The following is an 84,804-nucleotide window of genomic DNA, read 5'->3' on the forward strand; positions in this document are numbered from 1 at the left end:
AATCAAGTGATGATAGCGAAGAGGTCACACCCGTTCCCATACCGAACACGGCAGTTAAGCTCTTCAGCGTCGATGGTAGTTGGGGGTTTCCCCCTGTGAGAGTAGAACGTCGCCTGGTTAATTGAAAGACATCAGCCTATAAGCTGATGTCTTTTTTGTGTTTTGAAAAATAAGTTGTTACATGTGCCTTAAAATTAGTTTCTGTAATATAAAAAAATTATAGTTAAAAATAAAGAATCCACGACAATCCTGTGGATAAATGGTCAGCCTATGTCATACTGGAATGAACAATCGAACGAAAAAGTTGGCAGTTTGTCTGAGATAAGTACGCTGGTTCTCATGAATATCAATTGTTTATCAATGTTAATTTCTTAATAGATTTGTAAATATGGATCATTCGATAAGATAATTCACAGAAACTTAAAAAAGAGCTTATGTAATTTAGCTAGTTCATAATATAATGAAAGAGATTGTGATATTTGGAATAAATTCACTGGAAAGTAGAATATAATTAGTAAAACACGAACATTAAAATATTTTTTTAATAAAACATTCATATTTTGTTGAAAAAGTAGCAGTTAATTGTTACTATAAGTATAGGAAGTTTAGCAAAACCTCATATAAATTTGGGAATATGGCCCAAAAGTTTCTACCTAGTAACCTTAAATTACTGGACTATGAGGGGAAGTTAATCACACGTGTACGTTTATTTGTATACGCCTAGGTAGATTATCTTTCTCATCATAGAGATAATACTACTCTAGGCTTTTTTTGTGGAAAAAAATAAAATACAGCAATTTTACTTGGGGGAAAATAGATGAAACCGGTTGTTGGTGTCATTATGGGGAGTACAAGTGATTGGGAAACAATGAAAAATGCATGTGATGTGTTAGACGAGTTAAAAATAGATTATGAAAAAAAAGTGGTGTCAGCGCATCGTACACCTGATTTAATGTTTGAATATGCAGAGACTGCAAGAGAACGCGGGATTCAAGTAATTATTGCAGGAGCAGGTGGAGCTGCTCATTTACCAGGGATGGTAGCAGCTAAAACGACTTTACCTGTAATAGGTGTACCTGTACAATCAAAAGCATTAAATGGAATGGACTCATTATTATCAATCGTTCAAATGCCAGGTGGAGTACCTGTAGCTACAGTTGCTATTGGAAAAGCAGGTGCGACAAACGCAGGATTACTAGCAGCGCAAATTATAAGTATTCATAACCAAGAAATATTTGCTGCATTAGAAACACGTCGTGAAAATACAAGAAAACAAGTAACAGAAGGCAGTGAGTTACTATGAATAAAAAAGTAATCTTACCAGGGCAAACAATTGGCATTATCGGCGGTGGGCAGTTAGGTAGAATGATGGCGCTTTCCGCAAGAGAAATGGGATATAAAATAGCTGTATTAGATCCAACGCCAAATTCACCTTGTGGTCAAATTGCAGATATAGAGATTACTGCAGAGTACTCAGATTTGAATGCAATAAAACAATTAGCTGAAGTTAGTGACGTAATAACATATGAATTTGAAAATATTGATGTAGCAGCATTAGAATACCTTGAAAAGAACTCATATTTACCACAAGGTAGTGAGTTGTTGAAATTAACAAGAAATAGATTAACAGAAAAGACTGCGATTCAAAACATAGATATTCAAGTAGCTCCTTTTCATTTAGTTGAAAATGAAGAACAGTTTTTTGAAGCAATTTCAATTATTGGTTTACCAGCTGTCTTAAAAACAACAACTGGTGGTTATGATGGAAAAGGACAAATCGTACTAAAATCAAAGGAAGCTTTTGAGGATGCTTTAAATTTAGTCAAACAGCAGCAATGTATTCTTGAAGGATGGATTCAATTTGAAAAAGAATTGTCAATAATTGTCGCAAGAAATTTGGATGGTAACGTATGTACATTCCCTATAGCTGAAAATGTACATATTAATCAAATACTGCACACATCAACTGTTCCTGCAGAGATTACTCAGTCAGTAAAAGAGAAAGTAGACAAATACGCTGAGAAAATTGCGAGTTCATTTCACTTAGTGGGTGTATTGGCAATCGAGTTGTTCATTACGAATGATGAGCAAATCTATGTAAATGAATTAGCTCCACGTCCACATAATACGGGACACTATAGTATGAATGCAGCAGAAACGTCTCAGTTTAAACAACATGTTAGAGCAGTTTGTAATCTACCATTAGGAAGCACTGATTTATTAAAGCCAGTTGTAATGGTAAATATACTTGGGGAGCATATTGAAGAAGTAATAAATGTAATGCAAGAAGATAGCTCATTAAATGTCCACCTATACGGTAAAGAAGAAAGTAAAAAAGGCCGTAAAATGGGACATATTAATATAATGGCAAGTTCAACTAAAGAAGCAATGAAAAAAGTAGAAGATTTAGGAATTTGGAAACAGAATCCGGTGGAGGTTACTCAATGATAGAACGTTATTCACGCCCAGAGATGGCAGCGATTTGGACAGAAGAAAATAAATTTAAAGCGTGGTTAGAAGTTGAAATCTTAGCTTGTGAAGCTTGGGCTGAATTAGGAGATATTCCGAAAGAAGATGTAAATGTATTAAGAGAAAAAGCATCATTTGATATCAACAGAATTTATGAAATAGAAAAAGAAACACGTCATGATGTAGTAGCATTTACTCGCGCAGTGTCAGAAACACTTGGTGAAGAACGTAAATGGGTTCATTACGGTTTAACTTCAACAGATGTTGTAGATACAGCTCTTTCATACTTATTACGTCAATCAAATGACATTTTATTAAACGACTTAGAGAATTTTATTGGAATTCTTGAAAATAAAGCGAAAGAACATAAATATACAGTAATGATGGGACGTACTCACGGGGTACATGCTGAACCAACAACATTTGGTTTAAAACTTGCTCTTTGGACAGAGGAAATGAAACGTAATCTTGAGCGTTTTAAACAGGCAACTGAAAGTGTTCGTGTTGGGAAAATTTCTGGGGCTGTTGGAACATACGCAAATATCCCTCCATTTGTAGAAGAATTCGTTTGTGAGAAGTTAGGACTTCAAGCAGCTCCTATTTCAACACAAACATTACAACGTGATCGTCATGCTCATTACATGGCAACATTATCCTTAATTGCAACCTCAATTGAGAAGTTTGCAACTGAAGTTCGTGGATTACAAAAAAGTGAAACTCGCGAAGTAGAAGAATTCTTTGCAAAAGGCCAAAAAGGTTCATCTGCAATGCCTCATAAGCGTAATCCAATTGGTTCTGAAAATATGACTGGATTAGCACGTGTAATTAGAGGGCATATGATCACTGCATACGAAAATGTGTCACTCTGGCATGAAAGAGATATCTCACATTCATCAGCGGAAAGAATTATCTTACCTGATGCAACAATTCTTTTAAACTATATGTTAAATCGTTTTGGAAATATCATTAAAAATCTTACGGTGTTCCCAGAGAATATGAAACGCAACATGGATCGAACATATGGATTAATTTATTCTCAACGCGTACTTCTAGCATTAATTGAAAAAGGTATGTCACGTGAAGAAGCGTACGATACAGTTCAACCAAAAGCAATGGAAGCATGGGAGACACAAGTGCAATTTAAAGAACTTGTTGAAGCAGAAGAAAAAATCAATTCTTTATTATCACAGGAAGAAATTGATGATTGCTTCGACTATAGCTACCATTTAAGTCAAGTAGATACAATCTTTGAACGCTTAGGTTTGAATTAAGAATCAAAATAATTCATTTGGCTAAAGCTTCAATAAAGATAGAGAACTTTAGCCAAATAAATTAATGAATGAGCAAGCTAAATTTTTATTGTGTGTTTATATGAGGATATGGGAGGCATTGTTGACATGGTAGAGCAAGAAATGTTGTATGAGGGAAAAGCAAAAAGAATCTTTTCTACAGATAATCCTGAAATAGTAAGAGTGGAATATAAGGATTCAGCAACAGCTTTTAACGGGGAAAAGAAAGCAGAAATCGCTGGAAAAGGTCGTTTAAATAATGCTATTACTAGTTTACTATTTTCAAAGTTAATGGAAACAGGTATTGAAACTCATTTCGTAGAAAAAACATCAGATCTTGAACAACTAGTTAAGCGAGTAACGATTGTACCTATAGAAGTAGTTGTACGTAATATTGTCGCTGGAAGCCTGTCGAAACGAATGGGTTTAGATGAAGGGGCTGAGTTAGTTAAACCAATCATTGAATTCTATTACAAACGTGACGATTTAGGTGATCCGATTATAAATGAAGACCATATTGCAGCACTTAAACTAGCAACAACAAAAGATCTTGAAATAATTAGAGAAATTGCTCTCCGTGTAAACGATGTACTAGTTGTTCATTTTAATGAATGCAATGTTCGATTAGTCGATTTTAAATTAGAATTTGGTAAGTTAAATGATGGCACAATTTTATTAGCAGATGAGATATCACCAGATACATGCCGATTATGGGATAAAGAGACAAATGCAAAATTTGATAAAGACGTGTTCCGTAGAGATTTAGGTAACTTAACAGATGGATACGAAGAAATTTTAAAACGCTTAGGGGGATTATCATGTTCAAAGTAAGAGTGTTCGTTACATTAAGAGAAAGTGTTTTAGATCCACAAGGAAACGCAGTGAAAAACGCACTTCATAGCATGAATTTTAGCGAAGTACAAGATGTTCGTATCGGAAAATATATGGAATTACTGATTGATAAAAATGTTGCAGATTTAGATGCTTCAGTTAAAGAAATGTGTGAAAAATTATTAGCAAACATCGTAATTGAAGATTACCGTTATGAGGTAGAGGAGGTAGTCGCACAGTGAAGTTTGCAGTAATTGTGTTCCCAGGATCAAATTGTGATGTAGATATGTATCATGCAATAAAAGATGAATTAGGCGAAGAAGTAGAATACGTTTGGCATGATTCAACTAATTTAGATGAATTTGACGGTATTTTATTGCCAGGTGGTTTTTCATATGGTGATTACTTACGTTCTGGCGCAATTGCAGGTTTTGCCAATGTGATGGAAGCAGTAAAAAAAGCTGCTACAGAAGGAAAGCCAGTATTTGGAGTATGTAATGGATTCCAAATCTTAACAGAAGCTGGTCTTTTACCAGGTACACTTAGACGTAATGAAAAACTTAAGTTTATGTGTCGCCAAGTTGAACTAGTTGTTGAAAACAATGAATCAATGTTTACTACTGGCTATGAAAAAGGTCAAGTAATTACTGTACCAATTGCACATGGTGAAGGAAATTACTATTGTGATCAAGAAACATATGAATCTCTTAAAAATAATAATCAGATTATTTTCCGTTATCGAAATAATCCGAATGGCAGTTTAGATGATATTGCAGGAATTGTAAACGAAAAAGGAAATGTTTTAGGAATGATGCCACATCCTGAACGTGCTGTTGATACACTTTTAGGAAGTGCGGATGGACTTCAACTATTTCGTTCGATTGTAAGAAACTGGAGGGAAAATCATGTCGTTACTTCTTGAGCCAAACCCAATGCAAATTGAAAATGATAGAATTTATGCCACTATGGGCTTATCAGATGAAGAGTTTAATCTAATAAAATCAATTATTGGACGCGCGCCAAATTATACTGAGCTTGGATTATTCTCAGTAATGTGGTCGGAACATTGTAGTTATAAAAACTCTAAACCTCTTTTACGTAAGTTCCCTACAAATGGAGAACATGTGTTACAAGGACCAGGTGAAGGTGCTGGTATTGTTGATATAGGTGATGAGCAGGCTGTTGTTTTTAAAATCGAAAGTCATAATCACCCATCAGCAATTGAACCATACCAAGGGGCAGCTACTGGTGTAGGTGGAATAATTCGCGATGTATTTTCAATGGGTGCTCGTCCTGTAGCACTTTTAAATTCTTTACGATTTGGTGAGTTAGAAACTCCAAGAGTAAAGTATTTATTTGAAGAAGTAGTAGCAGGAATTGCAGGTTATGGAAACTGTATTGGTATTCCAACCGTTGGTGGAGAAGTTAATTTTGATCCTTGTTATGAAGGTAATCCTTTAGTTAATGCAATGTGTGTTGGATTAATTAATCATAAAGATATTAAAAAAGGTCAGGCACATGGTGCTGGTAATACTGTAATGTACGTTGGTGCATCTACTGGTCGTGATGGAATTCACGGAGCAACATTTGCTTCTGAAGAATTGTCAGATGCATCAGAAGAGAAGCGTCCAGCAGTTCAAGTAGGTGACCCATTTATGGAAAAATTACTACTTGAAGCTTGTTTGGAGGTTGTTCAAAACGATGCGCTTGTTGGCATTCAAGATATGGGTGCGGCTGGTTTAACTTCTTCATCTGCAGAAATGGCATCAAAAGCAGGTATGGGAATTGAGATGAATCTTGATCTAATTCCTCAACGTGAAGCGGGAATGACTGCATACGAAATGATGTTATCAGAATCTCAAGAGCGTATGTTATTAGTTGTTGAAAAAGGAAGAGAGCATGAAATCGTAGAGTTATTTGAGAAATATGATTTACATGCAGTTTCTGTTGGTCATGTAACTGATGACAAAATGCTTCGTCTAATTCATAAAGGTGAAGTAGTTGCAGAATTACCAGTTGATGCACTAGCAGAAGAAGCGCCAGTTTATCATAAACCATCTAGTGAACCAGCTTACTTCGGTGAATTCCAATCGATGGAAAATTATGTTCCTGAAATGAAAGATACAAAAGAAACTTTAAAGCAATTACTTTCGCAGCCTACAATCGCAAGTAAAGAGTGGGTTTACGGACAGTATGATTATATGGTTAGAACAAACACGGTTGTTGCACCAGGTTCAGATGCAGCGGTCATTCGAATTCGTGATACGAAAAAAGCACTTGCTATGACAACTGATTGTAATGCTCGTTACTTATATTTAGATCCAGAAGTTGGTGGGAAAATCGCAGTAGCAGAAGCAGCTCGTAATATTATTTGCTCGGGTGCTCGTCCACTTGCAATCACTGACTGTCTAAATTTTGGTAACCCAGAAAAGCCTGAAATCTTCTGGCAGTTAGAAAAAGCAACAGATGGAATGAGTGAAGCGTGTAATGTATTAAGCACACCTGTTATTGGTGGAAACGTATCACTTTATAACGAAACAAATGGTGAAGCAGTTTATCCAACTCCAGTAGTTGGGATGGTCGGATTAATTGAAGATACGGATCATATTACGACACAAAATTTTAAAACTCCTGGTGATTTAATTTATGTAATTGGTGAAACGAAAGCTGAATTTGGTGGTAGCGAATTACAGAAATTATTAAATGGAAAAATCTTTGGTAAAGCACCAAGTATTAATTTATCTATTGAAAAAAATCGTCAAGAGCAAATTCTTTCTGCAATACAAGCAGGTGTAGTTACTTCTGCACATGACATTTCAGAAGGTGGTCTTGGTGTTGCGGTTGCTGAAAGCACATTTGGTCCAACTGAAATTGGAGCAGCTATTACAATCGAAGGTAACGAGGTTATTGCATTATTTAGTGAAACTCAATCTCGCTTCTTACTTTCTGTTAAACCAGAACATAAAGAACAATTTGAAGCAATGGTCGATGCAAAATTAATCGGGACAGTTACAGAAGAGACTTCAGTGACAATACGCAATGAAAAAAATGAAACAGTACTTCACGCAACAGTAGAAGAATTAAAACACGCTTGGAAAGAGGCGATCCCATGCTTGCTGAAATAAAAGGACTAAATGAAGAGTGTGGAATTTTTGGGATTTGGGGGCATACAGATGCTGCCCAAATTTCCTACTATGGTCTTCATAGCTTGCAACATAGAGGGCAAGAAGGCGCAGGTATTGTTGTCACTGACGGAAATAAACTTGAAGGTGCAAAAGGTGAAGGCTTAGTTGCAGAAGTCTTTAGTAAAGGTCAATTAAATGATTTGCACGGGAAAGCAGCTATCGGCCATGTCCGTTATCCAACTGCTGGCGGCAGAGGTTATGAAAATGTTCAGCCACTTTTATTTCATTCGCATACAGGAAGCATTGCACTTGCTCATAATGGGAATTTAGTAAATGCATCAAGATTGCGTAAAGATTTAGAAATGCAAGGTAGTATTTTTCAAACAACATCAGATACAGAAGTACTTGCACATTTAATCAAACGAAATGGATCTGCACCGTTAAAAGATTGCATTAAAGCATCTTTAAATATGATTAAAGGAGCATTCGCTTACTTAGTATTAACAGAAGATGCAATGTATGTTGCGCTTGATCCAAATGGATTTAGACCTTTAGCTTTAGCTAAGATGGGTGATGCGTATGTAGTTGCTTCAGAGACTTGTGCATTTGATGTAGTTGGTGCGAAATATATCCGTGATATCAATCCTGGGGAGTTACTTATTATTTCTGATAATGGAATTGAAACGGATCAATTTACATCGACAGTCGATCATACGATTTGTAGTATGGAGTATATTTACTTTTCACGTCCAGACAGCAATATAGATAATATCAATGTCCATGCTGCTCGTAAAAATATGGGGCGAGTTTTAGCAAATGAAGCTCCAGTTGAAGCAGATGTTGTTATAGGGGTTCCTGATTCTAGTATTTCAGCGGCAATTGGATATGCTGAAGAATCTGGTATTCCATATGAAATTGGTTTAATTAAAAATCGATATGTGGGTCGTACGTTTATTCAACCTTCCCAGGAACTACGTGAACAAGGTGTAAAAATGAAACTTTCTCCAGTACGTTCAATCGTCGAAGGTAAACGTGTTGTAATGGTGGATGATTCAATTGTTCGTGGTACAACAAGCAGAAGAATTGTACAAATGCTTCGTGACGCTGGTGCGAGTGAAGTTCATGTTCGTATTGGTGCACCACCAATTAAAAATCCTTGCTACTACGGAATTGATACATCGACTAGAGAAGAATTAATTGCAGCTTCTAAAACAGTTGAAGAGATGTGTCAAGAAATTGGGGCAGACACTTTGGAATTTATTAGTTTAGAAGGGTTATTAGGTGCGATTGGCAGAAAACATGCTAGTCCTAATAGAGGCCAATGTACGGCGTGTTTTACAGGTTGTTATCCTACAGTAATCTATGATGAAAATGAGTTAGTACATTCTCATAATTAAATAAAGACAAGTCATAAAAATAGAGGCGGCGAGCAAATGTCGTCGTCTCTTTTGAATTAATTCACGAGAAACGGAAGGGGAAATCATCACATGGCGAATGCATATAAACAAGCCGGAGTAGATATTGAAGCCGGTTATGAAGCAGTGAACAGAATGAAAAAACACGTTCAAAAAACAATGCGTCAAGAAGTACTTGGTGGTTTAGGTGGATTTGGAGGAATGTTCGATTTATCCAAATTCAATCATAAGGAACCGGTTCTTGTATCAGGAACAGACGGAGTTGGAACTAAATTAAAATTGGCTTTCCAAATGGACCGTCACGATACGATTGGCATTGATGCAGTCGCGATGTGTGTGAATGATATTGTAGTTCAAGGAGCAGAACCATTATTTTTCCTAGATTACTTAGCGGTTGGAAAAGCGGTACCTGAACGTATTGAACAGATCGTTAAAGGTGTATCGGAAGGCTGTATACAAGCAGGTTGCTCACTAATTGGTGGAGAAACTGCAGAAATGCCAGGTATGTATCCTGAAAATGAGTATGATATTGCTGGATTTGCAGTTGGTATTGCAGATAAATCAAAACTAGTAACAGGACAAGACATTCAAGAAGGAAATATTTTATTAGGAATTTCTTCAAACGGAATTCATAGTAATGGTTATTCTTTAGTTCGTAAAGTGTTGTTAGAAAAGGGCGGATTAACACTTGATCAACATATTGACAAACTAGGGCATACGTTAGGCGAAGAACTACTTCGTCCAACTAAAATCTATGTAAAACCGATCTTAAACGTACTTAAAAACTTTGATGTAAAAGGGATGGCTCACATTACTGGTGGAGGCTTTATTGAAAATATTCCGAGAATGCTTCCAGAAGGTATAGGTGCAGAAATCGATTATGGTTCTTGGCCAATTCAACCAATTTTTGATTTGTTAGAAGAAATCGGTGAACTTAAACGAGAAGAAATGTTTAATATTTTTAATATGGGAATTGGAATGGTTCTTGCGATTCGTGAAGAGAATTTACATGACATTATTAACCTATTAGAAAAAGACGGAGAAAAAGTATTTATTATCGGAAGAACGACTTCAGGTGAAGGAGTCACTTTTGGTGGAGGTTCTCTGGAATGAAGAAAATTGCCGTATTTGCTTCAGGAAATGGGAGCAACTTTCAAGCAATTCTTGATGCAACTAAGAGTGGGGAAATGAATGCCTCGATGCAATTGCTAGTATGCGATCGCCCAAATGCATATTGTATTGAGAGAGCAAGACAAGCTGGAATTCCCTCGTTTGTGTTTTCTGCAAAAAATTATGAATCAAAAAAACAATACGAAACTGAAGTTATTGCTCATCTTAAAGAGCTAAATGTCGAATTTATCATTTTAGCAGGTTATATGAGATTAATTGGTCCGACAATTTTAGACGCATTTCCCGGGAAAATCGTTAATATTCATCCTTCATTTCTACCATTATTTCCTGGAAAAGACGCAATCGGTCAAGCTCTGCAAGCTGGTGTCGAATCAACAGGTGTAACGGTTCATTTTGTTGATGAAGGAATGGATACTGGTCCAATTATTGCTCAAGAAAAAATTCTCATTGAAAATGGGGACTCAAAAGAATCGCTAGAACGAAAAGTCCATGAAGTTGAACATGTTTTATATGTAAATACATTAAAAAAATTATTTAATAATTAGAATTAATTAGTGATAGATAACATGAATTCTTACAGTTGGGGGCAAAGAACATGAAAAAGCGTGCTTTAGTTAGTGTTTCAGATAAAAAAGGGATTATTGAATTTGTAAGTGGATTAATTAAGCAAGATTTCGAAGTTATTTCAACAGGTGGAACCTTCAATTTATTAAAAGAAGCAGGATTAAATGTAATTGGAATTTCTGAAGTTACTAATTTTCCAGAAATTATGGATGGACGTGTAAAAACGTTACATCCATCAATTCACGGTGGCTTGCTAGGTGTTCGTTCGAATGAGGAACATATGCGACAAATGAATGAACTAGGTATCCAACCAATCGATTTAGTATGTGTAAACTTATATCCTTTTAAAGAAACAATTATGAAGCCAGATGTAACATTTGAGGACGCTATTGAAAATATCGATATTGGTGGTCCAACAATGCTTCGTTCTGCAGCTAAAAATCATGAATTTGTATCTGTAGTTGTTGATCCTGCAGACTATGATGTAATTTTAGCAGAATTAATTGAAAAGAATTCAGTTTCAATTGAAACAAATCGCCGATTAGCAGCAAAAGTTTTCCGTCATACTGCAGCATATGATTCATTAATTTCGAATTATTTAACTGAGCAAGTAGGGGAAGAAAATCCAGAAAGTTATACAGTTACTTATGAATTAAAACAAACTTTACGCTATGGTGAAAACCCTCACCAGAATGCAAAGTTTTATCGCACTCCAATGCCAACTGAATCTTCAATTGCTTTTGCCAATCAATTACATGGTAAAGAGCTCTCTTATAACAATATAAATGATGCGAACGAAGCGTTAAATATTGTACGTGAATTTACGAATCCTGCAGTTGTAGCAGTTAAACATATGAATCCTTGTGGAGTAGGAGAAGGAACTACGATTGAAGAGGCATATGATCGAGCATATGCGGCTGATCCAGTTTCTATTTTCGGAGGTATTATTGCTACAAATCGTGAAGTTGATGTGGCTTCTGCAAAGAAAATGCATGAACTATTTTTAGAAATCATTATTGCACCTTCTTTCAGCGAAGAAGCAATGGAAGTTCTAACGAGTAAAAAGAATTTACGATTACTAACAGTTGATTTTGGAACAAATCCAACATTTTCTCCAAAACTAACTACTGTACATGGTGGTTTACTTCGACAAGATATGGATACATTTGGTTTTGAAGATGCCACTATTACGGTACCAACTAAACGTCAACCAACTGAAGAAGAGTGGGCAAACTTAAAACTAGGATGGAAAGTTGTAAAGCATGTTAAATCAAATGCGATTGTTTTAGCAAAAGATCACATGACAATTGGTGTAGGTGCTGGACAAATGAATCGTGTTGGTGCCGCAAATATAGCTATCGATCAAGCTGGAGAAAAGTCGATTGGATCTGCATTGGCTTCAGATGCATTTTTCCCTATGAGTGATACTGTTGAGGCTGCAGCTAAAGCAGGTATTACTGCAATTATTCAGCCAGGTGGATCAATCCGAGATGAAGATTCCATAAAAAAAGCAGATGAATATGGAATCGCAATGGTCTTTACGGGCGTACGTCACTTTAAACATTAAGATATAAGGAGATGACAAGATGAAAGTATTAGTCATTGGTCGCGGTGGTCGTGAGCATACAATTGCATGGAAGGTAAATCAATCAGAGAATGTAACAGACGTATTTGTTGCTCCAGGAAACGATGGAATGATTGATGTTGCAACACTTGTCAATATCGATGAAGGTGATCATGAAGCACTAATAGCATTTGCAAAAAAAGAGAAAATTGACTTAACAATTGTTGGTCCAGAAGGTCCATTAATGGAAGGAATTGTTAATGAATTTCGTTCTGCAAATCTACAAATCTTTGGTCCAACAAAAGAAGCAGCAATAATCGAAGGAAGTAAAAGCTTTACGAAGGATTTAATGAAGAAATACAATATCCCAACTGCTGCATATGAAACGTTTACAGATTTTAATGATGCTAAAGCCTATGTTGAAAAAGTAGGAGCTCCAATCGTTATTAAAGCTGATGGTTTAGCAGCGGGTAAAGGTGTAGTCGTTGCAATGACAATTGAGGAAGCGATTATCAGTCTTCATGATATGCTTTTAGATGATAAATACGGCGATGCTAGTGCTTCTGTTGTCATTGAGGAGTATCTAGAGGGTGAAGAATTTTCATTAATGTCTTTTGTACATGGTAATAAGGTTTATCCAATGGTCATTGCTCAGGATCATAAACGAGCATATGACGGTGATAAAGGTCCTAATACAGGCGGGATGGGTGCATACTCTCCAGTTCCTCAGATTTCTCAAACAATTGTAGAAAATTCTGTTCGTGATATCGTGGTTCCTGTTGCTGAAGCTATGATAAGTGAAGGCCGTGATTTTACTGGTATTTTATACGCAGGTTTAATGCTTACAGCCCAAGGTCCAAAAGTTATTGAATTCAATGCGAGATTTGGTGACCCGGAAACGGAAGTTGTGTTACCACGTTTAGAAAGCGACCTTGCTGAAATTATGTTAGCGATGCTAAATAATGAGGAAATAAAATTGAATTGGTCAACCGACGCAGTTGTTGGTGTAGTACTTGCAGCTACAGGCTATCCTGAAGCACCTGAAAAAGGCAAAATCATCAATGGCCTTCCACTGGTAAGTAAAGATGCTCTAGTTTATCATGCAGGTACGAAGCTCGAAAATGATGAGTTTGTTACAAATGGTGGTAGAGTTCTAATCATTGCTCATAAAGGAAGAACTATAAACGACGCTTGTGAAAAAGTTTATAAACAAATTAATAATATTGAATCAAACGGGTTATTTTATCGTCATGATATTGCCCATAAAGCAATAAAAGTAAAAAATTAAAGATGTTAAGGGTCGTCCAATTGAGACGGCCCTTTTTTTGTAAAAACGAACTAATGTTCTTATATCGTCTATACAATCAACTATAGTTTTGATAAACTACTTTTATGAAGGTTGAACGAATTCTTCGATCGAATCATCCTCATTATGCTTATCTACCATAATCATACATTTTTTACTAAATGCAGTCATAGGGCAGAAACGCAGTATTCCTTCAGCAATTTTCATGGCACCAATCATAACTAAAAAAATGACGGAATTACTACATCTTTTACGTGTGAGTTTTGCTGTGCCATAAGCTACAAGAGTAAAACCAACTGTAATACGAACAAGTGCATTAACAATACTAATATTTGGTCTCAACAGAAACTCCCCTTATAATAAGAATCAGTGACTAAAAATAATATAAACATCACTCTTTACCATTTTCCCCTGAAATTGTTCCATTATAGTTGGAAACAATTTTCATTAATTCCTGAAAATGGTGAGTAAGGGTTACTTTTCCTTTTTTATAAGATACAATACATTTATGTTTTCAGTACCTTTTAAAAACAATAATTACTAGATAAAAATAGATGAATTAAATACATTGAGGAGGAACAGGATGTACGATTATTCACAATGGAATCACATTTTTAAATTAGATCCTAACAAAGAAATTTCAGATGAGGTATTGGAGTTAATCTGTGAATCAGGAACGGATGCAATTCTTGTAGGAGGCACAGATGGGGTTACATTAGACGATACTTTATCATTATTAGTACGTATTCGTCGTTACGCTGTACCATGTGTTTTGGAAGTATCAAATCTTGAAGCTGTTACACCAGGCTATGATTTTTATTTTATCCCAACAGTACTAAATAGTAATGATCCAACTTGGATTGTCGGAATGCACCAAAAAGCAATGAAAGAATTTGGTCATTTAATTCATTCTGAGGAATTATTGATGGAAGGATATTGTATTTTAAACCCTGAATGTAAGGCCGCAGAAATGACAAAAGCAAATACGAATCTTACTGTTGAAGATGTCGTTGCTTATGCTGAAGTTGCTGAGCAATTACTAAAACTGCCGGTTTTTTATTTAGAATATAGTGGAACTTACGGTTCTTTAGAAGTAGTAGAAGAGGTATCGAAAGTGTTAAACCAAACGAAATTATTTTATGGTGGTGGTATTTCTTCAGCAAAACAAGCTGTCGAAATGAGACAATTTGCAGATACTATAGTAGTCGGTAATATCATATACGAAAATATAAATGAGGCTTTACTTACGGTGAAAGCTGTAAAAGAAGGAGCGACAAAGTAATGAAAACAGCAGAAGAACTATTACATGGTCTGAACCCAATGCAAAAAGAAGCTGTAAAAACAGTAAATGGCCCTTTATTAATTATGGCTGGTGCTGGTTCAGGTAAAACTCGAGTACTTACACATCGTATTGCTTATTTGTTAGGAGAAAAAGGCGTCGCTCCTTGGAATATACTTGCTATTACGTTTACAAATAAAGCTGCAAGAGAAATGCAGGAACGAATATTTAACTTAGTCGGAAAGGATGCAGAAGACATTTGGGTATCAACTTTTCACTCAATGTGTGTTCGTATTCTTCGTAGAGATATTGATCGTATTGGCTTTAATCGAAGTTTTACAATTTTAGATACAACAGATCAGTTAACTGTTATAAAGAACATTCTAAAGGAGAAAAATCTAGATTCGAAAAAATTTGATCCTCGAAGTATTTTAGGTTCAATTAGTAGTGCGAAAAACGAATTGCAAACTGCAAATGATTATACAAGAGATGCATTTACACCATATGAGAAAGTAGTAGGTGAAATTTACGCATCTTATCAAGATCGACTTCGCAAAAATCATTCATTGGATTTCGATGATTTAATCATGATGACGATTACCTTATTTGAGCGTGTACCTGAAGTATTACAGTTTTATCAAAGAAAGTTCCAGTATATCCATGTCGATGAGTATCAAGATACAAACCATGCTCAATATAAGATTGTAAAATTGCTTGCGGAGCAATTTAAAAATATTTGTGTTGTTGGTGATTCTGATCAGTCAATATATCGTTGGCGTGGAGCGGATATTTCAAATATTCTATCGTTTGAAAAAGATTATGATAATGCTCAAGTAATTCTATTAGAACAAAATTACCGTTCAACTCAAACTATTCTAGATGCAGCAAATGCTGTTATTACGAATAATTCTAATCGTAAACCAAAGAAACTATGGACTGAAAATGGACAAGGTAACACGATTAATTATTTTAGAGCCGCATCTGAACAAGATGAAGGTTATTTTGTTGCAGGAAAATTAGCAGAGTGGAAAAAAGAAGGCGCACACCAATATAGTGATGTGGCTATACTTTACCGTACAAATGCTCAATCACGTGCGATGGAGGAAGTTTTAGTTAAGTCTAATATTCCTTATAAAATGGTTGGTGGAGTAAAGTTCTATGATCGAAAAGAAATTAAAGACCTTTTAGCATATTTACGTTTTATTGCAAATCCAAATGATGAAATTAGTTTTTCCAGAATTATAAATGTACCAAAACGTGGTGTAGGGGCTACATCAGTAGATAAAGTTATCAATTATAGTATTGCAAATGATCTTTCATTATCGGATACATTAGAGCAAATTGACTTTGTTGGACTAAGTGCAAAAATTACAAATGCTATTGGTGAATTCCATAATATGACTAAAAACTGGCAACAAATGCAAGAGTACTTATCTGTAACTGAGCTTGTAGAAGAAGTGCTTGAAAAAACTGGTTATATTCAAATGTTGAAAGATGAAAATACAATTGAATCTGCTTCAAGAATTGAAAATATTGAAGAGTTTTTAACAGTAACCAATTCTTTTGAAGAGAGCAGCGAAGATAAGAGTCTTGTTTCATTTTTAACGGACCTTGCGCTTGTTTCAGATATTGACCAAGCTGATAAAGATGAGGATACATCTGATGAAGTAATTTTAATGACACTACATTCAGCAAAAGGACTTGAATTCCCTGTCGTATTCTTAATTGGAATGGAAGAAGGAATTTTCCCGCATAGCCGTTCATTAATGGATGAAGAAGAAATGGAAGAAGAAAGAAGACTTGCTTACGTTGGGATTACTCGAGCGGAGAAGCAGTTATATATTACGAATGCACAAACTCGTACACTATACGGTCGTACAAGCGTAAACCAAGAGTCTCGTTTTATAAATGAAATTCCTGAAGAATTATTAGATCGTATGAATAAAAAAGTAGTGGCTGAACGTCGTGCAGTCTCTCGTCCTGTCATGAAAACAACAGGTGGGGAATCACTAGGATGGCGCGTTGGAGACAAAGCTTCTCATGGTAAATGGGGAACTGGAACAGTTGTAAGTGTTAAAGGAGAAGGAGAAGCAATGGAATTAGATATTGCTTTCCCAAGTCCTATAGGAATTAAGCGTTTATTAGCTAAATTTGCTCCGATTACGAAAGCCTAGAAAGGATGGTAGCTCATGGATCAAAAAATCATTGATAAGATAGAAGAATTACGAAATAAATTAAGTAAATACAACTATGAGTATCATGTTTTAGATAACCCATCAGTATCAGATGCTGAGTATGATAGTCTTCTTCATGAGTTAATTAATTTGGAGGGAAAATATCCGGAATTGGTAACTCCGGATTCTCCTTCTCAGCGTATTGGTGGCCAAGCCATTGACTTGTTTGAAAAAGTTGTGCACAGCCATCCAATGTTAAGCTTAGGAAATGCTTTTAATGAAGGGGATTTAAAAGATTTTGATCAAAGAGTACGTCAGGATGTTGATCAAGTTTCATACGTATGTGAGTTGAAAATCGATGGCTTAGCAGTTTCGTTACAATATGAAAATGGACTATTTGTCAAAGGTGCTACACGTGGAGATGGTAGTGTTGGTGAGGATATAACACATAATTTAAAAACGATTAAAGCAATACCATTAAGACTATCTGAGCCAATCTCTATTGAAGCTCGCGGAGAAGCATTCATGCCTAAAGCAAGCTTTGAAAAAGTAAATGAACTGCGTGGAAAAAATGGTGAGGAGTTATTTGCGAATCCTCGAAATGCCGCAGCGGGATCCTTACGTCAGCTAGATCCTAAAATCGTTGCTAAGAGAGATTTATCTTTCTTTGTATATGGTTTTCCAACTGCTGAAGAATTTTCAATTCAAAAGCATAGTGAAGCATTAGATTATCTTCATGATCTTGGTTTTAAGACAAATACTCACCGAAAAACATGCACTTCAATTGAAGAGGTTATTGATTATATAGAAGGTTGGAAAGAAAAACGTCCTTCATTACCATATGAGATCGATGGGATTGTAATCAAAATTGATGAATATAGTACACAAAAGAAATTGGGATCAACAGCTAAAGTACCAAGATGGGCAATTGCATTCAAATTCCCAGCTGAAGAGGTAGTTACTAAATTAGTTGATATTGAATTAAGCGTAGGTAGAACAGGTGTTGTAACTCCTACTGCTATATTGGAACCTGTCCGAGTTGCAGGGACAGTTGTTAAACGAGCTTCGTTGCATAACGAAGATTTAATTAAAGAAAAAGATATCCGCATCGGTGATTCGGTAGTTATCCGAAAAGCTGGGGACATAATCCCAGAAGTTGTTAATGTTTTAATAGATCGTCGTACTGGTGAAGAACAACCTTTTGCAATGCCAACTCACTGTCCTTCTTGTAATCATGAGTTACTAAGAATAGCAGGTGAGGTTGCATTACGTTGTGTAAATCCGTTTTGTCCATCACAAATCCGTGAAGGGTTAATTCATTTTGCATCACGCGATGCAATGAATATTGATGGTTTAGGTGAAAGAGTCATCTCACAATTATTTGATGCGGAGCTTATAAAAACATTTACAGATCTGTATCATTTAACAAAAGAACAATTATTATCGTTAGAAAGATTTGGGGAAAAATCGGCAGATAAATTAATTTCTGCAATACAAGCTTCAAAAGAGAATTCTTTAGAAAAATTATTATTTGGGCTTGGTATTCGACATGTCGGAGCAAAAGCCGCAAAAACTTTAGCCGGTCATTTCCAAACAATCGATCATCTTATGGAAGCGTCAGTTGAAGAATTAACTGGTATTAATGAAATAGGATCTAAGATGGCACAATCCATTAATGATTATTTTTCACAAGATGAAGTAAAAGAATTGATTGCAACTTTTAAATCAGTTGACGTAAATACGGAATATAAAGGAATTCAAATCGAAAATATCGACACAAATTCTCTTTTCGCTGGTAAAACTGTTGTATTAACTGGTAAGCTAGAACAGATGACGAGAAGTGAAGCTAAAAAACAATTAGAGGCACTAGGTGCAAAAGTTGCCGGAAGTGTAAGTAAGAGTACGGATTTAGTTATTGCAGGAGAAGCGGCTGGATCAAAGCTTGACGCTGCACGTAAATTAAATATCGAAGTGTGGGACGAAGAAAGAATGGTTAAAGAACTTCAACCACAATAAGTAACTCTTTAAGACAACTAGAGGGCGAGCTTTCGACTAATCCAAAAATTCGTCCACTTAATAAATAGAGGTGTGAGTAAAATGAAAAATCGAATAGGAATACTCCTATGTTGTCTCTCTCTTGTCTTATCTGGATGTTCATTATCATTAAAGAATGAAGATAAGGTAGTACAAGAGAACGGCAAAAATAAAAACGGGGAAGATGCAATAATACCTCGTTACTCAATTTCAAATGATTACTATAAGACAATACTTCCTTTTAAACCAAGTAAAACAAGAGGTGCTGTCGTTTCGAATATCGATAATCGACTTGATATAAATGAATTTGAATTGGGATTAATGAGAGTTGTACAAGATCAATACTCAACAAAAGATTATTTATATCAAGAAGGTCAATTATTAGATAAAAAAACAGTAGAATCATGGTTGAAAAGGAAATACACTCCTGCTCAATATAAAGAAAAAGTAAATGCAAACAAAAACGCTGGTTTAAATAAGACAATTAATAATGATGGATTAAATCCAATTGAAAATACTTCGAAGAGTTTGAGTGCTGATAAGAAAGCTGAAGCAGCACCAATTTATTTAAATCATATTTTAGAGCAAGATTATTTGAAAAAAAGTGGAAAAGAAGTCAAACTTCAAGGTGTTGCAATCGGATTGGCAATGAACTCAGTTTATTATTATCAAGAAGAACATGGTTATCCTAGAGAACTTGAAATTTCTCAAAGTGAGATGCTAAAACAAGGTAAAGCAATGGCTCAAGAAATTTTGACTAGACTACGTAAGATGGATGAATTTAGAAATATTCCAATTACGTTTGCTATTTTCCGTCAACAAAAGCAATCTTCTGTTGTACCTGGAACTTATGTTGCAAAGGCAACAGTATCAGGTAACGAAAGTTCGATTAGTGGATGGGATAAAATAAATGAAAAGTATTATTTATTCCCTTCAGCAGCTGCAACGAGAGATTATCGTGACGATGCAATGAAAATGGTGAATTTTAAATCAGATATCGAAAATTATTTTCCGAATTATACTGGAGTTGTAGGTACTGGTTTTTATAAAGATAATGAATTAATACAACTAAAAATTGATATCCCTATGCAATTTTATAGTAAAGCAGAGGTCATTGCTTTTACTCAATATGTAGCAGGATTAATGATGGATCATTTCCCTTCATATCTAAAGGTTGAGACCAATGTGTTCTCAGCGAATGGACAAGAAGCACTCATTGTAAAAGAGGTCGACGCGAAAGAACCAAGCGTGCATATTTATAACTAAAAGGAAGGATTTACCTCTTCCTTTTTCTTTATTTTTGCCAATTTTCTGTAAGCGTTTCCTATTTGAAGTATATATAGGAATAATGTATTATGTAATTGTGAGTTTTTTATTACGTAGTTAAATCTACTGGCAATTAAACTGAAAAAACTGAGAGTAAGATAGTTTACAGTTGTTTGCTAGTTTAAATTAAAGGGGGATTTATTCAATGGTTATACCTTACAAACATGAGCCATTTACAAATTTTGGCTTAGAGGAAAATCAAGAACTTTACAAACAAGGATTAGCAAAAGTTTCATCTTATTTAGGTGAAAAATATCCACTTATCATTGGTGGAGAGCGTATCTTTACAGAAGAACAAATTGTTTCTGTAAATCCTTCAAATCATAAAGAAGTTATCGGAACTGTATCTAAAGCAAGTCGTGAATTAGCTGAAAAAGCTATGCAAATTGCAGATACTACATTTAATACATGGAAAAAAGTTAAACCTGAAGTTCGTGCTGACATTCTATTCCGCGCTGCTGCAATTATTCGTCGTCGTAAACACGAATTCTCTGCATTATTAACAAAAGAAGCTGGTAAACCTTGGAATGAAGCAGATGCAGATACTGCAGAAGCAATTGATTTCTTAGAGTTTTATGCTCGTCAAATGCTTCAATTAAAAGATGGTATTCCTGTTGAGAGCCGTCCAGGTGAATATAACCGTTTCAACTATATTCCATTAGGAGTTGGCGTTGTAATCTCTCCTTGGAACTTCCCATTTGCTATCATGGCTGGGACAACTGTAGCTGCTGTAGTAACAGGTAACACTGTTCTATTAAAACCAGCAAGTACAACTCCAGTAGTTGCATACAAATTCTTAGAAGTATTAGAAGAAGCTGGATTACCTGCAGGAGTAGTAAACTTTGTACCAGGTAGTGGTGCTGAAGTAGGAGATTACTTAGTAGATCACCCTCGTACTCGTTTCATCAGCTTCACTGGTTCTAAAGAAGTTGGTATTCGTATTTACGAACGTGCTGCAAAAGTTAACCCAGGTCAAATCTGGTTAAAACGTGTTATCGCTGAAATGGGCGGTAAAGATACAATGGTAATTGATAAAGAAGCTGATTTAGAATTAGCTGCTAAATCAATCGTATCTTCTGCATTTGGTTTCTCAGGACAAAAATGTTCAGCTTGTTCTCGTGCTGTAATTCACCAAGACGTGTATGACCAAGTTCTTGCGCGTGCAATTGAATTAACAAACGAATTAACAGTTGGTAACCCAGAAGACCGTACGGCTTACATGGGTCCAGTTAATGACCAAGCTGCTTTCAATAAAGTAATGAGCTATGTTCAAATTGGCCGTGAAGAAGGACGTGTAGTTACTGGTGGAGAAGGAGACGATTCTACTGGTTGGTTCATCAAACCAACAATCGTTGCTGATGTAGCTGAAGATGCTCGTCTAATGAAAGAAGAAATCTTTGGACCAGTTGTTGCTTTCTGTAAAGCAAAAGACTTCGATCATGCATTAGAAATCGCAAACAACACTGAGTATGGTTTAACAGGTGCTGTTATCTCAAATAACCGTGCAAACATCGAAAAAGCACGTGAAGATTTCCACGCTGGAAACCTTTACTTCAACCGTGGATGTACAGGAGCAATCGTTGGATACCAACCATTTGGTGGATTCAACATGTCAGGTACTGACTCTAAAGCTGGTGGACCAGACTATTTAGTTCTTCACATGCAAGGTAAAACAACTTCAGAAATGCTGTAATAAGCATATGTAAATAAGAAAAAGCGTGGTAATTTTATTACCATGCTTTTTTATTTACTCTCGGTGATATTTTAACGTCTTAAATCTGACTTATATTCTCTATCCCTACCCTTTTTTACGTATGTTATAATTTTAATTAGACTAAAATGAACAAGGAGAAGGGAATTATGCAAATTTTACAGAGAATTATTCAATTGGTCGATTCGATTGCATTAGGTACGCGTGATGATTGGGATTCATACTTTTTAGGACAAGCATTTATAACTTCTCTTCGTTCAACATGTGGTAGTAGAAGAGTTGGAGCAGTTATTGTGTGTGATAATCGAATCATTGCTTCTGGTTATAATGGGTATCCAAAAGGAGCGAAACATTGTATTGATGGCGGATGTCCACGTTTTGTTGCCCGTGAGAACGGAATAATGGAAAGTGGTAAATATTCCGATGATTTTCCGTGTGATGCATTTCATGCGGAAGAAAATGCTATTTATCAATTAGTACAATCCGGTATTCAAAAAACCAAAAGCGATGAATGGACAATCTATTGTACAACGGCACCTTGTAGGGCATGTGCTAAAATGATAAATGGAGCGGGAATTACTAGAGTGGTGTATAACGAAGGTTATCCTGATGATTACTCTCTTGAGTATTTTAGTAAATATGGAATTGAATTAACTAGAATTCAAATTGAAAAGTAGAATAAAAGAATAATTTAAACAAACGTTTGATTCGGAAAATCCATATGATCATTAGAATAGTCATGTTTGCATGATTATTTTTTAAATGGTTTTATGTGGAATGTTGCCCGAGACATGGGAAATTTGGTATTATCAGTATATTGTATGTTGTGCGAAATAATATGGAGGTGCATAGAATGTCAAAAATAACAATGGAGCAAGTTAAGCATGTTGCTCATTTAGCGCGATTAGCGGTTACTGAAGAAGAAGCAGAGAAATTTGCAAAACAACTTGGAGCAATATTAGATTTTGCTGAACAGTTAGGTGAACTTGATACATCGAATGTAAAACCAACTACACATGTATTAAAAATGCGTAATGTTTTACGTAAAGATGAACCAGCAAAAGGTTTACCAATCGAAGAAGTACTAAAAAATGCACCAGACCACCAAGATGGACAAGTTAAAGTACCGTCAATTTTGGATTAAGGGGGGAATGGAATAATGTCGTTATTTGAATATACGGTTTCAGAATTACATAAAAAATTAAAGTCAAAAGAGATTAAAGTTGAAGAATTAGTAAATGAATCATATGAAAAAATCTCAGCGGTTGATGGGGAAGTTAAATCATTTTTAACTTTAAATGAAGAGCAAGCTCGTCAACAAGCAAAAGCGTTAGATGAAAAAGCATGGGATGAATCACGTGGGATTTTATCTGGAATGCCAATTGGTGTAAAAGATAACATCGTTACGAAGGGTCTTCGTACAACTTGTGCAAGTAAGATTCTTGAAAACTTTAATCCTATTTATGATGCGACTGTAGTTACTAAACTAGCGCAAGCAGAAGCAATTACAATCGGAAAATTAAACATGGATGAATTTGCAATGGGTTCTTCAAATGAAAATTCAGCTTACGGTGGAACGCGTAACCCTTGGAATACTGATTATGTACCTGGTGGAAGTAGTGGTGGATCTGCAGCATCTGTTGCAGCAGGAGAAGTATTATTCTCATTAGGTTCTGATACTGGTGGTTCAATTCGTCAACCTGCTTCATTCTGCGGTGTTGTTGGTTTAAAACCGACATATGGTAGAGTATCTCGTTCTGGATTAGTAGCATTTGCATCTTCATTAGATCAAATTGGACCTATTACTAGAAATGTAGAAGACAATGCGCTATTACTACAAGCTATTTCTGGATTAGATGCAAGCGATTCAACATCTGCTAATGTGGACGTTCCTTCATTTGTACAAGCACTTACTGGTGATGTAAAAGGCCTTCGTATTGCTGTGCCAAAAGAATATTTAGGTGAAGGTGTTGGAGAAGAAGCACGTGCATCTGTAATGGCTGCATTAAACTTATTAGAAAGCTTAGGCGCAACTTGGGAAGAAGTTTCATTACCTCACTCTAAATACGCTTTAGCAACATACTATTTACTATCTTCATCTGAAGCTTCTGCTAACCTAGCACGTTTTGATGGTATTCGTTATGGTCACCGTGCAGATGATGTTGAAAATCTAATTGATCTTTACAAAAAGACAAGAGCTGAAGGCTTTGGTGATGAAGTAAAACGTCGTATTATGCTTGGAACATATGCTTTAAGTTCTGGTTATTATGATGCTTACTACAAAAAGGCGCAACAAGTTCGTACTTTAATCAAAGAAGATTTTGAGAAAGTATTTGAAAATTATGATGTGATTATTGGACCAACTACTCCAACACCTGCATTTAAAGTAGGAGAAAAAGTAAGTGATCCAATTACAATGTACGCAAATGATATTTTAACAATTCCAATTAACTTAGCGGGAGTTCCTGCTATTTCGATTCCATGTGGTTTCCATAATGGCTTGCCATTAGGCTTACAAATTATCGGTAAACATTTTGATGAGTCAACTATATACAGAGTTGCACATGCTTATGAGCAAGCAACTGATTTTACAAAGCAAAGACCACAACTGTAAGGAGGTGCTTAGAAAGATGAATTTTGAAACGATTATCGGTTTAGAAGTACACGTTGAATTAAAAACAAAATCAAAAATCTTCTCACCAAGCCCTAATGCGTTTGGTGCAGACCCAAATACAAACACTGGTGTAATTGATCTTGGATATCCGGGAGTATTACCAGTATTAAATGAAGAAGCTGTAAACTTTGGTATGAAAGCTGCAATGGCATTAAATTGTGAAATTGCAACTGAGACGAAATTTGACCGTAAAAACTACTTTTATCCTGACAATCCAAAGGCATATCAAATTTCACAATTCGATAAGCCGATTGGTGAGAATGGATGGATTGAAATTGAAGTGGGCGGTAAAAAGAAGCGTATCGGAATCACTCGTGTACATTTAGAGGAAGATGCAGGGAAATTAAATCATACTGATGAAGGCTATTCTTTAGTTGACTTTAACCGCCAAGGAACACCATTAATTGAGATCGTTTCTGAACCAGATATGCGTACACCTGAAGAAGCATATGCATATCTAGAAAAGTTAAAATCAATTATTCAATTTACTGGAGTTTCTGATGTGAAAATGGAAGAAGGCTCACTTCGATGTGATGCAAATATTTCATTACGACCATTTGGACAAGAAGAATTTGGTACGAAAGCCGAGTTAAAGAACTTAAACTCATTTGCATTCGTTCAAAAAGGTCTTGAACATGAGCAAGTACGTCAAGAAAAAGTATTATTATCTGGTGGAATCATTCAACAAGAAACTAGACGTTATGATGAAACAACAAAAACAACTCTCTTAATGCGTGTAAAAGAAGGATCAGACGATTATCGTTACTTCCCAGAACCAGATTTAGTTGAGTTATATATCGATGATGAGTGGAAAGAACGCGTACGTCAAAGTATTCCTGAACTTCCAGATGCTCGTCAAAAGCGTTATGTTGAGCAATTAGGCTTACCTGCATATGATGCGATGGTATTAACACTTACAAAAGAAATGTCTGATTTCTTTGACGCAACTGTAAATAATGGCGCAGACGCAAAATTAACTTCAAACTGGTTAATGGGTGAAGTGTCGGCATACTTAAACAAATCACAAAAAGAGTTACGTGATGTAGAATTAACACCAGAAAACTTAGCGAGTATGGTTAAGCTTATTGCAGATGGAACAATTTCATCTAAGATTGCGAAAAAAGTATTCACTGAACTAATTGAAAAAGGTGGAGATGCAAACGAAATCGTTAAATCTCAAGGGTTAGTTCAACTTTCTGACGAAGGCACACTTCGTAAAATTGTTACCGAGACATTAGATGCAAATCCACAATCAATTGAAGACTTTAAAAATGGTAAGGACCGTGCGATTGGATATCTTGTTGGTCAGATGATGAAAGCAACAAAAGGCCAAGCAAATCCTCCATTATTAAATAAGATATTAATGGAAGAAATTCAAAAACGATAAATTTCTTTTATAATAAAAAGCTACGAGCCTCGGCTCGTAGTTTTTATTTTTCTATATTCATTCACTTAAAGAAGTTGAATACATGATTCATATTGTAGCGATATTGAGGAGAGTCCAACCCCTTATTTATTGGATGAATTGATTCTAGTAAGTTTATTTATGACTCTTTTCATCAGTGTCTAGGAATGGTTTATTAACGTAATAGTAAAAACAAGCCATTAAAACACTTCCGCCTATAATATTTCCAATCGTGACAGGGACTAAATTATGTATGACTCCGTTATAAGAAATTGTTTCAGGATGTTTTATAACTAAAGCAATTGCGAAAGTACACATATTAGCAATACTATGTTCGTAACCAGATACGAAAAAGCAAAAAACGAGTAATAGCATCGTTACTATTTTAGCTAGGTCATCTTTTAATGCCATAGGGATAAAGAATGCCAAACAAACTAACCAGTTACAAAGAATTCCTCTGAAAAAAAGCTGAGCAGTTGGAACATGCATTTTTTTATCAACAACACTTAGTAAGAATCCACTTACTGCAGGGTCATCGTATAGCGCAGTTAAATAAATTAATAGTGCAAAACAAATAGCTCCAAGAATGTTTCCAACGTATGTCATACACCATAAAATAAAAACCTCGGACCATTTCATCTTTTTTCTCATAGCTGTGTATGTAAAATAAAATGTATTCCCTGTAAAAAGATCGGCACCCCCATAGGCGATGAGCAAGATAGCAACACCGAATGTAATTGCGGCCATAGGATAAGCAAATGGAGAATGCTCTGCATAAAAGTAGTTGCCAGATTTAAAGGCAACAATTACCCCAAATCCAATAAACATACTTGCCATCATGGCTCTTAACATATAGCGAATAACACTTTCACGATATACTTTTAATTTTTTAAAAGCTAGATATTCTACTTGCTCTAAAGGTTTATTTTCCATTTCTACCAATCCCTTTACCGTTTTAATAATCTTAAGCGAGATTTCCATTTCTATTTAATAAAATCCATCAGTATTAACTTGTTCATTACCCGCGAAAAATATTGCCATGATCCAAATTTTAAAAATTGTATAGAATGTATTAATCAAATTTTTGGGTTTGAATTAGAACTAGAAAGGCAAAAATAAATTAGTAAATGGAAAAAGTTTACTACAAAAACGTTTTAGGTTACGATAGAGGGTAGAGGATTTAAATAAAAAAGTAGGATGGTTAATGATGAGACGTGCTAGAATTATCTACAACCCTACATCTGGTCGTGAAATTTTTAAGAAAAAGCTTCCTGAAGTGTTGCAAAGGTTTGAACAAGCTGGCTATGAAACTTCTTGTCATGCAACAACTGGCGCAGGTGATGCGACAATCGCTGCAAGATACGCGTGCGAAAGAAAGTTTGATTTAGTAGTAGCCTGTGGTGGGGATGGAACACTCAATGAAGTCATTAGTGGTTTAGCAGAACAAGAGTATCGACCAAAGCTAGGACTAATCCCTGTTGGGACAACAAATGATTTTGCAAGAGCAATTGGAGTAAATGTTTCAATTTTGGAGGCAGCTGAAGTTATCACTAAAGGTAATACTGTTCCTTTGGATATCGGAAGAGTGAATGATAAATATTTTGTTAATATTTTAGCTGCTGGTAAGATAACAGAATTAACATATGATGTTCCCAGTAAATTAAAGACTGTGTTAGGTCAACTGGCATATTATTTAAAAGGGATCGAAATGTTACCAAGAGTTAAACCCACACATTTAAAAATTGAGTATGATGGGAAAGTATTTGATGAAGAAGCATTGTTATTTTTATTATCAAATACAAACTCAGTAGGTGGTTTCGAAAAGATAGCACCTGAAGCAAGCATAAATGATGGGCAGTTCGATTTGCTTGTTTTAAAAAAATCAAATATAGCAGAGATCATTCGAATATGTTCTCAATTATTACGTGGGCAGCATGTCCATAATGACCATGTTCTTTATACAAGAGCTAGTCATTTGAAATTTACATCTGATGAAAAGCTACTTTTAAATATTGACGGTGAATATGGTGGAGATACACCTTGTACGGTTGATATGCTTTATAATCATTTAGAAATTTTTGTACCATAAGAAAATATTAGAAAAAATAACCACGGTAGCAACGTGGTTATTTGTTTTGTATTATATTAAAATAGATAATGGAAAAAAGTTTGAAAGGTAGGTAAGGGACTTGTCGAAAAGAGTGTTACCTGTAGAAAAAAATGAATTTAAAGAAGTTGAATTTATAGATTTAACTCATGAAGGGCATGGAGTGGCAAAAGTTGAGGGGTATCCAATTTTTGTACCTAATGCTCTTCCTGGAGAGAAAGCAACAATAAAAGTACTGAAAACAAGTAAAGGGTATGCATTTGGGAAAATTGTTGAATTCCACAAAGAAAGCGAAGTTCGAGTAGAACCAATATGTTCTATTTATAATCAATGTGGTGGTTGCCAAACTCAGCATATGACATATGAAGGACAATTAGAAGCAAAATATAAACAAGTAGTAGAGGTCGTTAAACGAATTGGAAAGCTTGATGACGTAGCGATCCATCCAGTTCTAGGAATGGAAAATCCTTGGAGTTACAGAAATAAGGCGCAAGTTCCTGTAGGGGAACTTGAAGGTGGACTAGTTGTTGGTTTTTATCAAAAAAGAAGCCATGAAATTATACCGATGAACGAATGTTTTATTCAAGGAAAAGAAAATGATGAAATGATTCAAGGTGTTAAAGATATTTGTGATGAATTAAAAATCAGTCCTTATGATGAATTAACCCATAAAGGAATTCTACGACATATCATGGCTCGCTATGGATATTTTACAAATGAATCCATGCTAGTCCTAGTTACAAATAAAGTTAATTTTTCTCAGAAAGAAGAACTTGTAGCTAGAATCGTTAAAAAATATCCTTCGATTACAAGTATCATCCAAAATGTAAACAATGAAAAGACAAATGTAATTTTAGGTAATCAAACGTTTGTTTTATATGGTACTGAAACGATAAAAGATAAAATTGGGAATATTACGTTTGAAATTTCTGCTCGTTCATTCTATCAAGTGAATCCTACGCAAACAAAAGTGTTATATGATAAAGCACTTGAATACGCAAACTTAAGTGGGGATGAAACGGTCATAGATGCTTATTGCGGAATTGGCTCAATCTCGCTATTTTTAGCCCAAAAGGCTAAAAAAGTTTATGGGGTTGAAATTGTACCTGAAGCGATTGAGGATGCAAAAAGAAATGCGATGATCAATGAGATGACAAACGTGGAATTCGAAGTTGGTAAAGCGGAAGAAGTCATTCCTAATTGGTATAAGCAAGGGATTAATGCAGAAGTATTAGTAGTAGATCCGCCACGAAAAGGCTGTGATGAGGCTTTATTAAATACAATCATTGACATGAAACCAAGTAAAGTAGTTTATGTATCATGCAATCCGTCAACCTTAGCAAGAGATTTACGTGTCCTTGAGGATGGTGGATATAAAACAGTGGAAATTCAACCTGTTGATATGTTTCCGCATACTAGTCATGTTGAAGCGGTCGCAAAACTTATACTAAAAGAAGGCAACTGACCCCTATGGGAGTTGCCTTCTCATGTTTCTTGTAATAGATTAACAAAGCTGTAATTGATATGAATGGTTCAAATTGGCTGACAGGTTATTTCTTAACTAATGAGTTAAGAGTTTTGAGGGGTTAAATCTTTGAGGTTTGGAAAGTTACCTAGGTTTTCTTAAATGGTGACTTAGTTAAAATAAACATTGCCGATTTTCACAATAATATTTTACAAATTATAAATGTCCAAATGTACTTGTATTTGATAATAAGTTTATGCATGATATAAGTGTAAAAGAAATAGAATATTTGCCTTATGTCTTTGACAGAGTGTTTGAAGTTGTAACCATAGTGAGAGGATTTGAGTTTGAAATGATAGATAATTTTTGGCGTGAATTACCACGACCTTTTTTTGTACTTGCACCAATGGAAGATGTGACAGATGTTGTTTTTCGTCACGTAGTAAGTGAAGCCGGTCGACCGGATGTATTTTTCACAGAGTTTACAAACTCGGATAGCTATTGCCATCCAGAAGGTATGAAAAGTGTACGTGGCCGTTTGATTTTTACAGAAGATGAACAGCCAATGGTGGCACATATTTGGGGGGATAATCCTGATTATTTCCGTCAAATGAGTATTGGCATGGCAGAGCTAGGATTTAAAGGCATCGATATTAATATGGGCTGCCCTGTACCGAATGTGGCATCGAGAGGGAAAGGAAGTGGCCTTATTCTTCGTCCAGACGTTGCGGCAGAGCTTATTCAAGCAGCAAAAGCGGGCGGATTACCTGTTAGCGTGAAAACACGACTTGGCTTTAAAGATGTAAATGAGTGGGAGGAGTGGCTAACGCATATTTTAAAACAGGATATTGCGAACCTTTCTATTCATTTACGTACACGAGAGGAAATGAGCCAAGTAGATGCGCATTGGGAGCTAATTCCGGAAATAAAAAAATTACGTGACCGTATAGCACCAAATACGCTACTAACAATCAATGGAGACATTCCTGACCGTCAAACTGGGCTACAGCTTGCTGAACAATATGGTATTGATGGTGTTATGATCGGGCGGGGTATATTTAAAAATCCTTTTGCTTTTGAAAAAGAGCCAAAAGAGCATAGCAGTAAAGAATATCTTGATCTTTTAAGACTTCAGCTTGATCTTCAAGATCAATATGCGGAAGTACTGCCACGTTCTATCACAGGGCTTCATCGCTTTTTCAAAATTTATGTCAAAGGATTCCGTGGAGCTGGTGAATTAAGAAATCAATTGATGAACACGAAATCAACAGATGAAGTGCGTGCATTGCTTGATAACTTTGAAAAAGAATATTGATGGACAGAAGGCAACGTTCCTATTTGGGTTCGTTGCCTTTACAATTCTTTTAACGGGTTTGCAAATTTGTAGTGTAAATCAATGCTATCTTCAATTCGATATGCCATTTTCTTTGCAAAAGTATGGAGCATTTTGTTTGTAAGCTCTTTTAGCGACAAGAATTCATTTAAAGCGGTATAGTCTTCTTTAACATCTGTAATATAACGGAATCCATACAATAGTGAAGTAATGTAATACTTCCTCTTTTAATTCAGTAAGAACTTGAATTTCCGTCTATCATCTTCTAATTCCAATAAAATTCCCTACCTACACGCGTTAGAAATGTTTTCCAAAAATTATTAAGTTAAATCTCAACCTTGAGCATTAAAAAAGGAACCCTTAGCACATTTTTTAAACGAGTAACTGTTTTACTAAGCGATGGATGAACGACTTAAAGGACTTCGGCAGCTTTTGCTATAAGCTCAACCGTTGCGAGAGTTTAAAAATGGTGTAGTTGAAGAGTTTCTATTTTCTTAAATGACTTCCTTATTTTATCTTAATAGACTAAAAGGAATAGGTTTATGATTTATCATGTATTATACATTAATGTAATCGGGGTTTTATAATTAAGTTGTAAGAAATAAATTAATAGTGGGAACTAACATGTCTAAAATTCAAACAAAGTTATATATAAATAGCGCGTGGCGCTACAGCTCAAACAGAACTTATTATGATGACGTTAATCCCTATAATAATGAGGTTATTGTACGTCTAAAGATAGGCAATAAATGAGATGTTCATGAAGCGTATGAAGTAGTAAAAAAAGCTCAAAAAACTTGGGTGCACAACATATATTATGTTGTGGAAGTATTTTAGCTTGAGAAAGGTAAAGTAAGATTGGATACGGTCTTTTTAAAGTTCTACTAGTTAAAAAAACAATCGGTCATCTTTATTTGAGAAAAAAAGCTGTAATCACCAATAACTATATTAGTATTTTGATAGTTTTATCGCAGGAGCGAGTGCTAAATAAGCTCTTAGTAAGGGGGGAATTGTAGTTTTATATAGATATTAAGGTGAAGTTATATATTTTCCTCATTTTTTTGGAGTAATTCAATGAAAAAATTCATTTATTCTATCATTTGTTTATCATGGATATGTCTGATGCTCTCTATGAAGCATTTCGGTTTTCTAACATTCGATACGAATCATATTCGTGATGTGGTTAGAAGTTTTGCAGAGTGGGCGCCATGGATATTCTTTTTATTCTTTTCATTAAGATTATGCTTATTACTTCCAAGCTCTATTTTTGTCATAGCGGGAGGGATGATGTTCCCTCTATGGCAGAATATTTTGATAAGTATATCGAGCATGGTTATCTCACAAAGTGGAATTTACCTTTTTGGTCGTTTTTTTTCAACTACTGAAATGCTTAATGGACTTCAAGAGAAACATCCAAAATTGTATAAATCAATTGAAACAAACACAAGTAGATTTTTATTATTAATGAGTTGCAGTCCAGCAACACCAATAGATCTAGCATGTTTCCTTTCAGCAGCAATGAAAATGCGCTATACGAAATTTCTAAGTTTAATGATTTCTGGATTTACACCACTTGTTATTTTCTATTCATTATTTGGGAGAACAATTTTGGACTATCCGTGGTTGTCTGTGATCATAACAGTTTGCTTGTTTGCAAGTTATTATATATACAAGAAAGTTTTTGGGAAGAGCACCAAAAAAGAAAATGGATAATATTGGTAATTATTCTAGCTTTAAATTACTATTGATTTAATAGAAACAATCATTAAATATGAATTCACAAATTAAATTTAGAAGGGATAACCTAAATGCAATTATATATTGGCGGATGGATATCATTTCATCAATTACAACATTTCGTAAGGGTACATGATAACTTAGGTGTACTTATCGCGTTTCTGATTCCATTTGTGGATTCTTTTTTGGGAATTATTCCACTTGGAGCAATATGCGCCGCAAACGTCAACATTTTCGGATTTTGGCCAGGATTTTTATCAACTTATGTGGGTAGTGTTTTGGGTACTACTGCAATGTATTTTTTATTAAAAAAGACTGGTGCGAAATGGATTGACCGCTTTATTCCCAAAAAAAAGAAAGAAAATTCTTCTGCCATGAGCTGGTTGAATAATAGTGGATTTGGTCCAGTATTCATCTGGTTTTGTATTCCGTTTTGCCCGTCTTTCTTCACTAATATTTTTGCAGCCGTGTCTAAAATAAGACCGATTCCCTATATATCTGGCTTTGCTATGGGTAAACTTGTTGCATTGTTGCTCATTAGTTACATTGGCCAAGATTTAGATGATTTCATTGAAGAACCTTTGGAAACCATTCTAGTTTTGATTGCTATTGTATTTCTTTGGTTTGTTGGTAAAAAAGTTGAAAAGAAAATCTATAAGCGTAGCACACTAAATAATGAAGAAAATTAAAAGAAGTTATAAGATCCAGATAGGGACTCTTAATTGCGAAAAGCGTAATGCGATTAGAATACAATATTTTGTTCGAACTATTACGTAAGGAAAAACCTGTTTTAATTTTTCTAAATGTACGTGTTCAAAAGTTAGACAAGGGCCAATTGGATTTCGTCATTTCAATGGATGTCATTTTCTTTTGTTTTACTATAACTTTTGGGATAAACTCTTTTCCTATTCTAGTAATCTATTCACCTAAAAAAATCATAGGGCATACAATAAATGGGCAAAGATAATGTATTTGTGAATTTTAAGGATGTGATTAAGATTTATCCATTAATAAATACAAATCCTACAAATAATAGGTACTATTATTCAACTCCCTATTATCAAGGAGTTTATCCGACTCGGAATAATAATAGTACCAATTACACCATTAAAGTAACTGGTAAAGGCGAAGTATCCGTAAAGCCAGATCAGGCTAAGCTAATTTTAGGTATTGCAATTGAAGATATGAACGTACAAAATGCTCAACAACAGAATGCAGTTATTTCCAATAAAATCATTGATGCTCTAATGGGCATAGGCATTAAACAGGAAGAAATAGAAACGACTTCTTATATTATTGAACGTATTGTAGATTCCCATGATTCACAGCAAGTATTTCGAGGATATCGTGTGAATCATATTATGCAGGTAACTGTCAAAGATCTTTCTAATGTAGGAAGAGTAATTGATGTTGCAACGGAAAATGGGGCAAATGTTGTAAGGGATGTCACTTTTGAAATATCGAATCCTGAACCTTATTATGCAGAGGCATTACAAAAAGCTACTTTGAATGCAAAGTACAATGCGGAAAACATTGCAAATGTATTAGGCTTATCTCTTAATAATATTCCAGTATGGCTAGTCGAAGAAAGTGTTCAATTAGTAAGGCCACAATTCTACTCTAGCCAAATGTCAGGAGTGTCATTAAGTGCACAAACAACTCCTATTCATGAAGGACAATTAAAAATAAATGCATCAGTTCAAGCACTATTTAACTACGGAAGTTTTTAATGAAGATTATTTAAAGATAATTTAGATAGAATGCATGGCGTAACTAGAATTATGATGATATGATAAATGCCTGTTGTTTCAAAAATGTTGGTAAATATGATTAATATTTTTGGAAAAATAGGCATTCGTTATAAAAATTAGAAGCTTATCTGCTGTTCAAAGTACTTTTTAGACTATTGGACAGGGGTTTAGTGCAATATCAGATAAAACAGGTGATTTGAATGATACATACTTACTTAGGTGAGGAAATTAATTTTGATATTAAGTACAAAAAACGCGCATCAATTAGCATTTATATAGACCTTTACGGAAATGTTGAAGTCCAGGCTCCGAAAGGAACATCGAGCGGGAGTATTCATCAATTATTAGAGGCAAATTGGGATAGTATTCAACAAAAATTAAAAGAAATGAAAGAGCGAATACAAGGACCACAGGAGAAAGTCTATGAATATGGTGAGACCTTTCTTTATCTAGGGAACACATTTCCTATTCAGATTTCTGAAGATGTAAATATCAGACAAGACCATGTAACGTTTGAAAACGAGAAGTTACATATTTATGTGAAGCAACTTGAGGATGATAAAATTAAACAAGCACTAAAACGATTTTATTACCAGCAGTGTAAAGCATTAGTAGAGAAGAGTATCCAGTCCTATCAGCGAAACTTTAAGGTTAAACCTACTTCGATTCGTATTTCTGATAGTAATCGTAACTGGGGTACTTGTGATTCGAATCGACAATTAACATTTAATTGGAAGTTGGCAATGGCACCGCAGAAGGTAATTGACTACGTAGTCGTTCATGAAATGTGCCACATGGTCCACATGAATCACGATCGTTCATTTTGGAGACTTGTAGGGAAAATAATTCCGGATTATAAGGAAAAAGAAAAGTGGTTAGCCTTATCAAGTTGGAAAATGACTGTTTAGCAAGCGTTAGGTTAGAGGGATATTTGTTCCGGCAAACAGTAGGAAAATGATTGGAGCGTAATATGCGAGACTCCTGTGGGAGTAGCGTGAAGGTGAACCCCCCCCAGTGGTCAAAAAGGTAGGCATGCTAATACCACGACGTCCTGTCGTAACGCATGCATGACCCACATCGTGTGGGCCCAAGGAGCCTCACCGCCCGCCCCACAGAAAGCGAGCATCCTGGAGTGTAAATCTACAAATTTCCATATTTAATAGATAACAAGATGATCTCTGTATTTGACGGAGGTCATCTTTTATTTTAATTAAACAAAAAAGCCTATATAGTAGACTTTTTTACCGTCTACTATATAGTGTGCACTTTAATGAATCTAAATTTTTATATATTAAAGATTTAGATCCCTCTTCTCAATATTGATACCAATTTTACCTTCTTGAATTTTCGATCGGAAAAGAGTCCAGTAAATCACGATACCGGCAATAAATAGGTAAAGAATGACTTTTGTTGTTGGTAGAAAATCTTTAGGAAGAGTTAGTATACCTACTTCAAATACTAACCATACAATGGCTAGTATTGTAACTGGTAGTCGCCATTTTCCTAATTTGAATCCATCTGTATCCGGTAAAGATTTAATCTTGGTAGCATACGCAACGACAGTAATTAAATAAATAATTGCTGGAAGAGCTGCTGAAGTACCGATTAATAATGATAGTTTTCCAAAATAGAATACAGCAATTATGCCTAGTACAGAAACTAATATTATTGCGTTATAAGGAACATTATGTTTCTTATCTACTTTTTTAAATACAGTAGATACAAAGAAAACATTGTCTCTTGAAAGAGCGTAAATTAGTCGAGAAGCTGAAGCCATGATAATTAGGCCACAAGCAAATATAGAAACAATAACTAAGGCAAGGAATACATCTGCTACTGCTGTACCTAATCGAGACTGTAAAATATCTGATATTGGAGAGGCAGAAGCCATAATACTATTAATATCTTTAATTCCCGACGTAACAACGATTAAGAAAATAAAACCGATAACGCCAGCTAATAACATTGAATAGACAATCGCTTTTGGAACAGTTTTCTTTGCATCAACTGTTTCTTCTGCCAAATTGGCGGCAGCTTCAAATCCAACCAGAGTATATGAGCCCATTACAACGGCTAATGCAAACGCGGTTAAATAACTTCCATTTTCGCCAACCTTGTGAGCTGTATAAGTTAATAACGAGAAATCTGCTCCTTTTAAAAATAACACAAAACCTAAAATAAGTATGATACCTATAAATCCAATTACTTCGGTATAAACAGCGGAATTATTAATGACCGTTGCTAACCGTACTCCAAATATATTCAATAGTGCTTGAATGACAATTGTGAGAATTACTACAGTTGTCAAAACAGAGGTTGTACTTTTTATGCCAAATAAATCGAGAAATATTGGTGCCACGCCGTAATCAACAGTTGGCACAACGATAATTAAGTAACATAGTGCAGCCCAACCGGTAAACCATCCAAATCCGCGATTCGTCAAACGGCTAACCCATTGATATACATAGCCACTTAGTGGGATTTTGCTGGATAGGTCGGCAAAAATCAATGCGACTAGCAAGTGACCAACCATTACAAATGGCCATGTCCAAATTCCTGCCGGGCCAGCAGCCCCTAATGCAAGACTATAGGAACTAAAGATTCCTGTTGTAATTGAAATAAATGAAAATGCTACTGCAAATGAACTAAAAAATTTCAATGATCGCTGTAACTCTTGTTTGTAGTTAAACGATTGTAAAGCGTCTGAATCAATCCCCGGTTTGCTCATAAATCATCTCCTCAATAATTTGTTTGTTATTTGCTGAATATTCTTATAATTAAACTTGTAGTTAGTCTAATTAGCTTAACTAAAGTTTTATTATCGATAGGATTTAAGGAGGTGAAGGAACCAACTCCTTAGAAATTAAGGAGTTGATTGCTTTTGATCCTCATCTTTACTAGCTTCTTTCTTTATATTAAGGGCTACAAGACTAGCAAAATCATGAATAATTGTTGCGGCTAATAGTGAAGTAATTTGCGTAGGATCATATGGAGGTAAAACTTCCACTAGATCAAAACCTATAAAATTAAAGTCTGTTAAAGAACGAATCATTTGCAGTGTTTCATAACTATTTAAACCACCAACCTCGAGAGTTCCAGTTCCAGGAGCACATGAGGGATCAACAAAATCAATATCAAAGCTCAAGAAACAAGGGGTATCACCAATCGTTTCCTTTACTTCTTTAATGACATCCTCAATTCCACGAGATTTAAGTTCAGGTGTAGTAATAACTTTGTATCCTAGGTCAGTACTTGCATCAATATCTCCAGGATGATTTAGCGTACCTCTAATGCCGATTTGAAATACTTTGTCATTTTGAAGTAAACCTTCCTCATAAGCGCGAATGAAAGGTGAACCATGCCAATATTTTTCCTCGTAATAAGTGTCCCAAGTATCAGTATGTGAATCAAAATGAATTAAAGCTACTGGTCCATAAATTTTTGCAGCGGCACGAAGATTTGCTAATGTAACAGAATGATCTCCACCTAGTCCAATAGGTATAATTCCTTGTTTCATAAAATCGTATACTGCTTTTTCGATTAGCTCATAACTTCTATGGATGTTATGAGGAATGACAGATACATCTCCAATATCAATTGCATTGCAATCATCAAAAGGATACACCTTATGAATTGGATGGTATGGAAATAATGTCATTGAAGCTTGACGAATAGCTTGAGGAGCAAAACGAGCTCCAACACGGAAGGATGCAGCTGTATCAAACGGCATACCAATAATTGCTAGTTTAGTATTTTCGCGTGATGAAGGTAAACGCATAAATGTTCCAGATGTACAAAATTCTGGCTTTACTTCAGGTGATAATGGATATTGCATGTTTAAATACCTCCATAAAAATTATTTACTCTTTAGATTTATGCAACTTTCATGCCAGCTTAAGTAAGAGAGAATAAATATAGATTTCAGTCAGTTTAGTTTGATTGGAATCTATGAGAAGCTGAATAATGTATGCAGGATTGAATAATTTTTAATCATAATAGAATCAAAATGATATAAGCAGATTTCTTTGTTTTTCAAGAAAAGTAAAGTTTTAAAGCAATAATCTATTACACACAGAATGTTTTATGACAGATAAAAAAATTGGCATAGAACTTGCACAGTTAAAACTTGATTTATTTAAATATTCTAAAAAAAGGAGGTTTTGTCGAATAGAAATAAGAAATAGATGTATATAGGGGAATATTGAAAGCGCTTAAACTTGGAAGAAGGGGATATGATAGGTGGAAAATAAAACACAATTAAAGAGATCCTTAAAATTATGGCAAGTTGTTATGATGGGGTTAGCCTATATGACTCCTATGGTTGTCTTTGATACATTTGGTATCGTTTCACATATTACTGACGGTCATGTACCATCAGCATATCTTATAGCCCTAATAGGGATGCTATTTACGGCAGTAAGTTATGGCAAACTTGTAAGAGTATTTCCTGATGCTGGGTCTGCTTATACATATACCCAGAAAGCAATTAATAGTCATCTAGGTTTTCTTGTCGGATGGTCTTCGTTACTTGATTACTTGTTCTTACCAATGGTAAATGCGCTTTTAACTAAAATCTATCTTAACGCACTATTTCCAAATGTCCCAACATGGATTTGGGTAGTAGTGTTTGTTGGTATAGTGACTTTTCTTAATTTAAGAAGCATAAATATGTTAGCAAATTTTAATACTGTTTTTGTTTTAGTTCAGATTGTCATTATGGTAGTGTTTATTATACTTGTTATTCAAGGATTGCATAAAGGAGAGGGGTATGCAGGATTCAGTTTAAAACCTTTCTTTGATACAGGTATGCATTATGGAACTTTAATAACAGGGGCAACAGTTCTTTGTTTTTCATTTTTAGGATTTGATGCCGTTTCAACGTTATCCGAAGAAACAATTAATCCAGCCAAAATGATACCGAAAGCAATTATTTATACTGCCCTTTGGGGTGGTGTCATCTTTACCGTAACATCATTTTTTATTCAGTTGTATTATCCAGATATATCAAGATTTAAGCATCCAGATGCGGCATCTCCGGAAATTGCATTATATGTAGGAGGTAAACTTTTTCAATCAATTTTCTTATGTATAACATTTATTAATACGCTTGCTTCTGGTTTGGCTTCGCATGCAAGTGTTTCACGTTTATTGTATGTTATGGGGCGTGATAATGTCTTTCCAGATAAATGGTTTGGATTGGTGCATTCGAAATGGAAAACTCCAGTATTTAACGTAATTTTTGTTGGAGTTATATCGCTATCAGCAATATTTTTCGATTTAGTTACAGCTACATCTTTAATAAATTTCGGAGCATTAATGGCATTTACTTTTGTCAATCTCTCAGTTATAAACCATTTTTACATTAAAGGGAAAGATCGAACAGTTAAAGGGTTTTTCAATTATCTAATTTTGCCTGTGATAGGTGCTGGCTCAGTAGCAATTTTATGGTTTAATATCGAGAAAAGTTCTCTCATAATGGGGTCAGTTTGGTTTCTGATTGGTTTAGGATATCTAGTCTATCTTACAAAGGCATTTCAAATTGCTCCTCCTAAATATGAAGAGGATCAAGTTTTAAACTTATCATAACGATTTAAAAGACACATTCTACTTTTAGAAGGTGTCTTTTTTTTGATTGTATTACTTAAATGAAGGAGACTAAAACTTGATAAAAATGGTGTCATTCAATTTTGAATAAATAACAATGCAATTTTGCATAACTAATGCATTTGGTCATATTTACGTTCATTAATCCTTAAACATTGTATTGATTAATAGAAACTTTTTAAATCTAATCTTAAGAGTTTAATATTTATTAAATAATTTAAAGTATTGATATAGAGCCATTTATCTCATGCTTTTATTAGTTAAGTTTCGGAGGTTAACGATAGTTGGCACGAGAATTGCAAAATAATTGATAACAAAAATAAAATATGAGGTGCTTAAAATGAGTTCAGATACAACTGAAGTAGGAAATTTGAAATTGGTAGGTAATCTAATTGAAAAAGATAATTCTCTTCAAGAATTTCAAGAAACTCTATTAGAAGCAATCAATACAATGAACCTTCCAAAGCAAGTATTCGACTTTTTAAAATTACCAATGAGATTTTTAGAAATTAATATTCCGTTACAAATGGATAATGGTGAAACTAGGATTTTTCAAGGATATCGAGCTCAGCATAATGATGCAGTCGGTCCTACTAAAGGTGGGATTCGTTTTCATCCCGATGTAACCCCTGAAGAAGTAAAGGCACTAGCAGGCTGGATGAGTCTGAAATGTAGTATTACAGATTTACCTTATGGAGGAGCAAAGGGTGGAGTTATATGTGATCCAAGGCTTTTAAGTAATTCAGAACTGGAAAGATTAAGTAGAGGATATGTTAGAGCAGTCAGTCAAATAGTAGGACCCACTAAAGATATCCCAGCACCCGATATGTATACGAATTCTCAGGTAATGGCTTGGATGCTTGATGAATATGACCATATTCGCGAGTTTGACTCACCTGGTTTTATTACAGGAAAACCAATTACTCTGGGTGGTTCGGTAGGTCGCGAAACGGCTACTTCAAAAGGAGTATTTTATACACTTGAATTAATAAGTGAATTAAAAAAAATTGATATTAAAAATATGAGGGTAATTATCCAAGGCTTTGGAAACGTAGGTAGTTATTTGGCTCAGTATTTGTATGAAGCCGGAGCAATAGTCGTTGGGATATCTGATGTTCTTGGCGGAATTTATGATCCAAGTGGTTTGGATATTCCATATCTTCTTGAGAATAGAGATTCATTTGGAGTAGTTTCCAATTTATTTAAAAACACTGTTTCAAATCAAGAATTACTAGAAAGAGAATGTGATGTGCTGATTCCAGCTGCGATTAGTGGAGTAATACATTCCCGAAATGCTAAAAAACTTAAATGTAAAATTATTGTTGAAGCTGCAAATGGTCCAACTACGAAAGAGGCCCTTGAAATTCTTGATAAAAAAGATATTTTAGTAGTTCCAGATATTTTAGCTAACTCAGGTGGGGTTATTGTTTCTTATTTTGAATGGTGCCAGAATATGCAAGGATATTATTGGGATGAGGGACTTGTAGACCAGCGTCTAAAAGAAAAGATGTCGGACAGTTTTTTAAAAGTATACAACACTTCTAAAAATTATAATGTAAATATGAAAATTGCTGCTTATATCGAAGGAGTACGTAAAATTGCTGAAGCTTGTCGCTTAAGAGGTTGGATAAAATACTAATAAAAGGGGCGATATTGAATGCTAGATATTATTTCTGAAACAAAAGAAAACCAGTTAGTACATTACTATTGTTTATTAACACAGAATAATCGATACGATCTATCGATTGCTTATTCAAGTCATTTTTATGGTAAAGCAATGGTAACTTCAATTCAATCTGGTCAAATGGTATTACTTTGCTCAGATGATACTTATGCAGACCAATATTGGGCACCTAAACTAGGAATCGCGGATGAAGATATTATTGAAATTCAGAATTTTTTTAGTCTCGTTTTGAGTTCAAAACAGTTTCGTGAACAATATTAATCTTACTTATTAATTTCGTGAAAGGAATGAACATTATGTATTTTGGTGCTGTAGTTAGTCCTTACCATGGAATTATTGAAGGGGCATCGATTGTAAAGGATTCAAGAATCTATGAATGGGAACCGTTGTTTACTATTAAAACCTCAGATGGTTTGACGCAAGTTATTCACCAAGGTATTAGTGGTGAGGTAGCTTCACTAGAGGTCACAGAAGGCGATACAGTTGTTCCAGGGATGGTACTTGCCTTTGTCAAAGAAGATTTATTTGTTACTGGGAGTGATTGATTAGGAAAAGGAAGGAGATGTAAACTTATCTTCTTTCAGACTGAATTTCAAGTATTGGGACCTTTGCCTATACACCGAAAGAAGATGTTAAACCCATCTTCTTTCTTTTTGTATATTTATCTATTAGTTAAAACTCATAAATAAATAGAGTGATTTACATTATAGATTTCTAATTTTAGATTTTTATAAAAAATGCAAAAATTCTGTTAAGATAGAAATATACATATTTAGCTTCAAGGGGGGAAATCACATGCTATCAATAAACGAGAATCAGATTAGACCAGTCATAATAATTAATATTGATCAATATACGGAAAATGATGAAATAGATTTATCCTATACAACTGAACCCTTTTTATTCTTAAGTAAGCAAAATCAAGTATTTGCCTATGTTCAAATAAATAATATTAATCAAGGAAATAAAGAAAAGAAAAATATACAATTGTCTAAATTAATAAGTAGTTCTCAATCGATAAATAGTGTATGCCGTGTAAGTGGTCAAATTTCATTAACAGTTCTTTTTCAAATAATAGGCGAACCAATTTCAATTGTAGAAGAAAATGAAGGTAACCCTAGTGGTTATATACGTCGTGAAGATATTTTGGCGGAGCTGTTTAAACAAGAGAATAAAAGTGTAGATTTACTGAAAAGCATTTTAACCTCAATTCCTATGGGGACTTTTGTAGTTGATAAAGATAGGAAAATAATTAATTGTAATGATGCTGGTTTAAAAATGATTAGGTCGACTTCAGAAAAAGTTATCAATACAAAGGCGGAAAATATTTTTAGTCGTGAACATATTGAAAATGTATTTACGACCGGAAAAACTATACTAAATCACCTTCAAATTAATGACGATATGGGGCTACTTGTAGATTATAGTCCCATTTTTAGTTTCGAACAGGAAGTTGAGGGTGTAATTATTGTAGTGCAAGACCTTCCTATGGTAGAAGAAATGGCGTTAGAGATTGAATATATTAAAGATCTAAACAAAGATTTGAACGCTATACTGTCTAGTATTTATGATGAGATTCTTGTAGTAAACAATAAAGGTGAGTTAATTCGATATAGTGAAAATATAATCCCGGGGTTTTGGAATGTGGATTTAAAAGATTTAATTGGAAAAAGCATTTTAGAATTTGAAAATCAAGGGCTCTTTACACCGTCGGTTACAAAATTAGTTTTGGAAAAAAAGAAAAAGGTATCAATTGTTCAAGAAACAATAAGTGGACGAAAGGTTCTTGCAGTAGGTAATCCAGTTTTTGATGAGAATATGGAAATCGAAAGGATTATCATAGCCTCTAGAGACATTACTGAAACATCGCGCCTTAAAACTGAGTTAAAGGAAATGAAGAAAAAATCTGAGCAATATAAAAAAGAACTAGACGACTTTAAGAGCAAGGATCGTTTTATAAAAAAATTAATTTATTGTAGTCCTAAAATGGAGCAAATAATTAATCAAGCAAAGAAGATTGCGGATTTTTCATCGACAGTCTTACTTCATGGCGAATCTGGAGTAGGAAAAGAAGTGATTGCACAAGCTATCCATCAGCTTGGAAATCGTTCTTCTAAGCCTTTTCTTAAACTTAACTGTGGAGCAATTCCAGAAAATCTTCTTGAAAGTGAGCTTTTTGGCTATATAAAAGGCGCATTTACAGGTGCAGATCAAAATAAAGAAGGATATTTTAAACAAGCAGATCAAGGAGTTTTATTTTTAGATGAAATAGGAGAAATGCCATTACATTTACAAGTTAAACTACTTAGAGTACTTCAAGAGCAAGAAGTGATTCCAATTGGAAGTACTAAGCCAATTAAAGTAAATGTACAAATTATTGCTGCTACAAATAAAAGATTAGAAAAAATGGTAGAAGAACGTACGTTTAGGGAGGACCTATATTATAGATTAAATGTTATTCCTTTAAACATTCCACCATTAAGAGAAAGAATTGAGGACATCTCATTACTGGCCTTCCATTTCTTGCAACAACTTAATGATAAATACAATAAAAATTTCCATCTTACACCAGATGCGATTAATGTATTAGAGTTTTATTCTTGGCCGGGCAATGTCAGAGAGCTTCAAAATATTGTTGAAAGATTAGTAGTCACAGCTGAAGATCAAATAATTAATGCAGAAGATGTAAATCTGTTCCTACCAAATAGTTATGATTTTAATAAATCAAAACCGATAATCAGCAAGGTAATCCCACTTCAAGAAGCAATTGATCATGTTGAGGAACAGTTAATTCTACTTGCGATGAAACAATATAAAACAACAACAAAGGCTGCGCAAGTGTTAGGAATTAGTCAGTCTTCAGTTAGCCGTAAATTTCAAAAAATAGCAAATGAGAAGAATTTAAACAGCGAATCTATCTCATTTAATTAAGGAAACACAAGTAGTGACTAGAATAGTAGTCAAAAAACATAAAAAAAAACGCACATTGCGCGTTTTTTTTTATTTATCTAAATCCACTGCATTTTTAACATTGTCTACAGCGCTCTTAAGTACTTCCGACATACTAACATGATCTTTTGAGATACCAACCGCCATAAATACAATGATTAGCCCAACCACTACACATGTTCCGACTAGTAACACGGTCCATTCCTCCTTTCATAGTTTTATAGCCTATGCTGTAAATTTTCTCAGTATGTCGGTTATTACATATTCAATAAAAAATCCTTGTTTTTATTTTATGAGTATCTTAGTTAATTTCCACTTCAGGATGCGCACTTTCCGTGAGAGGGGAGCCTTCTTGGCCCACACGACGTGGGTCATGCATGCGTTAAGACAGGACGTCGTGGTTTTAGCGTGCCTACCTCTTTGACGCCTTGCGTGAGTCTCACTATTTCACTAATCCCACAGGAATCTCGCATCTTCCGTTCCAAACAACTTTTTCACCAACTGTTTGTATTTTTAAACAATCCTTGTTTAGAAATGATCCTAAAAATTTGATTATAAGAGAAAGATTTGTCCTTCATTGAGTGTATAAAAAAGGATTACTCCATTGATTATGCAAAAATTAATAGCTTTATGCAGTAATGCATAGAAATTTCAGATCTGATCTAACCGAAACCTTATTAAGCTTGATTATTTAAATTGGCATAGTTCTTGCAATTTAAAAATTGTAAAGAAATTAAGGAGGGTTCATATACAATGGTCGATATTCAATTTAAAACAATTGATTTAAAGATGTTTATTAATGGTGAATGGAAAGATTCTAGCAATCATGAGAAACGCCCTGTAATTAACCCAGCAAACGGCGAAATAATTGCCTTTGCTCCTGAAGGTACAATTGAAGATGCGAAAGAAGCGATAGATGTTGCTCGTAAAGCATTTAACGATGGAAGATGGTCTGATTTATCTGCTCAAGAACGAGCTACTTATTTATTTAAAATTGCAGACAAAATAGAAGAGTATCAAGAAGAATTAACACAGCTTGAAACACTGGACAATGGAAAACCAAATCGTGAAGCAGGTTATGATGTTGCCGATGCAGCGGCATGCTTCCGTTATTACGCGGGGCTAATTACAAAGCCTGATGGTTATACATATCATGTTGCGGATCCAATGCAAGCGATGGTTGTACGTGAACCAATTGGAGTTTGTGGATTAATTGTTCCTTGGAATTATCCTTTGCTAATGAGTGTTTGGAAAATTGCACCAGCATTAGCAGCAGGGAATACGATTGTTTTCAAACCATCAGAAGTAACGCCTGTAACTCCAAAGAAATTATTCGAGATTTTTAAAGAAGTAGGTATTCCAAATGGCGTTGCAAACATGGTTATGGGTGCTGGCCCAGTTGTTGGTAATGAAATTGCAGCTAATCCAGATGTAGATATGGTTTCATTTACGGGTGGAACAAAAACAGGCAAACATATCATGAAAACTGCTGCAGATACAATGAAAAAAGTGTCTTTAGAGCTTGGTGGGAAATCGCCGAATATTATTTTTGCAGATGCAGATTTTGAAACAGCTGTGGATTATGCGCTATTTGGTATTTATGCAGGTGCCGGTCAAGTTTGTTCAGCTGGATCGAGAATTCTAGTTGAAGAATCTATTTATGATCGATTTGTAGAACGATTTGTAGAGCGTGCACAAAAAATTAAAGTAGGTTCAGGTAATGCAGCTGATGTTGAAATGGGGCCACTTGTTAGTAAAGAACATTTAGAGAAGGTTTTAGGCTATATACAATTGGGTCAAGAAGAAGGAGCTAAAATAGCGTGTGGTGGAAAACGCATTTTAGAAAAGGGTTTTGAAAAAGGATATTTCGTTGAACCAACTGTTTTTGTAGATGTAGAACAACATATGCGAATTGTACAAGAAGAAATTTTTGGTCCTGTAGTATGTATCCAAAAATTCAGTACAGAAGAAGAAGCATTAAAACTTGCTAACGGAACAGTATATGGTTTAGCAGGTGCAGTATTTAGTAAAGATGGAGCAAAAGCTTTAAGAGTGATTAAAAAACTTCGCTCAGGAATAACTTGGATTAATTCTTATCATCCAACTTATAATGAGGCACCTTGGGGCGGTTACAAACAAAGTGGAGTAGGTCGTAGTTTAGGAACATTTGGATTAGAGGAATTTCAAGAAATTAAACAAATTAACATCAACCTACAAGTAGAGCCAATTGGATGGTTTGCAGAATAAAAGACTAATTATAGGAGTGAAAAATATGAGTATCAATTTAAAAAATGAACAGCAGAAACGTTATGAGGAAAAAAATGTAACCGAGTACATTAATAAGGTTTTAAGCTTAATAGAAAAAGAGACTGTTACTTCAGAAGATGCGGCGTGGATTACAAAAGAAACAGTTGATGGATTTAGAGAACATGTTAATCCAGGTTTTCTAGCTTATCGTAAAACCGTGACAGAGGGTGGCCAATTCGCATCAGTTGAATGGTCTGATAGCGGTTCATGTTTTAAAGATGTGAACGGTAAGGAATATATTGATTGTTTAGGCGGATTCGGAATTTATAATGTTGGACATCGTCATCCGAAAGTCGTAAAGGCCGTTACAGATCAATTAAAAAGACAGGCGCTTCATAGTCAGGATTTATTAGATCCTTTACGTGCTATGTTAGCAAAAATTTTAGCAGATATAACACCAGGGGATTTAAAATACTCATTTTTTACGAACAGTGGAACAGAAAGTGTAGAAGCGGCATTAAAGCTTGCAAAAATGTATAGTGAGCGTTCTACGATTATCTCTACAACTCGTGCATTCCATGGAAAAAGTTTAGGCGCACTATCAGGGACGGCAAAAGGAATGTTCCGTAAACCGTTTCTACCACTTATTCCAGGATTTCGTCATGTTCCATTTGGAGACATTGATATGATGAGAAAAACATTCGAAACATGTTCTTTAGTAGGTGAGGATGTTGCTGCTGTTCTACTTGAACCAATTCAAGGTGAAGGTGGAATTATTCTTCCTCCACAAAACTATTTAAAAGAAGTTCGTGAGCTATGTGACGAGTATGGCGCACTATTAATTTTTGATGAAGTTCAAACAGGTATGGGACGTACTGGAAAAATGTTTGCAGCTGATCTTTACGAAGTTGTGCCAGATATTATTTGTCTTGCAAAAGCATTCGGTGGAGGTGTAATGCCTGCAGGTGCAGTTGTAGCTAAAGAAAAAGTATTTAAAAGCTGGTTCCCAAATCCATTTATGCATACAACAACTTTCGGAGGAAATCCTTTAGCTTGTGCTGCTGCAATTGCGACAATTAGCGTACTACTTGAAGAGAATTTACCTGAAAGAGCAGAAACAGTTGGAGCTTACTTCTTGGATGAGTTAAAAGAAGCAGCAAAAGGGCATGAAGATAAAGTTTTAGAAATTCGCGGTCAAGGATTAATGATTGGGATTGAATTCCATCAAGATGAAATTGGATATGAAGTTTCGAAAGGTATGTTTGATAAAGGTGTATTAGTAGCTGGGACATTAATTAATTCGAAAACAATTCGCATCGAGCCTTCTTTAAAAATTAGTTATGAAGAAGTGGATACTGTTGTTTCCATATTTAAAGAAGTATTATCTCAAATTAAAGCTTAATCAACGAAGTTTTAGCATGTCATTGCGTTATTAGCATGACATGCTTTGATTATTATCCATATTTATAAGTTACTTATTTATTTTAGATAGGATGGTGTTCACATGGGGAATCGAAAATTTGTCAAACTCCAAACGTCAATTCCCGGGCCAAAATCAAAGGAGTTATTTGACCGGAGAAATAAAGTTGTACCAAAAGGTATTAGTAATAATAGTGAAGCCTTTGTAAAAAAAGCGAAAGGCGCACTAGTTGAAGATATTGATGGTAATACTTTTATTGATTTTGCTGGTGCGATTGGAACTCTGAATGTTGGTCATTCACATCCAAGAGTTGTAAGAGCACTCCAAGGTCAAGCAGGTGATTTTATTCATACAGGTTTTAACGTCATGATGTATGAATCGTATATTGAACTCGCAGAAAGACTTGCTGATATTTCACCAGGTAGCTTTGACAAACAAGTCGCTTTCTTTAACAGCGGTGCAGAAGCGGTTGAAAATGCAGTGAAAATTGCAAGAAAATATACAAAGCGTCAAGGAATCATTTCTTTTACTAGAGGGTTTCATGGTCGAACGTTAATGACCATGACGATGACAAGTAAAGTTAAACCTTATAAATATGGATTTGGTCCATTTGCTCCTGAGGTATATAAAGCGCCATATCCTTATGTTTACCGTCGTCCAGATCAAATGAATGAAAAAGAATACAGTAAATTTATCATTGATCAATTTGAACAATTTCTTATTGCAGAGGTTGCTCCCGAAACGATCGCGGCAGTAGTAATGGAACCAATTCAAGGTGAAGGTGGCTTCATTGTACCTGATATTGAATTTGTTAAAAAGGTAAGAGAAATCTGTACGAGATACGGAATTTTGTTTGTTGCAGATGAAATTCAAACTGGATTTGCTAGAACAGGTAAATACTTTGCAATCGAACATTTTGGAGTTGAGCCTGATTTAATCACAATTTCAAAATCAATGGGTGCTGGAGTTCCAATTAGTGGAGTAATCGGAAGAAAAGTAATAATGGAAGCTTCTGATGTTGGAGAATTAGGTGGTACTTATTCTGGTAGCCCACTTGGATGTCGAGCTGCGTTAGCGGTGTTGGACATTATTGAAGATGAAGGTTTAAATGATCGAGCAGTTTTAATAGGGGAAAAAGTTAACGAAAAAATGCGCGAATGGGCAATTCAATTTGAACAAATTGGAGATATTCGTGGTTTGGGTGCAATGTGTGCAATGGAAATTGTCACAAATAAAATGGATAAGACTCCAGATAAAATTACTGTTGGAAAAATTGTAAAAGAAGCAAACAATAGAGGGCTAATGCTATTAAGTGCAGGGATATTTGGGAATGTAATCCGTTTATTAATGCCCTTAACAATTACGGATGACCAGCTTGAAGAAGGTTTAGATATATTAAGAGAATCATTTGAAGCAGTCTTGTTGCCAGAATATCAGTTGGAGGTTAACACATGAGTCAATTAAAAGAAAAATATGAAGTCTATCCTATGTATATTGATGGTACTTGGGTTGGAAATGATCATGAATATTTCACAAAAGTTACGAACCCAGCAACAGGAACGATTGTCGGTGCAATTCCAACTGGCGGCACTTATGAAGCGAAGCTAGCTGTAGATGCTGCGCATAAGGCTTTTAAAAAATGGTCAAAAAAGACAGCTGAAGAAAGATACCATCTTTTGATGAAATGGTATCGTTTGATTGATGAAAAAAAGGAAGAAATAGCTAGATTGATGACACTGGAGCAAGGAAAACCTCTGAAAGAAGCTCTTGGGGAGACTGTGTATGCAAACGGATTTATCTCATGGTATGCAGAAGAAGGAAAGCGTATTTACGGAGAAACAATCCCTGCATCACAACCTAATAAGCGAATCCTCATTCGAAAAGAGCCTGTTGGAGTTGTAGCAGCAATTACACCTTGGAATTTCCCTGCAGCAATGATTACTCGAAAAGTAGCCCCTGCTCTTGCGGCTGGGTGTACTGCTGTAATTAAACCAGCGACACAAACACCACTAACAGCACTAAAGTTAGCAGAACTTGCACATGAAGCAGGAATTCCAAAAGGAGTATTAAATATTGTTACTGGAAAATCATCAGAGATTGGTGAAGCATGGTTAAAAGATCCAAGGGTGACAAAAATCACTTTTACTGGATCAACTGAAGTTGGTAAAACGCTTATGAGGAACGCTGCAGAAAATGTGAAAAAAGTATCTTTAGAGCTCGGTGGTAATGCACCCTTTATTGTAATGGATGATGCAGATTTGTCTAAAGCAGCGGTTGGTTTAGTTCAGTCAAAGTTCCGTAATGCAGGTCAAACTTGTATTTGTACGAATCGTATTTATGTACAGGAAAATGTGGCAGAAGAATTTACGCATTTATTTACAAAAGAACTAGAAAAATTAAAGGTTGGAAATGGCTTAGAAGAAGGAATTGATGTTGGCCCTTTAATTGACAATGCTGCTCTGGAAAAAGTAAAAACACTAGTAGATGATGCAACTAAAAATGGTGGGAAAGTAGTATATAGTGGGAATAAACCGGCTGAAGAAAATGGTTATTATTTTGCACCAACTATCTTAACTGGAATTACAGACGAAATGGACTGTATGAAGGAAGAAATATTTGGCCCACTGGCTCCAATCTCTACATTTAAAACGGAAGAAGAAGTAATTGAACGTGCTAATAATTCAGTCTATGGGCTAGCTGCTTATGTATATACAGAGAACTTAAGCCGTTCGTTCCGTATTACAGAGGCACTTGAATACGGCATTATTGGATTAAATGATGCGTTACCATCAGCAGTACAAGTTCCATTCGGAGGTTACAAAGAGAGTGGACTTGGAAGAGAAGGTGGACACTACGGAATTGAAGAGTTTTTAGAGGTTAAATATATTTCAATTGGGTTAGATATTTAGTTATGTCCTAGTTTTAATTGAAAGTATATAAAGTAACTACACTAAAAGATCGTTATTTTTAAAAAGGTTTTGTTATAGCAAACTTTAAACAAAGAACATGATTGGAGCGGAAGGTGCGAGACTCCTGTGGGGGTAGCGGGAAGGTGAGACCCCGCAGGCGCGTTTGCTGAGGAGGCTCACCGCCCGCCCCACGGAAAGCGAGCATCCTGGAGTGGAAATCTACAAAACTCCATGTCTAATGGTCCTAATAAAGTTTGTGTGTAAGCCAGTTAAGCTAATCAATTCTACTACAGTGATTGATAGTTTTGCTGGCTTATTAAATAGATTGATAGAGGTGATTTAATTGCCGGGAGCATTACATGGAATAAAAATTATTGATTTAACGAGAGTGCTGGCCGGTCCCTTTTGTACGATGATTCTCGGGGATTTAGGGGCTGAGGTAATAAAAATAGAAAGTACAAGTTATGGTGATGAAACAAGAGGATGGGGTCCACCTTTTAATGACGGTGAAAGCGCTTATTATTTATGTGCAAATCGAAATAAACAGGGAATCACATTGAACTTAAAAAGCGAGATAGGTAAGGAAATATTAAAAAAGCTACTTTTAGATGCAGATGTAGTCGTTCAAAACTTCAAACCAGGAACATTGGAGAGATTAGGTTTCGGCTATGAAGACCTAAAAAAGATAAAAGATGATATCATTCTAGCATCAATAAGTGGGTTTGGTAGTCAGGGTCCTAATTCAAATCTACCAGGATACGATTATATTATTCAAGCTATGTCAGGTTTAATGAGCATTACTGGTGAAAAAGATTCACAGCCAACAAAGGTAGGAGTAGCAATATCTGACGTGTTAACGGGGTTATTTACTTGTATTGGAATACTTGCTTCAATTCAGCATCGGAACCGAACAGGAGAAGGGCAGGAAATTGATATTTCTTTATTTGACTCCCAGCTAGCTGCTCTAGTAAATGTAGCTAGTAATTATTTATGCAGTGAAATTGTTCCTGAGCGAATGGGAAATTACCATCCAAATATCGTTCCATATCAAGTTTTTTCTGCAAGTGATGGGGATATGGTTATTGCAGTTGGAAATGATGAGCAGTTTAACCGGTTTGCTTCACTTCTAGAAGAACCAATTTTATTAGAAGAGACATTCAAATCAAACACTGGACGATTGCAACATAAAGGACAAATTGAAAAGTTAATTGCCAATAAAGTTATGACAAAAAGTAAAAATGAATGGAAAGTACTTTTAGACAATAACGGTATACCGAATGGTCCTATCTATAATGTGAGTGAAGCTCTTGAGTCTGAACAAGCTAAATCTAGAAATATGGTAATTGACGTAAATCATCCAGCTATAAAAAATCTTAGACTAGTTGGATCACCATTAAAATTATCTAAGACTCCAGTTAAGGTATTAAGGCATCCACCATTGCATGGTGAACATACTGAAGAGGTAATAAGTAAACTAGGATATTCCAAATCCGAGATAGATGAGATGAAATTAAACAAATCAATTTGAGGAGGAATTAAAAATGGACTTTTCATTAACAGAAGAACAAATTAGTGTAAGAAAGGTAGTTAGAGCATTTGTTGATCGTGAAATTATTCCTTTCATTAGGGAATGGGATGAAAAAGGACATTTTGAATCGAATATTTTAAAGAGACTTGCTGATTTACAATTGATGGGTGTATGCATTCCTGAACAATATGGTGGAGTCGGGATGGACTATAATACATTAGCAATTGTATGTGAGGAATTAGAGAGAGGAGATACAGCCTTCAGAACTGCCGTCTCTGTTCATACGGGTTTAAATAGTATGACATTGCTACAATGGGGAAATGAAGATCAAAAGAAAAACTATCTTACTCCTCAAGCGCAAGGGAAGAAAATTGGTGCATTTGGATTAACAGAGCCAAACGCTGGTTCGGATGTCGTTGCAATGACAACAACGGCTGTAAAAGAAGGGGACTACTACATATTAAATGGATCTAAAACATGGATCTCGTTATGTGATGTGGCAGACCATTTTTTGATTTTTGCTAAAACAAACCATGTCGAAAAGCATCACGGAATATCTTGCTTCATTGTAGAAAGAAATTTTGAAGGGGTTTCTACTAAGGCAATTAAAGGGAAAATGGGAATTAGAGCAGGAAACACAGGAGAAGTATTTTTAGAGGATGTAAAAGTACCTGTTGCGAACTTGTTAGGTTATGAGGGAGAAGGATTTAAAATAGCAATGTCGGCACTTGATAACGGAAGATTTACGGTAGCAGCCGGTGCTTGTGGATTAATTCAAGCGTCTCTTGAAGCAAGTGTGAAATATTGTCATGAACGAAAAACATTTGGAAAAGAAATTGGGAAACACCAACTTGTTCAACAAATGATAGCTAAAATGTCATCAAATCTTGAAATTTCAAGATTATTAGTCCATAAAGCTGGATGGCTAAAAAATAATGGGAAACGAAATACTAGAGAAACATCATTGGCAAAATGGATTTCTTGTAATGCCGCTAATGAAGCTGCAAATGATGCGGTTCAAATTCATGGTGCATATGGATTTTCTAACGAGTTTCCGGTCGAGAGATACTTAAGAAACTCAAAAGCACCAGTTATTTATGAGGGAACACGTGAAATTCATACAATTATGCAGGCAGAATATGACCTTGGTTACAGGGAAGACAAAGTTTTAAGAAAAATGCTGCCAGCTTGGCCATTTGAAGAAGCTAATGTAGAAACTGTGAAATCTTAACCGCTAAGAAGCTGTTTCTGAATAGAACTAAAAAAATAGTAGTTTATAAGGACATGGAGATCTCTCTATGTCTTTTTTCTCTTTGAAAAGAAAAAGACGATCGTTTATAAGCAGGGAGGCTCAAATACAGTTTATAAGAAATATACATAATAAAAAACTTTAGCAGATATTTTAATACAGCTGCTATTTTTGATACGATAGTTTCAACTAGCAAAAATTTCATCATAATAAGAGAGAGGGTAAAAAGGCAAAGAAAAAATAGTTTTAATGGGGTGATTAATATGAATCGGGAAATTCAAGCTTATTTTGAAAATCTAGAATCAGCGGACAAAAATTTACAGTATGAAGCTTTTAACTATATTATTTCAGTTACAAAGGAAGAAGTAGATTGGGCATATGAAGTATGGAATCAGTTAAAAGCAGATTTAACACATAAAGGAAATCATCAAAGATCAAGAGCGGCTCAGTTTCTCTCAAATTTAGCGTTAAGTGATCCTGAAAAGAGAATGTTGGATGATTTTTCGGAAATTTGGAAAGTGACATATGATCCTAAATTTGTAACTGCAAGACATACTCTACAGAATATATGGAGAGTCGGATTGGCGGGATCTGAACAAAGAGAAATGGTTATTAATCATCTATCTGATCGATATTTAAACTGCCTGAATGAAAAGAACTATAAATTGATTCGTTATGATATTATTCAATGTCTAAAAAATTTATATGATCAATTGAAAAATGAAGAAATTAAACAATGTGCTTTAGAATTAATTGAAAAAGAAGAAGATAGTAAATATCAAAAAAAATATAAGACAGTTTGGAAATGAATCTTTTATCTCAATATAAAAAACGAACCCTTTATCAAAGAGGGTTCGTTTTTTATGTTTATTAATCAAACAGGAAACGATTAAACTCTTCAATCGTCTCAAAGTAATATTTCGATTGTTGTTTCATTTGCATTTTAATTTCCGGAATACTGTGAGACCAACCTGCAGCCGCAAAATCAACAAGACAAATATTTGCCATTTCCAACCCAGGCTTAAGATCATCTAGCATAAGTGCTTCAGATTCCTTAAGGTTGAAACGGCGTAAAATTTCTTGAATTGGATAAGGATAAGGCTTCCTTTGATGCTCTGGCAACTCCCAACCAAAAATTGCATCAGGTAAAAATCCACAATGCTTTAAATAGTCTCTCTCGATTCGACTTTTTTGAGAATGGGATACAACTGTGACAATCCCACCGCGTTTTTTAAATTCATTTATTGTTTCAGGAAACAACTCGTAAAAATCGGGTGTCGTTGATGAAGTGTAGCTTTGCCATATTTCTTGTTGAATTTGCATCTCGTTATTTGTAAATTTCATGATGTCTTTACATAAAGAATGAAAACCTGGTTCAAAACAATATCCTACAAAATCCTCAAATGAAATAGGTTTCTCATTAGGTCGAAGTTTTTTAATTGCTTCAACAAATGAAGGATAATGTATTTCAGGTGTACTCTTAACAGCAGTATCATCATGATCTAATATGAGGCATTTATACTTTAAAGTTATACAATTCACCCGCAATCTAATCGTTCATTTGTTTCCATTTTAACATGTAACAAAGAAAATTATTAAACGAAATTAGCTCATCATTTGTTTAATTAATGCACGATTTCGCTGCTTGAATACCTCATTATGTGAAGAAACCATCGCTGCGCTACTTGCATCAGGCTGTACGAATTGTTTTGCTTTATTTACTGCATTGGCTGCATCTTGGAAAGCTCCAGCAATCAACTGCAATTTACCCTCATGCATTAGAATATCACCTGCAGCGTAAATACCTTCAATAGAAGTTTCGCTTGTAGTGTTTCCTTTAATGTAGTAGTCCTGAATCATTTCTACTTTAATCTCACTATTATTAAGTAATGAAGTATCTTGGTCATATCCATGATTAATGATTACTTCATCGATTTTTAAATGAGATACTTCTTCAGTCTCATGATTTGTAAGTTCAACATTTTCAATTACTTCATGATTTATACAAGCAATAAGCTTCGTAATAGAAGTATTAAAAAGACATTCAACAGAACTATTCAATAATTGGGAGACTTGTGCTTCATGACCCTTTAAGGCATCTTTACGATAAGTTAAATAGACTTTTTTAGCAATCGGCTCTAATTCATTAGCCCAGTCGATGGCAGAATTTCCTCCTCCAGAAACAATTACTGTCTTATCTTTAAAGCGTTTTAACGACTTTACAGTATAGTTTAAGTTTGAGACTTCAAATCTTTCTGCACCATCTATTTGAAGCTTAGTAGGATTTAAAATGCCACTACCTACTGCAACAATAATTGTTTTAGAATAATGCTTTTGACCAGATGCAGTTTGTAAAATAAAAATGCCTTCATTATCTCGAATGATTGTTTCGACTTTTTCATTTAATACAACTGTTGGATCGAACGTTAAACCTTGTTCAACAATTTGACCAATAAATTTTTCTCCAGGGATTGGTGGTTGTCCTCCTACATCCCATATCATCTTTTCAGGGTAAACATGAACCTTTCCACCCAATTGTGGTTGGAATTCAATTATTTTAGTTTTCATTTCTCTTAATCCACTATAAAAAGCAGAGTAAAGTCCAGCTGGACCTCCTCCGATTACTGTTACATCATATATTTCTTCTCTATTCATTACCGACTCACTCCAGTAAAATCCGTGATTGATTATCATTCTCAATTAAATATATATCATTTATAAGAATTTTTCAATGATTCCTTCAAAAATATTATTGACATAGTGATCAAATGGCATTATATTTACGTAGTGAAGCGAAATTGATAATCATTATCATTATCAGTAGATTCATAATTTTTAATGAATGGAGGTCCATTTATGGTACGATTATATACTGATGAATTAACCATTGGTTATGGTGATCGTTTGATTGTAAAAGACCTTAATATAAAGATTCCAGATAAACAAATAACAACGATAATCGGATCAAATGGTTGTGGGAAATCAACTCTATTAAAGGCAATTACTCGAATTATTTCTCATCAATCTGGAACGATTATTTTAGATGGAGAGAATATTTCTTCTGAAAACACGAAGTTACTTGCTAAAAAAATGGCAATTCTTCCTCAAACACCGGAAAGTGCAAGCGGTTTAACAGTAGGTGAATTAGTATCTTATGGACGATTCCCTTATCAAAGTGGGTTTGGTCGGTTAACAAAAAAAGATATTGAAGTAATTGATTGGGCACTTGAAGTGACAGGTACAAAAGATTTTAAATATATGCCAGTAGATTCCCTTTCGGGCGGTCAACGTCAACGTGTTTGGATTGCAATGGCACTAGCACAAGAAACGGAAATCATTTTCCTTGATGAACCGACTACGTATTTAGATATGGCTCATCAACTTGAAATTTTAGAACTATTACAAAGACTGAATAGGGAACAAGAGCGTACGATTGTTATGGTTCTGCATGACTTAAATCAAGCAGCACGATTTGCAGACTATATTATTGCATTAAAAAATGGTGAAATCGTTAAAGCCGGAAATTGTGAAGAAGTTATTTGCCATGAAGTACTAAAAGAAGTATTTTCGATTGATACTGAAATTGGTAGAGATCCTCGAACAAATAAACCAATGTGCATAACATACAACCTATTATAAGGAGAAAATAAAATGAAAAAATACTTAGTACCATTTCTATTAATATTCGTACTGATCATTAGTGCTTGTAGTAATGGATCAACTGAAAAAGGAAAGAAAGAATCTAAAAAATCAGGGACGATTACATATCAATCTCAAAGTGGTCCAGTTAAAGTACCAGCTAACCCTAAGCGTGTAGTTGTACTATCATCATTTGCAGGTAATGTATTAGCTTTAAATGTAAATATTGTTGGTGTTGATTCATGGTCTAAAGCTAATCCTCGTTGGACAGATAAATTAAAAGACGCTGCTGAAGTTTCAGATGAGAACTTAGAAAAAATTATTGAATTAAATCCAGATTTAATCATTGGATTAGATAATGTTAAAAATCTTGATAAGTTGAAAGAAATAGCTCCAACAGTAGTATATACTTATGGAAAAGTAGATTACTTAACGCAACAAATTGAAATTGGTAAACTATTAAATAAAGAAAAAGAAGCTCAAGCTTGGGTAGATGATTTCAAAGCTCGCGCGGCGAAAACTGGAGAAGAAATTAAAGCTAAAATTGGAGCTGACGCAACAGTTTCTGTTGTTGAAAAATTCGATAAACAACTTTACGTATACGGTAATAACTGGGGACGAGGAACAGAAATTCTTTACCAAGAAATGAAATTAAAAATGCCTAAAAAAGTAGAAGAGAATGCTTTAAAACCAGGTTATTTTGCAATTTCATTAGAAGTACTTCCTGAATTTATGGGTGACTATGTAATCTTTAGTAAATTCGATAAATCAGATACTTCAGTAGAGAAAACAGATACTTATAAAAATATCCCAGCTGTAAAGAATAATCATGTATTTGAAGTAAATGGAAATGAGTTCTATTTCAATGATCCGGATACATTAGATATGCAATTAGAATTCTTTAAAGAGAAGTTTCTAGGTAACTAACATAAAAAAGAGTAGGAATTCTAGTTAATAGAATTCCTACTCTTTCATTCTATTAGAGAAAAGATGAGAGATTAATGACAAAAAAAAATAAAGGTTCAATTCCATTCTTTTTTAAACTCATTTTAGGGGTACTTATTTTAATAGGTATGTTTGTAGTAGCAATCGTATTTGGAGCTGCGGAAACAACTGTTAGCGATGTATGGAATGCGATTTTTACGAGTGTAAAGAGTCAGCAGATTTCAATCATTCGTGAAATTCGTTTACCTCGTGAAGTAGCTGCCATATTCGTAGGAGCAGCACTTGCAGTTGCAGGTTCGATTATGCAAGGAATGACAAGAAATCCACTTGCCGATCCTGGTTTACTCGGCTTAACAGCCGGGGCAAATGCAGCTTTAGCAATAACAATGGCTTTTTTACCAAATGTAAATTACTTTGGAATTATGATTACTTGTTTTATTGGGGCAGCAGTTGGTTCAATAATCGTTTTTGGTATTGGGTCAATCAAAAAAGGTGGCTTTTCTCCATTTCGAATTGTGCTAGCTGGTGCGGCGGTTACCGGCTTTCTAACGGCTATTTCTGAGGGAGTGGGAATTTACTTTAAAATCTCACAAGATATTTCAATGTGGACTTCAGGGGGATTGGTTGGTACTTCATGGGAGCAAGTAAAGGTTATCGTACCATTTATTATGATTGGAATTATGATCGCACTTTTCTTATCTAGACAACTTACTATTCTTAGCTTAAATGAAGAGGTAGCAATTGGTTTAGGTCAAAATATATCCCGAATCAAAGGATTTTTATTCATTGTAATTGTTCTACTTGCAGGAGCATCCGTTGCACTTGTAGGGAATATGGCTTTTCTTGGTTTGATGGTACCTCACATGGTTCGTGCGTTTGTCGGTACTGATTATCGTTTTATTATTCCAATGTCCGCTATATTTGGTGCAACATTCTTACTCTTTGCGGATTTACTTGGCCGAACAATTAATATTCCTTATGAGACACCAGTAGCAGCGATTGTGGCGATGATTGGTCTTCCTTTCTTCCTATTTATTGTTCATAAAGGAGGAAAAGATTTATCATGATACAACCTGAATTAATTAGAAAACAACGACTAATCTTATTAATCCTATTTATCTTAATCCTTTTAACTATGTTTATTGGTATGGGAATGGGCTATTCTTCAATATCATACAGTCGATTACTTCCAACATTTTTAGGAGAAGGTTCATTTAAAGAGGAATTTATTATTTTTTCAATACGATTGCCACGAATGATTATTACGTTAATGGCAGGTATGGCACTTGCCTTATCTGGTTCAATTTTACAAGGAATAACAAGAAATGATATGGCTGAACCTGGAATTCTTGGTTTTAATGCTGGGGCTGGAGTAGCTATTACGATTTTCTTTTTATTTTTCCCAATTGAGGCAGGATCATTTGTTTACCTAATCCCTATAGTAGGATTTTTTGGTGCTTTAATTACTGCATGTATTATCTATTTATTTTCATATAAAAAAAATGTTGGACTTCAGCCAATTCGTTTAGTTTTAGTAGGTATTGGATTTTCAATGGCACTTTCAGGAATAATGATCGTTTTAATTTCATCAGCAGAGCGTGCAAAGGTAGATTTTATCGCAAAATGGTTAGCGGGAAATATATGGGGGACAGATTGGCCATTTATTTGGGCATTCCTACCATGGTTAGTTATACTAATCCCATTTACTTTATATAAAGCAAATCTATTAAACCTTCTAGGCTTAAATGAACCTGCTGCAATCGGGGTAGGAGTTTCAATTGAGAAAGAACGAATTATCTTACTTTTAACTGCGGTTGCTCTAGCTGCCTCAGCTGTTTCGATAACAGGCGGAATAGCTTTTATCGGACTAATGGCTCCGCATATTGCAAAAAACTTAGTTGGCCCAAGAAATCAATTGTTTATACCAATTGCTATATTAATAGGTGGTTTATTATTGTTAGTTGCAGACACAATTGGAAGGAATATCGTTGATCAAGGGATTCCAGCTGGTATTATAGTGGCATTAATAGGTGGACCATATTTTGTTTACTTGATATTAAAAAAATCATAAATTCTTTTTCAAAACTATGAACATTTTTGTTCATGGTTTTTTTTATTAGCACAGGAGAAAGGGGCATTTTTTGAAAATGGACATGTATACTGCATTTATAACGGTATTTCAAATAGTCACTTTTGAGGGGGTGATATTAATAGCGGGTGATGTGAATGAATAACTTTCATAGTATGGGTAGATATCAGATGAAGAGCTTGTATTTTCAAATCGTTCAAATGATAATCATTCGAACGAAGCTTCAAATAATCGCTGAGAAAAAGAAAATGAAAGAAGTAAAAGAGAACTGGAAGATTTGAGGAAGAAGATAGGCGCGTGAAGTACTAGAGACGTTTTCTGCAGTAGAAATCCCAATTATCGAAATAGAAGGCTTGATTAAAGTGGACTACAAATAATAAATAGAATAAGTAATGATTTTAAAATAACTAAGATTTTAAGGTGTTTAATAGTAAAGAGACATTGGGAAATGAAAATTTCAATGTCTCTTCTCCTATTATCTGCTTGGTTTAGATATGCATTTTATCTTTTACAAAAGTAACTTTTCCTTCTTTTAATGACTCGATTCGAGCTAATGATTCAACCCGATATCCTCGTTCACGTAGAAGCTTTCCTCCATCCTGGAATGCTTTTTCAATAACGATTCCGAAACCAACAGCCTCGGCTTTAGCTTGTTCTATAATTGTAAGTAGCCCTAATGCAGCTTGCCCATTAGCTAAAAAGTCATCAACAATTAACACTTTATCATTAGCTTCTAACCATTTATGTGAAATTGAAATTTCATTCTCTTCTTTTTTAGTAAATGAATATACTTTCGCAGTATAAACATCTTGCTGCATTGTAATTGATTTTTTCTTACGAGCAAAAATAAGTGGTACTTGTAAAGCAAGAGCCGTCATTAAACCAGGTCCTATACCTGAAGATTCGATAGTGACTACTTTCGTAATTTTCTCATTAGAAAATAAGCGTGCAAATTCTTCACCAATTTCCTTCATTAGGGTTGGATCCATTTGATGATTTAAGAATGCATCAACTTTCAGTACATCATTCGCTAAAACAATACCTTCTTGTTCGATTTTATTTTGTAATAATTCCATATTGATCCCCCTAATAAAAAAACTCAAAACATGTACTTCACTTAAAAAATATTAATGAGTGAAGTAACACGTTTTGAGTTAATTAAATGTAATAGATTAATTAAAAATCTCTAGTTGTGTTATTACTCATAGTCGGTATATTTACGGTTAACCGGTAGAAACTTGTGAGCCATATCCTCACGATTATACGAGTGACGTATTCTATATAATTTTAATGAAACTATATCATGATAGTAGATTTTGGTCTAGTATTTACTAAGATTTACTAATCAGACATAAAAGTCATTTGTCGAAAATTTAGTTGTTTATAATTTTAATGAATTGATTTACTAAATCAGCGTCATAGGAGCTACCAGCTAATTGAAGAATTTTATTTAATGAAAGCTCGGTAGAGTATTTATGTTTATAACAACGACCATTCGTTAAAGCATCGAAACTGTCAATAATCCTAACTAGTCTAGAATAAAAATCAATCTGCCTGACAATTAGACCTTCATAGCCTGTTCCATCTGAATTTTCATGATGATATCTTACAGCATATAAAATCTCTTTTTGCTCTATTAAAGGTTCTAATAAGTTATAGCCAAACATCGCATGCTTTTTCATGATATTCCATTCAAAATCCGTTAGGGGAGCACATTTTTTTAAAATAGATAATGGGATATTTAATTTGCCAATATCATGAATATTTCCTATTAATTGTAGCTCGCTTGAATGAAGTTCTGACAAATTTAGAAATGACCGAACTCATATAACATTTCTCCTACACGCATCCCATGTAAAAATGTATCACAATCGAGTTGTTTTAGAAGTTTTATTAAATCATTATTTATCATAATTTGTTCTTCTAATATCATGAGATCACCTTTAAAATATCTTTATTAATAACTGCTTTGGGCATGTCTAACGAATTATTTTTAACAATCGAGCAATTTGATTGATGTCACGGTGAGATAATGTTGAATTTATGGTTGCGACAGGAACTGACGATGTATTCAATTGAAAGTCGGCGATGATTAAGTCTAAACATAATTTATTAATATTTTCAGGAGTAAATCCACCATTACTTATTTCTACAAATTCGATTTTATGGCAGAATTCGGTCTTTAGTTTTGTTGCAATGTAATGATGTACACCATGTCCTTCACTTGTTAGTAATAAGACTCTTTTTGTTATAGAGTTTAATTGAATTATTATTGCTTGTATGCTTAGCGTGATTCTCGCAACAATTTCACTACTTAGTTCTGGAAACGGAAAATGTATAGACCATTTACTTAATGAAAATTTTACTTTTTTATATAGTTCTGGATAATGTTTTAGAACATAATCGACAATCGGACTAGGAGGTGTAAATTTGTTAAAATATAAAATTAACGAATGGTCTTTAAATTGTTTTCGTAATGTAAAAATGAAATCACTATTATCATGTAGATTTAAATCTAGATTTTTCTCCAACAACGAAACTAGCAAATGCAGTTCTCTATAAATACATTCTGTTTGATCCTGATAAAGCTTTACAACCTCGTTTTTATTTAAATCTTCGTTGCAAAAGTAATGTAAGGAAGAAATGAAAAGTGAAAGAGCAATTATTTCATTAAATGGAATTAGTAATTTATATTTTTTTTCCAATTGCATACATACTTCTGTAGCAATTGAAAAAAATACTGATTCTTTTATATTGTTGGAAGGATGTATGTCTAATTGAATCCCCTTATGGATCCTATGCAGCATAGTACCTAAATAATATGTGTATTTATATGTGGTTGAAGGATATAAATAAAGGTTATATTTTTCAGTTGTCTTAGAAATAACCTTTTTAATAACAGAAAAAGTATAAATTTCATATGGCCATTTATTTGAATATGAATAAAGACCGTATAATACATCACAGCATAAAAGTCTTTTTTGGAACTCACTACCCTCAATTTGTAGAGGAACACGATTTAAGATTAGACCATATGGCTTTAATAACACATCAACACGCTTAAGTATGTTATATACAGAATTATGATGTGTATATAAAACTTGTCCTAATTCACTAATAAATGATATTTCCTTGATTAAAATAAATTCGATTACTTGAAATGATAAAGAATTTTTAAGAAATAAAGAGCGAATTTGGTCAAGAGAGGAATGAATTGGATTGTTAAGATAAATGCCTTTCCCTTTTAGCGTTTTAATATGCCAGCCTTCTGGAAAGGTAGCATTGATACTTTGAATATCAGTTCGAATCGTTTTTTCTGCACATTTTAATTTCAAGGCTAACTCACTTGTTTTAAACCATCTCTCTTGATTACTTAAAAAATCAACTAACTGTAATCTTCTTAAACTGGTCTTATCCATAACATAAATACTTTTGCCTTTCTAAATTTTAGTAAAAACATTTACCTAAATTTTTTCTAAGAAATATTTACTGAAATTATTGTGAGTTTATTCACAAGAAATGTTGTTAGGATAATGTTTCTTAAGGATATTTTAAACCTATTTCAAGTATGATAGGTATGACTTTTTTTACCGTTAGTAACGGTAAAAAAACATTGTTTATTGCTTTTCCACTTAATAAAATAGGGATATTTTTCCAAATAAAACCAAAAACTGGATTGATTGTTTAGTCGGATCTAATGATGAGTAATTTTAAAATTTTATTTATCCCCAAAAAAATAATCCGAGCACAGAATAATATTTTGGTCAAATTAATTTTGTTGAAAAGCATTAATCTATCATATGATTAATGTTTTTTTAGTGCTTTTGGAGGATTTCTTATTTCAACATAAGTCGTTAGAATACTTATTTGTGACTTTGTTTTCAAATTTTTTCAGATTGTAAGTTATGAGATTGGAGAGTTAGCTTTGTATAAATTTATGATGAAATGGACGAGCAGTATTGCACTATTAATCGTTGCAGTAGTGCTGTTAAGCTCGTGTTCAACTCAACAAGTTGAAGTAAAAGGAAAGAAAAGAATAAAAGTTGGAATTATGTTGTCCTCAGTGGGATTGGGTGATCAATCATTTAGTGATGCAGCATTTGCTGGGCTTATAAAAGCTCGTGAGGATTATGATGTATTTTTCGAATATAGAGAGCCATCCGATAAATTAAGTTTTGAAAAGGGGTTTACAGAACTTATAAATGAAGATTGTGATCTTGTCGTTGGGTTAGGATTTTCAGTTAAAGATAGTTTAGAGAAAGTCGCTAAAGAATACCCAAAACAAAAATTTCTATTAATTGATGAAGTGTCAGACTTGCAAAATGTAACTAGTTTAACATTTAAAGAAGAGGAAGGAAGCTTCCTAGTAGGTGCAATTGCAGGGCTTGTTACTAAAAATAATGTTGTTGGCTTTGTAGGAGGAATGGATGTACCTCTTATTAAGAAATTTGAAAAAGGTTATATTGAAGGCGTGAAATCTACAAATCCTAAGGCAGACGTAATCGTTAAATATGCTGGCGATTTTGGAAAGGCTGATTTAGGTTCGGAAATAGCACGGGATATGATTAAGAAAGATAAAGTAGATACCGTATATGCTGCGGCTGGATTTACTGGGGTTGGCGTATTACAAGAGGCACAAAAAGATGGTAAATATGCAATTGGTGTCGACACTGATCAATTTTTTATCGCTGAAGATGCAGTTGTAACTTCGATGCTGAAAAATGTTGATATTGCTATCCATTCAGCAGTAAAAACATTTATTGAAGAAAATGGAAAGTTTCCAGAAAAACATATGACTTTTGGATTAAAAGAAGAAGGTGTAGGAAGTGCTCCGATTCGTGTAATTACCCTGGATCCTACACAGGAAAAAACATTTGAAGATATTAAGCAGAAACTAACAAATGGGGATATTACGATTCCTTTAGATTAATAGGAAAAAGGGGAAAAATGAAATGAAATTGCAAGGGAAAATAATGTTCAATGCGATGATTTCCTTAGTGTTAGCTATGGGATTAATTATGTACATTATTGTTCAGTTAGCTGGTATGCAGTCTAAAAATAAAGATATTGTACCTGCAATGATGAATATACAGCAACTTAAAAGTTCAATCATTCTTAGCCAGCAAGCTTTAAATAATTTTTCTTTTTCGATGACTGAAAGTAATCATTCGGAAGTTGAGAAACAACTAAAGGATATAGAAAAAGAAGTAAAAGCTCTAAATAAAAGCATAAAATTAATTGAGCAAAAACGATTATTAAATAATATCAACTCAAAATATGAGCTATTAAAGTTAGCTTCTGAAACAGCAATGAACGATAAAAACAGTCCAGAAGTTAAACGTCAATCAATACGAACACTTGGTATTTCAAATGATGTTTACATGTTAGATAAAATAACAACGGAACAATATGATATTCTAACAGAAGATTTAAATAGTAAAATTCGTTTTACATGGTTATTAGCTATCATAGGTGGAGCAGTTTTAACAATAGCTGCTGCAATTTACAGTTATTATATGGCTCGCAAAATTGCTAATCCAATTAAGAGGCTGAGTGGATTGGCTGAAGAAGTAGCAGCTGGAAATTTAGCTGTTGAATTAGTTGATGAAAATGGCAAAGATGAGATTTCTGTTTTAAATCGATCTTTTAAACGCATGATTAATAATCTTCGTGACATCGTTCAGTCAGTAGATAGTTCGGGAGTTAGAGTAGATAATTTAGCGAAAGAAATTGAATCTGATAACGACATGTTAAATGAAATCGTTGATCAGATTGCGTCTTCTACTGAACAATTGACAATTGGAAGTCAAACTATTGCTGATGACCTACAATCTACTGTTTCTGTAGTTGAAGAAATGCAAAGAAACTTTACAGCAACTCTTCAGAATACAAAGTTATCATCTGAATATGGTGAAGCAGCAGTCGCAGCAATCCAACAAGGTCGAAATGCGATGGAAGAACAACAACAGGTTGTAAATGATAATTTGAAAGCAATGTCTGTAATAGAGAAATCTGTACAGCAATTAGTTGAATATGCATCTGAAATAACTGAAATGACTGGCATTGTATCAAATATAGCAAGACAAACTAATCTTCTGGCTTTAAATGCATCAATTGAGGCTGCTAGAGCTGGAGAAGCTGGGAAAGGTTTTGCGGTCGTTGCAGGAGAAGTTAAGAAGTTAGCTGAGCAATCAACCTCTGCAACTACACATATTTTTGATTCAGTTAATCAAATTAAAGATGGAGTTCATAAAGTAAAGAGTTCGGTAAATGAAGGACTAGAATTAGTATCTAGACAAGAAGAAGCAATGGATATCACAGTTAAGTCTTTTCAGCTGAATAGTGAAAAGGTACAACAAATTGCTGAGCAACTTGAAGCTTTAAATAAAGATATGGAAGCATCACAAGAATTAAGTCTAAGAGTAATGGAATCAATTGAAAATATAAGTTCAATTACTGAGGAATCTGCTGCTGGAAGTGAAGAAATAGCAGCTTCTACTGTAGAACAACAAAAGAGCTTCTTAACTGCGAGTGAAAAAGTGAAAGAATTAAGACAAATTGCAGATGAGATGAAAAAGCAATTAGAACAATTTAGATTAAACTAATGTATATTTTATAAATAAGGACTAAAACCTCACTGTATTTTGCAGTGAGGCTTTTAGTTTTCTAGACTACATGATGATTAGAAGTAACTCTGTAAAAGGAAATAGGTAATTGAATCAGTAACATTGCCCAAGCATATTTCATATTTTGTTTGTGAGAGTCTGCATTTTAGTAGGTTCAAATTAAGCGATTGTACTGATCCATTAATGTTTGTTTAGAGTTTTAAAATCGCTTTCAAATATTCTATTTCGGAGGTTTTGAGAATGAATGATTTTCAAAGAGATTTTCAAAGAGAACTTCAACAATTAAATGTTGGAGAATATCAAACTAGTCAAATGGTGCCTTGGGATTATAATCAATATCAAAATGTTGATGCTCGTATGTGCTTTGCCTGTTTCTTTCCTATTTTTAGTTGTTTTGGCTGTGGAGGCTGTGGAGGTTGTGGAGGCTGTTTCCGTTGCGGAGGTTGTGGACGTTGTGGAGGCTGTGGAGGTTGCGGCCGCTGCGGAGGTCACCGTTAAGTGTAATGTACCAAAAAAACAATTAGTTCAACTTAAGTTAACCTCTACAAAATTTATTGTAGGGGTTAACTCTTTAAGATATGACATAAGGGATACTAAAAATACATAGGATTATGTTGAAAGTGTTTATTTAATAATACAACTCACTGAAAAGAGAGGGTTGAGAAGATTGTCAAAATTGAATGCTTCTACACGTTTGAAAGTGAACCGAGATACCTATTTTATACCTGATTCAACTGGAGGTGTGTATTTTCGGAACAATTTAAGTTCATTTCGAATGGAAGGTAGTTCAATTTATCAGTGGATTGAAAAACTAGTGCCAATGTTTAATGGTGAGCACTCATTAGAGGTTTTAACAGATGGTTTGCCAGTTCAATACCGTGATAGGGTCTACGAAATAGGAGAAATACTTTGCAAAAATGGCTTTGCACGAGATGTTAGTAGGGATCGTCCTAGTCAACTGACTGATAATATTCTGAAAAAATATGCATCTCAAATTGAATTTCTAAATAGTTTTGGAGATTCAGGTTCATATCGTTTTGAGACCTATCGACACGCCAAGGTACTAGCAATTGGATCTGGGTCTTTTGCTGTTTCGCTAGTTTCTGCGTTACTCGAGTCTGGATTGCCAAAGTTTCATCTTTTAATAACGGATCGTGCTAGAACCAATAAAAAACGCTTAAAGAAACTCGTGGAAAATGCACGGAAGGTAGATGTTGAGGTTGAGGTCGTCTTAATGGAAAGAGAGCAACTTTCCTTACAAGAAATTGTGTCACCTTTTGACTCAATCTTATACGTTACTGAAGGGAATAATGTTAATGAACTTCGAACGCTTAATTCAATCTGTGTAAAAGAGAAGAAGAGATTCATTCCAGCAATTTGTAACAATAAGGTTGGCATGGCAGGACCGTTAGTGAATTCAAATTCGGACGCATGCTTTGAGTCAGCATGGAGGAGTATTCATCGAAAGATATTGTGTGAGGAAGAAAATTTGCAGCCATTTTCAGCAACCGCCTCTGCGATGTTAGCCAATTTAATCGTTTTCGAATTATTTAAAGATGTTACAAAATCACATGAATCGGAAAAGAATAATCAAATATTTTTAATTAATCAAGAGACATTGGAAGGTAGTTGGCATACTTTCACTCCTCATCCCTTAGTAGCTGAGACGGTAAAAGCTGAATTGGTTCAAGATTTTGAAGTGAGACTAGAACGAAATGCTAGCAGAGGTGAACAGAGTAAGCTGTTGAATTTCATGGGACAATTAACATCGGAGGAAACAGGATTATTTCATATTTGGAGTGAAGGGGAATTAAAGCAATTACCATTGGCGCAATGCCGTATACAAGTAGTAGATCCGTTAGCAGAAGGACCGGTAGACTTGTTATCGAGTACTATTTGCGCAGCTTTGACTCATGAGGAGGCACGAAGAGAAGCAGCTCTAACAGGTATTGAAACGTATGCATCGCGAATAGCCCATAAACTTGTTGAGAAAAGAGTAACTATATCTCCAGGAATGAAAGGTAGTTTAGTAGAACAGAATGAATTTAGTGCCATTGGTGCGGGACAAACTTTTTCAGAGTGTATTTGTAGAGCGTTGCAAAAATGCTTGTCTGAAGAGCTTAACAATCAAAATAGCGATCAATTAAACTCTTTACGGGAAATAAATTTGATAAAAATAAAAGATGAACCTACACAATTCTATTTACAATCTTTAATTACAATACAGGGAATGCCAAAAATTGCATTAGGAGAGGAGTTATTTGGCTTTCCTGTCGTTTGGATCGGAACAAATAGAGGATGGTATAGAAGTGTTGGATTAAGTATAACAATGGCTTTACAGGAAGCATTAAAGCAGGTACTTAAGGAAACACAAAACAATAATACTCAGCAAATATCTAGCGCTCTTGACAATTCATCCGTATTAATAGAAAAAAAGAAAGCAATCGATATTGTTATTCCAGTTTGTAGCGATATTAAAAATGCTGAAACATTAACTTCCGCAATTAATGGATTGAAACAGAATAAAAGGAAAGTTTTAATAACGGAGCTACTGATTGATTTATTTAGTGTAGAGGAACTAGCAGGAGTATATGGTGTCTTGTTACAGGAGGTGAATCCTTCTTGAATTCTACCATTATATTAATAGGAAAAGGTTTATTGGCGGAGTACGTTTCGGAAATACTTTCTAATAAATATCGAGTCATTCAACAGCAAAATATTGAGTTTACCATACCAGAGGAGACTAGCTTGATACTTGTATTGGACGACGCATGGAATCCTAAAGTTCACCAAAAAGCAGTTGAGATTTCACAAACAGTCGATGTGCCAATGATTCGCAGCTGTGTCGCGTTTGGTGAAGGAGTGATTGGTCCATTAATACTTCCTGGAGAATCGGGTTGTTTTGAGTGCGCTGATTTTCGGCGTCTTATGGGTGGACGTGAACGGAGAGAGATGCTGGAAATAAATCAGAGGCTAGTAGAAAATGATGGGGTGCAACAAGACGTATGGGCATCAAGAACTGGGCTTCTACAAATGGCTTACTTACTTGGAGTCGAAGTAGAGAAATTTTTAAATGGTGAGAAAACAAGTTTGGAAAAACGGATATTCTTAATAAATTTGAAATCGTTGAAGAGCTCCAGTCACTCATTTTTACCGAACCCATTATGTCCAGTTTGTGGCCAATTAGCTGACGATTCCTCAACTTCAGCTATCATTTCACTTGAATCCAGTATGAAAATTTCTCCTGGCAATTATCGATGTCGTTCAATGGATGAATTGAAAGATGTGCTAGTCAATGACTATTTAGGCCAACGTACAGGTTTTTTAAACGGAAAAGCATATGATTTAGCTACACCATTTGCAGATGTAGTCGTAAACCTACCTTTAATCCAAGGGGATGAAGGAACAGCAGGTCGTACACTTTCATATGAGGCAAGTGAGTTAACGGCTATATTAGAGGGATTGGAACGATACTGTGGGATTGCACCACGTGGAAAACGAACGGTAATCCACGACAGCTATCGGAACTTAAAGGATCAGGCAATTAATCCTGAAATAGTAGGAACACATTCGAAGGAACAATATGCGTCCTCTGGTTTTCCTTTTAAGCAATTTAATCCGAATCGCAAAATCGATTGGGTTTGGGGTTATTCATTTATGAAGGAAGAGCCAATTCTTGTACCAGAATTGCTATCTTACTACAGCTTAGGATGCGGGAGAGGGTTTGTCTACGAAACTTCAAATGGATGTGCATTAGGAGGTAGTTTGGAAGAAGCTATTTTCTACGGTATTTTAGAAATTGTCGAGCGGGACTCATTTTTGATGACTTGGTATGCCCAGTTGACTCTCCCACGTCTTGATCCAAATTCAGCAAAAGATCAAGAGTTAGAGTTAATGCTCCAACGTATAAGTGCGGTCTGTGGTTATGATATTCATTTGTTTAATTCGACGATGGAGCATGGAATTCCAAGTATAGTAGCGATTGCAACGAATAGGAAGCAAAAAGGGATGAATATCATTTGTGCAGCTGGTGCTCATCTCGATCCTGTAAAAGCAGTAAAAAGTGCGGTTTACGAAATAGCTGGCATGATGTTGACATTGGATAAGAAGTTTGAAGAAAATTACGATAAATGTTTAGAAATGCTACAAGATGCTTCTCTCGTTCGGCAAATGGATGATCATGGAATGTTGTATGGGTTACCACAGGCACAGGAACGTCTGCAGTTTTTATTAGAAGATAATCGCCCTTTAAAAACATTTGATAAAGAATTCAATTGGACTTCGAAACATTCAGATCTGACTGAAGATTTAAAGGATATGCTTAAGGTGTTTAGCCAAAAAAACCTTGATGTAATTGTTGTTAACCAAACTACACCTGAAATTAGAAGAAATGGATTGCATTGTGTAAAGGTTATAATTCCAGGAATGTTACCGATGACATTCGGCCATCACCTTACACGTGTAGCAGGCCTTGAGCGAGTGCTGAAGGTACCTGTGGAAATGGGGTATACAAAGAAACCTCTAACATTAGAACAGCTCAATCCACATCCGCATCCGTTTCCATAGGCGGTGATTAGGAGGTAACCGGATGAGTTTACAATCATTTCTACACAACCTACATTTTGATGTTGAAAGGGCTAACCAATCAAATTGGGAAGTTGATTGGGATGATGCACCACTTACCTATAAGCTATACAAAGGTTTACCTATAATTCCACTATCACTTAATGTGCCATTAACATTAGAAGAACAGGACATAAAAAAGCAGACGAATTTACAAGAAATTGGCCACTTTCTATGGTATGTGTATGGTATAACTCAAATTTGCCAAACAGCCATTCCCTCTGGGTCCATTGAAACTGTTGATCTTATGCAATCAAACCGACGTTTTGTTCCTTCAGGTGGAGCATTATATCCAAATGAATTATACGTTTATCTAAATCGTGAGGATGTACCTTCAGGAGTATACCATTATGATGTAGCACGTCATTGCTTGGTGTTGCTGCGAAAGGGGAATTTTGATTTATTTATTTCAAGAGCGTTAGGTAATCGATGTGATGTTTCAAATTGCATTGGCACTGTTTTTGTATCAACGATGTTTTGGAAAAATTTCTTTAAATACAATAACTTTTCTTATCGGCTCCAAGGGCTAGATGCTGGAGTGTTGAATGGACAAATTTTAGAAATGGCTAAACGATTTGGATTTCAAACGAAAGTATATTTTCAATTTATTGACCGGGCCATCAATAAATTGCTAGGGTTATCCGACGAAGAAGAGAGTGTATACAGTATCATTCCAATATCATTGGAAGATGCATATTTGTTTTCTTATGAGGAGCCAACTGACTTAACTATAAATGCAACGGAATTGTGTAAAGAAATACCAGCGGTTCAGCATAAAAAGATTAGTAAGTCTAAAAAAATCCGTGAATACCCTATGTTAATCAAACTGAATAAAGAATCAAGGATAGATTCCTCACAATTATTTCGCCAATTAAAGGAAAAGGAAAGAATCGATCCTACTGAACAGCTAATAATGCTACCTAAGGTTAGTAGAATTTCGTACGATTTAGCTTTAATTAGTAAAAAAAGATTTTCACCAGATATTGATTTCGTTGCATATAAAGTAAGTCAAGTGAAGCTGGCAACCTTACTTTATGAAGCAACAGCATCATTTACTTATCGAAATGACTTAGATGAACCGCAAGGGAGTATCGGAGGGCGCCCTTCATTGTTTTGTTGTTTGTATAATATAGAAGACATACCAGACGGAGCATATGAGTATGATTACAATACCCATTCTTTACGACCTGCCCAACTCGGAGATCATCGACTTCAATTGCAAAGTGGAACTTCTGGGACGAACGTGAATTTGTTCCAAGTACCTATTTGTTTACATGTAGTTGGAGACAAGGATTATCATAAGTCGGCATTAGAGTATAGGGGATACCGTATTCAGCAGATGGAAGCTGGCATGATGGTACAGCGATTACTTTTAACAGCTTCTGCATTGGGCCTCGGTGGGCACCCACTATTAGGATATAATGTGAAATTGTGTGATGAAATATATCAATTAGATTCAGCACAAAAAACTTGTTTAATTCAGATTCCAATTGGATATTATCGCGATCGTCCTTGTATACAAGGTGGTCTGCATAGTTAGGTGCAGACTTGTTGAAAAAATTTTAAAAAATAGATGTGTGAAGTCAGTTAAGTTAAAATTTTACTATATCAATCTCTATAATTTTAATTATTAATAGCAAACGAGAATACATATCCAAGTATTCTCGTTTTTTTTGTATTCACCTTAATTGCGAGAATAATTAAAAATGCTCTACACATACTAAAAATTAGAGTTAGACTTGACGCGGAGAGAGGATAGGGATGATGGTATATTCTAATGAGAAAAATAGAAATAAGAAACTTTCCGTTTATCAGAACTTTAAATGTACTTTAAAAACAAATTCAGAAATCATACATCATTTATTTCCTACAGCTGACTTGATTGAAAAAGATCTTTATATTGGGGATAAACCGGCTCGATTATTTTTTTTATCAGGATTTATCGATGATCAAAAGATAGATTTATTTATTAATAACTTAAAATCAGATGAAATTGAAATATTCGTTCGCAATAATATGGTTTCGACAAATAAGGTAAATGAGGTTGAGAAGGCAATTTTAGCTGGTAAAAGCATTCTTTTATTTGACGGTGATCCAATTGCTTATGTCTATTCGACAGAAAAAATGCCTCAGCGTAACTTCGCTCCTCCGAGTATAGATAACTCTTTAAAAGGTTCTAAAATAGCTTTTGTTGAGACTGCCAATACAAATATCGCATTACTTAGGAGATTTATTACTAATAAGGATTTAAAAACAAAACAAAAAGAAATTGGGAAGAAAAACAAAAATAGGATTTCAATTATGTACATTGAAGAAGTGGTTGATCAAAAACTATTAACGGCATTAGAGGAGCGAATTACTAATCTAGATGCGGATAAGATCATTAATGCAAATCAACTAGCGCAGTTAATAGAGGAAAATTCATTGTCACCATTTCCTCAAATTTTAACAACAGAGCGTCCTGATGAGGCAGCCACACAACTTTTAATTGGTAGAGTTGTCATAATATTAGATGGTTCTTCAGAAGTTATTGTTTTACCCGCACCATTTCTTGCATTTTTTAAAAGTATTGATGATTATTCATCAAGGACACTCGTTGCTACTTTTACTCGGATTTTAAGATTGGTTGCGATAATGATTACTCTATTTTTACCCGGAATCTATATCGCTATCGTTTCATTTAATTATGAAATTGTACCACTAAAATTACTCGTATCGATTGGAGAATCAAGGGTAAGAGTGCCTTTTGATCCTTTAGTGGAGGCGTTTCTAATGGAAATTACATTGGAATTGCTAAGAGAGGCAGGGATAAGGTTACCATCTCCTATCAGTACAACTGTAGGCGTAGTTGGAGGGATTGTTATTGGACAAGCAGCAGTGCAAGCAGGGATTGTCAGTAATATCATGGTCATTATTGTTGCATTAACTGCCATTTCTTCTTTTATTATTCCAAATTATGAAATGGCATCTAGCATACGGATTATTCGCTTCCCCATTATGGTAATGGCCTCATTGTTTGGAATAGTAGGAATAATAGTCAGTACGATGGTATTAATCATCCATATCTTATCTCTAAAAAGTTTTACCTTATCGTATAGTAGACCATTTTCTCCGGTCATTTTCAATCAATTAATGGATACTGTGGTAAGAGCACCTCTTAATTTCATTTGGCAAACGACTAAAAAAGAGAACAAATAGTTCATTTTGGTAGTGATTGGAGAGGGTTGTAATGCATGTTTCAAAAATTAGAATTAGTTGGCTACAATTTATTCTTATGATTAATAGTATTCAAGTAGGAGTTAGTACTGTTTCTCTTCCAAGGGTGTTGGCAGAAAAGGCAGGAACAAGCAGCTGGATTGCAATTATTTTTGGAGGTATTCTATCAACTATCGGCAGTGTATTGATTGTTAAAGTAAGAGAATACGCTCCTTTCGAAACCTTTCCATCGTTTTTTAATTCGTTTTTTGGGAAGGTAATTGGGAAACTATTTACACTGCTTTTCTCAATTTATTATTTAGTATTCGGATATTTAATACTTATAAGAGCTATTCTTTACGTTAAAACATATCTACTTCAACAAACTGGAATAACTATTTTAGTTATTTTATTATTAATTCCTGCATTGCAATTAGCAATAGGCGATATTAGACTATTAGCAAAATATGTAGAATTTTTATTTCCAATGACTTTATTTACATATTCCATGCTACTGTTTACGCTCAAGGATTCAAATATTCACTATATTTTACCAATTATTAAAGATGGATGGCTTCCAATTTTTAAGGCGATCCCTTTAACTGTCTTTTCATTTTTAGGTATTGAAATTATTTATTTTCTCTATCCGTATTTAGAGAAAAAAGAGAAGGCGATTTCTGGTGTAATTATAGCTAATTTACTCACAACTTGTATGTATTTATTTGTTACGTTTATTTGTTTTGTCGTATATAGTCCAGATGAAATTCTATATATTTTTGATCCAGTCTTAGCGATCTTAAATGTTCTTGAATTCCAATATGTAGAAAGATTGGATGTTGTTATTATTGCTTTCGCTATTATTAATATTTCAACAACTTGGATACCGTTTTTCTGGTTTGGGTTACAAGGGGTATCAGAAGTATTTCAAGTGAAAAAGTTCATATTTATGGTTCTTAGTATTTATCTACTATTTATCATTGTTAGCAATTTTTTCACTCCTACTTTTACCAATAATCAGGTTGGAATTAAGTATATCTCAAATATTGGAATGTATATAATTATCTCTCTACCAATTGTTTTATGGATATGTCACAAATTAAAAAGTAAATTTTTATTAAGGTGATGAGTAATCTTGAGGAAAACACTTTTATGTCTACTTAGTATCTTTTTAATCATTACGAACGCTGGTTGCAATGATAAGCTTAATATTGAAGATTTAACTATGGCATTGCTTATAGGTATAGATATTAATGATAAAGATGAAGTTGAAATGTATATTGCTAGTCCGGTTTTTAGTGAAGATGCAAAAGAAAAAAGTGAGCAGTTTAAGGTGACAAGCGTATCAATAAGGGAAGCAAGGAACTATTTTGATCGTGTGGCAATTGGGATGACAACAGGTGGGAAAGTACAGTCCATTTTAATAGGTTCGAAGGTTATAGAGCATGAGGAATGGACTTCAGTACTAGACCTATTATTTCGAGATTCAAAAACGAGGCAAAATGCACAAATGGTTGTTGTAAATGGGAAAGTTTCTGACATATTAAATTTCAGTCCAAAAAATAAGCCAAGGTTAACATTCTTTTTACCTCAATTGGTTGATACAGCTAATGAAAGAAATGTTGCCTTTCGAACGTCAATAAAGAAATACAATCAACAAAATATTGATAAAGGGATTACGCCATTTCTTCCAGAATTAACGTTAAAAGAAGATTTGCAAATAACTGGGACAGTTTTATTAGATGATAAGAACGTCTATAAACGGACGCTTTCCTTATATGAAACACAGTTGCTGAAAATCTTAAATGGTGATTTAGAAGGCCAATTATCAATGACAATGCCCATCGATGTAAATACAGGTGGAACTAAACTATTTCCAAAAAATCGTGTAAGTTTTTATGTGCAAAAAATTAAAAAGAAGATTCATAAAAAATATTCAGATGGTCACTATCAGTTTGATATAAAATTAAAGATACCTATTGAAATTACAGAATCGCCGGTAGCCCTTAAAAATAAGGAAGCAAATTCGGTCGAAAAAAAAATTGAAGATAAATTACAAAATGATTTAAAGGATTTTATTAACTCTCTACAGCAAGAGAATGTGGATCCGGTTGGTTTTGGAGTATTAGCTAGATCTTTTAAATACAATCAATGGAAAAAAGTAGAGAATAACTGGGTAAAAGCATTTCAACAGTCAAAAGTTAAGTTAAATGTAAAAATCATAATCACAGATAGAGGTAACATAATATAAAATGAAATTTTGAGCCTTTAAGGCTCTTTTTTTTTGCCTCAAGTTAAAAAAAATGTCAGATTTTAAAACTTTTTGTATAATTAAATCGTCTAATATAGTAGATTAGTATTTATTTGAACAGAAATTAAAACTAAAAAAACTACCAAAAAATGTACGTGTAATCGTACGAAGGGAGAAATGAACTTGTCTAGAATAAGAAAACATCGTAGAAGAAAACCTATTCTGGGTCTAGCAATAGCATCTATTTTAATAGTAGGCGTGGCAAGTACAATTAACTATCAACATAAAAATAAAGAAGAAATTGTTATTAAGAAAAATAACAAAGTAAAAACAGACATCATAAAAAACGATAATCTACTGCATTTTCCAGATTACTATAAAACAACGCAGAAAGATGAATCAGGATTACTAGAAGTATTAAATGTGGATTCAAATTTAGTTTTAGTAAATAAAGATAGGAAGCTGCCAGATGGTTATGAACCTAATGATTTAGTATATCCATCAATCCCATTAAATGGAGCAGTAAAAGAGAAAACAAGAATGCGAAGTGAAGCTGCAAAAGCCTTAGAAAAGTTATTTGCTGGGGCTTCTGCAGATGGTTATACATTAACTGCAATTTCTGCCTATCGTTCTTATGATCGCCAAGTTACTTTATACAATAACTATATTGCAACCCAAGGTGAAGAATGGACAAAGGCGTATAGTGCATTTCCTGGTACAAGTGAGCATCAGACTGGTCTTTCAATAGATGTTTCTTCACCAGCATTTGGGAATGCATTAGAAGTAGAGTTTGCTGAAACAGCTGAAGGTAAATGGTTAGCAGAACACGCACATGATTATGGATTTATTATTCGATATCCTGAAAATAAACAAGATATAACTAAGTATCATTATGAGCCTTGGCATATAAGGTATATCGGAAAAGAGTATGCTACTTATTTATATAAAAATGATCTTGCATTGGAAGAAGCTATGCCTGCAATAGATAATTAAAAAGAAGAAAAGCATGTCACCTAAATGGGACATGCTTTTTTGTAATTAATGATTAATCATTAATTGTGCTAGTTTTAATGCATTACCTGTTTGTTTTAATTTAACATAGTAATTAAATAATTCTTTTTTTGAACGTTTAATTAAATAGACAAAGCCCAATTTTTTAAATAAAGGTAATGATTGCTCAGATAAGTATTGATGGTAATCATGCTCTTTATTTTTAATTAAAAAATCTAATAAAGTAAATAAATTTATATATAGCTGATCATTTTTATTTTTAGCTTTTTCGAGACCTTCATTTGCAAGTAGAAATAATTCATCTTCACCTAACAGTTTTCCGAAAAATGAACTTGAGATATAACCCTCTAAAGAAAGTAAATATGGATTTGATTCATTGTCTTTTAACTGCATTGATTCATAATAATATTTACTTGCCAAATCGTAATTTTTTTTCCTGAAATACTCAAATGCTAAATTATGTAATACCCTTGCTTTTCGTTCAGTGGATTTACATAAATCACAGCTATGAATTAAGTTTTCAAAACCTTTTATGGTTTCTGTAAACTCTCCGTCATCTTTTAACTGTATTAACATGAGCATCTCGGCATCAATTACTCGAAGATAGCTATTAGTATTTTTAAAAAATTGCTTTGCTTTATCAGCATAAAAATATGCCAAGACTGGTTGTTCATGTGAGTGATAAGCAACTGCTAGATGATAGTAATGTTCATCATTTGTATATTCCCTATCGTTTATAGTTTTTAATGATTGAATAGCTTTTAAATGCTCGTGTTTCGCTAAATAGTAGATACCTAATACATGACGTAAAAGATTCGTTTCATACGGTGATAATTTATGTTCAATTTTTTTAATTTCATTTAAAAAAGTAAATGATTCTTCTACTAAATTATGCATTAGTAAATACCTTATTCGAAGCAATTTATAAAGATTCGCATTGTTTGAGATTTGAATTAACTCTTCGTTCAATAGTTCATTATTAATAAGGTCCATTTCTTCATAAAGTTGCATAATAATCACATTTTGCCACTGGTCTAAACGTTTATTAATATTATTAAGCTTCATTAGTTCATGTTCCATGTTAATGCCAAGTCGAGCAGATAATAGTGTCATAATTTCTGGTGCATACTCGGTTTGTAAACGTTCAATTTTACTAATGTGAGTACCAGAGCAAATCCCTTTACCTAACTGTTCTTGCGTCATTTGATATTTTTCTCTATAAAATTTAATGATTTTCCCCTCATTCATAACGAATTTCTCCTTTTAGAAAAACTTTTATTTAAGTTCGAATTACAGAAAACCAATATTCCCCCAAGTTTAACATTGTATTTCTAATAAACATTTAATAATTGTAATGCATAAGTAATTAAGCTTTTAGATATGTTGCAAAATTCTAAAAAATTCACGACTTATTGACAATTTTCACAAAAAAATTGTCGGAACATGTCCGATTGATTGAGCTAATTAATAAGAGATTCCCCCAATTTACCGTTTATGGAAGCTAAAGTAAAATAATAATTAGTAGAGTTTTCAAATTATTCACACTCTAATTTTATACTATTTTATATTAAGGAGGAATGAAATAAAATAAGGTATTTTTAACCATTTTTTAATTTGTAATCTAGTAATCTAATCTATTTAAATATGTAATAGTTTACTAAATTATTTAATTTAATCACTTTAGCCTAAATAAAGTTTGTAGAAGGAGCGTTTTTGGATGAAGAATAAAAAAAATAAGTTTCTAAATGTTATGGTTACTGGCGTATTAGCTTCAAGTTTTTTAACGACTTATTTAATGCCTCAACAAAAATCTTATGCTATTTCAAACTCTGCAGAATCGATCTTAAAAGGACTAACAGATGAGCAAAAACAGTCTATTAAGCGATTAACTCCACAAGAAGGCTTTATTATAGATCCAAGTTTATTATCATTAAAGGATAAGAACGCGCATGTAATTGTTGAACTAAAAACATCACCAGTTGAAGTGAATCAACAATTGAAGTCAAAAGGAATACCTAAAGATCAAAAACAAAAGATAAGAGGAGAACAAGCATTTTTTAAAGAGCGTTTAACGCAACTACTAGAAGAGAAGGCATCTAAGCAGGAATCAACTCAAAAATTTGATGAAAATGCCTCTACATTTAATATTAAACATACCTATGAAAATACATTTAATGGTATGGCAATGACGATTCCAACGAATCAAATTAATACACTTCTTCAAACTGGTGTCGTAAAACGAATTTGGAAAGATAATGAAGTTCGTTTGCCAAAAAATGAACTAATTACACAGAATATAACAACTGGAAAATCCATCCCACCAGCTCTTCCACATTTAGGTGTAGATAGATTACATAATGAAGATATAAAAGGTCAAGGCATAAAAGTAGGTGTACTTGATACTGGAATTGACTATAATCACCCTGACTTAAAAGACTCTTATAAAGGTGGGTATGATTTTGTTGATAATGATAGTGATCCAATGGAATCAACACCTGCAGATCAAAAAGCATCAGGAATGCCTGAATTTATAGATGGTAATCCATATGTAACTGAACATGGTACACATGTTGCAGGAACAATCGCATCAAACCCAAAAAATGATGTGGACTATGCGATGACAGGTGTAGCTCCAAATGTAGAATTATATTCTTACCGAGTTTTAGGTCCTTATGGTTCAGGTTCGGATTCAGGGGTTATTGCAGGGATTGAGAAAGCTGTAGAAGATGGAATGAATGTCATAAATTTATCTTTAGGAAATGGTAACAATAATTCGCTGGATGCCACTTCTGTTGCAATCAATAATGCAGCTTTACAAGGTGTAGTACCAGTTATAGCAGGGGGTAATGCTGGACCTACTTCTGGTACAATCGGTTCGCCAGGGGCATCTCCACTAGCGATTACTGTTGGTGCAAGTGATGTGCCAACTGATATACCAACTGTGAAAACTAGTTTAGGTAAGACCTCGGTCCAAAATTCATTAATGGGACACGGACTAGGTAAAGATTATTTAAACGTTATTGATAAAGAATATAATGTTGTAAATGTTGGGATTGGTACAGAAGAGGATTACACAGGGAAAGATTTAAACGGCAAAGTAGCGTTAATCTCTCGCGGTACGTTAACGTTTGATGAAAAAATCCGACGTGCTGCAGAAAAAGGTGCAGCAGCAATATTACTCTATAATAACGTTGATGGAGACATTCCATATTTCTTAGGTGAAAATTCCGGTTATGTCCCGACATTTAAAATGAAAACAGATGAGGGAACTCAACTTGTAAATGAATTAAATGCAAATCCGAATGCTACAGTGAAAATTTCTGATTTACAGTCAAACATGACTACCGGAGATGAATTAGCAGATTTTAGTTCAAGAGGGCCAGTGAATAATAACTTTGATATTAAGCCGGATGTAGTTGCTCCGGGTGTATCTACACTTTCAACTGTACCTGAGTATATCAATAACCCTCAAGATGGAATTGATTATACAAATAGCTATGCTAGTTTAAGTGGGACTTCAATGGCTACTCCACATGTTGCTGGAGTTGCAGCACTATTGTTACAATCTCATCCAAATTATACAGTTGCTGATGTAAAAGCAGCTCTAATGAATACAGCTGACCCACTTAAAGGAAGAACTTACAATGTAAATGAAGTTGGGGCTGGACGTGTGGATGCTTATGAAGCAGTTCATAATTCAACTTTAATAGAAGTGCAAAATAAAACAATCACACTTGACGAAAATGGTTTCAAAAAGCAAATCGATGATATTTCTGGCTCAATTCCATTTGGAAGTATTTCACAATCAAGTGGTGATCAAAGTAGAACAACTTCGATTAATATTAAAAATTCAAGTAATGTGAAAGAAACATATCATACTAGTGTAGAGTTTTTAACGATCGATGGAGTATCAAAAAATGCTAGTAAGAATGGTGTCACTCTTCAATTACCATCTACTATTGAGGTAAATGGAAATGAGAGTAAAAGTATTGATTCAAAATTAGTGATTCCAAGTAATGCTGAATTCGGTATATACGAAGGATATGTTCACATTGAAAACGAATCGAAAACTGCAGAGTATCAAATTCCTTTCCATGTCCGTTATTCTACTAATGGTTTTGAAAAGGTAGAATTTTATAAACATGCAGTAACAAATGATCTAAGTAACTATCACCCGTATATCGAACCATTTACACCTGTAACTTTTAAATTAAATAGTGAAATGAAATCGATGGATGTAATCGTTAGCGATTTAAAGGGTAAACCAATCGGGTTATATGGAACGTTTGATATGGATGGAGTTAGTGTTGATACTGAATACATGATATTCTTTGGTTTCACTGGTGATGTAAAGCTATTTACTGGCGATCCAAATAAACCTTTATCACTTGAGTATGAAAAACTTCCAGAAGGTAAGTATATTGTTTCATATGTTGGTACTGGGGTAGATGGAAAAACGTATAAAGTAGATAATGATATGGTAATTGATAATACTGCTCCGACTGTAGTATTTGATAAGAAATACGGAATAAATGAAATTTCTAGTGAAGATTTAACAACTGAGAATAATCCAATGGATGGACAGGATTACAAAGCATACTGGGTACACGGGAATATTCATGATGATACGATTGACTATTTGAAGAGTAGAGGACATAACATTACGCAGGAAGCAAATACAGTATATGCTTATCAAGATTCGTTTTGGCCAACAGCTCAATTTTTCCCAACAGCTAATGGTGACTTCAAATTTGGAGTATTACCGGAAGAATATGCAAATTACCCTACAAATATAGCAATTTACACGTATGATCTTGCAACTGCAGGAAATCCGACTTTCCCAGAATTTACGATTATAAATAAAGGCGATAAATTTGCAACAGTTAATACGAATACAAAAGGAGTAACTCTTGGTTCTGAGTTTGTTAATACATTTATGGTTAATAACGCAAATGACTTAACAAGTGCTAGTATTTCAATCGATATTCCACATTTTTATAAAGTTGACGGTGTTAAGGCATCAAAACAGTTAGAGGATTTAGCGAAGAAGAATAACTGGACGATACGTGTTGCAAAACCACAAATAACAGCTGGCTATTGGTCTGATCTTTCTACATTTTCTGTAGATATATCAGACAAAAAGACGAAATTACCAGTTTCAATTAATGGTGATATGAATTTATTAGATATTAATCTAAAAGTTATTGATGACCTTAACTATTCTGTACAGAGTGGATTCTATTATCAAGAATCATCTTATATAACAAATGATGGCACTAAGTTGGCATTACCTACTTACGCTGATAAATTTAAATTCATTTCTCAGCACTCTATGTTAGAAGGATATTATCATGGCGAAGCAGTTAATTTAGATAATTATGATCTAGATTATTCAAAGATTGGTACAAAAGCGTATGTAGTTGATAAAAAAGGTAAGAAATATAATGCTTCAATTCAAGAAAATGGTTGGATGACGATTGATGATATTCCTGCAACTGCAGATGATTACTCTTTAGTAATTAGTATTCCAGGGCATTTCTTATACACTAAAAAAATCAAATTAAGTAGAACGATTGATGGAGTAGTACAAGGGATGTACTACGACTTGTATCCGGATACTGCTGCTGCAGGTGATGTAAATGGAGATAATGTAATCGATATTTATGATGCGAAGCTTGTTGCAGATAGTGCAGGAGATACAGGAGATAAATTAAAAGCGGATCTTAATAAAGATGGAGTTGTGGATATTGTAGACTTCAACTATGTTGAAAAGAATTTTATGACAATCAATCCATATTTCCCAACTTCGATTAAACCAGTTGAAAAAACTAGTAAACTAACGTTGGAACAATTGAAAAAAAGTTTCGAATAAATAAAGAGGTGCCTTTGAATGAACTGCACCCCAATTGTTAGACACAACTAACAATTGGAGGTGCATTTTTTGTGACCAAAATTTCACTAGATCAAAAATTAATAGCTATTCATAAATATCTTGATGGTCATGGTTCATATGATTCTATCGGTAAATCTATTGGTGTACGAAAAAGAATCGTACAAACTTGGGTAGCTTTCTATAATGAATATGGCGTAGATGGTTTAACTTCTACATATACAAACTATTCGATAGAGTTTAAAATGGACGTATTAA

Annotated in this window: 70 protein-coding genes, 1 rRNA gene and 2 riboswitches; of the genes, 58 read left to right on the plus strand and 13 right to left on the minus strand. The window is 34.4% G+C overall.

Annotated elements, in window-relative coordinates:
* Window positions 1-2: 2 nt before the first annotated feature.
* From rrf to purD, 13 genes are all read left to right on the plus strand, one after another.
* Window positions 3-118: ribosomal RNA gene (gene rrf / locus B7R65_RS17770) — 5S ribosomal RNA — on the plus strand.
* Window positions 119-596: 478 nt separating this feature from the next.
* Window positions 597-698: riboswitch (purine riboswitch) on the plus strand.
* A 119-nt stretch (window positions 699-817) separates the two neighbouring features.
* Window positions 818-1,303: a 5-(carboxyamino)imidazole ribonucleotide mutase gene (gene purE, locus B7R65_RS17775; RefSeq protein WP_088044185.1), complete on the plus strand. Its 486-nt coding sequence runs from the start codon at window positions 818-820 to the stop codon at window positions 1,301-1,303.
* Complete coding sequence (gene purK, locus B7R65_RS17780) at window positions 1,300-2,448, plus strand: 5-(carboxyamino)imidazole ribonucleotide synthase (RefSeq protein ID WP_088044186.1); 1,149 nt, start codon at window positions 1,300-1,302, stop codon at window positions 2,446-2,448. The genes purE and purK overlap by 4 nt, the downstream gene beginning before the upstream one ends.
* Entirely contained in the window at window positions 2,445-3,740 is a 1,296-nt protein-coding gene (purB, locus tag B7R65_RS17785; RefSeq protein WP_088044187.1) for an adenylosuccinate lyase, read from the plus strand. Before purK ends, purB begins: the two co-directional genes overlap by 4 nt.
* A 126-nt stretch (window positions 3,741-3,866) precedes the next feature.
* A complete protein-coding gene (gene purC, locus B7R65_RS17790) occupies window positions 3,867-4,589 on the plus strand; it encodes a phosphoribosylaminoimidazolesuccinocarboxamide synthase (protein ID WP_088044188.1) in 723 nt (240 codons plus the stop codon).
* Entirely contained in the window at window positions 4,577-4,831 is a 255-nt protein-coding gene (purS, locus tag B7R65_RS17795; protein WP_088044189.1) for a phosphoribosylformylglycinamidine synthase subunit PurS, read from the plus strand. Before purC ends, purS begins: the two co-directional genes overlap by 13 nt.
* Window positions 4,828-5,511, plus strand: coding sequence for a phosphoribosylformylglycinamidine synthase subunit PurQ (gene purQ / locus B7R65_RS17800; RefSeq protein WP_088044190.1), 684 nt, complete (start codon window positions 4,828-4,830; stop codon window positions 5,509-5,511). The genes purS and purQ overlap by 4 nt, the downstream gene beginning before the upstream one ends.
* The gene (gene purL, locus B7R65_RS17805) at window positions 5,495-7,714 is read left to right on the plus strand and encodes a phosphoribosylformylglycinamidine synthase subunit PurL (RefSeq protein WP_088044191.1); all 2,220 of its coding nucleotides are present in this window, start codon (window positions 5,495-5,497) and stop codon (window positions 7,712-7,714) included. Before purQ ends, purL begins: the two co-directional genes overlap by 17 nt.
* On the plus strand, window positions 7,699-9,111 hold the full coding sequence (gene purF, locus B7R65_RS17810; protein WP_088044192.1) for an amidophosphoribosyltransferase: 1,413 nt from the start codon (window positions 7,699-7,701) through the stop codon (window positions 9,109-9,111). The genes purL and purF overlap by 16 nt, the downstream gene beginning before the upstream one ends.
* Window positions 9,112-9,201: 90 nt before the next feature.
* Entirely contained in the window at window positions 9,202-10,242 is a 1,041-nt protein-coding gene (purM, locus tag B7R65_RS17815; protein ID WP_088044193.1) for a phosphoribosylformylglycinamidine cyclo-ligase, read from the plus strand.
* Entirely contained in the window at window positions 10,239-10,805 is a 567-nt protein-coding gene (purN, locus tag B7R65_RS17820; protein ID WP_088044194.1) for a phosphoribosylglycinamide formyltransferase, read from the plus strand. Before purM ends, purN begins: the two co-directional genes overlap by 4 nt.
* A gap of 50 nt (window positions 10,806-10,855) precedes the next feature.
* Entirely contained in the window at window positions 10,856-12,391 is a 1,536-nt protein-coding gene (gene purH / locus B7R65_RS17825) for a bifunctional phosphoribosylaminoimidazolecarboxamide formyltransferase/IMP cyclohydrolase (protein ID WP_088044195.1), read from the plus strand.
* Between the two features lie 19 nt (window positions 12,392-12,410).
* The gene (purD, locus tag B7R65_RS17830; protein ID WP_088044196.1) at window positions 12,411-13,676 is read left to right on the plus strand and encodes a phosphoribosylamine--glycine ligase; all 1,266 of its coding nucleotides are present in this window, start codon (window positions 12,411-12,413) and stop codon (window positions 13,674-13,676) included.
* A gap of 102 nt (window positions 13,677-13,778) precedes the next feature.
* On the opposite strand, the gene B7R65_RS17835 is transcribed toward purD, so the two are convergent.
* Window positions 13,779-14,036, minus strand: coding sequence for a YgaP family membrane protein (locus B7R65_RS17835; RefSeq protein WP_179194914.1), 258 nt, complete (start codon window positions 14,034-14,036; stop codon window positions 13,779-13,781).
* Between the two features lie 241 nt (window positions 14,037-14,277).
* Here B7R65_RS17835 and pcrB point away from each other — a divergent pair, with 241 nt between their 5' ends.
* The 9 genes from pcrB (at window position 14,278) to gatB (ending at window position 26,279) form a co-directional block, all read left to right on the plus strand.
* Window positions 14,278-14,976, plus strand: coding sequence for a heptaprenylglyceryl phosphate synthase (gene pcrB, locus B7R65_RS17840; protein ID WP_088044198.1), 699 nt, complete (start codon window positions 14,278-14,280; stop codon window positions 14,974-14,976).
* Window positions 14,976-17,147, plus strand: coding sequence for a DNA helicase PcrA (pcrA, locus tag B7R65_RS17845; RefSeq protein WP_088044199.1), 2,172 nt, complete (start codon window positions 14,976-14,978; stop codon window positions 17,145-17,147). Before pcrB ends, pcrA begins: the two co-directional genes overlap by 1 nt.
* 15 nt (window positions 17,148-17,162) lie before the next feature.
* On the plus strand, window positions 17,163-19,163 hold the full coding sequence (gene ligA, locus B7R65_RS17850) for an NAD-dependent DNA ligase LigA (protein ID WP_088044200.1): 2,001 nt from the start codon (window positions 17,163-17,165) through the stop codon (window positions 19,161-19,163).
* Between the two features lie 81 nt (window positions 19,164-19,244).
* Window positions 19,245-20,447 carry a CamS family sex pheromone protein gene (locus B7R65_RS17855; protein ID WP_088044201.1) on the plus strand — a complete coding sequence of 401 codons (1,203 nt, stop codon included), beginning with the start codon at window positions 19,245-19,247 and terminating at the stop codon, window positions 20,445-20,447.
* Window positions 20,448-20,652: 205 nt separating this feature from the next.
* Window positions 20,653-22,200 carry an L-glutamate gamma-semialdehyde dehydrogenase gene (pruA, locus tag B7R65_RS17860; protein WP_088044202.1) on the plus strand — a complete coding sequence of 516 codons (1,548 nt, stop codon included), beginning with the start codon at window positions 20,653-20,655 and terminating at the stop codon, window positions 22,198-22,200.
* A gap of 167 nt (window positions 22,201-22,367) precedes the next feature.
* The gene (locus tag B7R65_RS17865) at window positions 22,368-22,895 is read left to right on the plus strand and encodes a deoxycytidylate deaminase (protein WP_088044203.1); all 528 of its coding nucleotides are present in this window, start codon (window positions 22,368-22,370) and stop codon (window positions 22,893-22,895) included.
* Between the two features lie 176 nt (window positions 22,896-23,071).
* Complete coding sequence (gatC, locus tag B7R65_RS17870; RefSeq protein WP_088044204.1) at window positions 23,072-23,362, plus strand: Asp-tRNA(Asn)/Glu-tRNA(Gln) amidotransferase subunit GatC; 291 nt, start codon at window positions 23,072-23,074, stop codon at window positions 23,360-23,362.
* A 15-nt stretch (window positions 23,363-23,377) separates the two neighbouring features.
* On the plus strand, window positions 23,378-24,832 hold the full coding sequence (gene gatA / locus B7R65_RS17875) for an Asp-tRNA(Asn)/Glu-tRNA(Gln) amidotransferase subunit GatA (RefSeq protein WP_088044205.1): 1,455 nt from the start codon (window positions 23,378-23,380) through the stop codon (window positions 24,830-24,832).
* Window positions 24,833-24,848: 16 nt separating this feature from the next.
* The gene (gene gatB / locus B7R65_RS17880; protein ID WP_088044206.1) at window positions 24,849-26,279 is read left to right on the plus strand and encodes an Asp-tRNA(Asn)/Glu-tRNA(Gln) amidotransferase subunit GatB; all 1,431 of its coding nucleotides are present in this window, start codon (window positions 24,849-24,851) and stop codon (window positions 26,277-26,279) included.
* A 153-nt stretch (window positions 26,280-26,432) separates the two neighbouring features.
* Here gatB and B7R65_RS17885 read toward each other — a convergent pair whose 3' ends face one another.
* The gene (locus B7R65_RS17885; RefSeq protein ID WP_088044207.1) at window positions 26,433-27,230 is read right to left on the minus strand and encodes a formate/nitrite transporter family protein; all 798 of its coding nucleotides are present in this window, start codon (window positions 27,228-27,230) and stop codon (window positions 26,433-26,435) included.
* Window positions 27,231-27,501: 271 nt separating this feature from the next.
* Between B7R65_RS17885 and B7R65_RS17890 the strand changes: the two genes are divergently transcribed.
* From B7R65_RS17890 to B7R65_RS17900, 3 genes are all read left to right on the plus strand, one after another.
* Window positions 27,502-28,386 (plus strand): diacylglycerol kinase, encoded by an 885-nt coding sequence (locus tag B7R65_RS17890; RefSeq protein ID WP_088044208.1) that lies wholly within the window; start codon window positions 27,502-27,504, stop codon window positions 28,384-28,386.
* 100 nt (window positions 28,387-28,486) lie between these two features.
* On the plus strand, window positions 28,487-29,869 hold the full coding sequence (gene rlmD / locus B7R65_RS17895; RefSeq protein WP_088044209.1) for a 23S rRNA (uracil(1939)-C(5))-methyltransferase RlmD: 1,383 nt from the start codon (window positions 28,487-28,489) through the stop codon (window positions 29,867-29,869).
* Window positions 29,870-30,221: 352 nt separating this feature from the next.
* Complete coding sequence (locus tag B7R65_RS17900) at window positions 30,222-31,184, plus strand: tRNA dihydrouridine synthase (protein WP_179194919.1); 963 nt, start codon at window positions 30,222-30,224, stop codon at window positions 31,182-31,184.
* Window positions 31,185-31,222: 38 nt separating this feature from the next.
* On the opposite strand, the gene B7R65_RS21555 is transcribed toward B7R65_RS17900, so the two are convergent.
* A complete protein-coding gene (locus tag B7R65_RS21555) occupies window positions 31,223-31,402 on the minus strand; it encodes a hypothetical protein (RefSeq protein WP_088044210.1) in 180 nt (59 codons plus the stop codon).
* An 874-nt stretch (window positions 31,403-32,276) separates the two neighbouring features.
* Between B7R65_RS21555 and B7R65_RS17910 the strand changes: the two genes are divergently transcribed.
* The 4 genes from B7R65_RS17910 to B7R65_RS17925 all read left to right on the plus strand — a co-directional run bounded on the left by B7R65_RS17910 (window position 32,277) and on the right by B7R65_RS17925 (window position 35,598).
* Entirely contained in the window at window positions 32,277-32,915 is a 639-nt protein-coding gene (locus B7R65_RS17910; RefSeq protein WP_088044211.1) for a TVP38/TMEM64 family protein, read from the plus strand.
* Window positions 32,916-33,010: 95 nt separating this feature from the next.
* Window positions 33,011-33,628, plus strand: a complete 618-nt coding sequence (locus tag B7R65_RS17915) for a TVP38/TMEM64 family protein (protein ID WP_088044212.1) — start codon at window positions 33,011-33,013, stop codon at window positions 33,626-33,628.
* 264 nt (window positions 33,629-33,892) lie between these two features.
* Entirely contained in the window at window positions 33,893-34,669 is a 777-nt protein-coding gene (locus tag B7R65_RS17920) for an SIMPL domain-containing protein (protein ID WP_088044213.1), read from the plus strand.
* 221 nt (window positions 34,670-34,890) lie between these two features.
* Window positions 34,891-35,598, plus strand: a complete 708-nt coding sequence (locus B7R65_RS17925; RefSeq protein ID WP_088044214.1) for a M48 family metallopeptidase — start codon at window positions 34,891-34,893, stop codon at window positions 35,596-35,598.
* 383 nt (window positions 35,599-35,981) lie between these two features.
* On the opposite strand, the gene B7R65_RS17930 is transcribed toward B7R65_RS17925, so the two are convergent.
* Together B7R65_RS17930 and speB are read right to left on the minus strand one after the other, a co-directional pair.
* Complete coding sequence (locus B7R65_RS17930; protein ID WP_088044215.1) at window positions 35,982-37,418, minus strand: APC family permease; 1,437 nt, start codon at window positions 37,416-37,418, stop codon at window positions 35,982-35,984.
* Between the two features lie 135 nt (window positions 37,419-37,553).
* Window positions 37,554-38,525: an agmatinase gene (gene speB, locus B7R65_RS17935; RefSeq protein WP_088044216.1), complete on the minus strand. Its 972-nt coding sequence runs from the start codon at window positions 38,523-38,525 to the stop codon at window positions 37,554-37,556.
* A 404-nt stretch (window positions 38,526-38,929) separates the two neighbouring features.
* Between speB and B7R65_RS17940 the strand changes: the two genes are divergently transcribed.
* The 5 genes from B7R65_RS17940 to B7R65_RS17960 all read left to right on the plus strand — a co-directional run bounded on the left by B7R65_RS17940 (window position 38,930) and on the right by B7R65_RS17960 (window position 44,909).
* A complete protein-coding gene (locus B7R65_RS17940; protein ID WP_218780449.1) occupies window positions 38,930-40,276 on the plus strand; it encodes an APC family permease in 1,347 nt (448 codons plus the stop codon).
* Window positions 40,277-40,634: 358 nt separating this feature from the next.
* Entirely contained in the window at window positions 40,635-41,933 is a 1,299-nt protein-coding gene (locus B7R65_RS17945; RefSeq protein ID WP_088044217.1) for a Glu/Leu/Phe/Val family dehydrogenase, read from the plus strand.
* 18 nt (window positions 41,934-41,951) lie between these two features.
* Window positions 41,952-42,239 (plus strand): SAV0927 family protein, encoded by a 288-nt coding sequence (locus tag B7R65_RS17950; protein ID WP_088044218.1) that lies wholly within the window; start codon window positions 41,952-41,954, stop codon window positions 42,237-42,239.
* 35 nt (window positions 42,240-42,274) lie between these two features.
* A complete protein-coding gene (locus B7R65_RS17955) occupies window positions 42,275-42,523 on the plus strand; it encodes a biotin/lipoyl attachment domain-containing protein (protein WP_088044219.1) in 249 nt (82 codons plus the stop codon).
* A gap of 250 nt (window positions 42,524-42,773) precedes the next feature.
* Window positions 42,774-44,909: a sigma 54-interacting transcriptional regulator gene (locus tag B7R65_RS17960; RefSeq protein WP_088044220.1), complete on the plus strand. Its 2,136-nt coding sequence runs from the start codon at window positions 42,774-42,776 to the stop codon at window positions 44,907-44,909.
* A 69-nt stretch (window positions 44,910-44,978) separates the two neighbouring features.
* Here B7R65_RS17960 and B7R65_RS21405 read toward each other — a convergent pair whose 3' ends face one another.
* Window positions 44,979-45,122: a hypothetical protein gene (locus tag B7R65_RS21405; protein WP_179194915.1), complete on the minus strand. Its 144-nt coding sequence runs from the start codon at window positions 45,120-45,122 to the stop codon at window positions 44,979-44,981.
* 558 nt (window positions 45,123-45,680) lie between these two features.
* Here B7R65_RS21405 and B7R65_RS17965 point away from each other — a divergent pair.
* From B7R65_RS17965 to B7R65_RS17995, 7 genes are all read left to right on the plus strand, one after another.
* On the plus strand, window positions 45,681-47,174 hold the full coding sequence (locus B7R65_RS17965) for an aldehyde dehydrogenase family protein (RefSeq protein ID WP_088044221.1): 1,494 nt from the start codon (window positions 45,681-45,683) through the stop codon (window positions 47,172-47,174).
* A gap of 25 nt (window positions 47,175-47,199) precedes the next feature.
* Window positions 47,200-48,576, plus strand: coding sequence for a putrescine aminotransferase (locus B7R65_RS17970; protein WP_088044222.1), 1,377 nt, complete (start codon window positions 47,200-47,202; stop codon window positions 48,574-48,576).
* A gap of 102 nt (window positions 48,577-48,678) precedes the next feature.
* Window positions 48,679-50,049: a 4-aminobutyrate--2-oxoglutarate transaminase gene (gene gabT / locus B7R65_RS17975; RefSeq protein WP_088044223.1), complete on the plus strand. Its 1,371-nt coding sequence runs from the start codon at window positions 48,679-48,681 to the stop codon at window positions 50,047-50,049.
* On the plus strand, window positions 50,046-51,503 hold the full coding sequence (locus tag B7R65_RS17980) for an NAD-dependent succinate-semialdehyde dehydrogenase (RefSeq protein ID WP_088044224.1): 1,458 nt from the start codon (window positions 50,046-50,048) through the stop codon (window positions 51,501-51,503). Before gabT ends, B7R65_RS17980 begins: the two co-directional genes overlap by 4 nt.
* 343 nt (window positions 51,504-51,846) lie before the next feature.
* Entirely contained in the window at window positions 51,847-53,031 is a 1,185-nt protein-coding gene (locus B7R65_RS17985) for a CaiB/BaiF CoA transferase family protein (protein WP_088044225.1), read from the plus strand.
* A 13-nt stretch (window positions 53,032-53,044) separates the two neighbouring features.
* Window positions 53,045-54,262 (plus strand): acyl-CoA dehydrogenase family protein, encoded by a 1,218-nt coding sequence (locus tag B7R65_RS17990; RefSeq protein ID WP_088044226.1) that lies wholly within the window; start codon window positions 53,045-53,047, stop codon window positions 54,260-54,262.
* Between the two features lie 281 nt (window positions 54,263-54,543).
* Window positions 54,544-55,089 (plus strand): hypothetical protein, encoded by a 546-nt coding sequence (locus tag B7R65_RS17995; RefSeq protein WP_088044227.1) that lies wholly within the window; start codon window positions 54,544-54,546, stop codon window positions 55,087-55,089.
* A 61-nt stretch (window positions 55,090-55,150) separates the two neighbouring features.
* Here B7R65_RS17995 and B7R65_RS18000 read toward each other — a convergent pair whose 3' ends face one another.
* Window positions 55,151-55,822, minus strand: a complete 672-nt coding sequence (locus B7R65_RS18000) for an HAD family hydrolase (protein ID WP_256941398.1) — start codon at window positions 55,820-55,822, stop codon at window positions 55,151-55,153.
* A 63-nt stretch (window positions 55,823-55,885) separates the two neighbouring features.
* The gene (locus B7R65_RS18005; RefSeq protein ID WP_088044228.1) at window positions 55,886-56,935 is read right to left on the minus strand and encodes an NAD(P)/FAD-dependent oxidoreductase; all 1,050 of its coding nucleotides are present in this window, start codon (window positions 56,933-56,935) and stop codon (window positions 55,886-55,888) included.
* Window positions 56,936-57,136: 201 nt separating this feature from the next.
* On the opposite strand from B7R65_RS18005, the gene B7R65_RS18010 reads away from it, so the two are divergent.
* The 5 genes from B7R65_RS18010 to B7R65_RS21410 all read left to right on the plus strand — a co-directional run bounded on the left by B7R65_RS18010 (window position 57,137) and on the right by B7R65_RS21410 (window position 61,234).
* On the plus strand, window positions 57,137-57,919 hold the full coding sequence (locus B7R65_RS18010) for an ABC transporter ATP-binding protein (RefSeq protein ID WP_088044229.1): 783 nt from the start codon (window positions 57,137-57,139) through the stop codon (window positions 57,917-57,919).
* A 12-nt stretch (window positions 57,920-57,931) separates the two neighbouring features.
* Complete coding sequence (locus B7R65_RS18015; protein ID WP_088044230.1) at window positions 57,932-58,846, plus strand: iron-hydroxamate ABC transporter substrate-binding protein; 915 nt, start codon at window positions 57,932-57,934, stop codon at window positions 58,844-58,846.
* Between the two features lie 74 nt (window positions 58,847-58,920).
* Entirely contained in the window at window positions 58,921-59,931 is a 1,011-nt protein-coding gene (locus B7R65_RS18020) for a FecCD family ABC transporter permease (protein WP_088044231.1), read from the plus strand.
* The gene (locus B7R65_RS18025; RefSeq protein WP_088044232.1) at window positions 59,928-60,935 is read left to right on the plus strand and encodes a FecCD family ABC transporter permease; all 1,008 of its coding nucleotides are present in this window, start codon (window positions 59,928-59,930) and stop codon (window positions 60,933-60,935) included. Before B7R65_RS18020 ends, B7R65_RS18025 begins: the two co-directional genes overlap by 4 nt.
* 155 nt (window positions 60,936-61,090) lie before the next feature.
* Window positions 61,091-61,234 (plus strand): hypothetical protein, encoded by a 144-nt coding sequence (locus B7R65_RS21410; protein ID WP_179194916.1) that lies wholly within the window; start codon window positions 61,091-61,093, stop codon window positions 61,232-61,234.
* Between the two features lie 207 nt (window positions 61,235-61,441).
* Here the strand turns inward: B7R65_RS21410 and B7R65_RS18030 are convergent, their stop codons facing one another.
* From B7R65_RS18030 to B7R65_RS18040, 4 genes are all read right to left on the minus strand, one after another.
* The gene (locus B7R65_RS18030) at window positions 61,442-62,029 is read right to left on the minus strand and encodes a xanthine phosphoribosyltransferase (RefSeq protein WP_088044233.1); all 588 of its coding nucleotides are present in this window, start codon (window positions 62,027-62,029) and stop codon (window positions 61,442-61,444) included.
* A gap of 109 nt (window positions 62,030-62,138) precedes the next feature.
* A riboswitch (purine riboswitch) is annotated at window positions 62,139-62,240 on the minus strand.
* 86 nt (window positions 62,241-62,326) lie between these two features.
* The gene (locus B7R65_RS18035) at window positions 62,327-62,758 is read right to left on the minus strand and encodes an HD-GYP domain-containing protein (protein ID WP_088044234.1); all 432 of its coding nucleotides are present in this window, start codon (window positions 62,756-62,758) and stop codon (window positions 62,327-62,329) included.
* 2 nt (window positions 62,759-62,760) lie between these two features.
* Window positions 62,761-62,886: a hypothetical protein gene (locus B7R65_RS21840; RefSeq protein WP_256941399.1), complete on the minus strand. Its 126-nt coding sequence runs from the start codon at window positions 62,884-62,886 to the stop codon at window positions 62,761-62,763.
* Window positions 62,887-62,932: 46 nt separating this feature from the next.
* On the minus strand, window positions 62,933-64,372 hold the full coding sequence (locus B7R65_RS18040; protein WP_088044235.1) for a BglG family transcription antiterminator: 1,440 nt from the start codon (window positions 64,370-64,372) through the stop codon (window positions 62,933-62,935).
* A 521-nt stretch (window positions 64,373-64,893) separates the two neighbouring features.
* Between B7R65_RS18040 and B7R65_RS18045 the strand changes: the two genes are divergently transcribed.
* The 10 genes from B7R65_RS18045 (at window position 64,894) to B7R65_RS18090 (ending at window position 78,638) form a co-directional block, all read left to right on the plus strand.
* Window positions 64,894-65,883, plus strand: coding sequence for a BMP family lipoprotein (locus tag B7R65_RS18045; protein WP_256941400.1), 990 nt, complete (start codon window positions 64,894-64,896; stop codon window positions 65,881-65,883).
* Between the two features lie 22 nt (window positions 65,884-65,905).
* A complete protein-coding gene (locus B7R65_RS18050) occupies window positions 65,906-67,558 on the plus strand; it encodes a methyl-accepting chemotaxis protein (RefSeq protein ID WP_088044236.1) in 1,653 nt (550 codons plus the stop codon).
* Window positions 67,559-67,819: 261 nt separating this feature from the next.
* Window positions 67,820-68,077 (plus strand): heterocycloanthracin/sonorensin family bacteriocin, encoded by a 258-nt coding sequence (locus tag B7R65_RS18055; protein WP_088044237.1) that lies wholly within the window; start codon window positions 67,820-67,822, stop codon window positions 68,075-68,077.
* 169 nt (window positions 68,078-68,246) lie between these two features.
* A complete protein-coding gene (locus B7R65_RS18060) occupies window positions 68,247-70,205 on the plus strand; it encodes a putative thiazole-containing bacteriocin maturation protein (protein ID WP_088044238.1) in 1,959 nt (652 codons plus the stop codon).
* The gene (locus tag B7R65_RS18065; RefSeq protein WP_088044239.1) at window positions 70,202-72,145 is read left to right on the plus strand and encodes a TOMM precursor leader peptide-binding protein; all 1,944 of its coding nucleotides are present in this window, start codon (window positions 70,202-70,204) and stop codon (window positions 72,143-72,145) included. The genes B7R65_RS18060 and B7R65_RS18065 overlap by 4 nt, the downstream gene beginning before the upstream one ends.
* Window positions 72,146-72,167: 22 nt before the next feature.
* Window positions 72,168-73,742, plus strand: a complete 1,575-nt coding sequence (locus B7R65_RS18070; protein ID WP_088044240.1) for a SagB family peptide dehydrogenase — start codon at window positions 72,168-72,170, stop codon at window positions 73,740-73,742.
* A 224-nt stretch (window positions 73,743-73,966) separates the two neighbouring features.
* On the plus strand, window positions 73,967-75,400 hold the full coding sequence (locus B7R65_RS18075; RefSeq protein WP_179194917.1) for a spore germination protein: 1,434 nt from the start codon (window positions 73,967-73,969) through the stop codon (window positions 75,398-75,400).
* 31 nt (window positions 75,401-75,431) lie between these two features.
* Entirely contained in the window at window positions 75,432-76,520 is a 1,089-nt protein-coding gene (locus tag B7R65_RS18080) for a GerAB/ArcD/ProY family transporter (protein WP_088044242.1), read from the plus strand.
* Between the two features lie 9 nt (window positions 76,521-76,529).
* On the plus strand, window positions 76,530-77,645 hold the full coding sequence (locus B7R65_RS18085; RefSeq protein WP_179194918.1) for a Ger(x)C family spore germination protein: 1,116 nt from the start codon (window positions 76,530-76,532) through the stop codon (window positions 77,643-77,645).
* A gap of 183 nt (window positions 77,646-77,828) precedes the next feature.
* Window positions 77,829-78,638: a M15 family metallopeptidase gene (locus B7R65_RS18090; protein ID WP_256941401.1), complete on the plus strand. Its 810-nt coding sequence runs from the start codon at window positions 77,829-77,831 to the stop codon at window positions 78,636-78,638.
* Window positions 78,639-78,683: 45 nt separating this feature from the next.
* Here B7R65_RS18090 and B7R65_RS18095 read toward each other — a convergent pair whose 3' ends face one another.
* Window positions 78,684-79,904 carry a helix-turn-helix domain-containing protein gene (locus tag B7R65_RS18095; RefSeq protein WP_088044245.1) on the minus strand — a complete coding sequence of 407 codons (1,221 nt, stop codon included), beginning with the start codon at window positions 79,902-79,904 and terminating at the stop codon, window positions 78,684-78,686.
* A gap of 469 nt (window positions 79,905-80,373) precedes the next feature.
* Between B7R65_RS18095 and B7R65_RS18100 the strand changes: the two genes are divergently transcribed.
* Both B7R65_RS18100 and B7R65_RS18105 read left to right on the plus strand, forming a co-directional pair.
* Window positions 80,374-84,528, plus strand: coding sequence for a S8 family serine peptidase (locus B7R65_RS18100; RefSeq protein WP_088044246.1), 4,155 nt, complete (start codon window positions 80,374-80,376; stop codon window positions 84,526-84,528).
* 71 nt (window positions 84,529-84,599) lie between these two features.
* A partial coding sequence (locus tag B7R65_RS18105) for a helix-turn-helix domain-containing protein (protein WP_142288277.1) occupies window positions 84,600-84,804 on the plus strand: 205 nt, incomplete at its 3' end.

This window comes from Bacillus sp. EAC (genome assembly GCF_002156875.1).
In the GTDB taxonomy this organism is placed as follows: domain Bacteria; phylum Bacillota; class Bacilli; order Bacillales; family Bacillaceae_G; genus Gottfriedia.

Excerpts from the sequence above, each read along its gene's own strand:
- B7R65_RS18095 (WP_088044245.1), bottom strand. The coding sequence starts at position 79,904 with ATGAATGAGGGGAAAATCATTAAATTTTATAGAGAAAAATATCAAATG.
- B7R65_RS17960 (WP_088044220.1), top strand. The coding sequence starts at position 42,774 with ATGCTATCAATAAACGAGAATCAGATTAGACCAGTCATAATAATTAAT.
- purS (WP_088044189.1), top strand. The coding sequence starts at position 4,577 with ATGTTCAAAGTAAGAGTGTTCGTTACATTAAGAGAAAGTGTTTTAGAT.
- B7R65_RS21840 (WP_256941399.1), bottom strand. The coding sequence starts at position 62,886 with ATGATATTAGAAGAACAAATTATGATAAATAATGATTTAATAAAACTT.
- B7R65_RS18020 (WP_088044231.1), top strand. The coding sequence starts at position 58,921 with ATGACAAAAAAAAATAAAGGTTCAATTCCATTCTTTTTTAAACTCATT.
- ligA (WP_088044200.1), top strand. The coding sequence starts at position 17,163 with ATGGATCAAAAAATCATTGATAAGATAGAAGAATTACGAAATAAATTA.
- purK (WP_088044186.1), top strand. The coding sequence starts at position 1,300 with ATGAATAAAAAAGTAATCTTACCAGGGCAAACAATTGGCATTATCGGC.
- purM (WP_088044193.1), top strand. The coding sequence starts at position 9,202 with ATGGCGAATGCATATAAACAAGCCGGAGTAGATATTGAAGCCGGTTAT.
- purC (WP_088044188.1), top strand. The coding sequence starts at position 3,867 with ATGGTAGAGCAAGAAATGTTGTATGAGGGAAAAGCAAAAAGAATCTTT.
- purL (WP_088044191.1), top strand. The coding sequence starts at position 5,495 with ATGTCGTTACTTCTTGAGCCAAACCCAATGCAAATTGAAAATGATAGA.
- B7R65_RS18070 (WP_088044240.1), top strand. The coding sequence starts at position 72,168 with ATGAGTTTACAATCATTTCTACACAACCTACATTTTGATGTTGAAAGG.
- B7R65_RS17995 (WP_088044227.1), top strand. The coding sequence starts at position 54,544 with ATGAATCGGGAAATTCAAGCTTATTTTGAAAATCTAGAATCAGCGGAC.
- B7R65_RS17885 (WP_088044207.1), bottom strand. The coding sequence starts at position 27,230 with ATGGAAAATAAACCTTTAGAGCAAGTAGAATATCTAGCTTTTAAAAAA.
- pcrA (WP_088044199.1), top strand. The coding sequence starts at position 14,976 with ATGAAAACAGCAGAAGAACTATTACATGGTCTGAACCCAATGCAAAAA.
- B7R65_RS17955 (WP_088044219.1), top strand. The coding sequence starts at position 42,275 with ATGTATTTTGGTGCTGTAGTTAGTCCTTACCATGGAATTATTGAAGGG.
- gatB (WP_088044206.1), top strand. The coding sequence starts at position 24,849 with ATGAATTTTGAAACGATTATCGGTTTAGAAGTACACGTTGAATTAAAA.
- B7R65_RS17990 (WP_088044226.1), top strand. The coding sequence starts at position 53,045 with ATGGACTTTTCATTAACAGAAGAACAAATTAGTGTAAGAAAGGTAGTT.
- purD (WP_088044196.1), top strand. The coding sequence starts at position 12,411 with ATGAAAGTATTAGTCATTGGTCGCGGTGGTCGTGAGCATACAATTGCA.
- B7R65_RS18005 (WP_088044228.1), bottom strand. The coding sequence starts at position 56,935 with ATGAATAGAGAAGAAATATATGATGTAACAGTAATCGGAGGAGGTCCA.
- B7R65_RS17980 (WP_088044224.1), top strand. The coding sequence starts at position 50,046 with ATGAGTCAATTAAAAGAAAAATATGAAGTCTATCCTATGTATATTGAT.
- B7R65_RS17890 (WP_088044208.1), top strand. The coding sequence starts at position 27,502 with ATGATGAGACGTGCTAGAATTATCTACAACCCTACATCTGGTCGTGAA.
- B7R65_RS17950 (WP_088044218.1), top strand. The coding sequence starts at position 41,952 with ATGCTAGATATTATTTCTGAAACAAAAGAAAACCAGTTAGTACATTAC.
- pcrB (WP_088044198.1), top strand. The coding sequence starts at position 14,278 with ATGTACGATTATTCACAATGGAATCACATTTTTAAATTAGATCCTAAC.
- B7R65_RS17945 (WP_088044217.1), top strand. The coding sequence starts at position 40,635 with ATGAGTTCAGATACAACTGAAGTAGGAAATTTGAAATTGGTAGGTAAT.
- B7R65_RS18015 (WP_088044230.1), top strand. The coding sequence starts at position 57,932 with ATGAAAAAATACTTAGTACCATTTCTATTAATATTCGTACTGATCATT.
- B7R65_RS18030 (WP_088044233.1), bottom strand. The coding sequence starts at position 62,029 with ATGGAATTATTACAAAATAAAATCGAACAAGAAGGTATTGTTTTAGCG.
- gabT (WP_088044223.1), top strand. The coding sequence starts at position 48,679 with ATGGGGAATCGAAAATTTGTCAAACTCCAAACGTCAATTCCCGGGCCA.
- B7R65_RS18045 (WP_256941400.1), top strand. The coding sequence starts at position 64,894 with ATGAAATGGACGAGCAGTATTGCACTATTAATCGTTGCAGTAGTGCTG.
- B7R65_RS17915 (WP_088044212.1), top strand. The coding sequence starts at position 33,011 with ATGCAATTATATATTGGCGGATGGATATCATTTCATCAATTACAACAT.
- gatC (WP_088044204.1), top strand. The coding sequence starts at position 23,072 with ATGTCAAAAATAACAATGGAGCAAGTTAAGCATGTTGCTCATTTAGCG.
- B7R65_RS17865 (WP_088044203.1), top strand. The coding sequence starts at position 22,368 with ATGCAAATTTTACAGAGAATTATTCAATTGGTCGATTCGATTGCATTA.
- B7R65_RS18100 (WP_088044246.1), top strand. The coding sequence starts at position 80,374 with ATGAAGAATAAAAAAAATAAGTTTCTAAATGTTATGGTTACTGGCGTA.
- B7R65_RS17930 (WP_088044215.1), bottom strand. The coding sequence starts at position 37,418 with ATGAGCAAACCGGGGATTGATTCAGACGCTTTACAATCGTTTAACTAC.
- B7R65_RS18075 (WP_179194917.1), top strand. The coding sequence starts at position 73,967 with ATGGTATATTCTAATGAGAAAAATAGAAATAAGAAACTTTCCGTTTAT.
- B7R65_RS17920 (WP_088044213.1), top strand. The coding sequence starts at position 33,893 with ATGGGCAAAGATAATGTATTTGTGAATTTTAAGGATGTGATTAAGATT.
- B7R65_RS17855 (WP_088044201.1), top strand. The coding sequence starts at position 19,245 with ATGAAAAATCGAATAGGAATACTCCTATGTTGTCTCTCTCTTGTCTTA.
- pruA (WP_088044202.1), top strand. The coding sequence starts at position 20,653 with ATGGTTATACCTTACAAACATGAGCCATTTACAAATTTTGGCTTAGAG.
- B7R65_RS17910 (WP_088044211.1), top strand. The coding sequence starts at position 32,277 with ATGAAAAAATTCATTTATTCTATCATTTGTTTATCATGGATATGTCTG.
- B7R65_RS18050 (WP_088044236.1), top strand. The coding sequence starts at position 65,906 with ATGAAATTGCAAGGGAAAATAATGTTCAATGCGATGATTTCCTTAGTG.
- gatA (WP_088044205.1), top strand. The coding sequence starts at position 23,378 with ATGTCGTTATTTGAATATACGGTTTCAGAATTACATAAAAAATTAAAG.
- purH (WP_088044195.1), top strand. The coding sequence starts at position 10,856 with ATGAAAAAGCGTGCTTTAGTTAGTGTTTCAGATAAAAAAGGGATTATT.
- purF (WP_088044192.1), top strand. The coding sequence starts at position 7,699 with ATGCTTGCTGAAATAAAAGGACTAAATGAAGAGTGTGGAATTTTTGGG.
- B7R65_RS18080 (WP_088044242.1), top strand. The coding sequence starts at position 75,432 with ATGCATGTTTCAAAAATTAGAATTAGTTGGCTACAATTTATTCTTATG.
- B7R65_RS18025 (WP_088044232.1), top strand. The coding sequence starts at position 59,928 with ATGATACAACCTGAATTAATTAGAAAACAACGACTAATCTTATTAATC.
- B7R65_RS17965 (WP_088044221.1), top strand. The coding sequence starts at position 45,681 with ATGGTCGATATTCAATTTAAAACAATTGATTTAAAGATGTTTATTAAT.
- B7R65_RS18055 (WP_088044237.1), top strand. The coding sequence starts at position 67,820 with ATGAATGATTTTCAAAGAGATTTTCAAAGAGAACTTCAACAATTAAAT.
- B7R65_RS17970 (WP_088044222.1), top strand. The coding sequence starts at position 47,200 with ATGAGTATCAATTTAAAAAATGAACAGCAGAAACGTTATGAGGAAAAA.
- B7R65_RS17900 (WP_179194919.1), top strand. The coding sequence starts at position 30,222 with ATGATAGATAATTTTTGGCGTGAATTACCACGACCTTTTTTTGTACTT.
- purN (WP_088044194.1), top strand. The coding sequence starts at position 10,239 with ATGAAGAAAATTGCCGTATTTGCTTCAGGAAATGGGAGCAACTTTCAA.
- B7R65_RS18010 (WP_088044229.1), top strand. The coding sequence starts at position 57,137 with ATGGTACGATTATATACTGATGAATTAACCATTGGTTATGGTGATCGT.
- B7R65_RS17925 (WP_088044214.1), top strand. The coding sequence starts at position 34,891 with ATGATACATACTTACTTAGGTGAGGAAATTAATTTTGATATTAAGTAC.
- B7R65_RS21410 (WP_179194916.1), top strand. The coding sequence starts at position 61,091 with ATGAATAACTTTCATAGTATGGGTAGATATCAGATGAAGAGCTTGTAT.
- B7R65_RS18040 (WP_088044235.1), bottom strand. The coding sequence starts at position 64,372 with ATGGATAAGACCAGTTTAAGAAGATTACAGTTAGTTGATTTTTTAAGT.
- purE (WP_088044185.1), top strand. The coding sequence starts at position 818 with ATGAAACCGGTTGTTGGTGTCATTATGGGGAGTACAAGTGATTGGGAA.
- purB (WP_088044187.1), top strand. The coding sequence starts at position 2,445 with ATGATAGAACGTTATTCACGCCCAGAGATGGCAGCGATTTGGACAGAA.
- speB (WP_088044216.1), bottom strand. The coding sequence starts at position 38,525 with ATGCAATATCCATTATCACCTGAAGTAAAGCCAGAATTTTGTACATCT.